Source organism: Chryseobacterium sp. 1B4 (assembly GCF_036631475.1).
Taxonomy (GTDB): Bacteria; Bacteroidota; Bacteroidia; order Flavobacteriales; family Weeksellaceae; genus Chryseobacterium.
This window is the reverse complement of the sequence record NZ_JAPNUF010000002.1, coordinates 1-114585: the sequence shown is the minus strand read 5'-3', so window position 1 is coordinate 114585 and position 114585 is coordinate 1. Positions and strand designations below refer to the sequence as shown.

Below are 114585 nucleotides of genomic sequence, written 5' to 3'. Positions count from 1 at the left end.
CATTCTGCTCCTTCCCGTTGCTAAACAGTGGTTTTTTGCAGAAACTTGTGTTGCGATTTACAGTTGCGGGGACAGTCCGGGAGTTACACCCGATTCCCTTTTCATTCCAAAATACTGGAAACCAAAATTTTTGCAAAGATAGTTTTTTATGTGTATTCAACAAAAAACCGTGCTTCGCCTTAAAAATGTTATCTTTTGGGTATGTAAACAAAAAAGAACAGCCGCTTTCAATATTGAAAACAGCCATTCATCCCACTACTTTACTATTTATATATGTTATTTTTTGATAAATTTATAAGTCTGTTGCTTTTCTCCCTTCACAGAATATTCCAGAATGTAAGCTCCTTTTGACAAGGATGAAACATCAATTTGTCCTTCTACAGTATTGAATGATTTCACTCTTTGTCCAACCAAATTATAAATCTCTGCCTTGTCTATTTTTCCTGTCCCTTTAAAATATAGAATATCAGTAACCGGGTTAGGATAAATACCCATGCTGTTTTTTTCTTTTACCACATCATTCACAGATAAATATTCAGATGCATCCAGATAAAAAGCAACCATTTGATTGGAAGCATTCACACCCATTCCGGCAATTTTCTTTCCATCCTGAGAAATAGCCAGAGGAAGTCCCATCGTTACTCCATTGGTGGCAATTCCTAAGGATACCGCATAATCATTCAGATTAACTCTTCCGGTGGCAGAGGTCCATATAAAACCCTCGCCAGACATTGGAGGCGCTCCGAATGCTCTGTAATATCCAATAACTTTAGTTCCATCCCCTGAAATTCCTGTTGCTCCTCCCTTGAAACTGAATGATGCATTAGGATGCGTAATATAAGTAAGTCCGCTTACTGCATTCCAAACATAGGGATTAGGATTGGCTGAACCGATGATTGTACTTCCGTCTGCGGAAATACCTCCCGCTTCTCCAACATTATTTCCATTGTTATCTGTAATAAAGCTTTCTACTCCATCCTGCCATTTCGCACCACTCCTGGTACCGTTTGATTCGTCCTGCCATCCGACAATTACCGTTCCTGAAGCATTGATTGCGTTTGCCCTGGAGCTTCGTCCCTGAACAATACTTCCCAGATCTACCATTCCGTTTACTTCATCCCATTTCACAGCATGTGCGTTAGCTGCCGTAAGGAATCCCAGCCCCACAATTGTATTACCATTAGCTGTCATCCCCCAGGTAGAACTTACACTGCCATCCCAGCCGGCAGGAACCAGCCCTCCCCTGTTTACCCATGTGCCCGTAGCTACATCATAAGTCGAGATTTCATTGAAACCTGTTGCAGCATTTGTAACGGAAGATGAGATCTTGGTCCCGTCATTCGAAACTATGGTTCTGCCCGCAGCAGGATATCCGTTTGATATTGAACCTATCTGTACAAGTCCTCCCGATGCATTCCATTTATATATAGCTCCTGCACTTGTATGCAAGCTTACTACTCCATTATCTGAAACAGCTCCTACATTATAATTCCCCAAGCCTATTACAGTAAGCTGAGCTTTCACAATACCCAATTTCAGAAAAAGGCAAGCTGTTAATATTTTCATTGACATTTTGTAAAAATTTTTCATATTTTATTATATTTAGATTTTTTAATTGGTGAAAACAATATTAATATAATATTTACCATACCCAAAGAAATTGACTTTCATAATTCGTGAATTTCAAAAGAATATAATTTTTAAAACATTAATAATCAAACATATAAGAAAACAATATTTTGAATATGGATTTTACCCGAATTATTCAAAAAAACACAAACAACCCAGTATTCATTCAAAAATTATTTGATCATAGCAAAGAAATTCTCCTTGTTATTTTCATTGGCTTTTCCATTATCACCAATGCACAATCCGGTCCTGACTTTACTATCCTGGCAGATAAGGCATTTCTGAAACTCTATCAGAATTCTGACGAATGTATCAGCTATACTCAGGGAATTCTTGTCAGTGATCAGAATACAGAACACAAAATGATCCTTCAGAATATTATTTCCCAGGCTTTTGCTATGAAAGGTGATTATGTACAATCTGTAAATATTTTTGCTCAAAAAGAAGATCCTGACCTGCACAATAATCTTTCTTATTTTATGCAGATCTTCGGTGATTATAACCTTGCTGATCAGTATCAGAATCTGGGTTTATACAATCAGTCTAAGAGAATTATCAGTTATCTCCTGTCTGATCAGAAACTTCTTAAAAGTAACGATGTGGCTCTAAGAGTTACTACCGCAAAACTATATCAGCTTCAGGCTTTGAACTCAGGGATCAACCGGGATTATTCCACAGCGCTGCAAAATCTGGACAAAAGCAATCAATACCTCAGCGGTCAGAATGAAGAAAATAAAATATTAAAACTGGAAAACAGGATTTTCCGTTCTTCCTATCTGCTGAAACAAAATAAACTTATCGAATATCAACCTCTTATAAAAAGTATTATTGATGATCTTGAGCATCAGAAAAACCAGCCATTTCTCTTAGGTCTTGCCTATGAAAACCTATCTCAATATTATTTTCTGAAGCAGGATTACAGAGCGTCTGTTGAAAAGCTGGAAGCCGGACTTTCACTGATTGAAAATCTGCCTTTCAATAATTTAAAAATTAAAATCTATGAGTCATTATCCCGCAGCTATTATGCACTTCATGATGATACAAAGTACCACCGGTACAATAAACTCTGCAATGATCTAAAGACAAAAACAGATGCCAGTTCCAGGGAAGGAATACGGTATCTTGTAAAACTTGTGGAAACCAGTCAGAATAAAAATATTGAATTTCAAAAGCTGATGTTTGTTAAATCCTTCTGGTCGTTAGCACTCATTTTGTCTTTGATAATCTTGGGACTATTCGCTTATTTTTTAAGTATTAAAAGTAAAGGTAAAGACTTAAAAAAACAATTTGATTTCTTTGAAAAACAGATCAGTCGCAAGTCCCAATCTGCCATTCCAGAGAAGGCTACTTCAACAGCAAAAGATTCCGGTTCTACCAAAATATCAAGGGAAAAAGAAGATGAGATTCTTCGCAAACTTGAAGAATTCGAAAAATCCGGTCATTATCTGAATAAAAACATGTCGTTATCCATGCTTTCCTCTCAAATGGAGGTTAACACGAAATACCTTTCAGAAGTTATTAATAACAAGGAGAAAAATTTTAACGGCTATATCAACAAACTAAGAATCAATCATATTGTACAATTATTAAAGAATGATTCTACTTTTCTCAATTATAAAGTGAGCTATCTTGCAGAGTATTCAGGGTTTTCATCACACAGTGCCTTTACTACGGTCTTTAAGTCTGTCACCGGAATGTCTCCCAATACATATATTCAGGAAATCAGTAAAAGTAAAACTGTATGAAACTCTTTTTTAAAATAATAACCTCAATCCTTCTGTCTTTTTGTATCGTTATAAAAGCTCAGAAAATACCGGACCGTGAATTAATAAGAAAAGCCCGGCTTGAAATTTATGACAACCCCGATTATACCATTAAAACCGGAGAACAATTATTAAGGAAAAATCCGGATATCAGTACATCCATTGATATTTACATGCTGCTTTCCACAGCGAATATTGCCAAAAGAAACTTCGAGGAATCTTTAAAGTATATTTTAAAAGCTAAGGAACTCTCGCAGAAAACCAATGATTTCAAAAGCCAGGCAAGCGTTCTTATTTCTGTTGCCATTCAATATCAGCAGATGGAACTATTCAATAAGAGTTTAGAAACTTTGAATGAAGCCGATCAGTATCTGGCCAGAATACCGGAAACTCCTTTCAAATATATTGAAAACGCAAGAAGTTATGCTATAAAGGGAATGATTTACAAGAGTCAGTCTAATTCAGAAATTGCCCTGGAAAAGTTTCTAATTTCGATACAGAATTTTGAAAAAGTATCTTCCGGGAAAACCACCTACGCTAATATGAGTGTGGTATACTATAACATTGGATACTGCTATCTTAATCTCAATCAAATTGATAAGGCACAAGAAGCTTTTGTTCAGTCTTTGGATTATGCCCGGAAAAATCATGCTAAAAGTCTGGAAGCATTTGCCTTGAAAGGAATTGCTGAAATCTACAGGCAAAAACATGAAAATCAATCAGCAATCAATCTTTTGCTAAAAGCAGAAAACCTGTGTAAAAATACAGGAGATATTATTTTGAACGAAGGCATCTACAAAGAATTAGCTGATAATTATCTTGCTCTGGGAGAACAGAATTTCTATCAGCAGTATAACAAAAAATACCTGGAAATGCGTTTCAGGAGAAAGCAGAACGAACTGAGATCCATTAATCAGATTATTGATAATCATAATAGGGAAACCTATTTAGAAAGCGAAAAGCTGAAATCTTATCATAATTCCATAATAACAGCTTCTGTTACTTTGGGAGGTATTATAATGGCTGTACTCCTGTATTTTATTGTAAAGGTCAGAAGACAAAATAAAGAATTTCAGAAAGAAATTCAGCAAATGATAAGAGCATCATAACCAAAATAAAAAACCGTTCCAACACTGGAACGGCTTTTATTTTATATAATTTTCAACTTTATTTACCCATAACTTCAGTAATCGGGTTCCCTACATTTCCGCTTGGGAACTGAATTTTCAGTAATGAAGATACCGTAGGGGCAATATCTGTCATGTGATATTCCTTATTGCTTTCTCCTTGCTTCACTCCCCACCCCATAAAGATCAATGGGATATGTGAGTCGTAAGAATTCCATACACTGTGTGTAGTTCCTGTTTTTGAATATGGAGGAAGCATAGAATCATGGGAGATCAGCTGGATGTCTCCGCTTCTCTGTCTGTTGATTCCGTTGATAATTCTCTGTTTGATCGGCTCCGGAATACTGGATTCCTGAACTTTATCTACGGAAACAGCATATAAAACTGTAGGATCCTTCTCAATTTCTTTCACTGCAAAGTTTCTTACATCATCCAGTTCAAGCTTGCTGTCAGCCAATACTTTTCTGTCAAAATAAATCTGGTAGTTATCAATAGCGCTGATCAGTTTATCAGCCCCGAATTTTTCTTTCAGCTTCTGGTTCAGGTTCTTTTCTGCATCTTCTCCGAAGAATCCTGTCGGGATTTTATGTTCTTTAAGGAATCCTACAGAATGCGCTCCTCCGTGGTCAGCAGAAAGGAAAACCGTATACTCTCCTTTTCCTACTTTGGAATCAAGATATTTGAAAAATTCTGCCAGATCCTGGTCTAATCTGATATAAACATCTTCCACCTCAATAGAATTCGGTCCGAATTTATGTCCTGCATAATCCGTAGACGCAAGGTTGATGGCTAAAAAATCTGTAATATTATCTCCACCTAGTTTTTCACCTTCTACTGACGCTTCAGCCAACTTTAATGTCAACGTATTTCCGAAAGGGGTATAACGGATATTATCTTTTTTAACCTGATAATCTTTTGCTAAATTGCTGTATGGGAAAGTAGGTGTTTTCGCACTTCCCAGCAGACCTTCCCAAGGTGAATTGTCAGGTGAGCTTTCCGTATATTCATTGATTGGAAGTAAAGTATTCCAGCCATTTGCCACTAATTTTTCAGGAAGATTCTGCGCGTTGAATGATTTTACCCATTGAGGAAGATCATTCATGTACCATGTACTCGTAATGAAATTTCCTGTGCTGTCATCAAACCAGAAGGCACCGTTTGGAGTATGACCTGCAGGAAGAATAGAAGCACGGTCTTTCAAAGAAACCCCCACTACTTTTCCCTGAAAGTTGGTAGCCAGTCTCAATTCGTCAGTTACCGTAGTAGACCAAAGGTTTTTCGGAGAGTGGCTTCCGGTTTTTGCATTGGTAGTTCCAACCGGCTGAACGCTCTCATCCGCAGTACAGTAAACTCCTTTTCCTGTTTCCTTATCCGTCCAGTCATTTCCGGCAATCCCATGAATAGCCGGTACAGAGCCTGTGTAGATACATGTATGTCCTAATGCCGTAATGGTAGGTACATAAGGAATATGTACATTATTCAAAGAGTATCCTGTATTCAAAAGTCTTTTGAAACCATCATTTCCGTATTTACCATAAAAACGGTACAGATAGTCCCAACGCATCTGATCTACCACCAGACCTACGACTAATTTGGGTCTTTCCAATTGAGTATTTCTGTTCTTCTGCGCATTGATTGTAACTACGGACAATAAAGTAGCTGCCGCAATTGAAATGTTCCTAAGCATCCAAGTAAAATTTTTATTGACCACAAATTTAAGGGTTTTGAAAGTTTTGGAGTGTGAAATTTTATTTAATTTTGAACTAATCATTGATTTAATGCTTTGGAAAGAACCACTCATGTAATAACTGCTAAATCAATACAAGAACTTCCTTGTATTGATTACCTCAGAAATATTCCACGACAAAAAATAATTAGAATAGTTTTTGATCATCCTATCAGCTATATCAGAGAAGATTATGGTGAACAATTAACAAAAGATCTCCCTCATTTTCAAATTGCTATTCATTCAATTGAGCCTAAAATTGAAATAAAGAGACTGATTACAAAAGAAGAGATAATCGCCAACCAATTGTTTTTTGTACAGTGTGCCAAAGATTACAGAAAACTTGGCGAAGAACTGGTCTGTTTATTTTTTGAAAAGAAGAAAATAAAGCTAAACAAAGATTTCCCTTTTCTTGCTTTTAATTATTTCAAAGGTCGAAGTAGAAGAACTCAGAGTGGAAAAGTAGAAAAATGGAGATATTTCCTTCATGGTTATCATTGTTATTTTCAAAATGTAATTACAAAGCAGGAAATTGAAGTTCCATTTATGTTTGGAATGGAGTTCGGAGACCTTGATCCCTATTTTTTCTCTTTATATTAAATCTACTCCTGACTACCAGCCTCTTCCCGTTGCTATTTACGAAGATTTTGCGGATGGAAAAAAATATTAGATGTAATGCTCCAATTGGGACTACTGGAACGAATTAATTCAAATCTTGAAACTCATTCCGGGCTTGCAATCAAAGACAGAAATAAGGTTGAAATTAAAATATATAATCCTGATAAAGATTATGAAAAAATTGAATTCAACTCCAGATTATCAAGATTTATACAGTTTTTAAATTTTTAAACTTTTAATAACCAATGATTTTAGGCGTATACTGGTATTTCGGATTTCCAGAAAATTTATATTACTTCCGGTTTTTCAAATTTCATCCCGGGTATGGCGGACACGCCGATAACCCAGCCGAACTGGCAGCAAAGGTCCGGGTTAAAAATACAGATGATCTTATCCTGAAACTCGAAGAACTGAAAGCTGGTTTCAAAGAAACTTATTTGCACCTGAATATCGATGGAAATCAACTGATCATCAATATTGGTGACCATATGCTTTTTGATTTTCATTTTCAGTTTGCATTAGAAATTGAAGAATTATTGATCCGGGAAAATGCTGTATTATTAGATTCCGGAGTTTCTTTTACCATTCAATCCAGTAAAAGCTACCCCCTGAAAGAGAAAAATTCAGAAATATAGAACACCGTTTTATCCAGATGGTTGGTTCGGATTTCAAAAAAGCAATGCAGAAAATTATGCTGCCAGAATTGACTGTAATCTGCCTTTGCAGTATAAGCAGGATCTTATTAATGATTTTGTGCAGATATGCAGGGAAGAAAACCTCCATGTATTTTACTATAATGATTATGATTTTAAAGATCATTGTAATCTGATGCTCTTTTTCACCAATGGCAGACAGAAAAAAGATACTTTTCAAAAGGTTGATATCAATTCTTTCGGAAGTAAAGTACGCCGCCTTACTCAAAAATACCCTCTTCACTTCGGCCATTTCGGAAGCTTCAAAGAATATCCTTTACAAGGGCCTCATGCAGAACTGATGGTGGATGAAGAATATATTATCAATAAAAAATAAACCCATTTTATTCACTTATATGATCAAATTCAAATATGTCATTCTTTATGTTGAAGATGTAGAGCAGTCCATGAATTTTTACAAAAATACTTTCGGTTCTGAAATAAAGTTCATCACCCCTGAAAAAGATTATGGAGAACTTCTGACCGGTGAAACTACTCTTTCCTTCGCGTCTGTCAGCCTTGCAGGTTCCAATATCAAAAAAGGATTTTTAACCGCAAAAACAGAAGACAAGCCCTTCGGAATGGAATTAGGATTTACTACTGACAATGTAGAAGCTTTGGTAGAAAAAGCAATAAAAAACGGGGCTGTTCTTTATGAAGATATTGCTGTAAAGCCATGGGGCCAAAAAACGGCTTACATCAAAGATCCCAACAATTATCTTGTGGAAATCTGTACTGAAATCCAATAAACTTAAAACATCTGATGTGGAAATAAGAAAATTACAAAAATTAGCTTCCAACCCTGTTTTGAATTGGGGGCATAACGGCTATATAACAGACACAATATACTCAGTCTCTTCTATTGAATATGGAGGTTCTTTTGAGTTTATTTTAAAAGAAAAGTCCTTGCCTTATACCAAAACCTGGGATACCGCCAATAAAGACCTTGCAGACCTGAACACCATCATTGAACAGGGAAATTCTTTCGGTGCTTTTATTAATGAAGAACTGACAGGCTGGATCATCTGTGAGCAAAGAACGTGGAACAACAGTTTTTATATTGAAAATATTCTGATCGATGAAAAACACAGGCGGGAAGGAATCGGAGTTATGCTGATTAAAAATGCCATTAAAGAGGCAAGAAAGCTAAACTGCAGAGTTATGGAGCTGGAAACACAGAATACCAACTACCCTGCCATTCAGTTTTACAGAAGAATGGGATTCAATATTACCGGGCTGAACACCAGACTCTATGAAAATACGGAGGAAATTGCTCTTTTTATGACTTTAGATCTGGAATAGAAAGATCGTTATCATACAATCTTTAGTCGCTTTCAATTAAAACACTTGCCGGTGTGTTAAAAAATTTATACATTAGTTATCAACAAATTAAAAATGATTACTATGAAAAATCTGAAAAAATTAAAGAGAAATCAGCTTGTCCTGATCAGCGGTGGAGACACTCCATATGCTATATGTGATATCGATGGCAACTGTCCTCCCACAATAGGCTCCTACTATTGCAGCGATGGTACCTGCTACAGAGTTTCCGGCGGTGGCGGCGGTAATCCGGGCTGTCATGAACCGATGCGTCTTTGCCAGGAATGGGAAACAGGATGCGGATGTGTTTATATGTAAAGTATACTTGTTAGATAAAATTTTGTTGAGGGCGGTTTTTACCGCTCTTTTTTGTTAAAAAAATGCATATTTGCAGTAAGACTAATATCAAAAAGCTCATGTTACGACAAACTTATTTTATAGCTGCACTCACTGCCTTTTCATTCATGTATGCGCAGAAAAAGACATTCAAATGTGTAGAAGTTCATGATGCTGTCAAACTTATTGATGAAGAAAAATATGATGATGGAATCGCTATCCTTAGAGAATGTGAAAAAAAGATCCACAAGATTATACCTATCCATATGAAATAGCACTTGCCTATATTCGAAAAGAAGACTATAAAAGTGCCATATTACTGTTAGAAAAAATCAAAGATTATCCAAATATAGATGACTACTATTATGCCCTTCTTGGCAATGCCTATGATTATGCTGATAACCCGGAACAAGCTATAAAAACTTATGATGAAGGATTAAAAAATTTCCGTCTTCCGGAAAACTCTATCTTGAGAAAGGAGTTGTCCTTGAACTTCAAAAAAATAACCCAGGCCATTGAAAACTACGAAAGAGGGATAAAGGCACAACCATCATATCCATCAAACTATTACAGAGTAGCCAAATTATTTTTAAATTCTAATAATATGCTATACGGTCTCGTTTATGGTGAAATATTCTTAAATCTGGAACGTACCACTTCCAGAAGCCAGGAAATGAGTCAACTTTTATATGACGGATATAAAAAAGCAGTAAAATTCAAAGATAAAAGTACAACAGTTGATTTTTGCCAGGCCTTTATTACTATTAAAAAAGACAGTAAACCTACTGATCCTCTTCCTTTCTGTCTTCTTTACAGCGGATATTTTGCACTCGCTACTGTCGATAAAAAAGAAATCAATTTAGAAACCCTGTCAGACATCAGAAAAAAGGCGTTGAAGGAATATTTGAAACACAAGAACAATCCGTCAAATGTTTTATTAAACTATCAAAAAATAATGGATGACAACAATCTATTTAATGCTTATAATTATTATCTGTTTCAGATAGGAGATCAAGAAGCTTTTAAAAGCTGGCTCATTAATAATAAAGCAGAATATGAGAAATTTGTAGATTGGTACACGAAAGATACCAATATTCTGAAAATCGATAAAAGAATCTTTATATCGCTGACCCTATACCAAAATAAAGGTATTTTTTAACAATCTTATATAACCCGTTTCTAAACTTAATCTTGTACAAACAGCCTTCTTCAATTTTATTATTTTTGCAAAAATATCGCTCTGATATCATGCAAAATCTTCTGAACTATATCAGTTCACTCACACCATTTTCCGATGAAAGCTGGAAAATGCTTCTGCCTGCTTTATCGGAAAGAACTTACAGAAAAAATGAACTGATGTTACAGGAAGGAGAGAGCTGTAACTCTCTGTTTTACATTGATAAAGGATATTGCAAAAGTTATTATGAAATACAAGGAGATGTTAGAAATACCGGATTTTTCTTTGAGAATGAAATCGCTACCAATATCAGCAGCTTTGGAAACGGGCAAAAATCGGAGTTTAACATTATTGCCTGTGAAGAACTTCATGCCATTATTTTTGATAAAAAAAGATTGTTTGAAGCTGCTGCTAAAATCCCCGAAATTGAGACATTAGGACGGCATTGTATTCGTCAGTTTGCTTCCAGGCAGGAAGAATTTTCCGATTTGTTCAAGCTTTATACAGCACAGGAAAGACTCGAATATCTGGAAACCCGCTATCCTCATATGATTCAGCGTATATCTCTCACTCAGCTGGCTTCATTTCTGGGAGTTGCAAGAGAAACATTAAGCAGAATCCGGAAACGAAGGGTATCCCGCTGACATTAAAAATCCATTCAAAAAGCCACAACATTAAAAACAATATGATATGAAGACATTAATCTGGCAAGGAATCTTTTATCAATCCCTTGAATATTTTAATCTACAATCAGACGATAAAGGGTATACTGCAGAATCGAAAATCATTGGCTGCCACGAGGATAAAATATATGCACTGAATTATAAAATTCTTATTGATAAAGACTGGACTGTCCAGGATTTTATAATTGAATCAGAAATCAATACAGCTAAAAGAATATTTTCAGGAAAAAGAAATCAGAATCAATGGGATATCAACAATGTCCAGCACCCCGAATTCAATCATTTTAAGTTTATAGACATTTCTCTGACACCATTTACCAATACGCTTCCGATTAATAATTTAAGACTTCCAGAGAATAGTTCTCTGAAAATTGACGTGATTTATATTGATGTTTTAAACCATCATATCAGACCTGTACAGCAGCAATACACCCGCACGGCAGCTAATAAATACCTGTATGAAAATATTGAAACCGATTTTAAAGCAGAAATTTCGGTAGATGAAACAGGATTAGTCACCAGCTACCCTGAATTGTTTGAGAAAATTTCGGAACTCTGACTTTGAAAGAAGCAATAACAATTTAGTCAAGGATACTTAATTAAAATAACGCGACAAGTTTTGTCGTTTCGTGTATATATTTTTGCTTCGGAATAAAACAAAGCCAATATAAACAATGAAATTAAATATTTAACAGCAGGTTTTACATTAAATCGCATTAATGTGATTTTTGCATCTTAAAAAGTGCTAAATTCGCAAAGTTTTAAAAAGCTAATTACTAACTCAAAAAACATTAAAATGAGAAAGTTTTATCTCAGTGCACTTACTTTGTGCATGGTTCTGGGCGTATCTGCCCAGGAAGTGGTATGGCAGAAAGATATCCAATCCTCTACCCAGGATTTTCTAAGTCAGGTTACCACTACCATTGATCAGCAGTATCTTATCACAGGAAGTTCCATACAGTCAGGAAGCGGAAAGCCGGAGGCTGGAAGTAAGCAGAACAACGGTTACGATTTTCACCTTATCAAACTGAACCAGCAGGGTGAAGAGGTCTGGGAAAAATATTTCTCAGGATCAAACCATGATTATCTGTCTTCAACGGTTACCACACAGGACGGAGGATTTCTTCTGGCTGGTACCAGCTATTCAGGAAAAGGGTTGGATAAAAAAGAGGATTCCAAAGGAGGATCAGATATCTGGCTGGTCAGAATCAATGAATTTGGAGATGAATTATGGCAGAAAACATTGGGAAGTTCTTCCGATGAAGAAGCCAGGGCAGTTATCCAGACTACAGATTTAGGATTCTTTGTTGCGGGAAATGTACAGGGCTCTTCAAAAGGTTATGGTTCCAAAGATATTCTGATCACAAAACTGGACAAAGACGGAAAAGAACTCTCACAGGTAATTTTAGGGGGAAAAGGTTTGGATGAAGTAGAGAAAATGATTCCAACCAAAGACGGAGGAGCATTACTCGGAATGTATTCAAGAAGTTCAGCTGTACAAAGTAAAATGTATAATGTACAAAGTCCTCAAAATACATCCGACACCCGACATCTGACAACGGTACAAAAACAAAGCGACAATTTCGGTGAAGGCGATTACTGGATCGTAAAGCTTGACAAAAACGGAAAAGTAGAATGGGAAAAGAATTTCGGAGGAAAAGGTGATGATCATATCAGAACCCTTGCTTTAACTTCAACCGGCTTTATCATTGGCGGGGAATCCAGATCGGAAAGATCGGGCAATAAAACCGTAGGGATTGAAGAAGGAACGGACCTCTGGCTGATTTCTTTAGATGAAAGAGGCGAAGAGCAGTGGCAGAAATCTTACAATTTGGGTAACCGGGATATCCTGATGGGAATGAGTGTAATAAACGGGAAGCAGGAAGACGGAAACGGGAGTTCTAAAGGCATTCTGCTGGGAGGTTATACCCAGGCGGAAGGAAGAATAGAAACGGATGATGAAACCTTCTGGATGCTGTATCTGGATCAGAATGGCAATGAGCAGTGGAGAAAACACGTCAAAGGAGAATCAAGGAAGAAAGCAGAGAGGCTATCTGATTTAAAACTCAACAGGGACGGTTCTATTGTTCTGGCCGGAACCAGTGCAGAAGAGCTGGGGAAAGAAAACTGGAAGATTGTAAAACTGGGAGACAAACAGGTTGATCAGTTAATTGAAAAATACGATATCAAAATCTATCCAAACCCTGTTTCAGACTATGCTTACATAGAAATCGGTTTTGATTTTAAGGATGCAGATATTCTGTTGTATGATATGAGTGGAAGACAGCTTCAGAGTATTAAAACGAAGAATAAAGTGACTAAAATTAATACCCAGGCTTTGGTTCAGGGAGCATATCTGGTGACCATAAAAACGGATAATAATAAAACAGCAAATGCCAAACTGATAAAAAAATAAAAACTAATTCCATGAAGAAAAATACAATTGCTGTAATTTTATTACTAGCTTCATTACACAATACACTTCTTGCGCAATCTGGGGTAGGTGGAAATGACCCCAAAAGTTATGTTGGCGATATCAACCAAATGTTTCCTTCCGCACCGACTTCCAACAATTTAATGAAATTTGAAGAAGTTCCTGTAAGTTATTACACAGGAATTCCTGATATTAATATTCCCTTGGTCAGTATCCCAACAAGCAATCCTAAAGTTGTGATGGCTGTACAATTAAAATACCACCCTTTAAATGCTAAACCAGAAGACAAAGCAAGTGAAACAGGATTAGGTTGGAGCCTTATTGCAGGAGGAACAATTTCCAGAACAGTTAGGGAGGGAATCCTGATGAAAAAAATAGAACTATTTTATTCTCTTCTCCTCCAAAAACAAAATATGGTATTTATAATGAAATTTATAATCCAACTTCAAAATTGATAAAAGATCAAACAATTGATCTTAATGATTACAGCTTTGAAGCAGCCATGGGAAAATATGATACAGAATACGATCTGTATCAATACAATTTTATGGGGCAATCAGGAAGATTTTATATTATAAAAGATGACAATGGGAATTATAAACCTGAAAAATTAGACAAAAATAATTTACAGATCATCATTAATAATATTGCTCCGGCTGAAATTACCAGTTTTACTATTGTTGATGATAAAGGAATCAGATACACTTTTGAAGGGATGGAAAAGTCTCAAAAATCTATTACAAGTGTAAAAATAGGTATTATAAGCGGAATAGGTAACCCTAACCCAAGTATGGACATTGCAGATTATTGGGCTGCATTTAACTTAACAAATATCAAAGATCAGAATAATAATCTTCTTGCCACTTTCAATTACGGCCTTAATTCTGTTGTTAAATTTGAAGAACCTTCGACGACAATTAAGCGACTTGCTGGCAATGTGCAATATTCCAATACCAGTGGAAGTACTGAAATCTCCGATGGGAGTATGCCTGGAGCTTTTGAAACGCAGTATGTTTATAATACAACCAATACCAAGTTGTTAACAAGCATTGATGTCTTAGGAAAAGGATCAATTTATTTAAATTATGAAAAAGGAAGGCAGGATTCGAATTATATGGAGCCTACTGAACTCTACAAACTAAAATCTGTTCAGTCAAATTATATTGGGCAAAATACACAACAATACATAGATAAATATGTGTTGGATTATGGGTATTCAAATACAAATTGGCAACCTGAAAATGGAGCAATGAAAACATTGCAGAAAATGATGCTGGCAAAAGTTACCAAGACAGCACCTAATGTACAAAATCAGGAATATAACTTAGATTATTATGTCAATTCAGGTATACTTCAAAAAGATAAATGGGGATATTATAAAGGAGATAATGATGCGTACAGAACAGACGTTTTAAAATCTTTAACATATCCTACAAAAGGAAAAGCAGTATTTGATTTTGGAGAAAATATTTACAGCTATATCAATGGAACAGAACCTGTAACAGGGGAATGGATTGACACCGATAATACTTTTGTATCCTATGATTTAAATACATTTAGTTCGTCAATAAAAGAAGAATTTTTCACCGTTCAGACTCCACAAAAAGTTAAGCTTCATCTTGATCTTGGAAATCTAATTTATTCCAATTGGCATTTTTATATTTATAAAAAAAACGCAGACAACACCTACTCTCCTTCCCTTGCTGATTTTGGCTTAAGCTGGCAGTCTTGTATAAGCAACAGTGGCGCTCAGTGCATGAATCAGAACTTAGGACCAAACGGAGAACCTCTTACAGAATATGACTATGAAACAGTTACGTTACAACCGGGAACCTACTATTTATCCTTAACAGGAAGTAAAGGTATTACTCAAGTACCTATCTCATATTATCTTACAGCGTATACGAAAGAGCACTATTTTAATAGCTTCCTGACTAAAAAAGGTGGAGGTATCAGAATTAATAATATTAAATATTTCGATACACTGACCTCTACAGAACCAGCTAAAGGACTTTTTTATGACTATAAAGACATTAATGATCCGCAAAAAAGCAGTGGTTCTCTTGTCTTCCCGGAACCAATTACAAGCTTTGACGATAGTTATTCCTATAGAAATAAGTTTTATAATCCTACAATTACCTATAACGCTAATTTTAAAGTAACCACGGATTATAATATCCTACCGGTTCAGAAAACACAGGGTTCTGATGTGGGGTATAAATATGTAACGGTTGAACAAAAAGATAAAGATGGCAATGGAAAAGGTAAAACAGTTCATACATTCAGATCTCCTATAGATTACCCAAATGATGGAATTCTATCTACGGTGCCACCTGTTGTCCCTATTCCTAATCTTGATTATTTAAGAGGACAGCCAGTTTCGGAAAAGGTTTACAATGCAGCAGGTCAGATTATTTCAGAAACTACAACGCAATATACCACAACTGAATTTGAAAAAAATGATGCGATTAAGCTTTATGACAATTATGAAAAGAATATGGTTTCTGAACTTTTTGGTTTCAGTAGTTATCAAGCACTTTATAATCAATTACACATTGGAGTAATGCTCACTAACCCTTATAAAGGTTTCGAAAAGTTTGGAATAACACTACCCGTTCAAAAAGAAGAAAAACAATATTTCTATACAAACGGAGTTCAGAATTCTGTGGTTAAAACAACGAACACTACTTATAATCAGGAAGATTATCCGATAAGTGTTACTCAAAATGAGCCGGGAGCAGAGACTTATATCTCAAAATATAAGTATGCTAAAGAAAAAGCAATCAATATTTGACAGTTAAAAATATGATTGGTATTCCACTGGAGACAGAAGCCCAAAAGAATGGTATAACGGTTTCTAAGATAGAGTCTTTATATCCTGTCAATCAGGCTGAAGCAGACACAAAAACTTCTGGATTGGCTGTGCCTTACCAGGTAAATTCTACCGATTTACAAAATGTTGTTTCTACTGAATTGACTTATGATAAATATGATGAAAAAGGAAATTTGCTTCAGTATACTACAAAAGAAGGAGTTCCTGTTTGTATTGTTTGGGGGTATAACCAAACCCAGCCAATAGCTAAGATAGAAGGAATTACTTACGCACGTTTATCAGGAATATCTCCCGGTATTTTAGAAATTGTTAATGCTTCCAATACAGATGCATCAGCAGGCGTGAACAATGATGAAACAGCCTTCTTATCAGCATTGAATACCTTCAGAAGTAATACCGCATTATCCGGTTATCAGATCACTACTTATACTTATGACCCTTTAGTAGGAGTAAGAAGCATCACACCACCATCAGGAATTACCGAAAGCTATAGTTATGATTCGGCTAACCGACTTGAAAAAGTAATTGATGTAAATGGCAAAGTGCTGAAAGAAATGAAATACAACTATAAAAACTAAACTGATGAAAAAACTCATAATACCTATAGGAGCATTGCTCTTATCCAATATAAGCTATGCCCAGCTTTCAATCATTTCAAGCAATGAAAATTATATTCAGACCAAAACGTATCTGGATTATAACGGAACTTCCCCTACAAAATCCTCGGAAACAGTCCAGTATTTAGATGGATTGGGAAGGCCTAAGCAGATTGTCAACTTACAGGCTTCACCTCTGGGAAGAGATGTTGTCACTCATATCGAGTATGACCAGTTCGGAAGACAGGTAAAAGATTACCTGCCTGTTCCCCAGCTTTCTACCAGCAATGGAAACTATTATTCCGGCCCATTGGGAGTGTACCCCACCACTTATGGTAATGAAAAAATCTATTCAGAGAAGGTTCTGGAGAATTCACCTTTAGACCGGGTCCTGGAACAGAGACCGGTGGGAAATGACTGGAACGGAAAATCGGTAAAGTTTGAATATTCTGCCAATATAGGAAATGATGTCTACAAATTTGTTCCTGCAACGGTATGGGAAAACGGAGCCACTAAAACGACTTTAACGGTATCTGCGTATAGTGAGGCCAATCAACTCTACAGGAATATGGTCACAGATGAAGACGGGAACAGGACCTATGAGTATAAAAACGGACAGGGCCAAACTATTTTGGTAAGGAAAATGATTTCTGATACAGAATATGCAGACACCTATTATGTATATAATGAATATGACCAGCTGGCTTTTGTTATTCCTCCCAAGGCTGTTAATCAGAGTCTGACAGACGACCTGCTTAATGCTCTTTGCTACCAGTACCGCTATGACGGAAGAGGCCGTTTAGTGGAGAAAAAGCTTCCTGGTAAGGGCTGGGAATATATGGTATATAATAAAGCTGACCGGCTTATCCTGACCCAGGATACCGAGCTTAAAGGAAAAGGACAATGGCTTTTCACTAAATATGACCAGTTTGGAAGAGTCATTTATACTGGAATAACAAGCAGTACCTCCAGCAGGGTGTCAATGCAAAACAGTGCCAATATCAATGTTAATTTGTATGAAACCAGAACTGCTACAGCTGGTTTGACTTTAAACGGTATGCCTGTATATTATACTAAGGTTTCTACTCCTACCAATGTTACCCAGGTTTTAAGCGTTAATTATTATGACACTTATCCTCCGGGTTCATCTGCAGTTACCAATGTATTTGCCCAGCCTCTTCTTACGGATAATCCGGCTAATGCACAAACTACCAAAGGACTGCTTACCGCTTCCTATATTAAAAATATAGAAGATGATCAGTGGACGAAGAATTTTATCTGGTATGATACCAAAGGAAGAAACATTGGTTCCAGAAGCAACAACCATTTGGGTGGCTATACTGTAGTAAACAATAAGCTTGATTTTGCCGGGGCAGTCCTTCAAACCAATACTTACCATAAGAGAGCTGCTGCAGATCCCGAAAAGCTTATCGTAGAAAAATTCACCTATGATTCCCAGAACAGGCTTCTGACCCACACCCACCAGGTTGGCAGCAACCCTGTGGAATACCTTGCCCAGAATAAATACAATGAAATTTCCCAGCTGGAATCCAAGAAAGTAGGAGGAACCGCTGCTGCATCTCCATTGCAGACCATTGTTTACCAATATAATATCAGGGGCTGGATGACCAAAATGAATGATCCTGCCAACCTGAACGGAAAGTTATTTGGATATGAGATAAAGTATACCAATCCTGTGTATACTAATACCTCACCAGGAAGATTTAATGGAAATATCGCTGAGATTGATTGGAATATTTCCAGTGCAGAGGGATTGAAAAGATACAATTACCAGTATGATCCTTTAAACAGGATGTTAAAAGGAGTATATTCCGAGCCCAATTCTTCTGTAGCCCAGAATAATTATTTTAATGAAGAGCTTACTTATGATCTCAATGGAAATATTAAAACCTTAAAAAGATTTTCAGTGCCTGTTTCCGGGGGAACTATCGCAGAGAAGATTGATGATCTGGTCTACAACTATCAGAATGGGGACAAAAGTAATACCCTGGACAAAATTACCCTTCCTCCCGGTGTCATTAACAACAGTTCAGGATATAATGCTTTGCAGGGAACCATGGCCTATAACCTTAATGGGAATATGACGGATCATCCTGATAAAAAAATGAAGATCAGTTACAATTACCTGAGTCTGCCCAATAGTATTGCAGTTAATGCAGGGATAATGGATAGCTCTACAACCAGCTACACCTACAGGGCAGACGGAACAAAAGTCTCTAAAACATACAGTAATAACGGGTCCATAGAAACCAATTATCTAGACGGTTTCCAGTATGATAACAGACATGCCTATGATACGTCAGCCTCTCTTTACACCGTTCCGGTATTGAAATTTGTACCTACCTCAGAAGGGTATTATGATTTTACGGAAAATAAGTATATTTACAATTACACGGATCATTTAGGCAATATAAGAGTGAGCTATAAGAATAATGGTACTGCACTGGAGGTTATTGATGCCAATAACTATTATCCTTTGGGTTAAAGCACCAGAACGGAACTATTGTACCGGTTCCTTTTGGAGGAGTTCCGTATAATTACAAGTACAATGGTAAAGAATTGCAGGAAACAGGGATGTATGATTATGGAGCAAGGTTTTATATGCCTGACTTAGGACGATGGGGTGTGGTGGATCCGCTGGCAGAGAAAGACAGAAGATGGACGCCATATAGATATGCCTATAACAATCCAATCAGATTTATAGATCCTGATGGAAGATTAGAAGATTGGGTAGGGACAACTGATGAAAATGGAAGTACAACATGGCACTGGGATGATAAGATAAAAAGTGCATCACAAGCAGCAGCAGCAGGCTATGATAGTTATTCTGATGGAAAAACGAATAATACATATACATCTATTTCAGGATCAGAAGTAACTTTAAAAGAAAATGGAAACTGGTCTGAGGATTTCACTAATGTTAATAGAGAAAGATTAGGAACAGCCATTAATAATTGTACAGCATGTAAGCAATTAGAAGGTGTTGAGAAGGCATTATTTATAGGTGTTCCATTAGCACTAGCAACAGGAGGAACTGGAGGTTTTGCTTTGTCAGGAGAAATCACTATAGGATCTTTTGCAGCTAAGTCACTTACTGATGCTTCAGTACAGGCAGCAGCAAATTTTACAACTAATGGTGGGAACTTCATGGAGGCTGTACAGAATATAAATTTAACACAATCTGCTTTATCGGGGATAGGAATGAGCCCGGTAGGTAATGCAGTTATTTCAACTGCTGTAAATATTAATATGTCAGATAGTAAAACAGTATTTACAGGTGGCGTATCTGCTAGAACTTACATGATTCAAGCATCAATGAGTGCTGCAGGAGGAACATTGGTAAATAAAATAACTGGCTCTTCAGCTTTTCAACAAGCTGTAACTCAAAAGACTTCAGGTTTAGGACAAACAATAGGGACAGCTGTTTCACATATATATACGAGTGGTCCTGATTATACAAGAGCAACTATTCAAAATAAGATACAATGATAAATAGGTTATTAGCTAAACTAAATTATTATATTTTTGAAAGAAAATCAAAATGGAACTATTTAATCATTATGATAATGGTTTCTCCTTTATTTATTTATATATATAATAAACAATCTCCTGTTAAAGCTGGTAATTACACAATTGGGTATGCTACAAAAATGTATTGGCCAATAATATCCTATAAAAGAATTAGATTTAATTATAGTGTAAATGGTAAAAAATATGAAACTACAAACATTTATGCACAAGATTCTGAAGTAAAAATACCAGCAAGATATTTGGTACAATTTTCTTTAGAAGATAATTCATTTTCTAACATTTATCCAAATATTCCTATTCCTGATAGTATCCAGAAATCTCCTCCAGGGGTTGGGAAACATTTCCTGAATGGGCAAAAAAATAATTAGAAATGAAAATTTTACTTACTAGGTTAGTGTATCTTTTGTAGTAGAGGATAAAAACAACCAAACATTTTTTTAAAGTTACAATAGAGCTTCAGTTAAATCAGAGTGGGAATTTTCCCATTCTGATTTGTTTTTAGGTTTTTAATTGCATTATTTCTCACGTGCAATTGGGTTGAAATATTATAATTCATATGAGGTCTTAAATTATTGTAAAATAAATTGGTTGATCAAATTGTCGTAAGAAGTTTTTAAAATATTCAAACATATCAATTAGTCCAAACTCATATTTCAGAATACCTCTACTACGCAAAGTCTCTTGATTGTGAGCACACATTTTAAATTTAATAAATTGTCATGAGAGCAATTATATATTTATTAAAATCTTGTGGAATTATCATAGTGATTGATATTTTATATAATATTATAGTTTTTCATCAATTAAAATCATCTAACAAGATGCAACCATCGGAACAGCCCACTCTACCTTGATGAATAAAGGAGAAAGTTTTACCAGTATAGAACTTAAGATTAATTTTTTCCGTCCAACATGGAGAGATAAGCTTACGGCTCATGCCAGGCCGATACTATCCGGTAAAACCATCACTGTCTATCATTGCAAAATAACCAATACCGAAGGAAAACTGGTAGCAGCAGTAACCAGCACTGTTATGGCCTTAAGAGGAGACAAGGCAAAAGGAAGATAATTGGCTATTTTAGTAATAAATAACCCCTTACAATTGTTATAATGGTATGAAAACAATTGTGCTTTTACTCCTTTTTATCACTTCTCTGAATGTCGTTTCCGCTCAGAATAGACCATCTGAAGGTTACTTTGAAACCTCAGATCATGTAAAGATCAAATATAAAGTCTCCGGAAAAGGAGAAACCTGCATTTATATTCCAGGCGGTCCGGGACAGGGATATCCATCTTTTGAACTGATGAGAGGAAACAACCTTGAAAAAAATATACGGATGATTTATATGGATCAGCGGGGTTCCGGAGCATCCGGTACATCGGATAACTATCATCTTGATAAAATGATTCAGGATATTGAAGAGTTGAGACAGCATCTGAAATTGGAAAAGGTATTCTTACTGGCTCATTCCTTTGGCGGAATCATAGCCGTTAATTATGCAAAAAAATATCCTCAGCATACCAAAGGAATCATTCTGGCCAACGTTACGCTTCATTTTCTGAATGACGAATCCGTCAAAGAACAGATTGAATATGGAAACAGTCTTCTACAGGCAAAAAACAGACCTGTTCCTAAAGACAGCCTTTCTGCAGAGCTTTCTAAAATCAGCAGTGCATTAAGAAAAAAAGAATCGGGTACAAATTCCTTACTGAAGATATAGAAACCATAAAACAGATGGATAAAACAGATTCTCTCCATCCCCGTATCATCGACTTCGGAATGGCGGTGATCTCAAAACCCAAAGATTTTCCTGAATATTATGCTGATTATGCACCCATAACAAAAGACATCAAAGTCCCTGTACTGACCATCACCGGAAAAAGATAAGGCAGTCGGAACCCAACATTATAAAACCTTTCAGTTTACCAATCAGAAAGTAGTTTCCATTGATGGCGGACATCTTTTGTATTACGAAAAAAATAAAGAATTTGTGAAGGCTGTAACTCACTTTGTGGATACAATGAAATAAATTATATACCTATAATTTTAAATGAAATTTTCGGCGCGGCCTCCGGCCGCGCCGAAAATTTCCCAACATTCAAATACTCATAAACAAATCCGGCTGTTTCAAAATTGAAACAGCCGGACTTTATCTATTTTAATTCCTGCTTAAAAGCTGGTAAATATTAGAATTTAAGATCTCCGTTCACTTCTCTTACCGCATTAGCAGCTTCAGCAAATTTCAATTGCTCCTCAGCAGTCAATGTTACGTTTACGATTGATTCTACTCCGTTAGCCCCGATGATAGCCGGAACTCCTAAGCAGATATCGTTTTGTCCGTATTCACCTTCAAGCATTAAAGAACAAGGGATCATTTTCTTCTGGTCACATGCAATTGCCTGAACCATTACAGAAACGGCTGCACCTGGAGCATACCATGCTGAAGTTCCTAATAATTTGGTAAGAGTAGCTCCTCCTACTTTAGTTTCTTCGATTACATATTTTTGTTGCTCATCGCTTAAGAACTCAGTTACAGGAACACCATTTCTTGTCGCTTTGCTCAATAATGGAAGCATACCTGTATCACTGTGGGCAGCGATTACCATACCGTCAACATCAGAAATCGGAGCTTCTAATGCTTCAGCCAATCTGTATTTGAATCTTGCAGAGTCTAATGCACCACCCATTCCGATGATTTTGTGCTTAGGAAGACCTGAAGTTTTGTGAACAAGGTAAGCCATAGTATCCATTGGGTTAGAAACCACGATGATGATTACTTCCGGAGAATGTTTTACTAAGTTTTCAGTAACTTCTTTCACGATACCGGCATTGATACCGATCAATTCTTCTCTTGTCATTCCAGGTTTTCTTGGAATCCCTGAAGTGATTACTGCCACATGAGAACCTGCAGTTTTGCTGTAATCTCCTGTTGTACCCGTAATTTTTGTATCAAATCCGTTAAGAGATGCTGTCTGCATCAAATCCATTGCCTTACCTTCAGCAAACCCTTCTTTAATGTCTACCAAAACTACTTCTGAACAGAAGTTCTTCATTGCGATGTATTCTGCACAGCTTGCTCCTACAGCGCCTGCACCTACCACAGTTACTTTCATATTGTTACTTTTTAAATTATTTTTTTGTTAGTTAAGTTTAAATTTGAAACTCCCCAAATTTAACAATTCCTGAAAAATTGCGCAATTTTTCAGAAATTTAATTAGAATTAAATGAATTAATTGACGTTCAGTAAAAACGTATAGAGTTTTTTTGCCCCGGAAAGCACTTCGTTATAGTTTTCTTCAGCCACCTCTGTATCCAGAACTTCTTTAAAGTTTTTCCACATAGGTCCTGTATTTTCCTGATAGCAACCGAAAAAATTGAAAGTTACCTCATCGAAACCTGCTGTTTTAGATAGCTGCTTTGCAATAACGTTTCCGCCAAGTGTGGAACCTTCAATCACATACATAGCTCCGAGCGCTTCATGCTCATTGTCAAATTCAAGATCGTGAGAAGCTTCCTGATTTTCCAGGGAGAGGCTTTTCAGGTCTTTTTCGATAAGGGAAAGCTTCTTTCGTGAATCGAGCTGAAGTTTTTCCGCATACTTATCAGAAAGACTGCTGAATATTTTATCTTCACTGTGAAGAAGCATCAGGTAATTGGTATGAATGATTTTTTTATAATCCTCTAAAGTGAAAGTTTTGTTGAAAATCTTTTCAGAATTAAAAGTTTTTCTGCTGCATCGTGATAGTCTGCCGTATTCTGCTTAAGATATTCTGTTACCATAATAACGTTTTAAAAGTTTCTCAAATGTAAGGCTTTTTAAACGTTAAAATAAAGGAAGTCCCTTCATTATTACTTTCATAATCAACATTTCCGCCTATTCTTTTCATAATACGGTGTACAATAGACAGCCCTACTCCATTTCCTTTAAACTTCTTGGCATTATCCATCCTGTTGAAGATCTTAAACATCTTATGTTTTTCTTCTTCAGGAATACCAATTCCATTGTCAGAAATTCTGTAAATAATGGTCTGTCCGTCTTCTGTTCCTTCAATTTCTACTTTAGGAACTTCTTTATGAGAAGAATATTTCACGGCATTATTAATGATGTTCAGAAATACCTGATGAAGCAGTGTTTTATCAGCCAGTACGTCCGGACATTCCTTGATGATGATCTCACTGTTCGGACTGCCGTAGGTCATCTTGGCGTTTTCAGAAATCTTCTCAATCGTATAAACTGTTTTAAGGCGCTCAAGCTGGATTTCACTATATTTTGCACGGCTGAGCTGCAGGACATCATGCATCATTTCCGCCATATTGTCGATTTCCTCAATAATTGTATTGATCTTGGTTTTGCTTTTCCCGGAATCATCCGTAAGATTTCCCAAAAGCATCTGAGCATTCAGTTTCATTACGGTGAGCGGGGTTCCAAGATCGTGCGAAATAGTATATGAAAAACTGTCAAGCTCCTCATTTACCTTTTTAAGCTCATCATTAAGCCTTTTGATCGCATTATAATTTTTATGGGAAGTTTCCAGGATAAGATCTCTTACAGCCTGTACAGCGCTTATATTCCGGGAATTCCATCTTTTCGACTGTCCTTTTATATTTTCTGTAAAAATCCGGAAGGAAGTTCTTGGCGAGATCATTTGTTTTTCTTCCCCGTTCTGAGAAAATACCATTACTTTCTTCTCCGGATTTCCTGCCCAGTTGATATGTTCATCAAATTCTTTCCTGAACCAGACCAGCATTTCAGTTTTCTCTCTTTCGATAAAATAAATAATGATTCCTGCAGCATTTTCAGACAGCCCAAGCTCCTCACCATGATCTTTAAGAAAGCTTCTGCTCACAAAGATGCGTTCAGATGTATTACCAAGAGCCCACTGCACTACTCTGTTAATACTTTCCAGATCCGGCGTGCGGCCATATGTTACGACATTTTCTTCCGAAACAATAGCAAGTCCGTCTGCTTCGGGTAAATTTCTGATCTCTTCCTTACATTCGATAAGAGAATCAAACAAAATATTATGTTTTAAAAACTCCGTTTTCAGCTGAGACATTCTCTCATTCAGCGCCAGACGGTAATTCAGTTCGCTTTTTGATTTAAAAGAAGAATAAGCGTTCGCAGCAAGGGCTGTAAAAATCCCCGCCTGTACCCTGTCTTCAAGATCAATATGCTTGGGTTCCACATTCTGGCATGTTACCAGCCCCCAAAGGTGATCATCAATAATAATAGAAACACTGAAACTTGATGCTACACCGGAATTTTTCAGATATTGTCCGTGAACAGGTGACATTGCTCTGGACGCTGAGAAAGTAAGATCAATATGGTCCGGGCTTTTGCTCAGAACCGGAACTGTATCCGCATATACATTGCTGAAGATTCTTTTTCTTTTTTCAGATAAAGATCCCTTGCCTGCTTCGGAATATCAGACTCCGGATAATGAAGACCCAGAAAGCTTTCCATATTCTCATTTTTCTTTTCAGCAATTACTTTTCCGGAACCGTCCATCATGAATTTATAGACCATCATCCGGTCATAATTTACCACCTTTGAAAGTGTTTCCAGCAAATGATTCCAGAGTTCCTTTTCATTATCTATGACGTAAAAATTATCATATTTATTGGAAATCCGTTTATTGGGATTAATCAGTACCTCTTCAAACTCCAGAAAGATATAAAGCTTACTCCTGAAAACAGAAAAGTGATATTCTTTACCGTTGATAAAAATTTTGTCGAAATAAGTCTCATTACTGCGTCTGGTAAACTTGTCCAGTGAAGTATAGATTTCTGAATCAATAATGCCCTGAAAACTTTCCGGGAAATCAGTAAGCTTTCTTCCGAACAGCTCCTCCGAGTTCCCGATTTTAAATAGATCCGAAATATTCCTGCTAAAAAAAGTAATGGTATGGAGCTCTGCATCAATGCCAATCAAATAGCCAAAACTTTGTATAGAACCCGGAATATGGATAGGCTCTTCATGGCATTCTATAAAATTCATATATCTTTTCAGTCTGTTAATCAAATATAACGATTTTTATTAACAGCTTTCTATTTTGTGGTACTTAATTTCAAACCTCTTTCAACCAGCGTCTTATGGTATATAACGATGATAAAACAGGAGTAAAAAACACATTCAAATATTCTTCTTTTTTTACCTTTTTTTATGTCAAATCTTTAAAATATACAAAAAAAATCTTACAATCCAATTATCATCCTTTAACTATGATTCATAACATAAATTACATATTATTAACTCTTATAATTATTTTATTTAAACAAATTTCGCTAAATTTATATCACCAAATAATGAATATGATCAAAATACATTGAATTATTAACAAAAAATTCAATATAAAATTTAAATTCAAATAATACTATTATGAAAAAGTTCCCATTAATTTTATTTTCTCTGATTCTCTCTATAGGATTATGGAATCCGTCAGAGGCATGTACAAGAGTTGTATATAAAGGTCCTCAGAATACCGTTATTACAGCACGTTCCATGGACTGGCGTGACGAAATCCCTGTCAACCTCTGGGTACTTCCGAAAGGAATAGACCGCAACGGGCTGGTAGGCCCGAAATCTGTAAAATGGACTGCCAAATACGGAAGCCTTGTAAGCTCTTCATGGGACATTGCTTCAGCAGACGGAATGAATGAAAAAGGATTGGTTGCCAACCTGCTCTGGCTAGGAGAATCACAGTATCCTAAATTCGATGGGAAAGGAAGTAAAAAGGGAATTGCCATTTCATTATGGGCTCAATATTATCTGGATAATTTTGCCACCGTAAAAGAAGCTGTGGAATTTTCACGTAAAGAACCTTTCGTTATTGTAAGTGATTACATTCCGGGAACAGAAAGGTTTACAACCGTCCACCTTTCTATTTCTGATGCTTCGGGAGACAATGCTGTATTTGAATATATTGACGGAAAACTGGTAATTCATCATGACCCGTCTTATACAGTAATGACCAACTCTCCTATTTTTGAAGAGCAGCTGGCTCTTAATAATTACTGGAAAGGAATTCCGGGAACCGTTATGCTTCCGGGAACCAACCGCGCTGCAGACCGCTTTGTAAGAGCTTCTTACTACATCAATGCGATTCCACAGACTGCAGATACCCGTACAGCGGTAGCCAGTGTCTTCAGCGTCATCAGAAACTGTTCAGTACCTTACGGAATTACTTCTGCCACAGAGCCTAATATTTCTTCAACAAGATGGCGTTCCGTTTCGGATCAGAAAAACCTGGTGTATTATTTTGAAACGGTTTTTACACCGAATACTTTCTGGGTAGACCTTAAAGATTTTGATCTGAGCCCTAAAGGAAAAGTGATGAAACTGGATCTTAGTAACTACCGTACCTACAATGGTAAAACCAATGCAGAATTTAAAGAATCCGCACCATTCACGTTCTTAGGTTTAAAATAGATATTTCACCACAAAACACTTATGCTTAAGCAAAATCTGATCTCTGCAGATAAAGACCTAAGTATGCAGCACTATGACTGAATGTATGATCATTCAATGCATGTAAGATATATGTGGTAAATGAAATTACAATAAAAAAACAAAAATAGATATGGCCTTTTTTCAATTAAAAAGAAAAGCCTCATTCTGTGTATGCTTGCCTGCGGGTTAGCTGCCCATGCACAGAATCAGGATTCTCTGAAGACCACCCACCCACAGGAGGAAGACAATATTAAATATCCTCAGCTGCAGATCAAAGGCCTTTTTCAGGCGCGTTATCTTGTAGGGATGAGTAAAGACGTAGATGTTAACGGACTCCATCATACCGATGGTTCCGGAACTGATAATAATTTTATGCTCAAATATATGAGGGTTCAGGTTCGGGCCCAGATCAGTAAACGTACAGAAGTTGTCGTACTGGCCAACCTTGCAGACTTTAAAAATGATCCTAAAAGCAGAGTTCTTGAAAATGCTTACCTGAAATATACTTTCAATCCAAAATTAGCGATTACTGTAGGACAGTTCAGACCTTGGTTCGGTATTGAAGAGACTTATCCTATTGATATCATTAAATCTTTAGACTGGTCTAACCAGTATACGGAATTCGGAAAGCTGGGCTGGACAAGTTTCCAGATCGGAATGTCTGCTACAGGACAGCTTCAGCTGGGAGAAATTCCTTTCCAATATGCGGTTTCAGTTGTTAACGGAAACGGAAAGAACCAGATTAATGATAATGACAACGGAAAACAGTATTCCACCCGTCTTGTATTCGGATTATCCAAAAAATATAATTTCAATGTAGGCCTGAATGGAGGTATCGGGGAAGTTTTCAGTAAAAAAGTATATGCTTTGGGAGTGGATCTGAGCTCACTGATTCAGTTTGATCCTAAATGGAGTCTTGACATGCAGCTGGAAGGCAAACAGGCCACCAACCATGTTCTGTATAATTCCATTGCCCCTGAACTGCGCCCTGAGAACCCTGATCAGTACCTGATCCGCGGCGTTTATTTCCTTCCGAATCTGAGATATGAAATCAACCATAAAAATCTCAGTGCCTTTGAACTTTCCTGCCGTTACGAATATCTTGATACCAATTTCAGAATGGCTTCCAACCCAAGACAGACAATCACCCCGATGTTCGGATTGGAATTCCTGAAAAATTACGGCGCAAGAATTCAGCTGGGAGTACAGTTTGACCGTTACAAACATCAGGTGGAAAACACCTCACAATACAACAATAATCTATTTATAGTACAAGTACAGAGTAGGTTTTAAACGATTAAACAGTTAGTATCATGAAAGAAATTAATATTAAAAACGTAGCGATCACATTTGTTGTTGCGTTGATCATATGGTTCATTCCTGCCCCGGAAGGCGTTGCCGAAAATGCCTGGCACCTGTTTGCCATCTTTGCAGCAACCATTTTAGGCATTATCCTTAAAGCAGCTCCAATGGGCACAATGTGTATGATGGCCATCGGTTTCACAGCCCTTACACAGGTGGTTGCTCCTGGAGATGCAGGAAAATCCATTACTAAAGCACTGTCCGGTTTTGGAGACAAAGTAATCTGGCTGATCGGGATTTCATTCTTTATTGCCAGAGGGTTTATCAAAACAGGGCTTGGAAACCGTATAGCTTTTTTATTCATCAGAGTTTTCGGGAAAAGTTCACTGGGGCTGGCCTACGGATTAGGGCTTGCCGATGTTTGTCTGGCACCTGCCATTCCGAGTAACACTGCAAGAGGTGGCGGGATTATCTACCCTATCATGAAATCTATGGCCATAAGCTTTGATTCTGTTCCTGAAAAACCGGAAACCCATAGAAAATTAGGTTCATTCCTGACTTTAAACAGTTACTACATGAACCTCATCGCTTCTTCTATGTTCCTTACCGGGACAGCCAGTAATCCGATGTGTCAGAAGTTTGCGGCTAACCTTGGTATTGATATTACATGGATGTCATGGGCTGCAGCGGGTTTCATTCCCGGGGCGGTAGCATTCTTTGTGGTTCCTTTGGTATTGTACAAATTGTATCCGCCTGAATTGAAAAAAACAGGGGATGCTCCGAAAATGGCAGCAGAGAAATTAAAAGAAATGGGACCTATCTCCAGAAACGAATGGCTGATGCTGTTAGCCTTCTTTATCCTGCTGGCCCTTTGGATATTCGGCGGAGCACTTTCTATTGATGCCACAACTACTGCATTCATCGGGTTGACATTGCTGTTATTAACTTCAGTATTGACCTGGGAGGATGTAAAAGGTGAAAAAGGAGCATGGGACACGATCGTTTGGTTCGCCGTATTGGTCATGATGGCAAGCTCCTTAAATGAACTGGGCTTCATTGGCTGGTTCAGTAACCTTATCAAGGTTCAGATCGGAGGATTGAGCTGGCAGGTAGCCTTCCCTGTTATTATTGTGGTTTACTTCTTCAGTCACTATATTTTTGCCAGTGCTACCGCTCACGTGGCGGCCATGTATGCGGCATTGCTGGGTGTAGGTGTTTCTCTGGGAATTCCTCCTATGCTATTGGCGATGATGCTGGGTTTCATGGGTTCAATTTATGGGGTACTGACTCACTATGGTCACGGTCCGGCTCCTGTATTTTTCGGAAGCGGGTATGTTGATCTGAAAGCATGGTGGCTCAGAGGTCTTGAAATAGGAATTGTTCTATTGATCATTTATATGGTTGTAGGAGGACTATGGATGAAAGTCTTAGGATATTATTAATCAATAAATCAAAAATATGTTATCAACACTGTCAAGAAAAATGCTGATGTGCCTTACAGGACTCTTTTTGGGATTCTTCCTGTTGATTCATTTCCTTGGAAATCTCCAGCTTTTTCTACCACAAGAACAGGCGCACCTTCAGTTTAATGCCTATTCGCATTTTTTATCAGGGAATATCATTATCAAAATAGTTTCTTACGTCTTGTATGCCAGTATTATTCTGCATGCTGTAGACGGGCTGATTATTACTTTAAAAAACAGAAAGTCCGGTGGCAGTTATCAGTCGGACAGACGTGAGAGAGCCAGTACATGGGCTTCCCGAAATATGGGAATTCTCGGAACATTAGTTCTGATCTTCCTGGTGATTCATTTCCAGAACTTCTGGTATATCTACAAATTCGGAACTCCTCCTTTGGATGAGAACGGAAATAAAGATCTCTACATTCTGGTAGTGAATGTCTTTAAAGAATGGTGGTACGTTATCATTTATGTTTTATCAATGATCGCTTTATGTTATCACCTGATTCATGGAATACACAGTGCAGTAAGAACGCTGGGATTATATCACCCCAAGTTCGTACAGTGGTTCAAAACAATCGGAATTACCTATTCAATCATTATCTGTGTAGGTTTTGCATTAATGCCGGTGTATGTATTCTTTACTTATCATTAAAAGGAACAATCATGATTTTAGATTCAAAAATACCACAGGGTCCATTGGAACATAAATGGGAAAATTATAAAAAGAAAGCAAAACTCGTTAACCCTGCCAACCGTAAAAAACTGGACATTATCGTAGTAGGAACCGGACTGGCGGGAAGTTCAATTGCAGCCTCTTTGGGAGAAATGGGATATAATGTGAAATCATTCTGTTTCCAGGACAGCCCGAGGAGAGCACACTCTGTGGCAGCGCAAGGAGGTGTGAATGCGGCAAAAAATTATAAAAACGATGGTGACAGTGTATACAGAATGTTTGTAGACACCTTAAAAGGAGGAGACTTCAGAGCCCGGGAAGCCAATGTATACCGCATGGCAGAATGTTCTCTGAACCTCATTGACCAGGCCGTGGCTCAGGGAGTCCCTTTCGGGCGTGAATATGGCGGATATCTGAACAACCGTTCATTCGGAGGGGTTCAGGTAAGCCGTACTTTCTATGCGAGAGGACAAACGGGACAGCAGCTTCTTCTGGGTGCTTATCAGGCATTGATGCGACAGGTCGGAAAAGGCTCTGTACAATTATTTTCAAGACATGAAATGCTGGATCTGGTCACTGTTGATGGAAAAGCCAGAGGAATTATCGTAAGGAATTTAGACACAGGAGACATCGAAAGACATGCAGCCCACGCTGTAATATTGGCAACCGGAGGTTACGGAAAAATCTATTATCTGTCTACCCTTGCCATGGGATGTAATGGTTCTGCCATCTGGAGAGCGCATAAAAAAGGAGCTTTAATGGCTTCACCAAGCTGGATTCAGGTGCATCCTACTTCCCTTCCGCAATCCGGAGATTACCAGTCTAAACTGACCTTAATGTCTGAATCATTACGTAATGACGGCCGGATCTGGGTTCCATTGAAACAAAGTGAAACCAGACCGCCGAATGATATTCCGGAAAATGAAAGGGATTATTACCTTGAAAGAAGATATCCGGCTTTTGGGAATCTTGCTCCGAGAGATATTTCTTCCCGTGCAGCTAAAGAAAGAATTGATGCCGGCTTCGGAATCGGGCCCTTGAAAAACGCCGTTTATCTTGATTTTTCAAAAGCGATACAGGAACAGGGAAAAGACAAGATCAGGGAAAAATATGGAAATTTATTTGACATGTATCTTAAAATTACAGGATATGATGCCTATAAAGAACCCATGATGATCTCCCCTTCTGCCCACTTCTCAATGGGCGGCCTTTGGGTAGATTATGAGCTGATGACTACCGTTCCTGGGCTGTTTGCTTTAGGCGAAGCTAACTTTGCCGATCACGGAGCGAACAGATTGGGTGCAAACTCACTTCTGCAGGCCTCAGTAGACGGATATTTCATTGCACCTTACACTATCGCCAATTATCTGGCGGATGAAATTCATACCGGAAAAATTTCACCGGATACTCCGGAATTTGAACAGGCTGAAAAAGCAGTTAAAGACCAGATTAATGGTTTTATCAATATCAAAGGAAGCAAAACCGTTGATTATTTCCATAAAACATTAGGAAAGCTCCTGTATGATTATTGCGGACTGGCAAGAAATGAAGAAGGTCTGAAATATGCCATTCAGGAAATCAGAAAACTGAAACAGGAATTCTATAAAGATGTAAGAGTTTCCGGACAGGGCAATAAAATGAATACCGAACTGGAAAAAGCAGGCCGTGTGGCCGATTATTTCGAAATCGGAGAACTGATGTGCTATGATGCATTAACCCGTAACGAATCCTGCGGAGCTCATTTCCGGGAAGAATTCCAGACTCCGGATGGCGAAGCGATGAGGAATGATGCGGAATACCAATTTATTTCTGCCTGGGCATGGAAAGGTGAAAATGGAGAACCTGAACTGATTAAGGAACCTTTAATCTTTGAAGAAATTCAGCCAACGGTAAGAAGTTACAAATAAAAACAGAAAATTATGGATTTACATCTTAAGATATGGAGACAGAAAGACAGAAAAAGTGAAGGAAAACTGGTCCCTTACGACCTTAAAGGGTTGAATCCACACATGTCTTTCTTAGAAATGCTGGACACTTTAAACGAAAAGCTGATTATTGAGGGGGATGAACCTGTAGAATTTGATCACGACTGCCGTGAAGGAATCTGCGGACAATGTGGAATGATGATTAATGGTATTGCCCATGGTCCTTTGAAAAATACAACCACCTGCCAGCTTCATTTACGATCGTTTAAAGATGGGGAAACCATTCTGATAGAACCCTTCCGTGCTGAAGCATTCCCGGTGAAGAAAGATTTAAAAGTTGATCGTTCTGCTTTTGACAGAATTATCTCTTCGGGAGGTTTTGTATCGGTGAATACAGGTCAGGCTCCTGACGCCACTGCCATTCCGGTAACTCACCAGACGGCCGAGGAAGCTTTTGATTCTGCTGCGTGTATCGGATGTGGAGCGTGTGTTGCCACTTGTAAAAACGGAAGTGCAGCCTTATTTACGTCTGCAAAGATTACCCACATGGCACTCCTTCCTCAGGGAAAAGAAGAACGAAGCAAGAGAGTGCTGGATATGGTAGCTCAAATGGATACAGAATTATTCGGACACTGCTCCAATACAGAAGCCTGTGAAGTGGAATGCCCACAGGGAATTTCCGTACTGAATATTGCCAGAATGAATTTTGAGTATAACAGAGCTCTATTTTTCAGGAAGAAAAGTTAATAAAACGGCAAACCGAAATCGTAAAAAAATAAAAGGGAGAATTTATATATTACAAATTCTCCCTTTCTGTTTTAAAAAATTGGAAAAATTAATTTCCTATACATCCATCATTGCTACTACTCTTGCCGGAGCAGCAGAACCGCCAACGATTTTAAGCGGAAATACACAAATTTTAAATCCGGATGGAGGCAATGCTCCCAGATTTGTCAGCTGTTCGATATGCAGATATTCTTTTTCGATTCCTACGCGATGCCCTTCCCAGAAAAATTCAGGATCATTTATCTCTTTGGCTTTCTGAGCCATATATTTCAGAGGAAGATCCCAGCCCCACTGGTCGATTCCCATTACTTTTACGCCCTGGTCAATCAGCCATTCTGTAGCTTCTTTACTCATTCCCGTTCCTTTTTCTACAAAATCCGGGGTTCCCATCATTTTATCACGATCTGTTCTGATCAGAACAATATTTCCTTCCCGGATGGTAATGCCGTTTTTATTGAGATCTTTTTCAGATCTTCTACGGTGATGGCAACAAAATCTTCTTTATGGGTACAGTCGATCACAATTCCGTCTCCATAGCACCATTCCAACGGAATCTGGTCTATCGTTTTGGCAGGCTTTCCCTCTACTACAGGGCCATAATGCCAGGGAGCATCAATATGTGTTGTAGCATGAAGCCCCATATTTTTGATGGTGTCATCTGCCCAGCCTGTCCAGTTTTTAGGAAAAAGTCTTGATGGAAGTCTTAATGCAAGACGAATCAGCCAATGTGATTTTCTGTGGGCTTTATGTTTAATTTTCACCCGCATAAACCACGGATCTCCTGCATTGTATTGGATAGGTTTTGTCAGATCGACAATTGTTGTTTTCATATGATTATGTTAAGTAGTTGTTTATCTGAGGAAAACATATTTTTTACTTAAAAATTTTCCGTATCAACTGAGTTGATTTTACCTTATTATTTAAACAAAAATGAATTTATTAAAAAAATGAATTCAGGTATTTTTTTATATGTTAAATAGTCAATTTCAAAAACAGAGTTTTACATCTAAAAAATATTTAATTGTTCTGATGTCTTGTTATCATATTTAGCGGTTTTGCCTTTTTGCTATTTCGCCTTTTTACTCCCTAAACCCCTCTGGGAATCATAATCTTCTTTGGATCATTCTCATCATACATAATCTCAATAGTTCCTTGTTTAGGAATGGAAGAGAGCTTTAGAAAGCTGACAATTTTCTTGTATACCGCAATATGTTCAGTTCCTCTGAAATCTTTAAAACTTACCTGAAACATGATTTGTGGCTGATTATTGACAAGAAGACCTGTCTCACTGACGCTGATGATATGGGCTTCAGCATTTCTCCCTGAAAAAGAATACGTTCTTCTTTTGTATTTTTTAAAAGCCTGCCGAAAATCAACTGAAAAACCAAAACATAGATGATTGTCATCACACCGCTGAAAATAATCGGATGCATGAATGTCAGAAACCTCCAGCCGAAATCAAAGGATTCCCGCATATAAAAATAATAGTATAGACCAATAACATAAGCAATCAGCAATACAAGAAATACACTTCTTAAAAGTATTCCAGATGTATTAAATCCTACTTTCTGATCACTTAAAATAAAATAAGGTTCCTGCGATACCTTAGGATTCAGCAGTACTTTTATTTTGTTTCCTACATCAAATCTCTTTTCGTGGGGCTTAGAATCATGAAACATCGTTTTATGTTCTATCACCGTATTGCTGAGATTGGGAAATGAAAGCGTAACCTGAATGAGGTTCATGTTTTTCTTAGCAATGTATTTGAGGAGTCTATAATCAATGATTTTGGCTTCTCTTGGAATTCCGTTCCGAAGAATAGACTTTATCGTATTTTTCTCTTTAAAAGTTGTAATGAAAAGCTTATTGATAAAGAAAATAATCACATATCCCCAAATTAACAAAGAAAAACCGAGATACCCATAGCTTACCGCTAATGAATTTCTCGGTTCTGTTGCCACCTCCTCATTCAACATATACAATAAAATAGGAAAAGGAGCGCAGAAAAAAAGAGAAAAATTCCCCAGAAAATGATCAGAAATTTCATAGCTGTTATTTTGTAATCAGCAATAAAGTTATGATATTATTATGGAACCGGAGACTTCTTTTTTATACTTCTTTTTCGAAATAAAGCCTGTAATATTTTCCTTTGTCATCCTCACCCATTTCGATTTTCTGACGGTCTCCGTGGATGTAGATATGGAAGTTTTTATCTAATTTAATAATACTTTTAAAGTGTCTCTGCGTCTTTTTTACAGCTGCTTCACTAATCGGGAATTCTTCAGCAATATTCACCTGCATGTCCTGCTCGTAATCCGTTTTAAAGTTTACAAAACTTTCAATAACATGCTCATCTCCCAATACTTCACTGGCAAATTCATCAAGCTTAAATTCTTCTTTCTCCTTAAAGAAATTAATAGATTTATTAAGAAAATCTGCCTGGTCTGCTTTGGAAACTTCAAACTCCTGAGGAAGCTGTTTGGTGATATAATCTTTATAAACCATTAAAGCTTCCTGGGTATGAAAATATTCATCGTCACGCTGCTTTACTTTCAGGAAATCTTCAAACCAGTAGTACATATCTCCGTTTTTGTTGTTGTCAACTACGGAAAGTACATATCCTGTTTCTTTATTATTGTTGTAGATCAAAGCCGCTTTATCAATTTTGGATAAACCGATCCCCTGATCTTTTTCAATATCAAATGTTTCTTCTGCAGGATTGATTTTCAGGAAGGATTCTCTCTTTTCTGTTTTAAAGATCCCGATTTTGTCTACTTTATCAGGTCTGTCACTTTCATCTTCAAAAAGTACGATGAAAAGTTCTCCGCTCTGAACCCTTGGGTTTTCTGCAGCTTCAAAAAGATGTTTGGCAATATTCTCAGATTCCCAGATAAACTTGGATTTATCATCAAAAATTTCAGATACCGCACTGTAAACCGGATTATTGACCAGGTAAGTATCACTGTAAAAATGAAAAGTTTCTTCCGATTTGAAAGATCCTAAAAAGTAATCTTCCAGCAATTCTGCCATTCCTTCTTCAAGCTTCAACTCTTCCTGGGAAAGTGTCAGTGAATCTCCGTTGATCTTATTTCCGACTCTGTGTACTATTATTTTTGAAAACATTTTCTGAATATTTGGACTGCAAAGATATTCATTCTTGTCCTTACTGCGAAACTTAAAAATAATATTGATTTGGGATAACGTAAACTTTATTTTTAACCACAAAAGGCACAAAAGTTCTTATTTTAAATCTTTTAGCACATTTTAGAAGCGTAATGATGCGAACTAAAAAGTTCACTAAAGGTGAAAATCTTAGATTTTCAAAACTTCTGAGTACTTCTTATCCGTGAAGCTGATGACCTTAAATAATTTAACAGTTCAACTCTTTTGTGACTTTGTGATGAGTTTTAAGGCAAGTCATTTGTTTTTTCTCCCATTTTGATAAAAACCTTATCATTTTGACACGCTTTTTTGTTTAAAAAGCCTGGTAACAAGACCACAATATATTAAATATCAACATCTTAATCATATTCTATTTTCAACGGAATACCATTGGCATCATGATTTGAAAACATAGAAAAATGGACTTAAAAACCTTAAACAGACTAGACAAGCTCAGAAGATTAAAAAGCAAAGGCCCGGAGACTCCCAAATGGCTGAAACCTTATCATCTGCTCTTTTTTGCCTTTTTAACCATTTTCATCTTTGGTGCCATCATCAAAATGCTTGAACACAATCCAAATTAAAATATCATATTATGAACTATTTACAAGCCGTAAAGGAAATCACTGACGTGGTTCCCGATTTTGAAAAAGAAGTAAAAGAAGTCAAAATTAAAAACTCATACAGCATTATCCGCACCTTCACAGAGCGTATTAAAAATATGATCCGCCAGAATGACAGAAACCTGCTTTTCAGAAGTTTACAGAAAATGGACAAAATATACACTGACGGAGATACGGTATTAAAAAATGCTATTGAAACCACTTTTATCTATTCTCTGGACAATTGCACTGCCTTCTGCAGTGAGGAATACAGAAAAGTGATTTTTAGTCATATTTCTGCCAACCTTCAGAAGGTGTATTCGAGACAAATTTACAGTCACGGTATATAAAGGTTTTGTTACATTTTTCATCCGTTTCATTACAAAGTGTTTAAATTAAACAAAAATAAAAATAACTCACAATCAATAGATTATGAAAAATAAAATCAGAAGGATTTCAGACTGGAAAACCTGGAAAACCACGACTAATAAGCACAATACAGAGATATTACTCACTCACATCGCAGTGATCGTTGGAGTATTTATTTTTGCAGCCTGTCTTTAAATTTTGGTATACATTTCGCTGCAATACAAAGTGTTTGAAAAATTCTTAATTATGATGAAAGTACAAATGCAAACTATTAATCAAAAAATAGCTGTTGAATACTTAAAATTTTTCTATCCGCCACTTCGCAATGAAATCACACAGTTGTCCGTACAGGACAATTTCGCCGGAATCATGCAGGCTACTGTAAATTATCTGAAAAAACTGCTGCAGGAATCGAAGATCAATATCATTGCCCATCACATCAAGCTGATGGACTGGCTTTACAGAAACGGAAATTCCTATGTAAGAACCATGATTGAAAATCTGTTCGTAAGATCTTTTGAAAGTTTCAAAAAACACGCAAAGATCCAGCATTGGAAACTTCTTTATCAATATATGCCTGTAAGTTTCCAGATCATTTATAATGAACAGCAGAAACAGGATCAGATGTATTTTGGAAAATAAATTTTAAACAAAAGCGAAAAGGTGAACTCAATTTACCCTTTCGCTTTTTTTATTTTTTCGCTCTGTTAAAGGGAATTTCCAGCTCACCTATTTCACCATCACGTGCAAAAACCCTATTTTTGTAAAAAAATAACCATGAAATATCTTTTTTATACCCCATTGATTTCGCTATCCCTGATCTCATGTGGAAACAATGACAATGTAATTGAAGATCCGAGACCGATTGAAAAAGAGGTGTACCAATTTGATTTCAAAAGTTATGCAGTAAAGGAAACTATTCTTTATACAGGGACATCCGGGAGTAAGACTCATCCTCAGGAATCTTTCTTGAGCAGTTACTGGAGTACCTATCAGCAACCGGCATGGAAGAGAATTGTTCTCGATCTTAAAAACAGCTCTATACAACTGATTGCCGGAAATTCTGCTGATGCGGTCTATAATATCAGAATCAGCAACGATTCCGTATTGATTAATGATAAAGCTTCGAAGAGTAGGTATATAGGTGATTTTAATAAAAGAGCTCCACTTTTACTTTAAAGAGAACATTGCAGTACATGAAACGTGAACCGAGAGATAACGGTAATGGCCTTACAATTGTTCAGAACGTATCTTTCGGTATGACACAATATGACAATATGTTTGGAATCCTGTTTACCACTCCTTCTGAAATGATAAAATCGGGAGATCAGGTTTTATGGAGTAATATTGAATATTATTATAAATAGCTGCAATCTGCAGGTTACCATATAAAACATCCCCCAAAATGAATCTATTTTGGGGGATTACTTTTCTTTGTTTTATTTCTTCACAAACACTTTCTCTATTGCCTGTGCTTCTTCTTTACTCAATTTTGAAGATTTTTCAATCTTGGCAATGAAAGCCGTTACTTCTTCCGGTGTTGCCGGTGAGCCCAGATTCTCTCCTTTGGCATCAAAAGAATCAGCCAGCACTTCTCCCTTCGGGTTCAGAATCAGCCAGAAAGGAAGCCCTGCATTTTCGCCATTATATTTATTCATCAGCTCTTGTCCGCCAGGATTTTCAAGGCTTTTTTATCTCCTCTTTCCTGCACATCTATATATGCCGTGACAAACCTTTTGTCAAAAATAGGTTTGGTTTCAGGAAGGTCCATATTTTTCTCCATCATTTTGCACCATTTGCACCATGAAGCATGGAACACCAGTAGAACATTTTTCTTACCAGCTTTAGCTTCCGTAAAAGCTTTATTTACTACAACATCTGCTTTTTCCTGAGCTGCACCCAACTGAAATAACAACAGGGTTACAACGATAATAATTTTTGAATATTTCATTCTGAATTTTGTTTAAGTCTACACGAATTTAGGTATTTAATCGTTCAATTATTTTATTTAACTTTAAATAGTTTATAAATAATGAGGAATAAATATTTTTATGGATTTTTAATCACCTTCAGTTGCATAGGGTATAACGCCCAGGTTTCTGATAAGGTAAAAAAATGGCACAGCCTTTAGACAATATCTCATATGCAGAGTCACCTAATATTGGAGTTGGAGGTGAAGAAAGCAAGATTTATAATCAATTTAAAAAAATTGCCAAAATAGCAAGTAATGATGAGCTCTATTATTATGCGATGAATGGCAGCAATGCTTTAAAGGTTTATTCCGGCAAAGAATTATTTAAAAGAAATGATAAAAGATTCTTAGATGTCTATACCTTCTATTCTAACCATCCTTTCATCATGAAATATACTCTAGGGTGTGCCGGAGAAAATAAAAACATTTCAGAGCTTTTGAAAGATGAAGTATATTCGGCCCAGAATTATATTTCATTACGGGATCAGTTATTAAAAAATAAAGATAAGCAAGATGAAATATCAAAATTACAACTAAGCCAAATCAAGGATCACGGCTATGGCAAACTTACGGAAGAAAATGTAAACTTAATAAAAAAGCAGTTAGAAAAAATTGATAACGAAAAATCAAAATAAAATTTATCCGTTCAAGTTAATATTCAACTTTTAACAGATCAAACAATGATTGAAATAAGAAAATACTCCAGGCAGGCAGGATATCCTGAACCGCGACGGGTCATCAGATACACCTTATTCTGGTGCAGTCAGGGAAGTGCTGAAATCCTGATCGACGAAAATACTTTCATTCTGAAAACCGGTCAGACCGTAACCATTACATCAGGACAGTTTCATCAGTTAAAATCTGTTGAAGGAGAACTTACAGCCCTGAATTTTACCCTGGATTTTTTCTGTAAAAGCGACAGTGATATTGAGCTTATTTTCCACAACGGGCTTTTTTGCCATTTCGGAATGAATGAAATGATCACCGTACGGCATCCTGCATTTTTCACTGAAACCCTGAATAAGATTGAAAAAGAGATTCAGGAACAGCCTTACCAATATCTGATCTCAATCCATTCGCTGGTTGAATTGCTGCTGGTAGAAATCAACCGCAGTAAAATTGCCAATGGTGATGAAATCTGGAAACCGGATGCTTTATTCTTAAAATTCCTTGAAAGTGTAAGGGATCATTTTAAAAACAATTATCAGGTCTCTGATTTCGCTGATCTCCTCGGGACTACCGAAGCCAAACTGAATGAGGTTTCAAAGCTTCATACCAACAAAACTGCACAGAATGTGATCTACAGCCTTACCATTTCTGAAGCCAAAAGACTTTTGATGTATGAAAAACTGACCGTAAAAGAAATTGCTTACAAACTTGGGTTCAATGATCCTTTTTATTTCTCGAACTTTTTAAAAAACATACTTCACATTCTCCCAAAGAGTATCAGAAAACCGTAAAGGAAATCTAAAACAGTCAGAAAGGGTTTTACTCTAAAAAATAAATAACTTTACAATAACTTTCAGGTTCCCTTCTTCCCTCTCAAATATTACATGCTTTTCCCGGAATTGTCTATTCTTTAGGCAACGGCTTTTGCTGAACTTTGTACTGTAATTAAAACCAAAAAAATTATATGTATGAAAACGCAACAGGATATCGCCGTTTTTCTATTAAGAATAGCTCTGGCTGTCGGATTTTTATCTGCAGTGGCAAGCAGGCTTAGTCTTTGGGGAGCTCAATCTTCCGGCTGGAAAAGATTTGTAAACTATGCTGCTGAAACGAATTCGTTTTTACCCCAATCCTGGGCGCCTGCTATTGCTGTATTATCTACTACAGCTGAACTTTCAATAGGTATCTTTCTGCTTCTGGGATATCAGTTAAAAAAGACAGCTTTGTGGGCCTCCATTCTTACTTTATTATTTGCTGTTGCGATGAGTATTTCTTACGGCATTAAAGAACCTCTGGATTATTCGGTTTTTGCATTCAGTGCCGGAGCATTTCTATTAAGTACTTTTGCCCGCTACGGATGGAGTTTAGACCAGCTTTACATCAATAACAATTAAAATTTATATATCATGAACACCAACATCCACGATTACATCGTAAAAACAGAGCAAAAAGATTGGCATCCTTTAATTGAAAAAGGGATTCATTATGAAGGTATTTTTGTAAAATCTTTAAAATTTGATCCTGAAAAAACCGCTCTACCAGCATACTTTTAAAATTTGAGCCCGGAGCCAGCTATCCTTATCACAATCATCCTGCCGGAGAGGAACTATTTATTATGGAAGGTGATGCTGCTATTGCCGGAGCCCGGCTTGAAAAAGGAGATTACCTGTATACTCCGCCAAATTTTAAGCATTCTGTAAAATCTGAGCACGGCTGTATCATTCTTTTTGTAGTACCGGAAGAAGTGGAAATTCTTTAAGACGATTATAAAACCACAGTAAAAGTTACTGTGGTTTTTATGACTTAGGTAACACCGGAGGGGGCATTTTGTATTTGTAACTGTTCAGGGTTTTCAAAAATGCTACGATATCAAAAACTTCGTCATCTGTCAGGCTCAGCTTTTGTATCATTCCGGATTTGAAAGGAAATTTAGGATCATTGATCTGATTTCCTTTCGGAATTTCTTTACCATTCCGGCATTGTACGTCATAACAACGTTCGCCAGCTCAGGAAAAAGTCCGTTATGCATATAAGGTTTGTTCTCTGCAACTTCTTAATGCAGGTGTTTTGAATTTTCCTATATCTTCATTTCTTTCAGTAACGAGATATCTTCCCAGATCTTCATATTGCGTTCCGTAGTAAGTTAATCCCAGATTATGAAATTTCTGATCAGAGAAGTAGGGTGTATTATGACAATTGATGCAATTTGCCTTGGTTCGAAATAAATGAAGACCGTTGATTTCAGAATCTGTTAAAGCATCTTTCTTTCCACTAACAAATTGATCAAACCTTGAAGGCGGACTTACCAGAGAACGTTCGAATGTAGCAATAGCTTTTGAAATCTTCTCTTCTGTCACTTCTCCATTTCCGAACGCTTTTACAAAATAGGGTTTATATTCTTCAATCTTACTGATGTTCTTTGCAGCCATTGACATATGAAGATTCATCTCTACCGGGCTTTCAATAGGTGCTTTCACCTGCTCCTCCAAAGTTGCGGCACGGCCGTCCCAAAAGAATGATTTAGCATATCCTATATTGATCAAAGAAGGGGCATTTCTGGTTCCGGTCTGCTTATTGTGTCCAACAGAAACCCTGCTTCCGTCTGACCATGCTGTTTCCGGATTATGGCAGCTTGCACAGGAAATTTGTCCGCTTCCTGACAATCTCGGATCAAAGAATAACATTCTTCCCAGTTCCATTTTATCTTCAGAATATAGATTATCTTCAGGAAATTTCATCTCAGGCAAAGGCCCGATATCCTGAAAACCTCCTTTCGCTTCTTCAAATAAGTGAGGGCCGGCCATTTACTCTGATCTCCGCTGCTGTATAACGTACGCAGTTCTTCCACTGTATATCCTGCAGGATCATTAGAAGTATAACTTAGTAAGCATATGATTCCGGCAACCGCCAGAAAAGCGATATATCTGTCTTTCATTTATTTCAATACAATACTGAACTGCACAAAGATAACTTTATTAACATACTTATTGCAAAGGTTTTCAGCACTGCCCTATTAAAAATATCAGATATAAAGGTCTTACATTACAGCTATAGTGCCTGAAAAACATTCTGAAAATTAAATGCATAGGAAGAGGGACCATGGTCCTGTAAATATTCTAAGCGCTTCAATGCTTCATCAATACCCGGATATTCATCATTTTTAATCCACCACAGTGCATAATAAGCTTTTCCATATTTTTGAAACCATTCTTTTCTTCTTCTCAGAAACTCAACGTGGAATGTCTTATAAGTAAAATATTCCAGCGATTCTATATTTCTCCATACAGATAAATTGATGATAACCTGCTCGTCATTTAATGGATTAAAGCCTGTAGCATTATTTTCATCATCTTTCAGCCTCCAGATAAAGCCATCACTTTCCTCTGCCAATTGGTTTACCGAATCAAGATGGTTCACAAACTCTTTCATTACAGGGTCTTCAATGTTGGTTCCAATCATTCTGGCAACATTAATTTGTGCTAAGTGGTACATTTTTTCTATTTTTATTATTCTGATTAATATTGTGTAAAAATAAATCCTGCACTGTTAGCATGAAATAACTATCCATATAGATACTATTAAAAAATGAAAAAAGAATGTGAGCTTTCCTATATCAATGTTGATCAGAAATCTTATCCCTGCGCAGTAAGTTTCGTCATGGATCTCATTGGAGGAAGATGGAAAGGAGTTATCCTCTGCCATTTAAAGAATGGGGATAAAAGGTTTGGCGAGCTCAAGAAAGAACTTTCTTTTATTACAGAAACCACCTTAAGTATTCAGCTGAGACAACTGGAAAGAGATCAGTTAATAACACGAACAGTCTTCGGAACGAAACCTCCCGTGAAAGTTGTATACAGTCTGTCAGATCTGGGTCTTTCATTTATCCCTTTACTGGATCATATCAATGACTGGGGTAAAATGATTCTGGAAAATAGAAAAAGTCATAAAAATTGACACAATGCATGGGATATATCTAGATAAGTAGATTTCCTTTATTGATTTTCCTGTGGAAAATTTCTTACAATATCTCATTGTAATCAGTACCAAGTTATGAATCCAAGTTTGAGAAAATTTTACGCCGATGTCCCGTTGGCTGCACGGTCTTTATTTTGAGTTACCATTTAAAAGCTTTGAATTTGTTGACTTATTTATAAATATCAAATAATCAAAAGATTTAGCAACATTGGTTTTAAAAAATTCATTTTTATCTGTACCTGATCCTGTTTTACGAAATAGAATATCTTCCAAAATCCAGTTACCAAGTTTGTTGTTATCCTTTCTGATTGCCTTTAGATCCAGAATAAAAATTGGAATATTGAGTGAGTTAAGCCTATATTCTAATGTTCCGGGACCTGCTTTTTCTGAATTATAGGTACCGATCTTCCCATCAATACTTGCAGAATAAGTACCTTCATAAAAGCAAATCCAAAATTTACAAAATCGTCAGCATATGCTTCATTGATACAATAACCCATTCTGTCCGAATTTAATTTTGCAATGTGATAATTATGAGCCGAGACAATTACCTTAGAATTCAAATAGTTTTCTTTTAACCATTTAATATTCTCCGCCATGAATTTGTCTCTCCTAATAAAATTGAGCTGGATGTATTGTCTAACAATATCTACATTTTGCAGGAAGCGCGATTTTTCTTCCGGTTTTTTTATTGATGTACTTTTTTCTTTTATTAAAAACAGATATTCCGATAAAATTTTTTGGCTTTTTTAGAATAAGTCCTGAAACCTCTGTTGTTTTCCTTTAAAGTTGTTTCCAGATCATTAATCTCTTGCTCAGGCAACTGATTTTCCTGGTATGTTTTTCTTATTTGATCTATCGCTCCTTTAGCATATTGCATATCAAAGCCATCAAAAAAACTTTTGAATCATGATTTTCATTGTATTTTTTAACCATTCAACGAAATTTAAGGTTTCTTCGGTTTGCCACAGCCAAAAATACATTCCCTTTAGAATATCTTTGGGATTTTCTTTTTCTTCCTGAATATACTGATTCATTAAAAAGCTTTCAGGCATGTTGGCTTCGAGTGAAAAGACATTGAAATTTTTATTGGTTATCAAATATTCACTTATTCTATATTTCATTTGATATATTTCACTCGAACCATGAGTAGATTCTCCTAATCCAACTATTTTAGAATTTCCAATGAGTTTGTTTAAGATGAGCAAATCACTATTATCTTTTTCGTCAGGATTAAAAGTTTTTATAGGATATATAAACTTTGAAATGTATTCTTTCTCTTCAGGATTTAAATTATTTTTTGATTGTGCACTGATGGTTACAAAAAACAGAACCAAAATAAAGGATAATTTCAAATTCATTTACTACTTATAATTAGATTACAATTTTACAAAAAATATTACTTAAAAAATCCAGTATAAGTTTAAATAATGCTCGATACCAGCACTTATTTTTTAAGTCGTAAATCATTTGTTATAACTGATAGCCTAACAGTTTTCTGATCTGGTAAAAAAAGCGTTCAATCAACCTAAGATCTTCTGTGACGATTTCTGCATTGCCTCTGAGTTCTTTGTCAAAAGGAAGTTTTTTGTTATAAGATGTTTTCAACCCTTTTGGAAGGATAATATCAACGTAATAATTTCCGCTTTCGTCTGGAGAAATAGAGATATTCTGTACTTTCCCTTCTACAATACCATATTCCTGAAAACGGTAGTTATCCAGTTTTATCAGCACTTTTTCCCTGAAGCAACTTTACCTGAATTGACAGAAGGAATCTGCATTCTTCCAACCAACACATCTTTGTTTTTAGGTAAAACGGTTACCATAACATCTCCGGATTTCACGAACTGATTTTCACCAAAGAACTGCTGAAAACTTACGATTCCATCAGTTGAAGAGGTAACGAGGTAGTTTTGCTCCCATTGCTCCAGGGATTTTCTGAGCTGTTCAAAGCTGTACCACTTGGGAAGAATAATTGATCTTGTCTTTTTCAGAACTGATATTTGCAGCACTTTTGGTTTTGTTAAGATTAGAAATTCCCTCCTGTAACTGTGATAAAGAAATAGTGATATTTTTTAAATTCTGTTCTTCCTGTAAAAATTTAACTTTTTCATTTTCCAGTTCCATTGTGGCAATCACGCCCTGATCGTGTAAACTTTGTGAACGCTGGTAGTTTTTCTTTGTCAGTTCATATTTTACCATTTCAAGGTTTCTCTGTTGCTGTAAAGTGGCAATTCTGTTTTTATATTCAGATAAATTCTGGCTGGCCGCAAGGTTTTCCGGAGCATAAGGCTGTAATTTTGTAAACATTTTTTCATCCTGCAAAGCTTTTAAAAATTGATTAAAATCGCCCTGGAGCTCACCTAATCTAAAACCGGAGGTTTCACCTACCGGAAAAGAAAATACCTGATCCGGAGCAGTGGAACCTATCAATTCTCTAAGTTTCAGAATATCCTGATAATTAGCTGTGGATTGCAAAACCATTAAAACGTCATTTTTCCTGACTTCCTGATGGTCTTTAATTAAAATTTTTTCGATCTTAGAATTAATTCTTGCCTGAAGCTTTTCTGGTGGTTCTTTTGATGTAACAGTAATCGGGGCCGGAACAAATTCCGGATATTTGATAAACCAGCTCATGATCAAAACCATTACAAGAATAATGAAAATAACAGAGTTTCCCCAACGGATCATCCAGTGCGGCGGTTGTGTCAGAATATCCTGAACGCTTTCTGACCGCAGTTCAATACTATCTAATATGTCTTTTTTAGTTTCCAAGTTCCAGTTGATTTTTAACGAGTCTGTAATATTCACCTTTCAGTGCAACTAATTCTGTGTGATTCCCTTGTTCCACAACTTTCCCTTTATCCAGAACAATAATTTTATCGGCGTGCTTTACAGTGGAAAGACGGTGCGCAATAACAATTGCTGTTTTCCCTTTGAAAAATTGTTCCAGATTTTCCATAATAACTCTTTCATTATTGGCATCCAAAGCAGAAGTTGCTTCATCAAAAAAGATATATTCCGGAGATTTGTAAACCGCCCTTGCTATAAAAAGCCTTTGCTTTTGTCCCCCTGAGACCCCAACCCCTTCATTACCGATTTTGGTATTATAGCTTAGAGGAGGTCTTCCACAAAATCTTTAATATTGGCAATCTCAACAGATTTTCTTAATTTTGATTTGTCAATATAATCTTCACCAATAGCGATATTATTAGCAATCGTATCATTGAAAACATAACCTTCCTGCATGACAACTCCACAATGATCTCTCCAAAACCTTGGTGATATATTTCTTAAATCAGTATTTCCTATTTTGATATCTCCTGAATTGGGTTCATAAAATTTCATTAATAACTTTAGTAAAGTGGTTTTCCCGCTTCCACTAGCTCCCACAATAGCAGTAGTTTTTTGATAAGGAATTGTTAAATTCAGATTCTCAAAAACAAAAGAATTAGCACCAATATACCGAAAAGAAACATCCTGTATTTCCCAATCTTTTTGGGGAATTTCTGTTATGTATTGTTCATCAGTACTTTCTTCATCTTCTTTATCATGAATTTCACCTAATCTTTCAAGTGAAATTTTAGCGTCCTGAGCCTGGCGGATAAAATCTACTAATTGAAATAACGGACTGTTTAGCTGTCCAATAATATATTGAACCGAAAGCATCATTCCAAGGGTCAGATTTCCGCTCAACACCAGTTTAGCAGAAAGAAAGCTTACCAAAATATCTTTCATCTGATTAATGAAGTTTCCGCCGACTGATTGCCATTGCTCCAGGGATAGCGATTTGATCTGGATTTTAAATAATTTGATCTGCAGAAATTCCCAGTCCCAGCGTTTCTGCTTTTCAGCATTATGCATTTTGATTTCCTGCATTCCATTAATGAGTTCGATCACTTTGCTTTGTTCCTGCGAAACCTGAGAAAATCTTTTGTAGTCCAGCTCTTTCCTTTTTTGAGAAAAAAGTAATCCAGCCAATATATAAAACAGCACCCGCCAAATATACCAAGAACAATTTATAATCATAAAACAGTAAAACGATACTGTAAATAATGAGATTAACCAAAGAAAATAATGTATTGAGCGAAGAATTGGTCAGCAATTGCTCAATCCTGTGGTGATCGTTGATTCTCTGCATAATATCTCCTGTCATTCTTGTATCAAAAAAACTGATAGGAAGTTTCATCAATTTGATAAAAAAATCGGAGATGATGGAAATATTGATCCTTGTAGAAAGATGTAGTAAAATCCAGCTTCGGATAACTTCGATACCTGTCCTGCCTAAAAATACCATAATCTGAGCCAGCAGAACCAAATAAATGAAATTAAGATCCTGATTCTGTATGCCTACGTCTACAATGCTTTGGGTAAGAAATGGGAGAATTAGTGATAATAAACTCCCTGCCAACAAACCAACGGACAGCTGAAATACCAGCGATTTATACTTCAATAAATACCTGGATAAAAAGCTAAAACTGGTTTTGTTATTAGTTTCATCAAATTCATTCTGATAAAAGGCGGGTGTTGTTTCCAATAGTAATGCAATCCCTTCTTCTGTGGTTTCATTAGCATTTTCACCTATCCAGAATTTAATGAATTCTTCTTTTTCATAGGTTATTAACCCATAGCTTGGATCAGAAACATATACCTTTTGTAATTTGTCAATTTTGTACACAACTACAAAATGAACTTTATTCCAGTGGACAATGCATGGAAGAGGAATTTCTTCCACAAATGTCTGGAAATCAGTTTTTATCCCTAGGCTTTTAAATCCTAAATTCTCAGCAGCATTGCTTAGTCCTAGTAAACTACTGCCCTCTCTTGTTGTTTCTGATAAATTTCTTATTTGCTGGAGCTGAATGGCCTTACCATAATACTTACTGATAATTCGCAAACAGGTAGGACCACAGTCTTTGAAGTCTGGTTGTTTATATGAAGGAAACATTTGAGTTTTTTATGGAAGAGTTTTCACACTGTTTTCTATGGCATGCTTCGATTTGTAATATCTAAATAGAAAATCATAACAAACCATCTCATGTGCTCTATTTTTAGATTTAAACAAACGATTCATCATCATATGAATGTGGCTTGCCATAAGATTATTGATATTAACATCTAAGGATTTTGAATTATGCAATGTTAAAATTTCATCCTTTAAATTTATAATTCTCTGATTTCTTTCATTAATTATTTCATAAATATTATTTGTATTTTTACCCTCAATTGTATTTGTAATATCCTGCCTGTTGGCTCTGAATTTATCGCTCAAATTAGAATTCAAAATTTTTGTTTTTCCAAATTCTGTTTTAAAAGCAATACTTAACTGCTCCATAAAATTCTTTTTATCAGACAATTGATACTGAAATAGATTTAAAAAATCATCAATTGCCTTTAAACCGAATAGCCATCTTAGATTTTCGTCCTTAAAGTTTTCCAAATAATTTACAGTCATCACACTGTCCAAAAAATAATTGCTCTGAAACCTCCATTGTTTTAAGACCATATCTTTCTATTTCCTTATTATAAGTATCCAGCTGAACTTTCCAAATAATAAATTCTTCAATTAAAGGCAATAAAATAGGGTGCATTCTTGAAGTAATTTCATAAAAGAGTGGGATCAGTACATTTGAATCTTATGCGTAAGTGATATTTTGGATCATTATATCGAATAAAAAACCATTGATCTATAACATTTTCTTCAATGAGTTGATCTGCAAGAGGCTTGATTTTATCTTCAAGTATTTCATCAGCAGATTTTGTCCCCATATACAGCTTATAATAAATCCAGTTCCCTCCAGGTATGTTATATGCTCTCATATTGTTGTGCATACTATTAATTTTTGTAAAATGACATTATAATTTCATTGGAAAAGTTATGTCCGGAAGAATCTTTAACGACTTGTTTGTCTTGATTAAAAATAAATTCAGTCAACTTAAAATTTGGTCTGGTTCTGACCGTTTCAATAAACATCTCCACAGAGGTCAGGTTGTTTAAATTGATAAGCAACTCATTATCACCTTCACTTAAAAGGATTAAATCAGGAAGAGAAAATTGCTGCTTGAAATCTTCTACCTTTTTTTGCAGATTGTTTTGCTTTTTCCCTTCAATTAAAGATTTTATATCATCAATACTAAAATTCCAAGAAGCATAGGAAAGAATGATATTTTTATATTCTATTCTGGGAATAAATTTATATAAGTGATCAAAATTGCTTACATCGATATATAATGCAGAATAATTATTCAATTGCATATCACTTAAAAAATGATAGATGGGAAGAGTATTACTGTTGGAATAATTATGGGCATTCGTTAATCTCGGCAATATCTCTTTATTATGAGCTTTGGATCGCAAAACAATTTTATTATTTCTCACGGATACCATGATATCTTCTAGACTTATCTGTTTGTCTAAAGGTTTGTTAGAACGAGCCAAATACGGAATTTCAAAATTTCTAAAATCTGGTCTGGATAAGATGTTCCCAACTCTTGCTTCCGGAAGGTGAACTATCTCTGCAATAATTTTATCTGAGTTATAATCTGTTTCGAAATGAATGATCTCGTTGACCAATTTATTTATATTCTCATCACTGTGGCAAAATCTTGCTAATAAATTGGCTCCGCTCCCTCCTCCGCCACCTGAGAATTTTATCTTGGAAAGATTGTTTTCTTCAACAATTTCAATCATTAGAGATATTGTTTCAGGTAAATCTTCATACGTAACTTCAGGCAGAAAGGAAAAATCCTTATCTTCTAATGTTATTATTAAATGGTTTTGTTGAATAGCACTTATTATCTTTTTCTGAATGATATCATCAATTACTGTCCATTTTATTTCTTTTGGCTCCTTTATGTCCTTGTCCGGGGGCAGGATTAATAAATCATCAATTAAAGGATTGTCATCATTGGATTGTGTATTAAAACCATATCCAATACCTATCTCCGGATCTAAAACTTTAGATATAGGCATTTCATGATCTTCATATCTTTCATAAAAGCCTTCTTTAAATTGATCCAAATAATTTTTAGCTTTATTTTTTCTTAGTCGATTAACAAATCTGATAGCCTGTTCAATATCTTTTATAATTTTTTTATCAATGGAATTATGTTGAGTTGAAATCACTAAATCGCATTGAAAAAGGTATTTAAGATCAAAAGGAATTTCTTTTTTCCAATCTTATTACTTATATCAATGTATTTTTCTAATGAGTTGCCAATTACCTGGTCTATACTCTCCAACTCTTTTTCAATTGAATCTATAAATGTGAGATACTCATTCTGAGATTCAAATTTGTCTTTTAACACATTAATGAGCTGATTAATATATTCAAGTCCGGATACAGACGGTTCAATTTCACTTACAAGAATTTGGTTTTCAATCAACTCTTCTACAAAATCCTTGGCTTCTTCATAGTCAATATCTTCCTCAACCAGATTGTCAATAATCTCATTAATATATAATCCCCTTTTAGAAATAGTTATAATTTCTTCTAAATATTCCGAAAAGTCAACAGCAACAATGTCATAATGTCTGATATTGTCTTTATAAAAGTATTCTATATATCTTAACTTGTCCCCAATTCTGTAAATACTGGAATTAGGATAGAATTTCAAGCACTCTCTTATCTGTTTAATCTCTAACAATTTATCAGATAAAGCCACTGCATAATTCATATCCAGCCTGGTATGGCGTTGATGGTTTGTTGGGTTATCCAGTATTATTTGGGTTTGGTCAGAAAAACTTCCAACAGAACAACCTGCAAATAATCCATATGGAGTACATCTGGAGGACATTCTTGAAAGATATTTTAAAATGCTGTGTTTTAATTTTATTTTTTCTCAGCATCAGTAATTTCACCATTTATCCATCTATCAATTTGAGAAGAAAGAGAAGGGGATGCTAAAAATATGGCTTCACGAATGGTTTCATTTTGGCAAGTATCAATCAATTGCTGATCGGATATGATTTCTGCAGATGTTAAATCTTTAAAAAAATCTAATGATAAAAGAGGTGTTCTTAATACGAACTTTTCAAAAGGAAGATATTGTGATCTTTTCATAATCAATGTTAAATTTATTCTAACAGGAAAATAGAATCCCACTGTATTGAAGAACTGTTTAATAAGTTATCAACAAAAAAACTCCTATTCCTGCTATTCCGTCTAAAAGTCCTAAAGCAGCTTGTTTACCTCCTGTGCCTGTATTCTTTAGGTAACCGGCCAGACCTTTCTTTTCAGTAGAAAGAGATAAAGTGAGTTGAGTAAATTTTTTGTATAACTCCAAAAATCTAGTATCTCCAGTTATTAAATACCATTTTTTATGATAATAAGCCACGGAAATGGTTCCGTGACAAAATCCCGGATCACAACTTTCTTCATGTAATAATGCTGTTCCAAGGAGTCTCTCTTCAATGTGGATAAAGCTATTTCCTTAGAAATATTAATTAAATTTTCATCATTTAATGTCTTCCCAGCCTTATAAAGTCCATAAGAGACTGATTGATCTCCATAGCACCAGCCTAAGTGAATATTGTAAAGCGCTGTTTTTTTATTCACTGCTATGCTTGGAAATAAGCAAAATCCGTCTTCCTGTTCATTTTTAAATAGTAAAACTGTCTTTACGCTGCTTTCTAACGCTTCCTTCACTTTCTTGTTATGAGGGAAAACTTCTAAAAACTTTGAAAATAATAAAATAAATGAAATATGCCCGTGTGCCAGGCCAAGATTTGTTTTGTGCAAATCCGTTGAAGTTTGTTCGATATCTTTAACTTCTAATGCTCTTCTATAATCGCATTCTACTATTTCTGATAGTTTTTCAAATAAGATTATGATTTTTTCGGAATAGATTTCTTTTCTCTCTCTGGAAAGAAAATAATGGGCAAGGCCGGAAACTCCATGAAGAAAATCTACCTGCTCCATGATATATTTGCTTTCGATATTATCTATGTAGGAAAGAAAGTGGTCTACAGTATCTAATAAGATTTCATCGAATGTTTCAAGAGCTTCGGAGAGATCAATATTGATGTCTCCTGACTTTTCTAAAAATTCAGCATATAGGCTATTCCTGCAAGTCCCAGGCAATAAGTTTTAGGAATGGTTTCCTCTCCTTCATTTAATCTTTCAAAAATAACATTGAGTACCTCTTCTATTTTATTCAGATATTTTGGTTCGTTATAGTGTTTATATAACATATAATAGAAGATAGGAATACCACTAATTCCCGTAAGTAAAGAAAGATCTGAAATATAAGGTTCTTTATGCCAGCTTTGGTTTATTACACTTTCTATCTCTAATAATTTATTCTTTATACTCATTACGCGTTTATAATACAAGCTCTATAAAATTATAGAGCTTGTTGGTTAATAGTTTTTATCCAATGTTTAGTTTGCAGGCTCTATACAGTTGTTAGTTTTAGAAGGTCCATCACCTCCATTAGTACACCAACAACAAGTAAAATCATTCCAAGAACTGCTTGCAGAAGCTTTACCTCCGTTAATAGAAGCAGATTGTTCTTTTGTTAATTTTACAACTCTCTCTTTGTTTAATGATAATTTTTTCTGTTTCATGATAAAAAATTTAATAGTTCTAGTTTTTAAATTCTATAATTAGCTACATGCAAAGCATTCAGAAACAGCACAAGTATTCCAAGAATCTTTTGTACCATCACCTCCAGTACAAAGTCCACAAGTAAAATTATGTCTTGTACTTACTGCTAGTTCCTTTCCACCTTTTATAGTGGAAGATTGAAGATCTGTCAGTTTGCTGACTTTCTCTTTGTTTAATTTTAATTTTTGTTTCATAGTTTGAAAATTTAATTGTTGATTTTTAATAATAAAAGTCGACTTTATATAGTTATTTGATCCGGATAAAATTTAATTAGGATATACAATCGCTCGATTGAGTTCAATAGGGTTATTGTATTTTTATATTCATTCGTAAAGATTCATTGATCTCCCTCATATTTACAGCGTTTACTTTTGTACCATCATTCAAAAAGAATTCTTCATTTTTAGAATCACCAACACTATTTTGAATAAAATTCACCGGGGATTCATAAAATTTTATCTTGGTACTTTTGTATTTCTCCCATTCAACAGCAATGGCCTGCTGTTTGGATATTTCTATAAATTGATTTTCTTTTTTTCCATTGTATTTTTCAGACTTTACCAGTTCAAATCTATAATTACTCTTATCATCATAGAGTTCTACAATTAAACCAGGTAATCCGTGAAATTTATAGGGTCCATCCTGAAAAGGGATTTCTGTAGTAAACCAGGCTGTCCAGTTTCGTCCGCCCCAATTGGCCACTGCTTTTTGCAACGACAGTTCTTTGATTTTCTTTTTTCACCAGTCAATTTCCAGTTTTGGAAATCTTTTGTTTGTAATTTTAGAATCGTATTTTCCAGTAAGTCATATTCATTATAATTATTGTCTCCAATTCTATGGGTGATAATGGTTGAAGTATTTAACTTCATATTTTTTGGAAAAGGGATATTATGGCTGATTAAAGAGTCTGCAATAAAAAGTCTCTTGTATAATACAGCACTTCACTTTTATTAATGTCTAAAAGATAATTCTCTTTTGCGGTAAGATTTGAAGTTGAATCCTTTTTGTATTCAACATCATAAACAAATCTGTGTGTTTGAGAATTGGCGAAAAAATGATAATAACATTAATAAAAAACTATTCCTGATATGATTTTTCATCTATAAATTTTTGTTCTTCTTCTGATAATAATATGCTGTTATTTTGCTTTTCCAGTTTAGGAATATTCTCCCATATTCTTTTGGTCAGGTCAATCTTTTTCTGAAGACCGGTTGTTTCTGTCTCAGTAAACTTTTGAAAGATGATTTCTCTGCTAAAGCTGTTTTTTTGCTTCTTTCCATCATAGGTACAATAACTAAAACCTTTGGTTCCTGAAATAGAAGGAACATACTTTCCGTTTATTTTGTAAAAATCATAGTAGGTAACACCGTTTCCGACTTTGAATTCGTACTCTAATCCATTTTTAGTTTTTACTTTATAAGACGGATACTTGCTTTGATCATATTGCAGTTCGTAATGAATAATGGTTTTATCCATTTTTTGATACACAATTGTTCCTGTAACCTCTATTTCCGGGTTACTGATTTTATAAACAATAGTCTGTTCATCATTAGAATCATCAACAATTCTGCCTGAGAACTTTGCATCTTTTGTCTTGAAATAATAATTAACCCGGGCTAGTTCGTAGTTGAAAAAAATGTTTCCAACAAAGTCTTTGGACTGGTTCAAAGATTGTCCTTTGCAAAAATCATTTTCGGAAATAGTAGATTTGAAATATTTTACAGAATCTATTTCCATTTGGATGAAATTATCAAATCTTTTATTAAAAGCTTCCTTATAATTGTAAGTATTGGATTCCATCCAAAGTTTACCATTGGTTATCAGAAGGAAGCTTAAATTATCATCATCGCTATTTTTTTGTCTGTAAAGTATATCATATAGAGAGTGTTGATCATAATATCGTTTCTCATAATTTTTTAAAACATCTGAAAAGATCTTCTTGATATCAATATTTATTATTTTAACTTCATCAATATCTTTATATAATGGTTTTAATTTTATAATTGAACTATAATTAACAAATTTTTCCATTTCATAACCAGACGCTGAAACTTCCAAATTGTTTGCATTTTCAGGCAATAAAATAAAACCATCATCATTGCTGTATAACACTGTATTTGATAAAATAATTCTTGCGTGTGGAATTGGATTACCGCTTTCTGAATCTACAATTTTTAACTTCAAAGATTGTGCATGAAAAAATCCTAAAATTAAAAAGAGAAGAAGAATACTGTAGAATTTTGCTTGTGTCATGTTTACTCGTTTCGATTGCAAACATACACCGTTATAATCAGTCACAAAAAAACTTAAATATAGATTTATAAATTTATAGATTTGATATATAAATCTATACCTTATAATGGCTGTAATTCATTAAAACCAGCCTGTAAAACATTAATTATTCCATTGATTATCAGACAATAGAATCACAACACATTCCCTCAATAAAAGAATGTCATTTTACACGAAAATTTTTACATATAAAAATGATGAATTATTCCTGAGACTGGTTAATTTCTTTAATATAAGTCCTCAAAATGGTTCCGGTCTTTTTTCGAAAAGCTGAGGCAAAAGCCTGTTCATTATTATAACCTAATTCTTCAGCAACAACAGTTAATTTATAAGAACGGAATTTTTTATCCTGTACTAATCTGTTCAGGGCATAATCTATTCGAAGATCATTGAGATAAGAAGCAAAGTTCTTTTCTTTATAAGTATTAACCACATCAGACAAATAAGCAGAATTGGTTTTAAAATCTTTTGCAAGACTGTTTAAAGTAATACCTTTTCGTAAAAATAATTCGTTATTCTCAAATCGTTCTAATTCCTTCAGAATCTTTTGTACAGTATCCTCTGAAATATTTCTAATTACAGATTTTTCAATCTTTGAAGCGGCCTCAATTTTAGAAGGAATAAAATCTCTTTTTTTCTTCCTTTTCCTCTACTTCTGATTTCTTCTCATTAATAGATTTTATTAAATCTTGAGCAATTTTTCGATATTTTTTTCTGACTTTTTAGATCTATAAAAGAAAAATCCTACAGCAATTAGTGCCAAGAACAAAACTCCCAGACCAGAAAACAAAAATATTTCTTTTTTCTAAATCGTTGATAATATTTTCTTTTTCTTTTAAGAGTTTAGGGGCATCATATTTTCTTGGTAGTTCTCTAGATATGTATTTAAATTGGGAATCAAGAGTTTTATCAACATTTAAGAACCTTTCAATATAATAAAGTTGTTTTTCTTTGTCTCTTTTCTCTTTATAATAATCTACAAGATAAGTGTAAACATCACGGAGCTCGGGAAAAGTATTATTAGTTTTTTGAATAATAGAATCAATTTTAACAAAATTCTCTGCAGCTTTATCTTTTTCATTAGAACTTAAGTATGATTCTCCTAAGTATAACATGGTATAATTAGCATCAAAATCAAGATTATTCTTTAAAAAATATTTTTTACAGATTTCTAAGTTGGATATAGCATTGGAGTAATTTTGGTTTCCAAATTATATCTGCCCAACAAAATTAAATACTTGTTATATCTTTTTATTTCATTATTTTTTGATGCATCATTAAGTCCTTTTTCTATTAATTTCAATGCCTTGGCATACTCATAAATATCAATATATGCATCTGCCAGACTTATTTGAATGTGTTCAATATCTTGGGGAGTTAAAAATTCAGGATGTCCGTAATAGTATTCCAGAACCTTCACGGTCTCTTTATGTTTTCCAATATATCCATTTAGATAAGCAATTTGAAGATCAGCGATAGCAATCTGTCGTTTATTGTTATTTTCCTTGGCATGGCTTAACGCAATTACAAAATTATCCAAGGCTAATTTTTCGTTGTCATAATCAAAATACAATTTGCCTCTTAGCAGATAGATACGAGCAGGATATCTATTATCATGCAGTCTATTACTAATGGATTCTAAACTATCTATGTATTTTAAGGAGGTCGCTAAATTTTGATTATACTGCATGAATACATACCCTTCAGCAATATTATTAATGATCATTTCTTTCTTTGCCTTTTTCAGGTAATATTCAGCAATGATTTTAGATTCTTTAATTTTATTATTGTTCTTGTAATTGTAGAATTTTTCTTCTAATTCCAAATAGTCATACTTAGACAAAGTATCAATTAAAACTTTATTTTGAGAATAATATTGGTTGTATGCTAATAAAAGAAAGAAAAAATATTTTAGGCTTTTCATAAACTAAAGTATGCGGTACAAAAATATCCATTTTATTGATCACAAGTAATATAATAAAAGCTATTTTTAGTATTATAAATGAAATTTATTTTTTAATACTACAATTGAAAATTATCATTCTAAAAAATTCAATTTACAATACTCAAATCTTTATAAATAAAAAACTATAGATTTATAAATTTATAGCTCTAATTCCAACAGGATTCGAAAAATATCATTTTATTTGCATAATTAAATAAGTTAAAAATTTCAAAATGAAGAAGAACATTAATGAGAAAAGCTTTCGCTTAACAAAGTAAAAATCTCAAAAATTAACAATTTAAACTCTATTAAGGGGGAATAATAGGTTTAGAAGAAAAGATTAGGACTTGTGCTTTTCCAGATAATGCTAGTAAGGATCCACAGGAACCGATCAAAATTTAATCAAAAAATTTTTGAATTTTACCTCGGGGAAGAAGAGTCAAGGTTTGAAAAGACACAGAGCTTTTCATCGAAATAAAAAATTATTTTCAGTAATTCCCCAGTAGCCTTACCCCGGGGTTGTTTATTCTAATATCAAATGAAAATATATATATTTATTTTTTTTCACTATCCTTGGGTGCGCAAAAAACAAATTTAGCACCTTCTGTACCTGCTACTGATCATTATTTTGGCACTAAAATCATTGATGATTACAGAAATCTAGAAAATTTAAAGGACTCTGCAACCGCTCAATGGATGAAATCTCAGACAGATTACACTAATTTTTTGATTAATAAAATCCCTAATAGAGATTATTACCTTAAAAAACGTTTAGAATTTGATAAAAGGCAAGGCTATTCAGTATCTGATTTCGTAATAACGAATAATGACAGATATTTTTATCTGAAAAAGGTTCTGAAGAGAAAACTTCAAAAGTTTACTATAGAAATGGGATTAACGGAACGGAACAATTACTATACGACCCGGATAGATTCATATCCCCTTTTAAAGATTCCTCGGATAAATCTAAACATCAATTTTTAGTCAATCTATTAAGTCCCAGCTGGGACGGAAGCAGGTTGGCTGTTTCATTGACGGAAAATGGTAAAGAAATTTCTCAAATTATTGTAATAGATGTAGAAAATAAATATGTTCATCCGGAAGTTGTGACTAACACTAATCCTTCCAGCATTGGAGGTATTAAATGGTTACAGGATAATTCAGGATTTTTTTATGTTTATTATCCTGTCATTGACAGTAATTCTAAAGATTATGGAAAAAATGTTCAAGCAATCTTATATAGAATAGGTGAAAATCCCAAAAAATTGAATAATGTATTTTCCAGATCTAATAATCCGAATTTAAATATAGAGGAAAACACATACCCGGCTATTATGGCATTTAATGCTGATGATAAGTATTACATAGGAAATTTAGTAGATTCAGAAGACTTTAGGAGAACATTTATTATCAGTAAAGAAGATTTATTAAATGGTAAAAAACCTGAAACCTTTATATACGAAAGAAGATAAAATACCATATATGCGGTTAGCCGGAGATGATATCTATTTTTTATCCGGCTATAATAATACTTTGAATTACAAACTCTGTAAGACCAGCGCTAAGAATCCAAACTTCAAAAATCCGCAAATATTGGTCCCTGAGATGGCAGATGAAGTGATAACAGGATATGCTGTAACGAAAGATGGAATATATTATACCAGAACAAAAAACGGTGTAGAAGCAAAATTATATTTGTACAAAGATGGAAAAGAAAGAAATATAAAAACTCCATTTGTATCAGGAAATATATATTTGGAAGCGAAAGGAAAAGATTTTTCGGATATATGGATTAGTTGTTCAGGCTGGGCAAATGATGAGCAAAGATTTAAATATGACTTGCAAAAAAATGAGTTTACTCCAGAAAATATTGCTCCGCTCATTGAATATCCTGAATTTAAGGACATTGTAGTTGAGGAAATTACGGTAAAGTCTCACGATGGTGTAGAAGTTCCATTATCTTTAATTTACAATAAAAACATTAAAAAGAATGGAGAGATTCCAGTTCTTATGAATGGTTATGGTGCTTACGCTGAGTCATATTCTCCATACTTTTCTGTTAGTTATTTATTGTGGGCAAATCAAGGAGGAATTGTTGCTGTTCCGCATGTAAGAGGAGGTGGAGAAAAGGAGAACAATGGCATATTGATGGACAGAAATCTAAAAAACCAAATTCATGGAAAGATTTGATTGCCTGTACCGAGTATTTAATTAATAAAAATTATACATCACCTAAGAAAATAGCCATCCTGGGGGAAGTGCAGGTGGGATATTAATGGGAAGAGCAATGACCGAAAGACCGGAGCTTTTTGGTGCGGTAATTATAGAATCAGGAGTGCTAAATACTTTGAGAAACGAGTTTGGAGGCGTAGGAAAATCTGCTGCTCAAGAATATGGCAATCTAAATAGTCCGGCTGATTTTAAGGGACTATTGGAAATGGATGCTTACCATCACATTAAAAAAGGAGTTAAATATCCTGCAACTCTAATCACATCGGGGATTAACGATCCAAGAGTTGCTCCCTGGATCCCTGCTAAATTTGCCGCTAAATTGTTAGCAGATAATTCTTCCGACAAACCTATTTTGTTGAAAATAGATTATGCCGGAGGTCACGGAGGTGCTATACCTGTAGCACAGCGTTATGCTAATATTGGAGATATTTTTGCGTTTGCTTTATGGCAATTAGGAGTGCCAGCTTATCAGCCAATCGGAGATATTACCAAATAAAAACGTTTATAACTTAACTCCTTAATTTTTTCCTTGTTATCCTTCTTTCCTGAAAAAGAAAAGCTTAGGTACAAGTATAATTATTTACTGAAAATCATATCCATAAGTGCATTTTAGCTGCACTTATTTTTTTCTGTTTTTTTAAATATCCAGCTACTTCCATAAATAAAATTGTTTTTCGGAGTCTAGATCAAAGCACACATTTCCTTCCTACTAAAAAAAGAAATCAGAATATAAAAAACAAAATCCCTATAAGCATTTGCTTATAGGGATTTCTTATTTTATTAATTGTTATTTAAACAATCATTATTTTACTTCTTCGAAGTCTGCATCCTGTACATCTTCAGCTCCGGTATTTCCACCAGGATTCTGAGCACCTGCACCTGCATCTGCACCCGGCTGTTGACCAGCTGCATATAATTCTTCAGAAGCTGCCATCCATGCTGCATCTAACGCCTCAGTTTTAGCTTTTACGTCATCAGCATTTTTAGCTTCGAAAGCCGCTTTTAATTCTGTGTGAGCTGTTTCGATTGCCGCTTTTTTGTCAGCAGAAAGTTTCTCACCGAATTCTTTCAATTGTTTTTCAGTCTGGAAGATCAATCCGTCAGCTTTGTTGAAGATTTCAACTTCTTCTTTTTCTTGGCATCAGCAGAAGCATTTTCCTGAGCTTCTTTTTTCATTCTTTCGATTTCTTCGTCAGAAAGGCCTGAAGAAGCCTGGATTTTGATAGACTGTTCTTTACCTGTACCTTTATCTTTAGCAGATACGCTTAAGATACCGTTAGCATCAATATCGAAAGTTACTTCAATCTGAGGAACTCCTCTTGGTGCCGGCGGGATATCTGTAAGATCGAATCTACCGATTTCCTTGTTATCATTGAACATTGGTCTTTCCCCCTGTCCTACTCTGATGCTTACAGCTGGCTGATTGTCAGAAGCTGTAGAGAATACTTCAGATTTTTTAGTTGGGATTGTAGTGTTCGCTTCAATTAATTTAGTGAATACAGATCCCATTGTTTCGATTCCTAAAGAAAGCGGAGTAACGTCAAGTAGTAATACATCTTTTACATCACCTGTCAATACACCTCCCTGGATAGCTGCACCAATTGCTACAACCTCATCCGGGTTCACTCCTTTAGATGGTTTTTTACCGAAGAATTTTTCTACTTCTTCCTGGATGATCGGGATTCTTGTAGAACCACCTACAAGGATTACTTCGTCAATATCAGATGTTGATAAACCTGCATCTTTTAATGCTTTGGCAACAGGCTCCATAGATCTTCTTACAAGGTCTGCAGATAATTGCTCGAATTTAGCTTTCGTTAAAGTCTTCACCAAGTGCTTAGGACCTGTAGCAGTAGCCGTGATATAAGGCAGGTTGATCTCAGTCTGAGGAGAAGAAGATAATTCAATTTTAGCTTTTTCAGCAGCTTCTTTCAATCTTTGAAGAGCAATGGCATCTGCTTTTAAATCCACACCTTCTTCAGCTTTGAATTCATCAGCCATCCAGTTGATGATCACATCATCGAAGTCATCACCTCCTAAGTGTGTATCACCGTTTGTAGATAATACTTCGAATACACCATCTCCCAAATCAAGGATAGAGATATCGAAAGTACCTCCACCAAGGTCATATACTGCGATTTTCTGATCTTTATGGTTTTTATCAAGACCGTAAGCTAACGCTGCAGCTGTAGGTTCGTTGATAATTCTTTCTACTTTAAGGCCGGCAATTTCACCAGCTTCTTTAGTAGCTTGTCTCTGTGCATCATTGAAGTATGCAGGAACAGTAATTACCGCTCTTGTTACTTCCTGTCCAAGATAATCTTCAGCTGTTTTCTTCATTTTCTGAAGAGTCATTGCTGAAATTTCCTGTGGTGTATACTCTCTATCGTCGATTTTTACTTTTACAGTATCATTTGGTCCTGCTACCACTTCATAAGGTACTCTTGAAATTTCCTGAGCATCTTCTTTAAAATGAGTTCCAATAAATCTTTTTATAGAGTATACTGTCTTCTTTGGATTCGTTACCGCCTGTCTTTTTGCAGGGTCACCAACTTTTCTTTCTCCATCTTCTGTAAAAGCTACGATAGAAGGAGTCGTTCTTTTACCTTCTGCGTTAGGAATAACAACAGGGTCTTTACCTTCCATTACAGCAACACAAGAGTTGGTTGTTCCTAAGTCAATTCCAATTATTTTACTCATAATATTTTATATTTTTTCTATTTTAAAATTTAATTTACACTCTCAATTTCTCAATATCTGTACCATTTGAAGAATTATGACAAAATGACACAATAAAAATAAAAACCCCTTTATAATGGGGTTTTTGAAATTGTATTCAGGAAAAAAATCATTTTTTTCAACATAGATATGTCAACTTTAGTCCATCCAATCTGAGATTTCATTTACTTTCTTTTAAAACCTGAATTAAAAAATATCCCAGATCCGGATCTACAGGATATATTCTTCCTGTATTAATGGCAACTCCCGCTCCGTTAGATCCAAAACCTGCTCCATCTAAACCCATGCCTGAAAAGCTGTAGAATTTATTAAACTGTTCCGGTTTCCATTTTACCCAGACTGCCATTCCTGTAATCCCTCCTTTTACTATTTTCACTTCTTCGTTGTCCTTTAGAGCTATAGCGGCAAACGTATTGTCTTTTACTTCTTTTTTCTCTCCGTTTACTTTAAATTTTGAAGTATCTCCACCGTTTACAACAGGTTCTCCGATGATATATACTTTATTCTTTTCAATCAGTGTACTTTGATACTTGATATCAGAATCCTGAATGTGGTAAGTATCCAATACCAGTTCAGATTCATTTTGGGAATCTCCTTCCTTGAAACTCACAATGTGATAAGCATTTGCCCCTGAATTTTTGCTTCATCAGCAATGGCTGTAAATAAATGCCCCATATAGGTATTGGGATAATGTGCTTTGTACTGCCCTACAAATGCAGATTTATAGTTTTCCTGATTCTGTAAAGGAATCATGAATTTCTGGGATGATAAATTCTCCAGTTGTCCTTTTTTCAGAATCTCTACATACTGACTGTATATCAAACCAGATAACTGCAGCAGAAGTATGGTTATCAATTTTTCATGGTTAAAAAGTTTTTATGATTCCTTGAAATATTTCTCAAAAAAATAAACATCCTGGGGTAACCTCAGGTTATTCACAACATAAATATACTGAAAACCAATTACTTTACAATAAAACACGATAATTAAAAATAATAATTCACTAAATCTTCAAAAATTAATCAAAGTTTAACCTAAGAAATAGAGAAAGAATCTTCATGAATTATTATTTTTGATAAAATATACACATTCAGAATGTCATTACACTTTAATCCTAGAGATATTACATGGCTCGCCTTTAATGAAAGAGTTTTGCAGGAAGCCATGGACGAAAAAGTTCCCTTACATTTAAGAATACGTTTCCTTGGCATCTTCTCCAATAATTTGGATGAATTTTTCAGAGTGCGTGTTGCCGGATTAAAACGTGCTATGGATTTTAAGGAAAAGGTGATTGCCGAATCTTTCTATCAGCCGCCATCTAAAATCCTTCAGCGAATTAATGAAGTAGTGATGAAACAACAGCTGAATTTCGATAAAACCTGGAAAAAAATCCAGGCCGAAATGGCTGATCATAAAGTTTTATTAAAAATGCCAAAAACCTGACCGCCAAGCAGAAAGAATTTGTCAGACAATATTTTGATGAAGTGGTAGAGTCCAATGTGATCCCGATTCTTCTTCATGAAAATACTCCTATGCCTTATTTACGGGACAAAAGTCTCTATCTGGGTGTAGCGATGAGAAAAAGACTGGCAGTACTCCAGCAATTATGCAATCATTGAAATTCCTTCCCGCTTTGTGGGGCGTTTCGTATTGTTGCCAACAGAAGATCCGGAAGAAAAAATGTAATGCTGCTGGAAGATGTGATTACTTTTAATCTTCCCCATATATTTTCTTATTTCGGGTATGATGAATTTGCCGCCAATGCTTTTAAAGTAACAAAAGATGCTGAGCTGGATCTGGATAATGACATCAGGACCAACTTTGCAGAAAAAATAGAAAAAGGACTCAAAAACCGAAGAAAAGGAAAGCCTACGCGTTTCGTGTTTGATAAGGATATGGATAAGGCTTTGCTGGAACTCCTGATCAGAAAACTGAATTTAACCAAGAAAGACAGTATCATCCCAGGAGGAAAAATCCACAACTTCAAGCACTTCATGGACTTCCCTGATGTTTTTGAGGCGTATGAAAGACCTGTGGAAAGAACTTCTTTTACCCACCAGGCGTTTGAACATGGAGAAAGAGTAACAGATGTTATCTTAAAAGAAGATGTTCTGCTTACATTCCCCTATCATAAATACAATCCGGTGATTGACCTTCTCCGTGAAGCGGCGATGGATCCGGACGTAAAATCAATACAGATTACAGCGTACCGACTGGCAAGCAGCTCAAAAATCATTAATGCATTGATCTATGCTGCGAGAAATGGTAAGGAGGTAACCGTAATGCTGGAACTTCAGGCAAGATTTGACGAAGAGTCCAATCTTGAATGGAAAGATATGCTGGAACCGGAAGGAATTACTGTTCTGATAGGACTCCCAAACAAAAAAGTGCATGCCAAGCTTTGTGTTATCAAGAAAAGAGCCCATAACAAAACCATTCAGTATGGCTTTGTAAGCACAGGGAATTTCAACGAAAAAACGGCAAGAATATATGGAGACCATCTGCTGATGACAGCCGACCGTGGCATCATGGCAGATATCAATAAAGTTTTCAATGTACTGAAAAAACCAAAAGATGATTACCTTCCGGTTTTGAAAACGTGTAAAAATTTATTAGTTTGCCCCCAGTTTATGCGTGAAAAGATTGTTCACCATATCGATAAAGAAATTGAGGAAGCCAAAGCAGGACGAAAAGCAGAAATCATCGTAAAAGTAAACTCAATGAGTGACCGCTCCCTGATTGAGAAAATATATGAAGCTGCAAAAGCCGGAGTGGTGACCAGAATGATCGTAAGAGGGATCTACTGTGCCGTCAATCAAAAGGAATTCAAAGAGAAGATAAAAGCCATCAGTATTGTAGATGAATATCTGGAGCACGCCAGAGTTATGTATTTTTATAATAAAGGAGCCGAGGATATGTACATTTCTTCCGCAGACTGGATGACAAGGAACCTTGATTACAGAATTGAAGCTGCTGCTAAAATAACAGACAAAAATCTTAAGAAAGAATTAAAAGATATTCTTGATATTCAGCTTAGGGACAATGTAAAAGCCAGAATTTTAGACAAAAAGCTGAGTAATGAGTATGTAAGAAATGATAAAAAAGAGTGCCGTTCACAGATAGAAACCTATAAATATTTAAAAGCTAAAACAAGCAAAAAATGAAGATAGCAGCGATAGACATAGGGAGTAATGCAGCCCGCCTTCTTATCAATGAAGTAAAGATCAATAACAGGAAACCTGAATTCATTAAACTGAACCTTCTCAGAATTCCCCTGAGACTGGGAATGGATGTTTTTACCATTGGCAAGATTGGTCCGGAAAGAGAAAAAATGGTCATTGATTCTATGAAAATCTTCAGTGACCTGATGAAAATCTACAAAGTAGATCATTACAGAGCCTGTGCTACCAGTGCAATGCGTGATGCTTCCAACGGCAATGAAATCATCAGCCAGGTAAAAGAAACATCCGGAATCAACATCGAAATCATTTCCGGTGACGAAGAAGCAACCCTTATATACGAAAATCATGTTGCGGAAGGTCTTGATAAAGAATTTGCCTATTTATACATCGATGTTGGCGGAGGTTCTACCGAACTTACATTTTACGAAAACGGTAAAATGGTTTATGAAAAATCTTTTAATATCGGGACCATCCGTCTCCTTAACAACCTTGTGACAATGGATAACTGGAAAGAGATGAAGGACGAGATCAAGAAAAATATCGTCAGCAAAAAACCTATTGTTGCTATCGGGTCAGGGGAAACATCAATAAAGTATTCTCCATGAGCAAAACGAAAGACGGAAAGCCAATGTCTCTGTCTCACCTGAAAAAACGTATAAAGAGTTTAATGAACTCTCTGTAGAAGAAAGAATGACAAAATATAACCTGAGAGAAGACCGTGCCGATGTTTTGGTACATGCTCTGGGTATTTTCAACAATGTCATGTCCTGGTCCGACATCAGCAGAATTTTTGTTCCAAAGATCTCGGTAGCAGACGGATTGATTCATAATATTTACAGTCAGCTGCAGCATAAAAAATAACAATTTACGACATATTGAAAGCCAGCCATTTTTGAGCTGGCTTTTATTTTCGGATACATTTTGTTTCTGATTCTCTTGTCATTGCGAACAGGCTGAAGGCCTGCGAACATAGTTCATAAGCGACGAAACAGTCCCTTTCCCCATATTAAGTTTTGGCTAAAGCCAATGAGAAGATTTCCCATTTTTAAAGGCGGGTTAAACCCCACCCTGTTGAATTTAGCAGCAACCTCTTTTATCTTTTATCTAAATTTTTAAAGTAAAACCTCATCCCCATCCGTCATACCAATATCAATAGCAAAACAATGAACCCGATCAAAATAATTCTCACAGGTGCTACAGGAATGGTAGGTGAAGGTGTTTTAATGGAATGCCTTGACAACCCTGGTGTTTCTGAAGTACTAAGCATAAGCCGGAAGCCATCAGGAAAAAGCATCCCAAACTGAAAGAATACCTTATTTCTGACTTCCTGACAATAGATCTTCATGATGAAAAATTAAAAGGGTATGACGCCTGTTTTTTCTGTGCGGGTATCAGCAGTATAGGGATGAATGAAGAAGACTACACCAAAATCACTTACGATACCACCCTGCATTTTGCAAAAGCGGTGCTGAACCAAAATCCTGAAATGGTTTTCAGCTATGTTTCAGGAGCAGGTACAGACAGCACAGAGAGCGGAAAGCTGATGTGGGCGCGTGTAAAAGGCAGAACAGAGAATGCTTTGAAAAAAATGAACTTTAAAGGCGCTTATAATTTCCGTCCAGGATTTATGAAACCCGTTGAAGGTCAATCCAATGTAAAATGGTTTTTTAAACCTTTTATTTGGATTTTTCCTGTATTTTTTCAATCAAAATCCTTAACTTTACAGGAAGTAGGTAGAGCAATGATCAATGTAACACAAAAAGGTTACCCTACATCTACTTTAGAAATTAGAGATATTAAAAATTTAGCGATATGAGAGACATGTTAAAAGAATTGTTCTGGTTATTTTTGTACTCTTGCTTGTAACTGCCGTTTCAGGATATTTTTATATGCAGAAACATCCTCTGGAAGGAAATAAATCAGGAAAGATTTTAAATTTCTCAGGCAAGTCAGGAAACTAGCTGAATTATAAAAATAATCTTTGAATATAATTTATCTTTTATCGGAACAGACCTATTTTTTAAACATTTCTTAAAATTCCATTAAAATAGTTGCGAAACATAAAGTTCATTTTTGCATTTATCTAACAAAAGCAAAAATGATCAACAACTACTTACTCAAAGGGTCTGTGATTGCCGCATTCTTTTTTCAGAGCGGCCTTTTCGGACAGACATTGATTCACTACTGGAATTTTAATAATAATACTTCTGCCGCAGCTATTACCACACCATCTTCCACGTTGGTGAACGGTTCCCTTGCTGCCATAGCGGGAGGTGCAAGTGTCATTGATTTTACTGGTGGTACCGGCCAGAATTTTAGTTTGCAGAATTTAAATGCAAGAAACGGGGATGCATCCGGAACCCATTTAAGATTCAATAATCCGATTGGTGGAGCTTTACAGTTTAATTTACCTACAACAGGATACAATAATATTATTGTTAAATTTACCACCAGAAGATCTGCACAGGGAGCAGGAACACAGACATGGTCTTATTCAACGGACGGAACTACGTTTGTACCATTCCAGACTGTAAATCCTCAGGATAATGATCCACAACTGATCACCCTGGATTTTTCTGCCATTCAGGGAGCTAACAACAATCCTGATTTTAAATTAAAGGTTGAATTCTCCGCAACAGGAGGCGGAACCGGAGGAAATAACCGTTTTGATAACTTTACGGTAGATGCTACTCCTGCCGGAGGTGTTGATACCATTCCGCCAACGGTTACTTATCTTCCGGCCAACAATACTAATAATGCGTCAACTACTGTAAATCCAACATTATCCTTTAACGAAAATATAAGGTTAACAGATAATTCCGCGATCAACGATTCCAATGCACAAAACCTCATAGATTTCCGTCTTGGAAATGCTTCGGGTGCCCAGATCCCTTTTACTACAACTTTCAGCAACAATACAATTACAGTAATTCCTGCTTCCGGAATGGTGCCGGGCCAGACGTATTACCTGGCGCTGAAACCGAATACAGTGGAAGACTTCAGTGATAATGGAATTACAACCGTTACTTCCAGCACATTTACTACTGCAGGAACAACAATTTCTCTGGAAAAGAATTTTATTAAAGTCAATGAAAATGCAGGAAGTCTTGCATTTAAAATCAATATTAACAATCCTTCGGCATCCACTGTAAATCTGGTTGTAAAACCGGCACCTTTCAGTACAGCTGACGCTAATGATTTCAGCCTGGTAAATCAAACTATTAACATTACTCCAGCTACAACGAGCTACACTGTTAATATCCCGATTATTAATGATACAATGCAGGAACAGGAAGCCGAGTATTTTGTGGTAAGCCTTGAAAATCCTGCTGGAGCAACAATTTCAGGAGACAACTCTGCAACCGTTTATATTATCGATAATGATAAACCGGCACCGGCTCCTTCGCATCAGATCCAACTCAATTATCTTGGAAGTTTTGATCCTTCGGGAAACAATAACAGCTCTACGGAAATTGTGGTGCATGATGTCTCCACACAACGTTTATTTACAATCAGTTCCATTACGGATGTTTTTGACATTATCGATTTCAGTAATCCGGAAATGCTGTCTGTTGTAAAAACAGTCAACATGGCCCCGTATGGCGGAATTACAAGTATTGCCGTAAAAAACGGAATTATCGCAGCCGCTTTCTCCGAATACAGACCCTCAGCAAAACGGTTCTGTAGTATTCTTTGATATTAACGGAAACTTCCTGAAACAGGTAACCGTGGGAGCTTTACCAGACATGATCACATTCTCCCCCGACGGAACAAAAGTCGTTACTGCCAACGAAGGTGAGCCTAATGACGCATACACGGTAGATCCTGAAGGAACAATCAGTATTATTGATATTTCAGGAGGTATTGCAAATCTTACTCAAACCAATGTGACAACGCTTAATTTCAACAGTTTTGAGTCTCAACTGGCAGCATTAACCGCAACCGGTTTAAGAAAAGTAAGAACCAACAATACGCTTTCCCAGGATCTGGAGCCGGAATATGTTACCATCAGTGCAGACAGCCAGAAAGCGTGGGTAACACTGCAGGAAAATAATGCTGTTGCAGAAATAAATCTGGCAACTAAAACCATCACAGGAATCTGGGGATTGGGTAAAAAGATATGAGCCTGCCAGGGAATGGTTTTGATGCTTCTGACAATAACGGTGAAGTAGTTATTGCCAACTGGCCGGTAAAAGCCTATTATGTTCCTGATGCCGTACAGAATTATAAGGTAGGAAATACCAATTATATTGTAACAGCCAATGAAGGAGATGAAAAAGATCTTTCCGGCTTCAGTGAAAGAACTACTGTGGGTGCAAACAGTTATGTTTTAGATCCTGTATTGTTTCCGAATTCAGCAATTTTAAAAGCTTCACATAACCTGGGAAGATTCAGGGTTTCATCTGCTACGGGAAATACGGATGGAGATACAGAGTTTGAAGAAATAGCAGCTTTAGGAGCACGCTCATTCTCTATTTTCAATGCAGACACCAAACAGATGGTATATGACAGCGGAGATCAGTTTGAAAGATATATTGCCGCCAATCATCCTTTAATTTTCAATGCGGATAATGAGTCGAATACAGTTAAAAACAGAAGCCGTGCAAAAGGTCCTGAACCGGAGGGTGTCGCACTGGGAAGGATTAACGGGCAGACTTACGCTTTCATCACGCTGGAAAGAACCGGCGGTGTTATGGTATATAATATCACAGATCCTAACAACCCTACTTTCACCGATTATAAACACTCCCGCTCTACATCCGCTTACGGAGGTGATAATGGCCCTGAGGGAATCATTTACATTGCCCCTGAAAATACAACAACCAATAAAGGCTATGTGATTGTTGCCAACGAAATCAGCGGAACGCTGTCCACGTTTGAAGTAGCTGCGCCGGCAACACTTGGCACCGGTGAAATAAAAGCTGAGCTGCCGACATTCAATGTATTCCCAAACCCTGTCACTAAAGGAAACACTCTTTATTTCAACAGAAAACAGGATTACGAATTGTATGATATGTCCGGAAAACTTATTGGAAAGGAAAAAATGCTTTAACAATAAGTACTTCCAATCTGTCCACAGGTGTTTATCTTGTAAAAACTTCTGAAGGACAAACCAAAAGAGTCATTGTAAAGTAATATCAATCATAATATATCATTCTATCTAAGGCTCCGGATTTCCGGAGCTTTTTTGTTATTGTAATCTGCAATATACTGTATGAAGACTCTTATTGAAGATGATTTAACTTTCGAAATGCCTGAAGGAAGCTTTTTATATCTATATTTAACCCAACAAAACCAAATTCACAATGAAAAATATTAAAACTGCAGGGATTCTTGCTTTCCTGTTATTAGGAACAGGTACAGCTTTCTCACAATCCAGAAAAACAGAATCTGCAAAAGGAGTAGAAAAAACAGACCATGATAAGATTGTACAGGTAGAAGGTGTAGGCCACAAGCTGAGCTATACACTTAACGGAGGAAATGCCGAAGTACAGGGAGGCGGCAATACCGTAACAATTAAAGGAAGTGCAAAAAAGATTGCTGTTTCAGGGACAGGTAACCAAGTATATATTGATAAGGTGGATAAAGTAACCCTAGAAGGTGCCGATAACACAGTATACTACAAAACATCAGGGACAAAATCAGGAAGACCGGATATTTCCAGTACAGGAGTAGGAAATAAGGTTGTCAAACAATAAGAGTATTCAAGTGAAAGATAATATCAAAGTTTTCCTGAACTGATTTTATCATCAGAAACCTGGCAGGTCTGGCTAAGCTTAGCGGGTCAAACTTATTGTATTAATCCAAATAAAAAGACAGGCCTTAAAAAGCCTGTCTTTTTAAAATATCTCAGATATAATTTTACTCTACGTTGATTACCTTTTCTATTTCCGGGGCATGTTGTTTAATTGTATTCTCCACACCCAGCTTTAAGGTTGAAAAATTCAATGAACACCCGGAACAGTTACCTAAAAGCTTCACAAACACCTGATTATCTTTCACATCAATAAGCTCAATATCACCTCCGTCTTTATTCAAAAACGGCCTGATGCTTTCCAGAGCTTCCATTACTCTTGTTACTGTATCTTCGTGCGTTATGTTTGTTTCCATATTTTTCAGTTCAATTCGGTTTTTTTCAAATTTTATTGAAATTATTATTATTTTGCTTTTGGCGAGCAGCCCGCCATTGTGGAAATCTTCACCGCTTCAGTAGGCGGAAGGTTTTTATTTCTTTCCACTAAGCTTTCAACCATCTTTCTGGCAGTTTCTGTATAGATCTCTTCAATTTTAGATCCCTCCTGAAGTGCTGCCGGTCTTCCAACATCTCCTGCTTCTCTGATGCTCTGGATCAACGGAATTTCTCCCAAAACAGGAATTCCAAGATCTTCGGCCAAATATTGTGCTCCCTGGTTTCCAAAGATATAATATTTATTGTCAGGAAGTTCTTCCGGTGTAAAATACGCCATATTTTCTATCAAACCAAGCACCGGAATGTTAATACTTTCCATCTGGAACATAGCAATACCTTTTCTTACATCTGCCAGTGCAACATGCTGGGGCGTACTTACAATCACCGCTCCTGTTACCGGTACTTCCTGAATAATGGATAAGTGAATATCCCCTGTTCCCGGAGGAAGATCAATTAATAGGAAATCCAGTTCTCCCCATGCGGCATCTCTGATCATCTGGTTTAATGCTTTTGAAGCCATTGGCCCTCTCCACACTACTGCCTGATTAGCTCCTGAAAAATATCCTATTGAAAGCATTTTTACCCCATAATTCTCGATAGGTTTCATCAGGTTCTTACCATTAACTTCTACAGAAATGGGTTTCTCGCCTTCTGTATCAAACATGGTAGGCACCGAAGGACCATAGATATCGGCATCCAGTAATCCTACTTTAAAGCCCATTTTAGCTAACGTTACTGCCATATTTGCAGAAACTGTAGATTTTCCTACCCCTCCTTTACCGGAAGCAATAGCGATAATATTTTGAATCCCGAATTTGTTTTCCTTTGATCTGACTTTGCTGAATTTCACTAGGCTCCGGAGAAACGATTTTAAGTTTTAAATGAACGTTTTCTCCAAACTCACTGGCAAAGGCCTGTTTCATGGCAGCTTCCAGCTTTTTCTTTCGTGCATTGCAGGTGAATGAGCAGTCATGTCAATATAAACATCATCACCCATAATCTGAAGATTATTCACCAAATCGTCTACTTCTATTTCTTTAAGGAATTCCTGAACCTTTTCTTTCGTCAACATATAAATATAAATTGTTTACAAATTTACGCATTTTTTCGGTAATTTAGAATCAATAAAATCTATAATATCAGGTGATAAATCAGATCGTTAAAAATTTTTTATTTGTGTTTTATGTCCTGATGCCACCCCACCCCTCAGTAAATAATTGATATGAAAATACCGTCTTATCCTTCCAAATATGCACAGCCAAAAGGGATTTTCACCGTTGGAAAAACAAAATTCAAATGGTATGACCTGGCTAATGATCCTGCAGAAGTTTCCCAACAGGACATTGATAATGCCCAAAAATGTATTGACGATGCTGAAGAAAATTTTAAAAACATTGATGATCTGGGATTTGTTATTTTACACCGTTGCGGAGAAAATTATCTCCTGCTTGTTTGTACCTGGCGAAGCGAAAACGAACTTTGGGAAAGCGTATATTATGACGGTTCCGGAAAATTTGAAGTATGGAACAGAAACAAAACCCATCTGCCAACATACTGTGTATGGGAAATGGGAATTGTTTATCATGAATCCCAGTCCTGGAAAAAATATCTGGGTTCCGGACGGGAAGAAAAGGATAAAGATGCATATCTGAATGATTTCTTTGAAGGAGAAGTGTAATATTTTGCTTTGTCATTTGATGAAGCAGGAATTTTCTTCTTATGATGAGATTCTTCATCCCAGTCCATTTCATTCAGAATGACATGAGTCTTAAGAAACAACTTAAGCATTAGAATGCTTTATGACCTAAATTCAAATGATTTATTGGCTCTGTATTTACTGTTTTCAATATCTTCGCTTTTATAAAATCAAAACATGAAAAAAACGCTTATTGCATTTTCTATAGGTATTACCCAGATTATTTCTGCACAGAATTATTCTCAACATGTCAATCCGTTTATTGGAACCGGAGGCCATGGCCATACTTTTCCCGGGGCTATTGTTCCGTTCGGAATGGTACAGTTGTCTCCTGATACAAGGATTGACGGCAGCTGGGACGGATGCAGCGGATATCATTATTCGGATTCTGTAATCTACGGTTTTTCTCATACCCACCTGAACGGCACGGGAGTTTCGGATTACGGAGACATTATGCTGATGCCTACGATGGGAAATCCCAGTCTTAACAACAAGGATTATTCGTCAAGGTTTTCGCATAAAAATGAAAAAGCAAAGGCAGGATTCTACGCTGTCAAATTAGATAAGAATAATATTGATGTCCGTCTTACCGCTACCAAAAGAGTCGGCTATCATGAATACACCTTCAACAACGCAGGAAACGCCAATATTATCCTGGACCTCAACCACAGGGATAAACTGTTGGAAGGTGAGGTAAAAATCATTGATGATAAAACCATCGAAGTTTTCAGAAGAAGTGAGGCATGGGCAACCAACCAATATATCTATGCCAGAATTGAGTTTTCAAAACCGATGAAAATTTCAAAAAGGAAGTCAGCGGAAAACAGGAAAACAATCTTTTTACCGGAACAAAGCTAGCCCTGGCATTTTCAGCCAATGTTAAAAAAGGAGAAAAAATCAACGTAAAGGTCTCTGTTTCTCCCACCGGTTACGAAGGAGCAGAAAAGAATATGCTGGCAGAAGGACAGACGAAAGATTTTGACGCGGTAAGAAAACAGGCTCAATCTGACTGGGACAAAGAGCTTTCAAAGATTGAAGTGAAGTCTGATGATAAAAACAAATTAGCCGTTTTTTACACTGCTCTTTATCATGTTTTCACACAGCCCAATATCAATATGGATGTTGATGGAAAGTACAGAGGCAGGGATAACAAACTTTATACGGCAAACGGTTTTGATTATTATACGGTATTTTCCCTTTGGGATACCTTCAGAGGCGCTCATCCGCTAATGACTTTAATCGACAGAAAAAGAACTGCTGATTTTATCAATACTTTCATTAAACAATACGAACAGGGAGGAAAACTTCCGGTATGGGAACTGGCTTCCAATGAAACGGAATGTATGATTGGCTACCACTCTGTTTCTGTCATTGCAGATGCTATGGCTAAAGGAATTCAGGGGTTTGATTACGAGAAGGCATTTCAGGCAGCAAAAGCTTCTGCTATGCAGGATATTTTTGGATTGAATGCTTATAAACAAAATAATTATATCAGCATAGATGATGAACATGAAAGCGTTTCCAAAACCGTAGAATATGCTTATGATGACTGGTGTATTGCCCAGATGGCAAAAATTTTAGGCAAAAAAGAAGAGTATCAGTATTTCATGAAGCGTTCTCAGAACTGGAAAAATCTTTACAATCCCAGGACGGGTTTTATGCAGCCAAGAAAAAACGGAAACTGGTATGAGCCATTTGATCCGAGAGAAGTCAACAATAATTATACGGAAGGAAACTCATGGCACTATTCCTATTCTGTACAGCAGGACATTCCGGGGCTTATTGCAGCTCACGGCGGGAAAGAAAAGTTTGAGCAGTTCATAGATGCCATCTTTACCGCTCCTGATAAAACCACAGGCAGAGAGCAGGTTGACATTACAGGGTTAATGGGACAATATGCCCAGGGAAATGAACCGAGCCACCACATTGCTTATCTGTACAATTTCGTAGACAAGCCAGAAAAAACAGATGCCAAAATAAAATACATCCTTGATAACTTTTACAAAAACACACCCGACGGACTTATCGGGAATGAAGACTGCGGCCAGATGAGTGCCTGGTATATTTTAAGTTCTATGGGAATTTATTCAGTAACTCCAGGGTTACCGGAATGGGAAACTACAACGCCTTATTTTGACGAAATTAAAATTCATCTTGAAGACGGCACTACAAGAACAATTACAAAAACGACAGGCCGGGCTGAACTTAAAAAACTAGGGTTTGAAAATGTAAAACCTGTTAAAGATTTTAAATATACTGAACAGACAGCTTCACCGGTAATTGCGGCTGACAGAATCTTCGACTTTTCTACCAAAGTTGAGATCACTCCATTGGACCCAGGCGACAAGGTATATTATATGACAATGGATGAAAATGACAGTACTAAAAGAAAGGCTTTCAGTACTTACAAAGGTCCGTTTACCATCACCAAAACAACTCAGGTAATGGCATATGCTGAAAGAAACGGTGAAAAAAGCTCTGTGACAACCGCTCATTTCAACAGAAGACCCAATTATTGGGATATTAATATTCTGTCAAAAGTAACTCCTCAATACAGTGCAACCGGAAATCTTGCTCTTATTGACGGAATCAGAGGGGATATCAACTGGAGAAAAGGTGAATGGCACGGATATCAGGGACAGAATTTTGAGGCTATCATTGACTTTAAATCACCCCAGCAGATCACCACCCTGTCCTCTACCTATCTTCAGGATAGCAGAGCATGGATTCTGATGCCTAAAAAAGTAGAATATTATGCTTCTATGAACGGAAAAGATTTTGTTCTTCTGAAAACCATTGATAATGATATTGATCCTAAAGATGAGAAAGTTCAGATCAAAGATTTCTCAACTAAAATTCTCCCTACTGAAGCCCGGTATATCAAAGTAAAAGCCCATTACTTCGGAAAACTTCCGGAATGGCATCAGGGAGCGGGAGGTGATGCTTATATCTTTATTGATGAGATTTCTATAAAGTAAGGAAGATGGGAGAAGGGAGATGGAAGTTTCTATTTGACGAATTACTTCCTGAAGTCCGTTTGTTAGAGAATTTGATTTTCAAAAATTTAATCAATCAACTGATCTTAGTACTTAGGCTTTCAGAAACTTCCTTCTTCCAGCATCCATCTTCCAGCCAAAAAAACGCCCTCCGAAAATTCGAAGGGCGTTTTTTATCCATTCATTCTTTCAGACCATTGCAGGACTTCCGGAAGTTCGATATCAGAAAATTCTATGTGGATTACTCTTCTTTTCCTTCCGTTAGTTGTCCGGTTGGAACCGTGAAGCGTTAAAGGTTTCATGATCATAACTCCACCTTTTTCTACGTTGCATAGCTCTTCTGTTTCTATAGTCCAGTCGATGGTTTCCGGCCTGTAAATGCCTTTTGCATGAGATTTTGGAATTACTTTCAGGGCTCCGTTATTTTCATCAGTATCATCCAGGTGGATTCTGATGGTATAGATATTTTCCAGAATATCCACAGGAGGCTGTACAGCAAACTGATTCTGTTTGGTTGTCCATGGACCAAAACCAGGGAGCTCAAGCTTTTTATCTACAGAAATCGTCAGATCCTGATGATAGGCTACATACCAGTTGGAAGTTTCAGGTTTATCAAAATAAATACTTTTGACCACAAAATACTTTTCCCCGAATATTTCCTTAATCAAGTTCCTGATATTTTCATTAAAAATAAGGTTCTTGATTTCCGGAACTTCTTTTAAAAACTGTCTTATGGCGAACAGGTCTTCCGATTTTCTGAAATTTTCTTTTGAGGTATCTATGTTTTGTAGAACATAATCAATTTCTTCAAGTTCCTGCTGTGAAAACACATTATTGATAACAGCAAAGCCATATTCAAGAATATGGCTTTTATGATTGTCTAAGTGATGTAAACTCATGAATTGTTTTAAATTTTGTCTAACGGCTCGGTTAACTGTCCTTCCCATTTTGAAACCGCTGAAGTTGCCAGTGTATTTCCTAACACGTTGGTCATACTTCTACCCATATCACAAAAGTGGTCAATTGGTAAGATTAAAGCAATACCTTCCGGCGGTATACCGAACATGGAACAGGTTGCCACAATGATTACCAGAGAAGCTCTCGGAACCCCTGCAATTCCTTTTGAGGTAAGCATCAATACCAGAAGCATCGTGATCTGCTGCCCAAGCGTCATTTCGATTCCATAGATCTGAGCAATAAAGATGGAAGCAAATGTCATATACATCATACTTCCGTCCAGGTTGAATGAGTATCCTAAAGGTAAAATAAATGATACTACCCTGCTGTTACAACCGAATTTTTCAAGTTCTTCCACCAGTTTCGGGAATACGGCTTCTGAACTTGTAGTAGAGAAAGCGATTAGCAAAGGCTCTTTAATTCTTTTAAAAGGTCAAAAAGACGGTTTCCTAAGATAAGATATCCTACCAGTAAAAGGACCAGCCAAAGAACAGCTATCGCAAAGAAGAAATCTCTTAAATAAATAGCATATACCTTAAAGATTTCAAAACCGTTGGTTGCCACTACGGCTGCAATGGCCCCCAATACTCCAAGCGGCGCAAACCACATGATATATCCTACCATTTTAAGGATAGCATGAGCAATGATATCAAAAGTTTTACAACAGGTTTTGAATATTCTTCTCCTAAATTAGCCAGCGCAACTCCGAACATTACCGCAAATACAACAATCTGCAATACTTCATTGGTTGCAAAGGCTTCAAATAAACTTTTAGGAATCATATGTTTTACAAAATCTTCCATGGAAAAACTTTTACTGCTTTTAAGAAGTTCATCAGCAGAAGCTACATCCTGAATAGGTAGTTTTGTCACATGCCCCGGCTCCAGCCAGTTAACAAGCATCAACCCGATAAAAAGGGAAATCAGAGAAGCGGAAATAAACCAAAGCATCGCTTTTGTTCCTACTCTTCCGATCATTTTGATATCGCTCATTTTAGCAATCCCTACTACCAATGTCGTAAAAACCAATGGCGCAATAATCATCTGTACCAATCTGATAAAAACCGTCCCCAGCAGTTTTATATTTTTGGAAAAAGGTTCGGCACTATCCGGGTAATTTACATGTACAATACCTCCGATTCCTACTCCCAGAAGAAGGGCAATGATAATTGCTATAAAAAGTTTATTCTGTCCTTTCATATATATAGTTCAATTTGCGCAAATATAATGGTTTTTCAATTGGCAGAAGATTTTCTTAATATGGATAATTTTCACATTTCCTTCACTGGGTTTTAAATCCATGAAAATTAAAACCCTGGTTTAGAAAATCTTGTAAAAAAATTAAGAAACATTTATTGAATTTTTATTCTTTTGGTACAAATTTTATTATTACATTTGAGTGTATAACAACATTAAATAAATATACAATATGAAAAAAACTATTGCAATGGCTGCATTAGCTGTAGCTGTATCTTTCGGTGCTATTTCTTGTAAAAAGAAAGTTTCTGATGCCGACCTTCAGACTCAGGCTACAACTATAGTAACTTCTAATCCCAATGCTTCTGTTGAAGTAAAAGAAGGTGTGGCACACTTAAGCGGTACTTTCGCAGATCAACAGTCTAAAGACGCGATGATTGCAAAATTAAAAGCAATCAACGGAGTAAAAGACGTAATGGATATGTCTACAGTAGCAGCTCCTGCACCTGCAGCACCGGTTGAAACGGCATCTGCTGTAGATCCTGCTGTTCAGAAAAAAGTTCAGGATGCGGTAAAAGATTTCCCTTCTGTAAAAGTAGAAGTTGTAAACGGGCAGCTTACGCTTACAGGAAATGTTTCCAGCTTACAGGCAAGAAAAATCAAAGAATCTGTAGATGCTTTGAAAATCGGAAAGTATAACAACAACCTAATCGTAAAATAATTAAAGATGAGCGAATTACAAGATAAATATTCAAGCGTAGTTTCAGCAGCACAGTCTGCAGGGATTTCCAATCTTCAGGTTCAGGAGCAGGACGGGATTCTTTATGTTTCCGGAAATGCTTCCAATACTGCAGCTAAAGATGCCGTATGGAATGCTTTAGGAGCTATTGATTCTACTTATTCTGCTTCAGATATCAATATTGATGTGCAGGTTGCAGGTCTTGCTGGAGCTTCTTTAACCGTGGCTACTGAAGAATCTAACCTTAATATCAGACAGGAGCCTTCTACTGAAGCTGCCGTTGTAGGTAAAGCTGCAAAAGGTTCTTCTGTAACGCTTATTGAGCAGACTTCTGATGACTGGTGGAAAGTGAAAAATGCAGATGGCCAGGAAGGATATGCTTATTCAAGATATTTAAGAGCATAATTTTTATTAAAAAATAATAAATTTTCACAAAAAAGCCTAGAAACATCCCAGCTTTGGGATGTTTTTATATTTTTACGGCTCTGAAAAAAAAACTAATGAAGAAAACTCTGCTGCTATTGACTTTGATGTTCACAGTCATTATTCTGCACGCCCAAAAACTACACATTGACGGAAAAATATCAGATTCTGAAAAGAAAGCGATAGAAAACGCTACCGTTTATCTTTTAAAACAAAAGGATTCATCTATCGTCAATTATACAGCAACCAATAAAGAGGGAAAATTTTCTCTGAAAATTGATGAGGTGAAAGAACCCTCCGTTCTTAAAATTGACGCCGACAAATTATCTTCCTATTCAAAAAAATTTGATAGAATAGATCAGTCGTTATCCCTGGGAGATATTCAGCTTGAGAAACAAGGTCTGGTGAATGCTATCGATGAGGTAAAAATTACGGTTTCCCCGGTAAAAATTAAAAAAGACACGATTGAATTTAATGCAGCAGCGATCAAAGTACGCCCGGACAGTAAAATAGAGGAGCTTCTGAAGCAGATTCCTGGTGTGGAAATCAGCAATGAGGGAAAAATTACGGTAAACGGAAAAGATGTGGACCAGATCATGATTAATGGTAAACCTTTCTTTGATAAAGACGGTAAAATTGCCCTTCAGAACTTACCTGCGGATATCATCAAAAATATTCAGTTTACCACCACCAAAACGAAGGAGGAAGAATTAAGCGGAAAAACAGCCAAATCTCAGAATACCACCATCAACTTTAATATTGATGAAAAGAAAAATAAAGGTTTACTGACAAGGCTTACCGTCGGTTATGGATCAGATAAGCGGTATGAAGCAAGCGGACTGGCCAGTTACTTTAAAGGTGACACTAAAATAAGTTTACTGGCTTCTTCCAATAATATCAATTCCCAGGGGTTTTCCAGGGATGAGGTTTTTGACAGTATGGGAAATGGCCGGAATGCCTGGATGATGCAGGGAGGATCTTTTTCAACGGTAGGAAATATGACTTATTTCACCCAGGGAGGCGGTACAAAAGGAATTCAAAGGTCTACAACCATTGGGTTAAACTACAGTGACAAACTGGGAAAAGATGCCGATCTGGATTCTTTCAGTCTGATGCATTCCGATTCCAATATGGAAACAAGATCCAAAGTTTCAAGGTCTACCCTTTTACCTACTTATACGCTTCAGACCAATTCTGAAAGTAACGGAGAAAATGAATCCAAGCAATACAGTTTTGATACTTCAGCTAAAATCAAACTGGATTCTATGACCAGTATCTACCTTTCTCCAAGATTTACAAAAAACAGCAGCTTTAATTTTAATAATTCACGCTCCTCTACTTTGAATAACGGCAAGCTTCTGAATGAAAGCAATGCGTATTCAAGTAATGATTCGGAAAGTAATTCATTTAATCCTTATCTGTATTTTTCAAGAAAATTCAGAAAAAAAGGCCGCTCGATTTCAGCGAATATAAACAGTTCCATCTCTGAATCAAAAGAGATAACCTGAACCAGTCCCAAAACACGTTCTATCAGTCCGGCGGAACAACTGCAGACAACAGGGACCAGTTAGCCAGGAATAAAAATCAGAACAGCAGTTTTAATTTCACTGCCGGATATACAGAGCCTGTTTCCGATTCTTCAAGTGTAAGTTTTGAAATAAAATATGAAACCAGATCTGCCAGAGATTTGAGGAATGTAAATGATTTTGATAATGCAACCGGGGATTACACTAAATTCAATCAGCTTTTATCCAACAATATGAAGCAAAGAATCAATCAGATTTCTCCTGAGTTCACGTACCAGCTTAATAAAAAGAAACTGAATTTCTGGGCTTCCATGAATCTTGACATCTCAGACATGAAAGTAAACTCTGTCTATAACGGACAGCAATATGATTTACAGAAAAATTTTGTACTGCCCCAATATAATGTCAATCTTTACTATCAGCTGGGAGAAGGAAAAGTTCTGAGTGTTTACAACTACTCCAACTTCAATATTCCTACTGCAGAACAGCTTACTCCCTATAAAGATGAATCAAATCCATTGATTACCTATCAGGGAAACCCTGATCTGAAAAATACGTGGATCAACAATCTTTATCTGTATTTCAATAATTATAATAAAGTAAAAGACCTCAGTTACTATTTCAATATCGGTTTTACGTACAGAAATAACGACATCATCAATTTTTCCACCTATGATAACGCAGGAAAGCAGGTGATTACCTACAGCAACGTAAGCGGAAATAAAAATATCAACGCAGGCGGAGGATTCAGTAAAACCCTGAAGTGGAAAAACAACAAACTTACCATCAACCCGAGATTCAGCATGGTGTATGCTTACAATAATGGTTTTATTGACGGACAGGCCTTTACCAGCAACTCATACAGTCTTAATCCGGGGCTTAATCTTACTTATGAAATCAAGGATAAAATGACCATCAAACCTTCTTACAGACTTGGATACAGTTTTTCAAATTATACCAATTACAATGTAACGAATGTAAATACAGCCAATCAAGCCTTAAAACTGGAGCTGACCAATTATATGCTGCAAGGGAGACTGGTATTTGGAAACGATTTTGAATACAATACCAATTCCAATATTGCTCCGGGCTTTAAAAGGATTTTTACTTCTGGAATACCAGCCTTGGATATTCATTCTATAAAAAACAGTTTACGGCAAAAGTGAAGATTTATGATGTCTTGAACCAAAATCAAAGTGTGAGAAGAACCATCACCGATTCTTATTTCGAAGACCGTGAAGATCTTATCCTGAAACGGTACATCATGTTCTCCGTCAGCATGAAACTGAATAAGTTTGCAGGAAAAAAGACGCAATAAGCAACACCACCCTTTTATATAATTTTTGATAATGGCCGGATCTTTCCCGGCTATTTTTATGAATGTTGAATTCCAATACTGAATGCCGTGATAACCGGAGACGCAAAATTCCCCTCCTTTGGAGGAGTGGCGAAAATTCAAAGAATTATTGAGGGGGTGTTTTTTTACAACAACCTTTTAAACAAGATTTACAAATAAACCTGTTTTTATTTTTAAATTAGCAGCAAATTTTTTTATGAAAATCCATATTTCAGTATTATGTATTCTTTTTTGATTCTTGGAAAAGCTCAGAAAACGGAACAGAAAGATACTTTCGTTAAAGACAATTTCACCAAGAAAGAATTTTATATTCCAATGCGTGATGGAGTGAAACTTTTCACTGCGGTGTATATCCCGAAAGATATATCGAACAAGAACAAATATCCGTTCCTGATGCAGAGAACCTGCTACAGCATTGCCCCTTACGGAGAAACTGAATATAAAACAAAGGTAGGCCCCAACACGTATCTTATGAAAGACAAGTATATTTTTGTGTACCAGGATGTACGCGGAAGATATATGAGTGAAGGCACTTTTACCAATATGACACCACAGGTAGAGCGTAAAACGAAAAAAGATGTTGATGAAAGTACGGATACTTATGACACCATCGAATGGCTTTTGAAAAATGTGAAGGATAACAATGGTAAAGTAGGCCAGTTTGGAACATCATATCCCGGATTTTATACTGCTGTAGGAACGTTGTCACAGCACCCGGCTTTGGTAGCCTCTTCTCCGCAGGCACCAATTTCTGATTTCTGGAATGATGATTTCCTTCACAACGGAAGATTTATGCTGGGCTATTTCAGAACATTTCCCGTTTTTGGTGTTCAAAAAACACAACCGGAAAAGCAGGCCTGGTATATGGATTCTTTCATCAAGCAGACTTCTGAGGATGGTTTGAAATTTTACAGAGATATGGGTACCCTGAAAGACGGGTATGAAAAGTATTATAAGAATAACTTCTTCATGACAGAAATTATGAATCATCCCAACTATGATGAATTCTGGCAGAAAAGAGGGCTTCTTCCCCACTTAAAAAACATCAATCATGCTGTAATGACTGTTGGAGGATGGTTTGACGCAGAAGATCTTTCCGGGCCGCTGAACATTTATAAAACCATCGAAAAAACAAGCCCTAAAGCTAAAAACACCATCGTAATGGGACCATTCTCTCATGGCGGCTGGTCTCAGGAACAGGGAAAACATTTCCATAGTGAAACCTATTTTGGCGACAGCATTGCAACATATTATCAGAAAAATATTGAAACTAAATTCTTCAACCACTACCTGAAAGGCAATACCAAAGAGGATGCAGGACTTCCTGAAGCGCTGATGTATGACACCGGAGCTAAAGAATGGAAAGAATTTGCTTCTTACCCTCCTAAAAATGCTCAGAAAGTGAATTTCTATCTGGCGGATAAAACCTTAAAAAAATCATCAGGGCAAGGATATTCCGAATATTACAGTGACCCGAACAATCCTGTTTTAAGCTCTGATCACTTAAAAGATTTCAATGGTTTCACTCCAAGGAATTATATGTCAGAAGACCAGAGGTTTGCTGTCGGAAGACCTGATGTATTAACGTTCACAACAGATGTACTTACTGAGGATATCACTTTTGCCGGAGAGATCATGGCTAAACTGAATATTGCTTCCACATCTACAGATGCTGATTTTGCAGTAAAACTGATTGATGTTTATCCTGAAGATTTCAAGCCTGCAGAAAAGAAAGAAGGCGTTATCTATGGAAACTATCACCAGATGGTAAGAAGTGAAATTATGCCTGCAAGATTCAGAAATACGAAAGAAAAGGGAGAGGCGCTGGTTCCCGGCCAGAAAACGGCTGTTAACTTCAGGCTTCAGGACGTGGTTCATACCTTCAAAAAAGGACATAAAATCCAGATTCAGATCAGCAGTACTTGGTTTCCGCTTTTCGCCATTAACCCGCAAAAGTTTATGGATAATCCGAATTTTGCCAACAAAGAAGATTACACCAAAGCATTCATCAAAGTATATGATGACAGCTCCATTGAAGCTGATGTTTTAAAATAAATTGAAAAGCTGTTCAGACGAACAGCTTTTTGTTTTGAGGGCCTGAAGTTTATTTTTAGGCTTTGGCTAAAGCCGGATGAATTATTATTTTTATTCAGGCGGGCTAAAGCCCGCTTCTACTGATGGAATGATAAGCGTGATCCTCTAAAATCTGCATAATCGGTTTGCCATTAGATGAGCGCCATTTGAGACTCTACGGAGTTACAGATGTTATGGATAAAATTTCTCTTAACAACTACTCTTCAATGGTTCTGAAGGTCAGGTTTACTCTGGGGGTTTTCACTTTTGTAGTGGGTGGAAGCCTGTGAAGCCAATGATCCTGGGTTGTTCCTTTCATAATCAGCAGACTGCCGTTTTCCAGAAATATTTCAACTTTTTCTTTGGTTGTTTTATGTTTAAATAAAAATTTCCTTTCTGCTCCAAAGGTCAGAGAAGCAATTGCCCCATGTTTCTTCAGATCTGTTTCACCATCGCTGTGGTAGGCCATTCCTTCACTTCCGTCATGGTATAAATTAAGCAAACAAGAATTGTAAGTTTCACCTGAAACTTCCTCACATTTTTCTTCAGTTCCAGTAATTCGGGAGTCCAGAATCTGGCATATTTTGTTCTTTTCGAATAGGTATATTCAAAAGCTTTTTCTCCAAACCAGGCTACTTTTCTTTTGGTTAAAATCAGTTTCCCAAAGATTACGGCTTCATCATTCTCCCATGGAATCTGATTGAGCAGATAATCATAATAAAAATCGGATTTTTCTTTTGAGAAAACCTTCCCATAATAATGAACGGTTCCATCATGCGGAAGTATGTTGAGGGGATAATCTGATATTTCTTCAAAGAGACTCATCATCGTTTTTTTAATTTAAATGCTTTATTTTGTAAAGGTACAATGTAAAATGTATTTATGATCTTAATAATTAAACACAAATACCACCAATATTTTCACAAATCACACCGTAATTTTTGTATCAATAGAAACGGACTAAAGTCCGTTTAATAAAAAAGAGTTAATCCATTGGCTTTAGCCAAAACTTAAGGCTCAATATTATTCAACCGAAAAAATCACAAAAGTTATAATACATTGCTATTTAACTAACAAGATTCATACTTAAAAGTATACTAAAGCCTTCGAATATCTTTGATTTTCTTGTTGTGAACTTTATGACAGATAATTTTTAATCTTATTATCCATCTCTCAAAAATCCTTTTGTGTCTTTTGTGGTAAAAATATATTACGAGTACATCTGTGAACCTTCCCAGCCTACAATAAGTTGTTTTCTTTCACTTCCCCATCGGTAACCGCCGAGGTGTCCGGTAGACTGAATTACACGGTGACAAGGTATCAGGAATGCAACCGGGTTACTTCCAATGGCTGTTCCCACAGCTCTGGATGCCTTAGGATTTCCTATTTTTTCAGCCAGGCTGCCATACGTAGAAAGTTTACCCATAGGAATCGTCAATAAGCTTTCCCAGACTTTCAGCTGAAAATCGGTTCCTTTTAAGTGTAATTTTATGGTATTGAGTTGGGTCCAGTCTTTATCAAATATAGACATGGCATTCTTCTGAAGGGCATCCTGCTGCTCAATAAAAGAAGCATTAGGGAACTTTTGCTTCAGTTCCCCGAATGCTTTTTCTTTATCGTCTTCAAAAGCCATATAGCAGATTCCTTTTTCTGTAGAAGCTACTAAGATATTTCCAAAAGGACTTTCGGAAAAACTGTAATGAATATTGAGGCTTTTTCCTCCGTTTTTATATTCTGCCGGAGACATTCCTTCTATCTTCACAAACAGGTCATGAAGCCTGCTGGTGCTTGAAAGTCCTGTCTCATAGGCGGTATCAAACAAACTTGCTTTTTCTTCCTTCAATAAATTTTTAGCATGTTCCAGGCTGATGAACTGTAAAAATTTTTTCGGACTTGTTCCTGCCCAATCTGTAAAGATCTTCTGAAAATGGGCCGGACTTAAGTGAATATTCTCTGCCACTTCCTCCAAACTTGGCTGAAGCCTGAAATTGCTCCGGATATACTCTATCGCTTTGGCAATTCTGTTATAATCTATCTGACTTTGTGTGGACATTGTATTATGATTTTACCTCACAAATTTCCAAAGAATATACGGCAGAAAAAATCCGATTCTTGCGGAATATTAGTTGTTGTTATAAATATCGTAGTAAGCAAGCATTTTGTAATATAACTTCGCAGATAAGAAAGCAGTTGGCTTAGCCATTGGAGAATCCATTAACTCTACAATATCAAATGCTACAACGTTACATTTTTCAAATACTTTTCTCAATAGTTCAAGCGTTGGATACCATTGTAACCCACCTGGCTCAGGAGTCCCAGTAGATGGAGCAATAGAAGGATCGAAAGCATCCAAATCAATCGTGATATAAACATTTCCTGATACTTTCTCCAATACATCATTGATCCAGTTCTCATTGTTCGCGATTTCGTGAGCAAAGAATACTCTTCCTTCCGGCAAGTATTGTGCTTCCTCAGCATCCATAGAACGGATTCCCACCTGTACTAGATTATGTTTCTGGTTAGCTTCAAAAACCGCACAAGCATGGTTTGAAGTAGAACCGTGAAACTCAGGACGTAAATCTGTGTGGGCATCTAATTGCAGAACCGTTAAATTTTCAAATTTTTCTCCTACCGCACGAATAGAACCGATAGAAACAGAGTGTTCCCCACCAAAAAGAGTAAATAATTTACCTTCATTATTCAAAAGCTCTTTGGTTTTCTGATAAACTGCTTCCGTCATTGCTTCCGGAGAAGAATTTTCAGACACTTCTCCTGCTAAGTAAACTCCCTGAAGGTAAGGTTCTGTCTGTGTTTCGATATCATAAAGCTCCATATTTTCAGAAGCGTTTAAGAATAATTCCGGACCTTTATCAGCTCCTTTACCCCATGTTGAAGTTCCATCGTAAGGAACAGTTACCAACATTACTTTCGAATTCTCTAACGTTGCGTTTTCCTCGGGAATTCCTGCGTATGTTTTCATATATAATTATTAATTAAAAAATTAAATGATTGAAAGATTAAACGATTCCGCAAAGATACAAAATAGTACCTGAGTTATAAGTAATGAACGGTTTGTTATGAATTTTTAACCTTATCCTGATTTTTAAATTTTAAATCCTTTAATGTTTAAATTTTAAAAGTTATTTTTGTATAAAACTCCTGATATGCCTTTAAAAGCTGTTCTCTTCGATATGGATGGTGTCATAGTAGACACTGAACCATTGCATAGAAAAGCCTATTTCAAAACATTTGAAGAACTGGAAATTGCAGTTTCTGAAGAACTGTATGCCTCTTTTACCGGAGCTTCTACCAAAAGAGTTTCTGAAACATTGATCAGTGTATTTAATTTAGATCAGACTTACGAAACAATCGCAGGAATCAAAAGATCTTATTTCAAGGATTATTTTTACAATGACGACGAGTTTGACTTAATTCCGGGAGTAAGAAAACTGATCGAGCATTATCATGAGAATGGGATAAAACTTATTCTGGCGTCTTCTGCTACAATGGTAACGATCAATATGGTTTTTGAGAAATTCGGACTGGAGCCTTATTTCAGCGGGAAGATCAGCGGGGCAGATTTAAAGGAATCAAAACCTCATCCTGAAGTTTTTCTTCTGGCTGCAGAAATGGTTGGAGAACCTGTTGAAAACTGTATGGTGATTGAAGATTCCACGAATGGAATTCTTGCTGCACACCGCGCTAAAATTTTTTGTGCGGCCTACAGAAGCCCGCATTCAAAGAACCAGGATTACACTTTGGCAGACACGGTAGTTTCTGATTATGAGGAATTAGAACTGGATAAAGTTTCAAAATATTTTTAAATAAAAAGCCCTCAGAAAAACTGAGAGCTTTTGTTTTGTATAAGTTTTGGCTAAAGCCAATGGACTTTTCTATTGATGTAATGGGCTAAAACCCATTTCTATTGATCATAAAATTATTTATACCCAAGAAGCTTCAATACATCTTCCGGTTCCTGTTTTTCACGGAAAATTTCGTACTGTAATTCACCGTTTTCATCTTTCTGAATCAGGACGTGTCTCGGCTGAGGCATCAGGCAGTGGTGCACTCCACCGTATCCACCGATAGTTTCCTGATACGCTCCGGTATGGAAGAACCCGATATACAAAGGTTTTGTATCACTGAAAACCGGCAGATAAATCGCATTCGTATGCTGTTCAGAATTGTAATAATCATCGGAATCACAAGTCAGTCCTCCTAAGAATACTCTTTCATAAGTATCTTCCCAACGATTAAGCGGAAGCATGATAAAATGTCTTGAGATGGCCCATGTATCCGGAAGAGTGGTCATGAAAGAAGAATCAATCATATTCCATTTTTCTCTGTCGTTCTGACGTTTCTGAGAAATGATTTTATAAAGGTTTGCTCCACTTTCCCCTACGGTAAAGCTTCCGAACTCAGTATAGATATTAGGTTCCTCTACTCCTTCTTCTTCACAGAATTTCTTAATCTGGGAAACGATCTCTTCTACCATGTACTGATAATCGTAATCGAAGTTCAAAGATGTTTTGATTGGGAAACCACCTCCGATGTTCAGAGAATCCACTTCAGGAGCAATTTTCTTCAGACGTGCATATACACGAAGACATTTATACAATTCGTTCCAGTAATAGGCTGTATCCTTAATCCCTGTGTTGATAAAGAAATGAAGCATTTTCAGTCTTGCATTCGGATGTTCTGCAATTTTCTGGCTGTAATACGGAATAATATCTTTATATCCGATCCCTAATCTTGAAGTATAGAATTCGAACTTTGGTTCTTCCTCCGATGCAATTCTGATTCCGATATCAAAAGTAGAATCAATACTTTCTGTAAGCTTATCCAGCTCTCTGTAATTATCAAGAATCGGGGTAATATTTTCAAATCCGTTATTAATCATATCTGATATTTTAGCCAGATAATCATCGGTTTTAAAACCATTACAGATCACTTCAATATTCTTATCTACCTTACCTTTTTCATAAAGAGATTTTACAATATCCATATCATAAGCAGATGATGTTTCTATGGAAATATCATTCTTCAGAGCTTCTTCCAATACGAAATTGAAATGACTGGATTTGGTACAGTAACAGTAGGTATAATTCTTTTTATATTCGGTTTTCTCAAAAGCTTCTTTAAACCAGCCTTTCGCTTTCTGAATATTTTGAGAAATTCTCGGCAGGTAGCTAATCTTTAGCGGGGTGCCAAATTGTTCAACAACATCCATCAAAGGAATATCGTGAAACAACAAATTGTTCTCAGAAACATTAAATTCCTCCGTAGGAAAATATAATGTCTGATCAATAAGTTCCGAGTACTTTATTTTCATTTCTAAACAAGTGAATTAAGAAATGCAAAATTGCTAAAAAAGTTTCATTTTTAGGTGTTAAAATTATTATAATTTTAAATTAGCACCCAATATTGGATCTTAGAAAAATTTACTTCTGATAATCAATAGGTAAACTTCTGAATATATTCATTTCTTTTGGTATCTGAAATTCCCAATATCTGCTGAATATAAGCATCTGTAGAGCCATACTTTTTATTGATCCCTTCAAAAGCAGCATCAAGGTATCTTTTTTCAACCCAGCTCAGTTTCTCCAGCACCTGTAAATCCATCTTCGGATAGAGGAAATGTAACCTGTTCGCAAGGCGGAGTCTTTTCTGAACAAGGTCTTTCCTGTAATTGTTGGATAAAAGATAATCGTTGTAAATAGTTTCTTTATCAAATTTCAGAATCGTGAGGATCAGCGCTGTAATAATCCCGGTTCTGTCCTTACCGGCAGTACAGTGGTAAAGAACGGGGTCTTTGGATTCCAGCACCTCGGTGATAATTGTTTTTATAATTTCCGGGCTTTCTGTAACGTACTCACGGTAAAAACCAATCATTCTTTTATCAGCATCAGAAGCGTTCACTTTACCTTTAAGGACCAGTTTTTTCGCCTGGGCAAGCTGATCGCCTTCATCTTCAAACGCTGAATATTTCTTATATGTGTTTTCTGCAGGAATCTGATCAGGTTTCTGAGCGATTTCCTTTGAATTCCTGAGATCAATAACTTCTCTGATGCCCAATTCATCAAAACGGTCAAAAGATTTCTTTTTAAGCTTATGAAGATGGGCACTCCTGTACAGCTTTCCTTCTTTTAATGTTCTTCCTTCCGTATTTTTGATATTTCCTACAGTCCGGAAATTGGTTACTTTCTTAAGGCGGATCACTTTTTCAGTTTCATTTTTTCCATATTCCGAGTTTCAAAATGCTGTGTTTTACAGGATAAAATGCAGCATAATGAAATGGTGAAAACTGATATTCTGACTAATGTATTCAAATGTTAGATTTTGCTAAAGCCGTTGATAAATTTTTCTGATTCCTCCGGTCGCTGTTACTCTTCCTTATAACAGAACAACAAATCCGGTCATTATAAATAATCTGTTCCTATAAAGATCAACAGATCTCCTTTTTCATATCCGATAACAACTTCGTTTTCGACAGCAAAATTCCGGGTTCCAATCCTTGAAATAATAGATAAATTTTCATTTTCCAACGGCCAGTTCAAGCCTTTTGTCGTAATATTTTCCGCTATAGGAAAAGGATATAAGGAAATCATTTTATTTCGTACTCCTTCCACTTTAAAGCTTTTAGGAATAAAAAATATTCTGAATATTCATCATAAAACTTCAGCTCCATACGCTCTTTGAAAGCATAGGCAACCGTAAGATTTCCCAGAAAATGATCCTGCTCCCCCCGCTTCCGCCCAAAATATCGGCTTTTTTACGCCTCTTTCTAGGATGATATCCAAAGCTTTGTAAAAATCGGTTTGATTCTGATCCGGAGTATGGATAAATTTTTCGTCATAAATATTTTCATCAGAACCGGAATGTGAGTCGAAATCCCCGGATATAAAATCCAGCCTGTCCATGGGAAATCCCATTCTTTTCAAATAATGAAAAGCGCCGTCTGTACAGGCTATCAATCCATAATTATTCAGATCGGGTAATGATTTGGGGGCATCTCCGTTGATGAAAAGTAATGCTTTATCTTTCATTCGGGTTCCAGTATTCTTCCGGTTCGTTGTTCAGTTTTGAAATATATCTTGCCAGCACGAAAAGATAATCTGAAAGCCTGTTTAAATATTTAATCAGTTCAGGACGTACTTCTTCTGATTCATTCAGGAAAACCAATGAACGTTCCGCTCTTCTGCAGATTGTTCTTGCCGCATGTAAAAAAGTGGCGGATTTTCCTCCTCCGGGAAGAATAAAATATTGAAGCGGTTCCAGCTTTTCATCGAAAGCATCCATCCATTGTTCAAGTTCTTCAATTTCTGTCTCTGAAATGATGATCGGAAGACGTGATTTCCCGTTGGCCAGCATCAGTTTATCTACCGGTGTTGCGGCTTCTGAACCTACTGTAAATAAATCAAACTGGATCTTTTTCAGTTGCCTCAATACTTCTTCATCTTCAATATGGCTTTTTGCAATTCCGATAAATGAATTCAGTTCATCTATATTTCCATAACTGTCTACTCTGGCACTGGCTTTGGAAACCCTCGTTCCGCCGTACAATGCAGTCTGACCCTTATCTCCTGTCTTTGTGTAAATTTTCATAGTACTAAAATACCTTTTTTTATACAATGTAAAAAGTAAAATGCAGTATAGCTTTCTATCCTGTCTGAAAAAATAAACTGACATTAGAAATTAATGTCAGTTTATATTTGCATAGGCAGGTTTTATGTCTTTTGAGATACTTTCTCTTTAGATTAAAAAGTATAATTGACATTGAGCTGAAAAGTTGTCCCATTAAATCCGAACTGGTTGACCTCCCAGGGATATCTGAACCTCCCTCCAAGATCTGTTACCACATCTCCTTTGCTGTCTATTACATCCGGATAAATATTAAATAAATTATTTACGACCCCGGAAACTTTAAGATCATTCGTGATTTTATAGGTTAAAACTACATCTGTAACTACCTTACCGGAAAACGTCTGATCTTTGGCAGGATCTGTAGCGTGCTGCCAGGTAACAGAACCAAAATAAGTATTATTTAAGTTAAAATTAAACTTTGTAATGTCATACGAAAGGCTCAGAATAGTTTTTGTCTTTGGCCTTGCAGAGATAATTCTGGATTGCTCTTTTCTGTCAAAAAAGTTTTCTGAGTAACCATTTTGAGCCAAAATAGGTGGAACGGCGATATTATCCACTATTTTAGTTTCATTGTAATTGAAAGCAGCAATAACTCCCAATCTTCCTTTTCCAATAGCAGAAGTATAATAATTGGCAACGAAATCTATCCCCTGAGTAACTGTATTTACAGCATTCGTGAAAAACTTCAGGGATGTTATTTTATTATTGTTTAATATGACTTCCACAGGATTTGTTAAATCCGGACTCCCCGGAGCACCGGTTTTGTAACCAATATCTCCTGAGAAAAGTACCCGGTCTTTAATTTTTATTCTATAATAATCCGCTGTAATAGTAAGGTTTTTAAAAGGTTTTACTGCAAATCCTCCGGTAATGTTAAAGGCTTTTTCGGCATTTAATTTTGGTACGCCAAGATCAGATCTTACAATTTGAGAGTCATTATTAAAAGTACCCTGATTAGCTACAGTATTCCTTGTAATTTTGGTCTGAACATTGGAATAATAAATCTGATGTAATGAAGGTGCCCGAAATCCCGTAGAAACAGATCCACGGAAAACTAATTTATCATCCAGGAACTTATATCTCGCATTTCCTTTCCAGGAAACATTATTTCCAAAATCACTGAAGTTTTCATATCTCACAGTTCCTCCAAGCAACAGGTTTTTCGTAACATCCCATTCAGCATTCACATAAGCTCCAATGTTCTGACGATTTTTATTAACTTCATTTTGAGGCTGCAGCCCTGGAAATGATTCTGCACCACTTCCTGTATAAGATGCCTCTTCTCCTGCTTTCGCCTGATAGTTTTCATTACGCACTTCTGCTCCGGCTCCTAAAACAAGCGCACCAAAATCCCGGCTGATATCTATGTTCCCTATAATATTACTGAACTGATGGCCACCAGCTTTAAAACGGGTTGGTGAATTTGCACCCAAAGAAACATTAATAGTGTTGCCTACAACATAATCTACTGCATTAGAGCCAAAAGTTGCACTCCCGTCAAAATTCCATTTTCCAAACATACCTTTCCAACCGGAGGTTAAATTATAATCATAAACATCTGTTTTAAATTCCGGCTGAAATCCATTGTAAGGCTGTCCTTTTGGAGTTAATAATCCAAAATCTGAAGATACCCAATAAGGTGTTCTATACAAAGCGAAACTGGTCCCATTTCTGTAAGTTGTACCACCAAACGCATAAAATTTACCCGTTTCACTAGTCGGCAATTCAAAATTTACAAACATATTGGCAACTTTTGTTTCCGGCTGCCCGATAATCATTCCTAAACCAGGATTAGCCTGCGTCCAGGCATTATCCACACCAAAAAGCTCATCTTTTGTAACAGCACCTGCGCGGTTGGTTTTATTTTGAGATGAAAATCCTAGTGTAAGATTTAAACTTCCATTTTTTGCAACCCTGATTCCTGTGTTGAAATCTGCTCCGATACTAAAGCCGTCTCCTTTTGAAGTAATCCCTGAAAAAAGATTGACGGTGCTTTTTCCAACGCTGTTTTTAAGAATAATATTGATTACACCTGCAATAGCATCAGAGCCATATTGTGCAGATGCCCCATCTCTTAATACTTCTACATTCTGCAAAGCTGCTGATGGGATACTTTTCAGATCTGTACCTACTTCACCTTTTCCAGGTGTATCATTTACATAAATAAGAGCACTTTGATTTTTTCTTTTATTATTGACTAACACTAATGTTCTGGATGGTCCTAATCCTCTTAAATCAGCCGGATCGAAATGAGCCGTTGCATCAGAAACAGTCTGTTGTGATGAATTGAAAGAGGGAACAGCATAGGTTAAAGCTTTGTCAAAAGTAACCTGCCCTGTAGATTTTAATTGTACAGCAGAAATATTATCAATAGGAATTGCTGAGGTAATGATGGTTCTTGGCTTAGTTCTACCCGTTGTAACCACAACTTCATCTATTTTATTTTGTTTTATGCTGTCCTGAGCATATCCCATAGCACCAGCTCCGCTTAATACTAATGCATAGATTTTACCATTAAATAAATTATTTTTCATATCAATTATTAAATATTCAATAAATCTAATAAAAAAATCAATATTAATCACGAAAATAAAATATATAATAACAATTCTATTTCATAATTGCGAAAACTATACCATTTCACAAAAACAACAATTGATCTAGAAAACATAAGGTTATTTATTAATAATATGAAAAAATAAATCAATAACACCATATTTATATAAAAAAATTAATTAGTTAACATCAGAAATAAATAGGAGTTCATTCATTCTGATAAGTAGTTTTCAACGGGTTGAGATCGCATCGTTTATGGCTTGCAATGAATGGGAATAAAAAATGGCCGGGAGAAACCGGCCATATCCAAATTATTTATTTACCTCTACGTATTGTATGATGGTCTGATTTTTGGGTTGTAGATAATGGTACTGCTGTTGGGAAATCTTTTCAGCTTATAATACTGAATATTCTTATCGGATTTAATATCTTCAAGAATTTTGGCATCAAATGTATTGTCAGGAAGGAATTTCGACAGAAAGCTTATTTTATCTACAATACTTTGTCCGTCAATCTTACGCGCAGTTTTATCAGATTTGCTTTCATCGGAGGTGGGCTGCGCTTCTAAAAACGGCAGTAAAACAGCAATATCCGCTTTATATTTAAAGATATAGCCTTCCGGCCTTCCCGGAATTTTGATCTTTTTCCTTTCTCTTCGGAAACAATGGAAGGTCCTTTACCTGAAAACAGTATTAAACTTAACGTCTTCGGAATTAATTAAAGAATTCACAGATTCATTGACCGTTTTTTTCACCGTTTCTTCTACAGCCTGCTGCGCTTTCTGTTGTACGGTTTCGGTTGTTTTCTGAACAGTCTGGTCTATTTTTTCCTCAATCTTATTGCATGATACTAATAAAAAAGTGGTGATAGCAGGCAAAATATACTTCTTCATAATTCTAATAATAGCGATTTTTATTAATATCCTTTCTTCTAACGGAAAAGTAAGTCAGGATATTTTAGCAAAGGAAAAATATTTTTTAATCCCGGAAATCCTACTGACAAACTGTTGTCATTACCTCATCTTACCTTTGTATCAACAACAAACAAAAACAATAATATTATGACAACTACAGCCACAGCCACTAAGCAATTTATGACCACAGATCAGTTACTAAAAGACTGGCAGGGACACAGAAATCTTACAAGAAGAGTAATTGAAGCTTTTCCTGAAAAAGAATTATTTGAATTTTCTGTCGGAGGTATGAGGCCTTTTGCCAAACTTGCCACAGAGATGATCAACATTGCAGGCCCTGCTTTGAAAGGGATTATTGAAGGAAATATGGAAGGTTATAGTGAAGACGGCTTCAATCCTGCTTCTAAGGAAGAGCTGTTAAAAAAATGGGATGAAGAAACAGAAGTAATCAACCACTATTTCAATCAGATTTCAGAAGAACGTTTCCAGGAGGTATTTAACCTTTTCGGACAATATGAATTCCCGGTGTATGAAAATATCCTTTATTTCATTGACAATGAAATCCACCACCGCGGCCAGGGATATGTTTACCTAAGAGCTTTAGGTATTGAACCGCCTTTCTTCTGGGAAAGATTCTAATAAAAGCCATTTCATTTATTTGCCTCAATTAAGTCTTTAAACCTCAACAGATATCTGTTGGGGTTTTATTGATGTCTTTCTGTCATTTTTCTCAGCAGTTCATTCAATCGTATGCGAAGACTATCCGGTTCAAGCACAGTAGCATAATCTGCAAAAGTAATGAGCCAGCGGGGAAAACCATCGCTCATCCATTCTGTTTCAAAAGTGAGTTCTACTCCTTGTTCGGTTTCCACTTCTTCTATAAGTCCGTAATATTTTTTAGAATTCACCAGGTGAGACATGACCTTTTTATCCACCAGAAGTTTAGCTCTTTCTTTATTTCCATTGGATTTTTTACGGTAATCATTTACCTGGCCGTATTCCTGCAAAAAAGGATTCTGTGTTTTTGAAATTTCCAGGATACGGTCTATACGAAACTGCCTGAAATCTTTCCTTAAAGTACAAAACGCCATGATGTACCAGAAATTAAATTCAAAAAACATCCCGACGGTTTCAATGGTTCTGTGGTTCACTCTTCCGTCTACCGTCTGATACTTTATAATCAGCTGTGTTTTCTCTGCGATACTTTCAAGAATAATAGGAATTACATTTTTCAGTGAGTCTCCGGAATCCGTATGAAAGCTGAAAACGTCAATCTGCTTTTCTATATTTTTGATCAGGTTTTTATCAGAATATTTCAATACTGACCGTACTTTCTCCATGGCTGCCTGATAATGATTTCCCAAACTTTGATGGGAAAATTTCTGCATCAGCTTTTCAGCAGTAATGAAGCTTAAGACCTCTTCTTGGTAAACATAATCGGAGGAAGCTTGTAACCATCCATTAGAGAATACCCGTTACCGGCCTCTCCGACAATAGGAATCCCTGCATTTTCCAGGGTTTTCACATCACGATAAATGGTTCGGATACTTACATCGAACTTTTCAGCCAAATCCTGTGCCCGCACAACAGGTTTAGACTGTAACTGGGTAAGGATAGACGTTACCCGATCAAGTTTTTTAAGGTAGTGGTCGTTCATTAGGTAACAAAGCTAAAATTCTTTTTTGGTAACTTATACATATGACAGGTTTTTTATTAAATTTATTTTTGCAAAACAGACTCTTTCTTTATGCTTCATACTCATTTTGTTCAGTCTATTGAAAAAATTTTGAAACCGGAACAGGCAGTCATGGACGAACTTGTTTCTCATCTTGAAACTAAAACTTACAGGAAAGGGGATTTTCTGCTCAAAGCCGATGAAACCTGCAGGTATTTCTATTTTATTGAAAAAGGATTGGTAAAGCTGTTTTTTGATAATGGTGATAAAGATTTCATCATGACATTTTTTGCAGAAAATGCATTCTTCGCTGAACTGAGTGGTTTTCTTACAGGGCAGCCGTCGAAATATATGATCGTAGCTCTGGAACCTACTGATGTTCTGCGTGTGCATAGAGACGTTGTTGAAGGATTGTGTAAAGTATCACACAGCGGAAACACTTTTCAGCAAACTGTATTCAAAGGCTCCGGTCAATATGATGGGAAGGATCAGTGAAATGCTGGAAGATGACGGAAAAAAACGCTATCATAATTTTCTGAAACAAAGACCTGATCTTATCCGGCGCATCAGCCTTGGAGATCTTGCAGATTATATCGGAATCACTCAGGTTTCTTTGAGCAGGATCAGGGCACAGAAGTTTTAGAAAGGAAGCTGGAGGCAGGAAGAGGAAAGTTATTGAACCGAATATATATCATCTACCTAATAGTAACTTCTAACATCCAGTTTTTAAAATCTTTCTTTTTAAAATTTATCATTTGTAAAAAAATTCAGGAAAATACAGTTCTACATTTGTCACATAATTAATCAAAAAAACAAATATTATGTCACAAAGAATCAACGCATTTGCGGTAGGAAACAAAGCTGTAAATGCCCTTCACAACATGGGATTTCAGGTACAGAACTCTTCGCTGGATAATTCATTTCTTGAACTGGTGTATTTCAGGGTTTCCCAAATGAACGGATGTGCTTTTTGCCTGGATATGCATTCCAAAGAATTAAGAGCGAAAGGAGAAACGGAACAGAGAATATTTCTGGTAAGTGCATGGAGAGAGTGCTCATTTTATACTGATAAAGAAAAAGCCGGATTATTATGGGCAGAAACTTTAACGGCTTTAAATGGTAAAGAAGTGAGTGATGAAATCTATACAAAAGTAAGTCATTACTTTTCCGAAACCGAAATGGTAGATTTAACCATGGCTGTCATTGCGATTAACAGCTACAACAGAATCAATATTGCCTTTGGAGCGGATGTAGGAGCCTATCAGGTTTCTGAAAAAGCCCAGTAAACAATTCTAAAAATCTAAAAAATGTAAAAACTCAGCCTGACCGCTGAGTTTTTTTAATTTTCTTTAAAAGTATTGACCAGTTTATCCAGATTCAGGCTGCGGGCGGAAGCATCAAAAATTTCACGGTAAGTACCTTCTTTATTGTAGAGTTCATCATGAGTTCCGTTCTCTACTACTCTTCCTTTTTCATTACATAAATGATATCAGAATCCAGGATCTGTGACAGGGAATGAGAAATAATGATAACTGTTCTTCCTTCTTTTATCGCATCCAGAGAATTTTTAATCTGTTCCGTAGCAATGGCGTCCAGGCTGGCGGTCGGTTCATCCAGAAAGATGATAGGAGGATTTTTAAGGAACAGCCTTGCAATGGCAATTCTCTGCTGCTGTCCTCCGGAAAGTTGCGTTGCATCATGCTGATACTTCTCGGGAAGATCCATAATCTGCTCGTGCAGATAAGCTTTTTTGCGGCTTCCTGAATTTCTTCAAAACTTGCATTCATATCTCCATACCGGATATTATCTTCAATACTTCCCTGGAAAATATGATTTTTCTGAAGAACAAGTCCCAGGTCACTTCTCAGGAAAGTATTGTCATATTCATTAAGGTTTACTCCATCCAATACAATCTCTCCCGAATCGGGAAGGTAAAATTTACACAAAAGATTGATGACTGTTGATTTTCCTGCGCCACTCAGCCCTACCAAAGCTGTTGTTTTCCCGTTTTCAATTTTCATGGAAACATTATGTAAAGCCTTTGTACCGTTGGGATAGGTAAAATCAACATTTTTCAATTCAAAAGTTCCTTTGATTTCTCTTTCTGCAAAATTTCCATTCGGTTCAGCTTCGTCATCAGCATTTAAAATATCGAAATAACCTTCGGCATAAATCATGGCATCATTCATATCATCATAAATCCTGTGCAGCTGGCGGATGGGTGCCGAAACATTGTTAAAAAGCATGATATGAAGCATAATAGCACCAATAGTCATTTGCTGATCAAGAACCAGATAAACGGTTAAAAGAATGATCAAAACCACCCCGAACTGCTCAATAAAGGTTTTCAACCCATCATAAATAAAGTTGGTTCTTCTTGTCACCATCTGGCTTTCCATGAGCTCCATCTGAAGATCATATTGTTTCTTTCCTTCAAATTTTTCACGGACAAAACTTTTAATCACCATAATCGAATTGATCAGGTTCAGAAGTCCTGACGTTTTTCTTTCCCTTTGATTTCTAAGCTGACGGCGGACCCCGCTCAGTTTTTTAGCCTGCAGAGAGCTGATGTAGAAATAGATAGGAACAATAATAGTGGAAACAAGCCCCACATACACATTCTGCATGTACATAATAACCAGCGCTATGATGGCATTGGAAAATAATGGTAAAATATCAATAAAAAAATTCTGCACCAGTCTCGTAAGGCTTTCTATTCCACGGTCTATCCTGATCTGTAATTTTCGGATTCATGGTTTTCGTCATTAAAATAGGCAACTCTGTAAGTCAAAATTTTATCAATCGCCGATTGTGCCAGCACAGAACTGACATTGATCCTGATCTTTTCCCCATAAAATTTCTGTCCGAAATTGATAAAAATATTCAAAAGTTCCTTTCCCAATAAAATAACGGAAATAATGATAAGAATATGAATTCCTTCCGACATCGGATGTGGGAGATGCGTAAGCTTGGTAACCTCATCTACCGTGTATTTTAAAACAATCGGGTTGACCTGTGCGGCCAGAGCGCCGAGAAAAGTAAGAAACAGGGTTCCGTAGATCATTAATCGGTAAGGTCTGATGAACGGGACAAGCTGCTTATAAATTCCGAATAAGGTAACGGTTCTGTTAAAAGGTTTAGCCATAGAAATCATTTTAAATGAAAAACGTACCGCTTTCAAAAGAAAAAGGTACGTTTTATTATCATGTTCAGCAAATAAATGCTTTATATTTTATCCTTCATACATATAAGTCGTAAGGTAATGCAGTTCTTTTCTGCTGGCTTCTTTAGATTCTGCTTCCGCCTGTTCAAGAGAATATTGGCTGTTGATTTCTTTTTTCTGGAAAACAAAGGAGTTGTTGGCATTCTTATCTACAACATCATTAAAGATATGTTCAATTTCAGAGTTGGCTAATGAAGCAAAACTGATATCCTCGAAGCCATACATGAGCCTCAGATCATCAAACTGTTTGAAATTTTCATCCACAAATCCCTGCAGCTGTGCTTTTGAATCAAAGTTTCCTGCCCAGATGTTATAGGCATATTTTTTCTTTTAGGCTTATCTAAAATACTCTGATATACGAAGTTTTCACCCAGATAAGTCTCTCTTACCTGCGGGTCGTTCGCTAGGTCTTCAGGAAGTCCTTCTTTAAGGATCTTTCCTTCAAACATAATGTACGTTTTATTGGTAATTGCCAGGGTCTGCTGTACGTTGTGATCGGTAATCAGGATTCCGATGTTTTTATCAACAAGACTTCTTACAATTTTCTGGATATCTTCCACAGCAATAGGGTCTACTCCGGCGAAAGGCTCATCCAGAAGGATAAAGTTCGGACTTGTGGCAAGACAGCGTGCAATTTCTGTTCTACGCCTTTCTCCTCCGGAAAGAAGATCTCCCCTGTTTTTACGAACATGCTGCAAAGAGAATTCTTCTATCAGTTCATCACATTTGATCTGCTGCTCACGTTTTGAAAGCTTGGTCAGCTGCAATACTCCCATAATATTTTCCTCCACAGAAAGCTTTCTGAACACTGAAGCTTCCTGAGCAAGGTACCCGATTCCCTTTTGAGCTCTTCGGTACATAGCATCCGTAGTGATCTCCTGTTTATCCAGGAAAATCTTTCCTGAAGTTGGCTTAACCAACCCTACGATCATATAAAACGATGTGGTTTTTCCTGCTCCGTTAGGACCCAGCAAACCAACAATTTCTCCCTGTTGAACCTGTACAGAAACGCCTTTTACAACTTTTTTAGGACCGTATTCCTTGATTAAGTTTTCTCCTCGTAAAATCATAAGGCAAATATATCAAAAATATAAACTCGCAGATAGGCGAAAAAACAAAAAGGCTAAAAGGCAAATAGCAGAGGGGGAATTAAGTGAATTGGCAATTTCGGCTTTCCATTCTTTTGCTTCCTGTAACTTTTTATCATTTTAAACTACTTATTATAAAACATATCAATCAATTACAAAATACTAAGCAATGGAAAATTACGGTTACACAAAAACAGAAGATGTACAAAACCAGCAAAGCGGTGTCCCTTACCGTTCGGAAAAGAAAATCCCTGCTGCTCTGTTGGGAATTCTCGTAGGCTGGCTGGCTTTAAATAAATTTTACCTGGGCTATAAGAAAGAAGCTGTTATTCAGCTGGTCCTTAACATTGTCACTTTTGGAGCAGCCTCTGTTATCCCTTTTATTGAAGGTATTTTATACCTCTTTATGAGTGACAAGCAATTCGATGACACGTATGTGTATGGCAAAAAAGGATGGTTATAAGAAATAATGAACTTAATAATAAAAAGCCGGCTGTTCTGATCAGAACAGCCGGCTTTTGAATGAATATCATCTTATTTGTTTAATAAGACCGCCGCTTCTTTTGCAAAATAGGTAAAGATCATATCTGCCCCTGCTCTTTTGAAGCACGTTAAGCTTTCAATGATTGTTTTGTCGTTATCCAGCCAGCCGTTTTGAGCAGCTGCCTTTACCATGGCATATTCACCACTTACATTGTATACTGCGATCGGAAGATCAATGGCTTCACGCACTTTGGAAACAATATCCAGATAGGGCAATCCCGGCTTGATCATGATAACATCTGCACCTTCGTCGATATCTTTAAATACCTCATTCAATGCTTCACGGGTATTGTGAAAATCCATCTGATAGGTTTTTTATCTTTCGGAATTTCCATGTTGTCTTTCGGGGCACTGTCTAAAGCACTTCTGAAAGGCCCATAGAAAGAGCTAGCATATTTGGCAGCATAGCTTACAATTCCTACGTCTGTAAATCCGTTTTCTTCCAATGCTTCACGGATAACCTGTACCCTTCCATCCATCATATCACTTGGTGCCACAAGATCAGCTCCTGCTTCTGCGTGAGATACTGACATTCTTGCCAGTGCATCATTGGTGGCATCATTCAGGACTTTTCCGTTCTCAATGATTCCGTCATGTCCATAGATCGAGTAAGGATCCAGCGCTACGTCAGGCATAACTATCATCCCCGGAACGGCATCTTTAATGGCCTTGATCGTGTTCTGCATCAATCCGTCTTTGTTCCATGCTTCTTTTCCTGTATTGTCTTTCAGATGTTCTGACACTTTCATGTACAAATTGACAGCTTTTACTCCCAAAGAAAATAATTCCTTACATTCCTTCACTGTTAAATCTACACTGCGCCTGAAAATTCCCGGCATAGACGGGATTGCCTCCTGCTTGTTTTCGCCCTCCATTACGAAGATCGGCATTACAAAATCATCAGTTGTAAGCACACTTTCTCTTACCAGACTTCTGATAGATTCATTAACTCTAAGTCTTCTATTTCTTGAATGTATCATTTTGGAATACTTTTTGAATAAGTTTCTACAAATTTAATATAAGTTCTGCAAAAAACTATTGTATGAAATTGCAGAATGTATTACATTTGTTATATATATTCGAGAAATTATAAATTTGATGAAAAAACTTTTACTTTTATTTCTATTTGTAGGCACTTTTGTTGGATTTTCCAACAATTTTAAAGCTCAGCTTAGGGAGCCGGGTTCCATCACTCAAAAGGCGGATGATGGTGTATTGCTTGCTTATCCAAATCCTGCAAAGGATTTCCTTATTATTAAGGCAAAAGATTCTTCTTTAAGGATCAAAAGTGTGACTTTCTATTCAATTTTGGGTATGCAGGTTGCCAATTATACTGTGAACATGAATTCCGGAGAGATCAATATTGAAAAATTGAAACCCGGAAAGTATATGATCCGTTATATATTAAGTGACAACACGCAGAAAGTTACTCAAATCGTGAAACAATAAATTAAAATCCTGATAATCATCAGGATTTTTCTTTACATTAATTCTGTTTTAATATTTCCGTAACTTTCGGAACTTTTTTATACTAATTGTAAAAAGAACAATTTAATGCTAAAAGCTGAACATATTAAAAGACCTATAATGCCGGAAAAAGGTCGCTCTGGATGATTTCAGCATCCATGTACCAAAAGCCAGTATTTACGGCCTTTTAGGTCCTAACGGAGCCGGAAAAACTTCTTTTATCCGTATCATCAACCAAATTACTCAGGCAGACTCAGGCGATATTTTTATTAACGGGCAGAAACTGAACCCAAGCCATATTAAAGATATTGGCTACATGCCTGAAGAAGAGAGCTGTATAAAAACATGACGGTTGGAGATCAGATCCTTTATTTCGGTGAACTGAAAGGCATGACCAAAAGTGATGCTTTGAATGAAGCCAAAAAATGGTTTGAAAAACTGAATATTGACCAATGGTGGAAGAAAAAGCTTTCAGAACTTTCTAAAGGGATGGCGCAAAAATTCAGTTTGTAGTTACGGTTCTTCACAGACCGCACCTTTTGATTCTTGATGAGCCTTTTTCAGGTTTTGATCCGGTAAATGCCAATTTAATCAAAGATCAGATCATTGATCTTAAAAATAACGGTACAACCATCATTCTTTCTACCCACAGGATGGAAAGTGTGGAGGAAATGTGTGATTATGTGGCTTTGATCAACAATTCGAAAAAAATCATTGACGGAAGGGTTTTTGATGTAAGAGAAAAATTCAAGAAAAATATCTTCGGTATTACTCTTTCTGAAGTCAGTAATGATCAGTTTGAAAATTTCAGAAACAAATATGAGATTTTCAATGTATCAAATGAAAACAATCTTGTTTCCTTTGACCTGAAAAACGAAGAAAGCCAGAATAAATTCTCCTTGACCTTGTACAGGTAGGTAAAGTAAGATCATTCGACGAAAGAATTCCAAGTATGAATGAAGTGTTTATTAATGCTGTAAGTAACCATTCTTAATTTTATGAATAATATTTTTTAATTACCAAAAGAGAATTTCTGACACAGGTTAAGAAAAAATCTTTCATTATATTGACCCTGCTTGCTCCTATCATGATCATTGCTTTCGGGGCTGTGATCGGATTAATGTTTAAGGCAAACGAGTCACATAGTATTATAGAGGTGGTTGACAAGAGCGGACTGTTTACCAACCAGCTGAAATCCAATGATAAATTAAATTACGTTTTGTTTCTGCAGCCGACGAAAAATCCAAAATTAACAATTTAAAAGGCAATGAATCTCTGGATGGCATCCTGATTCTCCCGGAACTGAAAAACCAGAATTTTGACGAGCTTGAAAATGATACCAGACTGATCATCAATAGCAAAATAGGATTTGATACGAAACAGAGAATTGTATCTGACATCAGCAATGTTGTCAGAAAAGAAAAAATCAAGCAGCTGGGTATCCAGGAAGTTCAATTGAATAATCTGGATAAAAGCTTTACCTTAAAAACCATCAATGTTACAGATAACAATAAGGAGGACTCTGATCTTGTCTTTGGAGTTAAATCCGGGCTGAGCATGGTGCTGATGTATGTCACTTTCATGTTCATCATTATTTATGGGGTAAGGGTAATGAGAAGTGTGCTTGAGGAAAAGAATAACCGTGTTGTGGAAATCATTATTTCTTCTGTAAAGCCTTTTGAACTGATGATGGGCAAAATTCTAGGGGTAACGATGGTTGCACTGACACAATTTATAATCTGGATTACAATGTCAGTAATTGGTGCACTGGTATTAAATACAGGTTTTCTCCTATTCAGAAAAATATTCCGGGAGGAAATGAAGAACTTGCAAGCAAACTGGATGTAGGACAGCTTGCTACCCAGATTTCTCATAGCTTACTGGAGCTGAACTTCCCGCTAATCATCTTTGTATTTATCGTTTTCTTCCTTTTAGGGTATATCTTCTACAGTTCTATTTATGCTGCAATCGGTTCTGCTGTGGATAACGAAACAGAGACGCAGCAATTTACCTTATTTGCGATTTTACCTTTGACATTAGGGATGTATGGAAGTTTTTCTTTGATGAATAATCCTGATGGTCCGTTAGGTTTCTGGCTGTCAATTATTCCGTTTACTTCACCGGTGGCTATGATTGCCAGAATCCCGTTTGGAGTCCCTGTCTGGCAAATAGTATTATCTATTGTACTATTGCTGGCAACCACTATTTTTATGATCTTTCTGGCAGGAAAAATTTATCGTGTGGGTATTTTGATGTACGGAAATAAGGCTACTTTAAAAGAGCTTTGGAAGTGGATTAAAGGGTAATTATGCTAAATGGTGAAATCGTAACAGCGAAAAGGCTGAGAAAATTATTCGATTGTCCAAAAGATATATAAAATAAAAATCCCGGAAACTTCGTTTCCGGGATTTTTATTCTGAAATATTTCTATTTGAATATATAGCTTAAAGTAAGGGCAATTACCTGCTCTGATTTTTTCTTATCAGTACCTTTGGTTTCTTTAGCAAGACCAGGATAAGTGTCTCCCAGACCTAAGTCATATTTTAAAGCGACCTCCAGTTGTCTTTTGTAGCTATATCCTACTCCCAGTCCTAGTCCCCAGTTAAAGCTGTTTGCCTTTCCGTTTACGCCTGCCGGCTGATTAGGATCGGTAACATCCGGGTCATAATAAGGTCTGCTTACAGGAACATCTTTAACGTTCTGACTTAGCAAAAAGTTAAATCTTGGTCCTATCAATCCAAAGAATTCTGATTCTGCTTCAGAAAAATATCCTTTGAAATAAAGAGGCACGCTCAGGTAGTTATTTGCATATACTGCATCATAACCGCTTACTCCTTTAGCATCTTTATCTTTTCCTGTTTCTCCTGCACCATAGTACTGAACTTCAGGTTGAATAAAGAACTGGTTAGCCTTTCCTACGGGAATCATTGCCAAAGCTCCAGCCTGGAAAGTATATCTCGGCCCTGAAGGGTTATGGGCATTGGATACTCTGGAGTAGTTTAAACCTCCTGTAACACCGAATCTTGTGTTATTCCATTGCACTTGTGCAAAAGATAAAGCAGAAAGGGTCAAAGCTGAGGCTAATAAAAGTTTTTTCATATGCTGTGATTTTAATTTTTATGTTATCCTAGAACTTTTGCTACAGTAGCACCGATATCAGCTGGAGAATCTACTACGTTGATACCGTTTTCTCTCATGATTTCCATTTTTGCCTGAGCTGTATCTTCAGCACCACCTACGATAGCACCAGCGTGTCCCATTGTTCTTCCTTTCGGAGCCGTTTGTCCGGCAATGAAACCTACAACCGGCTTAGTAGATCCGCTTGCTTTGTACCATCTAGCAGCTTCAGCTTCAAGACCTCCACCGATTTCACCGATCATTACAACAGCTTCAGTTTCAGGATCGTTGATAAACAGTTCTAATGCTTCTCTGGTAGTAGTTCCGATGATTGGGTCACCACCGATACCGATTGCAGTAGAAATACCGTAACCTGCTCTTACAACCTGATCAGCAGCTTCGTAAGTAAGAGTACCTGATTTTGAAACGATACCTACTTTTCCTTTTTTGAAAACGAAACCTGGCATAATACCAATTTTAGCTTCTTCAGAAGTAATGATTCCAGGGCAGTTTGGTCCGATTAATCTGCAGTCTCTGTCAGCGATATAAGATTTTACTTTTACCATATCAGCTACAGGAATACCTTCAGTAATACATACAATTACTTTGATTCCTGCTTCAGCAGCTTCCATAATAGCGTCTGCTGCAAATGCCGGTGGTACGAAAATGATACTTACGTTTGCTCCTGCTTTTTCAACAGCGTCAGCTACTGTATTGAATACCGGTTTTCCCAAGTGCTCGCTACCTCCTTTTCCCGGAGTAACACCACCTACTACGTTTGTTCCGTATTCAATCATCTGACCAGCATGGAAAGTTCCTTCGTTCCCTGTAAATCCTTGTACAATTACTTTAGAATCTTTGTTTACTAAAATTGACATTTTATTGTTGTTTTAATTTATTTATTATTTTATTAATGCTCACAAATTTACTTAAATTTCTTTGATTTCGGATAAAACCTTTGGAATTGTTTATTTGAGATTTCTCAGCTTTACTTCTTTTTCAGATAAGTCTTGAAATCTTCTGCAAACATCCCGATATAGGTTCCTTTTTCCAGATCTCTGTTGACTCCTGTTTTTCCCAAAAGCACGGATCCAGACTCAATTTTATTGCCGGAAGCAATTCCTACCTGCCCCCATAATGTCACTTCATCACCGATGATGCAGCAACCTGCAATTCCCACCTGAGAAGCAATCAGACATTTTTTCCGATAACGGTATCATGTCCTATCTGAATCTGGTTATCCAAAACGGAGCCTTCTCCAATGATGGTTGAGTCTGTAACTCCTCTGTCAATGGTACAGCCGTTTCCGATTTCCACGTTGTTTTCAATAACAACATTTCCAACAGAAATCAGTCGATCAAAATTTCCGTTTAATTTTCTGTAATAAAATGCATCACCTCCTAAAACGGTATTGGACTGGATGATCACATTATCACCGATTTCCGTACGGTCTCCAATAACAACATTTGGAAAAATAAGGGTATTTTTTCCAATTTTCACATTGTTTCCAATTACTGCAGAAGGATGAATTTTTGTTCCTTCTCCTATTTCAACATCGTGAAGTTCTTCTGTAAAGTTATATATTCTGGTGAAATGAGTATTGATTTTATTAAAGTCCCTGAAAGGATCCTCAGAAACCAAAAGCGCTTTGCCTTCCGGGCATTCTACTTCTTTATCAATTAAAATAATAGTCGCTGCCGAGTTTAATGCTTTGTCATAATATTTAGGGTGATTCACAAAAACGATATCACCTGGTTTTACCATGTGAATTTCATTGGTTCCCAATACTTCAAAATCTTCAGGCCCTACAAATGCTGAGCCTATTAAATCTGCAATGGTTTTAAGCTTTTGCGGAGAATGGAATCTCATAACAATAGATTTTCTTATAAAACAAAATTCGGAGTGCTGATGCAAACCGAATTTATGTAAATTTTATTTATTCTTTTACTCTTTCTAAGTAGCTTCCGTCTTCAGTGCTTACTTTAATTCTGTCTCCCGGTTCAATGAACAAAGGAACCATTACTCTTGCTCCGGTTTCAACGATTGCGTTTTTAAGAGCGTTTGTTGCAGTGTTTCCTTTTACTCCCGGATCAGCTTCAATAACATCAAGGTATACAGACTGTGGAAGTTCAGCAGAAAGCGGAGTCTCATCAGCTTCTTTCAGAATAATGGTTACTTCTTCACCAGCTTTCATAAACTGAGAGTTCTCAATCATTTCTTTGTTGATGTATAGCTGAGAGAAATCATCATTGTTCATAAAGTGGAATCCGTTCTCATCATCATACAGATACTGGAATTTTCTGGTGATTACTTTTACTTCATCAATTTTGTGTCCAGCTGAGAAAGTATTATCAATTACTTTACCATTAGTTACTGACTTTAATTTTGTTCTTACGAAAGCAGGTCCTTTTCCCGGTTTTACGTGAAGAAACTCGATTACTTTATAAATATCATTGCTATACTCTATGCACAGCCCTTTTCTGATATCGTTACTTGTTGCCATTAATTATGTAAATATTTATTTTCTTTTATTAAACTGTATTCCCTGCCCCTGAGGCATCATTCTGTTAAATATATTATTATTGAACGTATTCACATTGTTATTCAATCTGTTTACATTCATCTGAATATCAGATTTATACTGATCGGCTGTTCCGAAAATGGAATTTCCTGTATTTTTCTGTTTCAGAATACCCTTTAAATTATTCTTTGCAATACTATCATTAGACTCTCCGGAAAGCTTTCTTTCTATGGTAAAAGGCTTTTCTTTTTTTACTGTTTCAGTTTTTTCTGTCTGTTGTCCGAACAAAAAAGATGTCGCAGAAAGTGCAGTAAGTAGAATTAAGCTTTTCATTGTCTGATAGTATTGGGTTACATTATTCCCTGTCCTTTCCGGTACCGTACCCTTTTACAATACCTCTTGGTGAATTTTGAATAAACTGTAAGATTTCATCCCTTTCAGCCGTTGGAAGCATTTCTTTTTCAATATGTGAAATAGCCTGAGAAACGTTCATCTTCATCTGGAAAATAGCTCTGTAGATTTTCTGGATTTCGAAGATTTTCTCATTGGTAAATCCTCTTCTTCTTAAACCAACAGAATTGATCCCTGCATAAGACATAGGTTCTCTTGCTACTTTTACATAAGGCGGGATATCTTTTCTCACCAAAGTACCTCCGGAAATCATTACGTGCTTTCCGATTTTACCAAACTGGTGAACGGCTGATAATCCTCCCATTACCGTATAATCTCCGATCTCCACATGTCCTGCAATACCGCAACCGTTTACAATGATAACGTGATCTCCGATAACACAATCATGGGCTATATGCGAAGTAGCCATAATAAGGCAGTTAGCACCTATCTTAGTATATCCCAGAGCCTTTGTCCCTCTGTTTACGGTAACGCACTCTCTGATGGTTGTATCATCACCGATAATCACCTGGGTATCTTCACCGTCAAACTTCAGATCCTGAGGAATTGCAGAGATTACTGTCCCGGGAAAAATCCTGCAGTTTTCCCTATTCTTGCTCCATCCATGATGGTAACATTCGGACCAATCCATGTTCCTTCTCCAATTTCTACGTCCCCTGCAATGGTAGTGAAAGGTTCTACGATTACATTTTTGCTGATTTTCGCACGTTTATCAACGGCTGCTAATTGATGAATCATTTAATCAACTTTATTTTTTGCAACTTGAGCCATAAGCTCTGCTTCTACTGCTACAGTGTCTCCTACATATCCATACCCCTGCATATGAACAATTCCTCTTCTGATAGGCTCTATTAATTCAATTTTGAATATCAGCGTATCTCCCGGAATTACTTTTCTTTTGAATTTCACCTTATCAATTTTGATGAAATAGGTAGAGTAGTTTTCAGGATCCGGAACGCTGGCCAGTACAAGAATTCCTCCTGTCTGTGCTAATGCTTCTACCTGAAGAACTCCAGGCATTACAGGTTCTTTAGGGAAATGTCCAACGAAGAACGGCTCATTCATTGTCACATTTTTCAGGCCTACTACATGTGAGTCTGAAAGTTCAAGAACTTTATCAATCAATAAGAACGGAGGTCTGTGAGGCATAAGCTTCATGATTCCGTTGATATCGAATACCGGCTCCTTGGTAAGGTCAAAATCCGGAACGTTTTTCTTTTTCTGCAATTTCCACTGGCGGTTTAGTTTTTTCGCAAACTGAGTATTCACATAGTGCCCAGGCTTGTTTGCGATAACTTTACCTTTATTTTTACACCTGCCAAAGCAAGGTCACCGATTACGTCCAGTAATTTGTGTCTAGCAGCTTCGTTAGGATAGTTTAAATTAAGATTGTCAAGAATACCGTTTGGTCTGATGGATACATTATCTTTTCCAAAGGCTTTCTTTAATTTTTCTGTAGTTTCAGGAGTAAGATCTTTATCTACATATACGATGGCATTGGAAATATCTCCACCTTTGATCAAACCGTGATCTAAAAGCATTTCCAACTCGTGCAGGAAGCTGAATGTTCTTGCTGATGAGATTTCGTCTTTAAATTCTGAAATATTTTTAAGAGTGGCATTTTGAGTCCCTAATACTTTAGTCCCAAAATCTACCATTGTAGTTACTTCATAAGTATCTGAAGGAATGATTGTGATTTCCGAACCTGTAGCCGGATCACTGTAAGTAAGAACTTCTTTTACAACAAGATACTCTCTTGCTACACTCTGTTCTGCAACTCCAACACTTTCGATAGCTTCCACAAAGTATTTTGAAGATCCATCCAAAATAGGAGGTTCAGAGGCATCCATTTCTAAGATTGCGTTATCAATATCACAACCAACAAGGGCTGCTAAAGGTGTTCGCAAGTGGTAATTTTTACCCCTAATTTTTCTAATGTAGTTCCTCTTTCTGTTGCTACAACATAATTTACATCTGCTTCTACCTGAGGATGTCCCTCCAAGTCTGTTCTTACAAAAACAAAACCTGTATTCTCTTTGGCAGGTTTAATGGTAAGTTTTACTTCTTTACCCGTGTGAAGACCAATTCCAGAAAGAGTTACCTCTTGCTGAAGTGTTTTTTGCATATCACTCATTAGTATTATCTTTTGAGTTATTCTCAAGATTATTTATTCTACTTACTATTCCAGGCAGGTTTCTGAAATGAACATAGCTTCTCAAATAGTCATTATAACTGATTGCCGGCGAACCATACAATGTTTCCCTGTCGTTAACACTGGAATTTACACCGCTCTGAGCCTGGATTTTTACCTGATTTCCTATTTTAATATGTCCTACAACGCCTACCTGGCCGCCAATCTGGTTCCAGTCACCAATTGTGGTAGAACCTGCAATTCCTGCCTGGGCTGCAATTACGTTGTTCTGACCAATTTTCACATTGTGGGCAATCTGAATAAGGTTATCAATTTTGGTTCCTTTACCGATAATGGTAGAACCTATTGTAGCCCTGTCAATACTACAGTTTGAACCGATTTCAACATCGTCTTCAATAATAACATTCCCAAGCTGCGGTATTTTGAAGCCTTCGGCTGTTGGCTGGAAACCAAATCCGTCTCCGCCAATTACCGTATTCGAATGAATTACACAGTTATCCCCGATAATACAATAGTCATAAATCCTGGCACCACTGTCTATCTTACAGTTTTTACCGATTTTTACTCCTTTTCCTATATATACATGCGGATAGATCTGTGACCCTTCCCCTATTTTAGCTTTCTCGGAAACATAAGTAAATGCTCCGATATAGGCCTTATCTCCTATGACAGCTGTATCGTGAATGGAAGAACCATTTTCAATACCTTCTTTTCCCCTGCATTTCCTGATATAAATTCATCAGAATCTGAAAAGAAAGATAGGCATCTTTTACAACGATTAGGGTAGGATTATAATGATTTTTCTCCAGAAGTTTTTCCGAAACGATGATAACAGAACATTTTGAGCTATCCAAAAAATGAGAAAACCGATCTTGTGCTATAAAAGAAAGATGTCCTGATTCCCATTTTCAATTGGTGAAACTCCTGTAATAAGCGCATTCTCGTCACCTATTATTTTTCCGTCAATAAAACTTGCAATTTGCGAAGCTGTGAATTCCATATTCTGCAAAGATAAGAAATTCTATAATTTGCAAACACGTTTTAGTTTCAGATCGTAAATTTTAATATTCTTTAAGAATCCATTCCGGAGATATCTCTTGAAACATAAGGATATAGCGGGTTGTCTTATTCACCATCAACCCTGATAAAAGCTGATCCTCTGACTCATGCAGCCTTGTTCTTTTACCATTTTTTTGCAGCAGATAGATCGGCTGTTTCTCGGCATGATAAGGGAGCAGTTTTCTTTTAATTTCATGAACCAATTCATTACCATTATTGATTCCGAAAAA

Annotated in this window: 123 protein-coding genes, 22 pseudogenes and 1 riboswitch (1 of these 146 only partly in view); of the genes and pseudogenes, 72 read left to right on the top strand and 73 right to left on the bottom strand. The window is 36.4% G+C overall.

The window, feature by feature from the left end:
• A riboswitch (cobalamin riboswitch) is annotated at window positions 1-141 on the bottom strand; it reaches 37 nt to the left of the window's first position.
• A 135-nt stretch (window positions 142-276) separates the two neighbouring features.
• The gene (locus OWR28_RS01540) at window positions 277-1590 is read right to left on the bottom strand and encodes a T9SS type A sorting domain-containing protein (protein ID WP_332385191.1); all 1314 of its coding nucleotides are present in this window, start codon (window positions 1588-1590) and stop codon (window positions 277-279) included.
• A gap of 155 nt (window positions 1591-1745) precedes the next feature.
• On the opposite strand from OWR28_RS01540, the gene OWR28_RS01535 reads away from it, so the two are divergent.
• Together OWR28_RS01535 and OWR28_RS01530 are read left to right on the top strand one after the other, a co-directional pair.
• Complete coding sequence (locus tag OWR28_RS01535) at window positions 1746-3374, top strand: AraC family transcriptional regulator (protein WP_332385190.1); 1629 nt, start codon at window positions 1746-1748, stop codon at window positions 3372-3374.
• Window positions 3371-4501 (top strand): tetratricopeptide repeat protein, encoded by a 1131-nt coding sequence (locus OWR28_RS01530; RefSeq protein WP_332385189.1) that lies wholly within the window; start codon window positions 3371-3373, stop codon window positions 4499-4501. The genes OWR28_RS01535 and OWR28_RS01530 overlap by 4 nt, the downstream gene beginning before the upstream one ends.
• 58 nt (window positions 4502-4559) lie before the next feature.
• Here the strand turns inward: OWR28_RS01530 and pafA are convergent, their stop codons facing one another.
• Window positions 4560-6206, bottom strand: a complete 1647-nt coding sequence (pafA, locus tag OWR28_RS01525) for an alkaline phosphatase PafA (protein WP_332385188.1) — start codon at window positions 6204-6206, stop codon at window positions 4560-4562.
• A gap of 96 nt (window positions 6207-6302) precedes the next feature.
• Between pafA and OWR28_RS01520 the strand changes: the two genes are divergently transcribed.
• The 17 genes from OWR28_RS01520 (at window position 6303) to OWR28_RS01440 (ending at window position 20854) form a co-directional block, all read left to right on the top strand.
• Window positions 6303-6845 carry a DUF6896 domain-containing protein gene (locus OWR28_RS01520; RefSeq protein WP_332385187.1) on the top strand — a complete coding sequence of 181 codons (543 nt, stop codon included), beginning with the start codon at window positions 6303-6305 and terminating at the stop codon, window positions 6843-6845.
• A 263-nt stretch (window positions 6846-7108) separates the two neighbouring features.
• Window positions 7109-7498, top strand: coding sequence for a hypothetical protein (locus OWR28_RS01515; RefSeq protein ID WP_332385186.1), 390 nt, complete (start codon window positions 7109-7111; stop codon window positions 7496-7498).
• Between the two features lie 85 nt (window positions 7499-7583).
• Entirely contained in the window at window positions 7584-7892 is a 309-nt protein-coding gene (locus tag OWR28_RS01510) for a hypothetical protein (RefSeq protein ID WP_332385185.1), read from the top strand.
• Window positions 7864-8304, top strand: a complete 441-nt coding sequence (locus OWR28_RS01505; protein ID WP_332385184.1) for a VOC family protein — start codon at window positions 7864-7866, stop codon at window positions 8302-8304. Before OWR28_RS01510 ends, OWR28_RS01505 begins: the two co-directional genes overlap by 29 nt.
• 16 nt (window positions 8305-8320) lie before the next feature.
• Window positions 8321-8857 carry a GNAT family N-acetyltransferase gene (locus OWR28_RS01500; protein WP_332385183.1) on the top strand — a complete coding sequence of 179 codons (537 nt, stop codon included), beginning with the start codon at window positions 8321-8323 and terminating at the stop codon, window positions 8855-8857.
• Between the two features lie 102 nt (window positions 8858-8959).
• Window positions 8960-9193 (top strand): hypothetical protein, encoded by a 234-nt coding sequence (locus OWR28_RS01495; RefSeq protein ID WP_332385182.1) that lies wholly within the window; start codon window positions 8960-8962, stop codon window positions 9191-9193.
• 98 nt (window positions 9194-9291) lie between these two features.
• Complete coding sequence (locus tag OWR28_RS01490) at window positions 9292-9486, top strand: hypothetical protein (protein ID WP_332385181.1); 195 nt, start codon at window positions 9292-9294, stop codon at window positions 9484-9486.
• Window positions 9487-9698: 212 nt separating this feature from the next.
• Window positions 9699-10370 carry a hypothetical protein gene (locus OWR28_RS01485; RefSeq protein WP_332385180.1) on the top strand — a complete coding sequence of 224 codons (672 nt, stop codon included), beginning with the start codon at window positions 9699-9701 and terminating at the stop codon, window positions 10368-10370.
• Window positions 10371-10459: 89 nt separating this feature from the next.
• Window positions 10460-11032, top strand: a complete 573-nt coding sequence (locus OWR28_RS01480; protein WP_332385179.1) for a Crp/Fnr family transcriptional regulator — start codon at window positions 10460-10462, stop codon at window positions 11030-11032.
• Between the two features lie 46 nt (window positions 11033-11078).
• The gene (locus OWR28_RS01475) at window positions 11079-11630 is read left to right on the top strand and encodes a putative glycolipid-binding domain-containing protein (protein WP_332385178.1); all 552 of its coding nucleotides are present in this window, start codon (window positions 11079-11081) and stop codon (window positions 11628-11630) included.
• A 237-nt stretch (window positions 11631-11867) separates the two neighbouring features.
• On the top strand, window positions 11868-13487 hold the full coding sequence (locus OWR28_RS01470) for a T9SS type A sorting domain-containing protein (RefSeq protein ID WP_332385177.1): 1620 nt from the start codon (window positions 11868-11870) through the stop codon (window positions 13485-13487).
• An 11-nt stretch (window positions 13488-13498) separates the two neighbouring features.
• On the top strand, window positions 13499-13960 hold the full coding sequence (locus OWR28_RS01465) for a hypothetical protein (RefSeq protein ID WP_332385176.1): 462 nt from the start codon (window positions 13499-13501) through the stop codon (window positions 13958-13960).
• Window positions 13957-16299: a hypothetical protein gene (locus OWR28_RS01460; RefSeq protein WP_332385175.1), complete on the top strand. Its 2343-nt coding sequence runs from the start codon at window positions 13957-13959 to the stop codon at window positions 16297-16299. Before OWR28_RS01465 ends, OWR28_RS01460 begins: the two co-directional genes overlap by 4 nt.
• A gap of 11 nt (window positions 16300-16310) precedes the next feature.
• Window positions 16311-16916 carry an RHS repeat domain-containing protein gene (locus OWR28_RS01455; RefSeq protein WP_332385174.1) on the top strand — a complete coding sequence of 202 codons (606 nt, stop codon included), beginning with the start codon at window positions 16311-16313 and terminating at the stop codon, window positions 16914-16916.
• 4 nt (window positions 16917-16920) lie between these two features.
• Window positions 16921-19440, top strand: coding sequence for a DUF6443 domain-containing protein (locus tag OWR28_RS01450; protein WP_332385173.1), 2520 nt, complete (start codon window positions 16921-16923; stop codon window positions 19438-19440).
• Between the two features lie 74 nt (window positions 19441-19514).
• Window positions 19515-20444 (top strand): RHS repeat-associated core domain-containing protein, encoded by a 930-nt coding sequence (locus tag OWR28_RS01445; protein WP_332385172.1) that lies wholly within the window; start codon window positions 19515-19517, stop codon window positions 20442-20444.
• On the top strand, window positions 20441-20854 hold the full coding sequence (locus OWR28_RS01440) for a hypothetical protein (RefSeq protein ID WP_332385171.1): 414 nt from the start codon (window positions 20441-20443) through the stop codon (window positions 20852-20854). The genes OWR28_RS01445 and OWR28_RS01440 overlap by 4 nt, the downstream gene beginning before the upstream one ends.
• A gap of 92 nt (window positions 20855-20946) precedes the next feature.
• Here OWR28_RS01440 and OWR28_RS01435 read toward each other — a convergent pair.
• Window positions 20947-21158 (bottom strand): annotated as a pseudogene (locus OWR28_RS01435) (IS3-like element ISElsp1 family transposase); the annotation flags it as partial.
• Between the two features lie 157 nt (window positions 21159-21315).
• Here OWR28_RS01435 and OWR28_RS01430 point away from each other — a divergent pair.
• Genes OWR28_RS01430 through OWR28_RS01420 form a run of 3 tightly spaced genes read left to right on the top strand, consistent with a single transcriptional unit; the run spans window position 21316 to window position 22374 of the window.
• Window positions 21316-21555, top strand: a complete 240-nt coding sequence (locus OWR28_RS01430) for a PaaI family thioesterase (RefSeq protein ID WP_332385233.1) — start codon at window positions 21316-21318, stop codon at window positions 21553-21555.
• A 46-nt stretch (window positions 21556-21601) separates the two neighbouring features.
• Entirely contained in the window at window positions 21602-22207 is a 606-nt protein-coding gene (locus tag OWR28_RS01425; RefSeq protein ID WP_332385170.1) for an alpha/beta hydrolase, read from the top strand.
• Between the two features lie 14 nt (window positions 22208-22221).
• Window positions 22222-22374, top strand: coding sequence for a hypothetical protein (locus OWR28_RS01420; protein WP_332385169.1), 153 nt, complete (start codon window positions 22222-22224; stop codon window positions 22372-22374).
• Window positions 22375-22673: 299 nt separating this feature from the next.
• Here the strand turns inward: OWR28_RS01420 and OWR28_RS01415 are convergent, their stop codons facing one another.
• The 4 genes from OWR28_RS01415 to OWR28_RS01400 all read right to left on the bottom strand — a co-directional run bounded on the left by OWR28_RS01415 (window position 22674) and on the right by OWR28_RS01400 (window position 26485).
• On the bottom strand, window positions 22674-23600 hold the full coding sequence (locus OWR28_RS01415) for a malate dehydrogenase (protein WP_034699354.1): 927 nt from the start codon (window positions 23598-23600) through the stop codon (window positions 22674-22676).
• Between the two features lie 116 nt (window positions 23601-23716).
• Complete coding sequence (locus tag OWR28_RS01410) at window positions 23717-24133, bottom strand: biliverdin-producing heme oxygenase (protein ID WP_332385168.1); 417 nt, start codon at window positions 24131-24133, stop codon at window positions 23717-23719.
• A 154-nt stretch (window positions 24134-24287) separates the two neighbouring features.
• Window positions 24288-25781: an ATP-binding protein gene (locus OWR28_RS01405; protein WP_332385167.1), complete on the bottom strand. Its 1494-nt coding sequence runs from the start codon at window positions 25779-25781 to the stop codon at window positions 24288-24290.
• 47 nt (window positions 25782-25828) lie between these two features.
• A complete protein-coding gene (locus OWR28_RS01400; protein ID WP_332385166.1) occupies window positions 25829-26485 on the bottom strand; it encodes a hypothetical protein in 657 nt (218 codons plus the stop codon).
• A 381-nt stretch (window positions 26486-26866) separates the two neighbouring features.
• On the opposite strand from OWR28_RS01400, the gene OWR28_RS01395 reads away from it, so the two are divergent.
• The 6 genes from OWR28_RS01395 to OWR28_RS01370 all read left to right on the top strand — a co-directional run bounded on the left by OWR28_RS01395 (window position 26867) and on the right by OWR28_RS01370 (window position 34047).
• Window positions 26867-27916, top strand: a complete 1050-nt coding sequence (locus tag OWR28_RS01395; protein WP_332385165.1) for a linear amide C-N hydrolase — start codon at window positions 26867-26869, stop codon at window positions 27914-27916.
• Between the two features lie 192 nt (window positions 27917-28108).
• The gene (locus OWR28_RS01390; protein ID WP_332385164.1) at window positions 28109-29230 is read left to right on the top strand and encodes a porin; all 1122 of its coding nucleotides are present in this window, start codon (window positions 28109-28111) and stop codon (window positions 29228-29230) included.
• Window positions 29231-29250: 20 nt separating this feature from the next.
• Window positions 29251-30681 carry an anion permease gene (locus OWR28_RS01385; RefSeq protein WP_089690053.1) on the top strand — a complete coding sequence of 477 codons (1431 nt, stop codon included), beginning with the start codon at window positions 29251-29253 and terminating at the stop codon, window positions 30679-30681.
• Window positions 30682-30697: 16 nt separating this feature from the next.
• The gene (locus tag OWR28_RS01380) at window positions 30698-31354 is read left to right on the top strand and encodes a succinate dehydrogenase cytochrome b subunit (protein ID WP_332385162.1); all 657 of its coding nucleotides are present in this window, start codon (window positions 30698-30700) and stop codon (window positions 31352-31354) included.
• A gap of 11 nt (window positions 31355-31365) precedes the next feature.
• Entirely contained in the window at window positions 31366-33282 is a 1917-nt protein-coding gene (locus tag OWR28_RS01375) for a fumarate reductase/succinate dehydrogenase flavoprotein subunit (protein WP_332385161.1), read from the top strand.
• A 12-nt stretch (window positions 33283-33294) separates the two neighbouring features.
• Window positions 33295-34047, top strand: a complete 753-nt coding sequence (locus tag OWR28_RS01370; protein WP_332385160.1) for a succinate dehydrogenase/fumarate reductase iron-sulfur subunit — start codon at window positions 33295-33297, stop codon at window positions 34045-34047.
• Between the two features lie 96 nt (window positions 34048-34143).
• Here the strand turns inward: OWR28_RS01370 and OWR28_RS01365 are convergent, their stop codons facing one another.
• The 5 genes from OWR28_RS01365 to OWR28_RS01345 form a co-directional block, all read right to left on the bottom strand.
• Window positions 34144-34500: a cyclase family protein gene (locus tag OWR28_RS01365; protein ID WP_332385232.1), complete on the bottom strand. Its 357-nt coding sequence runs from the start codon at window positions 34498-34500 to the stop codon at window positions 34144-34146.
• Window positions 34500-34916, bottom strand: coding sequence for a cyclase family protein (locus tag OWR28_RS01360; RefSeq protein WP_332385159.1), 417 nt, complete (start codon window positions 34914-34916; stop codon window positions 34500-34502). Before OWR28_RS01360 ends, OWR28_RS01365 begins: the two co-directional genes overlap by 1 nt.
• Window positions 34917-35172: 256 nt before the next feature.
• Window positions 35173-35337: a hypothetical protein gene (locus OWR28_RS01355; protein ID WP_332385158.1), complete on the bottom strand. Its 165-nt coding sequence runs from the start codon at window positions 35335-35337 to the stop codon at window positions 35173-35175.
• Window positions 35325-36062: a hypothetical protein gene (locus OWR28_RS01350; RefSeq protein ID WP_332385157.1), complete on the bottom strand. Its 738-nt coding sequence runs from the start codon at window positions 36060-36062 to the stop codon at window positions 35325-35327. The genes OWR28_RS01355 and OWR28_RS01350 overlap by 13 nt, the downstream gene beginning before the upstream one ends.
• Window positions 36063-36195: 133 nt before the next feature.
• Window positions 36196-37209, bottom strand: coding sequence for a nucleoid-associated protein (locus tag OWR28_RS01345; protein WP_332385156.1), 1014 nt, complete (start codon window positions 37207-37209; stop codon window positions 36196-36198).
• Window positions 37210-37667: 458 nt separating this feature from the next.
• On the opposite strand from OWR28_RS01345, the gene OWR28_RS01340 reads away from it, so the two are divergent.
• From OWR28_RS01340 to OWR28_RS01315, 6 genes are all read left to right on the top strand, one after another.
• Window positions 37668-37832 carry a hypothetical protein gene (locus tag OWR28_RS01340; protein ID WP_241676876.1) on the top strand — a complete coding sequence of 55 codons (165 nt, stop codon included), beginning with the start codon at window positions 37668-37670 and terminating at the stop codon, window positions 37830-37832.
• An 11-nt stretch (window positions 37833-37843) separates the two neighbouring features.
• Complete coding sequence (locus OWR28_RS01335; RefSeq protein ID WP_332385155.1) at window positions 37844-38200, top strand: DUF7674 family protein; 357 nt, start codon at window positions 37844-37846, stop codon at window positions 38198-38200.
• Between the two features lie 82 nt (window positions 38201-38282).
• A complete protein-coding gene (locus tag OWR28_RS01330; protein ID WP_332385154.1) occupies window positions 38283-38414 on the top strand; it encodes a hypothetical protein in 132 nt (43 codons plus the stop codon).
• A 51-nt stretch (window positions 38415-38465) separates the two neighbouring features.
• Entirely contained in the window at window positions 38466-38861 is a 396-nt protein-coding gene (locus OWR28_RS01325; RefSeq protein WP_332385153.1) for a DUF7674 family protein, read from the top strand.
• A gap of 135 nt (window positions 38862-38996) precedes the next feature.
• A complete protein-coding gene (locus OWR28_RS01320) occupies window positions 38997-39398 on the top strand; it encodes a hypothetical protein (protein ID WP_332385152.1) in 402 nt (133 codons plus the stop codon).
• A gap of 17 nt (window positions 39399-39415) precedes the next feature.
• Complete coding sequence (locus OWR28_RS01315; protein ID WP_332385151.1) at window positions 39416-39586, top strand: hypothetical protein; 171 nt, start codon at window positions 39416-39418, stop codon at window positions 39584-39586.
• 72 nt (window positions 39587-39658) lie between these two features.
• On the opposite strand, the gene OWR28_RS01310 is transcribed toward OWR28_RS01315, so the two are convergent.
• Together OWR28_RS01310 and OWR28_RS01305 are read right to left on the bottom strand one after the other, a co-directional pair.
• Window positions 39659-39877, bottom strand: a complete 219-nt coding sequence (locus OWR28_RS01310) for a hypothetical protein (RefSeq protein WP_332385150.1) — start codon at window positions 39875-39877, stop codon at window positions 39659-39661.
• On the bottom strand, window positions 39877-40170 hold the full coding sequence (locus OWR28_RS01305) for a thioredoxin family protein (protein WP_332385149.1): 294 nt from the start codon (window positions 40168-40170) through the stop codon (window positions 39877-39879). The genes OWR28_RS01310 and OWR28_RS01305 overlap by 1 nt, the downstream gene beginning before the upstream one ends.
• A gap of 164 nt (window positions 40171-40334) precedes the next feature.
• On the opposite strand from OWR28_RS01305, the gene OWR28_RS01300 reads away from it, so the two are divergent.
• From OWR28_RS01300 to OWR28_RS01280, 5 genes are all read left to right on the top strand, one after another.
• A complete protein-coding gene (locus tag OWR28_RS01300) occupies window positions 40335-40826 on the top strand; it encodes a hypothetical protein (protein WP_332385148.1) in 492 nt (163 codons plus the stop codon).
• 45 nt (window positions 40827-40871) lie between these two features.
• Window positions 40872-41651 (top strand): helix-turn-helix domain-containing protein, encoded by a 780-nt coding sequence (locus OWR28_RS01295; RefSeq protein ID WP_332385147.1) that lies wholly within the window; start codon window positions 40872-40874, stop codon window positions 41649-41651.
• A 177-nt stretch (window positions 41652-41828) separates the two neighbouring features.
• Window positions 41829-42254, top strand: coding sequence for a DoxX family membrane protein (locus OWR28_RS01290; RefSeq protein ID WP_332385146.1), 426 nt, complete (start codon window positions 41829-41831; stop codon window positions 42252-42254).
• A gap of 12 nt (window positions 42255-42266) precedes the next feature.
• A complete protein-coding gene (locus OWR28_RS01285; protein ID WP_332385145.1) occupies window positions 42267-42413 on the top strand; it encodes a hypothetical protein in 147 nt (48 codons plus the stop codon).
• Window positions 42404-42619, top strand: coding sequence for a cupin domain-containing protein (locus OWR28_RS01280; RefSeq protein ID WP_332385231.1), 216 nt, complete (start codon window positions 42404-42406; stop codon window positions 42617-42619). Before OWR28_RS01285 ends, OWR28_RS01280 begins: the two co-directional genes overlap by 10 nt.
• 147 nt (window positions 42620-42766) lie before the next feature.
• Here OWR28_RS01280 and OWR28_RS01275 read toward each other — a convergent pair whose 3' ends face one another.
• The 3 genes from OWR28_RS01275 to OWR28_RS01265 form a co-directional block, all read right to left on the bottom strand.
• Window positions 42767-42889, bottom strand: a complete 123-nt coding sequence (locus OWR28_RS01275; RefSeq protein ID WP_332385144.1) for a hypothetical protein — start codon at window positions 42887-42889, stop codon at window positions 42767-42769.
• On the bottom strand, window positions 42882-43664 hold the full coding sequence (locus OWR28_RS01270) for a cytochrome-c peroxidase (protein WP_332385143.1): 783 nt from the start codon (window positions 43662-43664) through the stop codon (window positions 42882-42884). The genes OWR28_RS01275 and OWR28_RS01270 overlap by 8 nt, the downstream gene beginning before the upstream one ends.
• Window positions 43665-43908: 244 nt before the next feature.
• On the bottom strand, window positions 43909-44352 hold the full coding sequence (locus OWR28_RS01265; protein ID WP_332385142.1) for a DUF3291 domain-containing protein: 444 nt from the start codon (window positions 44350-44352) through the stop codon (window positions 43909-43911).
• A 93-nt stretch (window positions 44353-44445) separates the two neighbouring features.
• Here OWR28_RS01265 and OWR28_RS01260 point away from each other — a divergent pair, with 93 nt between their 5' ends.
• Window positions 44446-44814: a winged helix-turn-helix transcriptional regulator gene (locus OWR28_RS01260; RefSeq protein WP_332385141.1), complete on the top strand. Its 369-nt coding sequence runs from the start codon at window positions 44446-44448 to the stop codon at window positions 44812-44814.
• A gap of 150 nt (window positions 44815-44964) precedes the next feature.
• Here the strand turns inward: OWR28_RS01260 and OWR28_RS26720 are convergent.
• The 24 genes and pseudogenes from OWR28_RS26720 to OWR28_RS01140 all read right to left on the bottom strand — a co-directional run bounded on the left by OWR28_RS26720 (window position 44965) and on the right by OWR28_RS01140 (window position 58659).
• Window positions 44965-45467 (bottom strand): annotated as a pseudogene (locus tag OWR28_RS26720) (erythromycin esterase family protein).
• 258 nt (window positions 45468-45725) lie between these two features.
• Window positions 45726-46196 carry an erythromycin esterase family protein gene (locus OWR28_RS01250; RefSeq protein WP_332385139.1) on the bottom strand — a complete coding sequence of 157 codons (471 nt, stop codon included), beginning with the start codon at window positions 46194-46196 and terminating at the stop codon, window positions 45726-45728.
• A 112-nt stretch (window positions 46197-46308) separates the two neighbouring features.
• The gene (locus OWR28_RS01245; protein WP_332385138.1) at window positions 46309-46569 is read right to left on the bottom strand and encodes an HlyD family secretion protein; all 261 of its coding nucleotides are present in this window, start codon (window positions 46567-46569) and stop codon (window positions 46309-46311) included.
• On the bottom strand, window positions 46563-46847 hold the full coding sequence (locus OWR28_RS01240; RefSeq protein ID WP_332385137.1) for an HlyD family efflux transporter periplasmic adaptor subunit: 285 nt from the start codon (window positions 46845-46847) through the stop codon (window positions 46563-46565). Before OWR28_RS01240 ends, OWR28_RS01245 begins: the two co-directional genes overlap by 7 nt.
• Window positions 46783-47610 (bottom strand): hypothetical protein, encoded by an 828-nt coding sequence (locus tag OWR28_RS01235; RefSeq protein ID WP_332385136.1) that lies wholly within the window; start codon window positions 47608-47610, stop codon window positions 46783-46785. The genes OWR28_RS01240 and OWR28_RS01235 overlap by 65 nt, the downstream gene beginning before the upstream one ends.
• Window positions 47600-47824: a hypothetical protein gene (locus OWR28_RS01230; protein ID WP_332385135.1), complete on the bottom strand. Its 225-nt coding sequence runs from the start codon at window positions 47822-47824 to the stop codon at window positions 47600-47602. The genes OWR28_RS01235 and OWR28_RS01230 overlap by 11 nt, the downstream gene beginning before the upstream one ends.
• Window positions 47825-47839: 15 nt before the next feature.
• A pseudogene (locus OWR28_RS01225) lies at window positions 47840-47935 on the bottom strand (hypothetical protein); the annotation flags it as partial.
• A 14-nt stretch (window positions 47936-47949) separates the two neighbouring features.
• Window positions 47950-48864, bottom strand: coding sequence for an ATP-binding cassette domain-containing protein (locus OWR28_RS01220; RefSeq protein ID WP_332385134.1), 915 nt, complete (start codon window positions 48862-48864; stop codon window positions 47950-47952).
• Window positions 48865-48934: 70 nt separating this feature from the next.
• Window positions 48935-49783, bottom strand: a pseudogene (locus OWR28_RS01215) (cysteine peptidase family C39 domain-containing protein); the annotation flags it as partial.
• A gap of 9 nt (window positions 49784-49792) precedes the next feature.
• Window positions 49793-50426 (bottom strand): annotated as a pseudogene (locus tag OWR28_RS01210) (thiopeptide-type bacteriocin biosynthesis protein).
• A gap of 13 nt (window positions 50427-50439) precedes the next feature.
• The gene (locus tag OWR28_RS01205) at window positions 50440-50655 is read right to left on the bottom strand and encodes a thiopeptide-type bacteriocin biosynthesis protein (protein ID WP_332385132.1); all 216 of its coding nucleotides are present in this window, start codon (window positions 50653-50655) and stop codon (window positions 50440-50442) included.
• Window positions 50656-50671: 16 nt separating this feature from the next.
• A complete protein-coding gene (locus tag OWR28_RS01200; protein WP_332385131.1) occupies window positions 50672-51961 on the bottom strand; it encodes a lantibiotic dehydratase in 1290 nt (429 codons plus the stop codon).
• The gene (locus OWR28_RS01195) at window positions 51961-52653 is read right to left on the bottom strand and encodes a lantibiotic dehydratase (protein WP_494168416.1); all 693 of its coding nucleotides are present in this window, start codon (window positions 52651-52653) and stop codon (window positions 51961-51963) included. The genes OWR28_RS01200 and OWR28_RS01195 overlap by 1 nt, the downstream gene beginning before the upstream one ends.
• 14 nt (window positions 52654-52667) lie before the next feature.
• Window positions 52668-52898, bottom strand: coding sequence for a hypothetical protein (locus OWR28_RS01190; RefSeq protein ID WP_332385130.1), 231 nt, complete (start codon window positions 52896-52898; stop codon window positions 52668-52670).
• 58 nt (window positions 52899-52956) lie between these two features.
• Window positions 52957-53250, bottom strand: coding sequence for a lanthionine synthetase LanC family protein (locus tag OWR28_RS01185; RefSeq protein WP_332385229.1), 294 nt, complete (start codon window positions 53248-53250; stop codon window positions 52957-52959).
• Window positions 53142-53918 (bottom strand): lanthionine synthetase LanC family protein, encoded by a 777-nt coding sequence (locus OWR28_RS01180; RefSeq protein WP_332385129.1) that lies wholly within the window; start codon window positions 53916-53918, stop codon window positions 53142-53144. Before OWR28_RS01180 ends, OWR28_RS01185 begins: the two co-directional genes overlap by 109 nt.
• A complete protein-coding gene (locus tag OWR28_RS01175) occupies window positions 53876-54151 on the bottom strand; it encodes a lanthionine synthetase LanC family protein (protein ID WP_332385128.1) in 276 nt (91 codons plus the stop codon). Before OWR28_RS01175 ends, OWR28_RS01180 begins: the two co-directional genes overlap by 43 nt.
• Window positions 54152-54217: 66 nt before the next feature.
• On the bottom strand, window positions 54218-54403 hold the full coding sequence (locus OWR28_RS01170) for a class I lanthipeptide (RefSeq protein ID WP_255816415.1): 186 nt from the start codon (window positions 54401-54403) through the stop codon (window positions 54218-54220).
• A 39-nt stretch (window positions 54404-54442) separates the two neighbouring features.
• On the bottom strand, window positions 54443-54637 hold the full coding sequence (locus tag OWR28_RS01165; protein ID WP_332385127.1) for a class I lanthipeptide: 195 nt from the start codon (window positions 54635-54637) through the stop codon (window positions 54443-54445).
• A gap of 112 nt (window positions 54638-54749) precedes the next feature.
• Window positions 54750-55145: a GLPGLI family protein gene (locus OWR28_RS01160; protein WP_494168414.1), complete on the bottom strand. Its 396-nt coding sequence runs from the start codon at window positions 55143-55145 to the stop codon at window positions 54750-54752.
• 375 nt (window positions 55146-55520) lie between these two features.
• Window positions 55521-56696 carry a hypothetical protein gene (locus OWR28_RS01155; RefSeq protein ID WP_332385126.1) on the bottom strand — a complete coding sequence of 392 codons (1176 nt, stop codon included), beginning with the start codon at window positions 56694-56696 and terminating at the stop codon, window positions 55521-55523.
• A gap of 241 nt (window positions 56697-56937) precedes the next feature.
• Window positions 56938-57225, bottom strand: a complete 288-nt coding sequence (locus OWR28_RS01150) for a helix-turn-helix domain-containing protein (RefSeq protein WP_332385227.1) — start codon at window positions 57223-57225, stop codon at window positions 56938-56940.
• Between the two features lie 238 nt (window positions 57226-57463).
• Entirely contained in the window at window positions 57464-57850 is a 387-nt protein-coding gene (locus OWR28_RS01145) for a hypothetical protein (RefSeq protein WP_332385125.1), read from the bottom strand.
• A 56-nt stretch (window positions 57851-57906) separates the two neighbouring features.
• Window positions 57907-58659: a hypothetical protein gene (locus OWR28_RS01140; RefSeq protein ID WP_332385124.1), complete on the bottom strand. Its 753-nt coding sequence runs from the start codon at window positions 58657-58659 to the stop codon at window positions 57907-57909.
• A gap of 540 nt (window positions 58660-59199) precedes the next feature.
• On the opposite strand from OWR28_RS01140, the gene OWR28_RS01135 reads away from it, so the two are divergent.
• The 4 genes and pseudogenes from OWR28_RS01135 (at window position 59200) to OWR28_RS01115 (ending at window position 61408) form a co-directional block, all read left to right on the top strand.
• Entirely contained in the window at window positions 59200-59664 is a 465-nt protein-coding gene (locus tag OWR28_RS01135; protein WP_332385123.1) for a hypothetical protein, read from the top strand.
• Complete coding sequence (locus tag OWR28_RS01130; RefSeq protein ID WP_332385226.1) at window positions 59574-60152, top strand: hypothetical protein; 579 nt, start codon at window positions 59574-59576, stop codon at window positions 60150-60152. Before OWR28_RS01135 ends, OWR28_RS01130 begins: the two co-directional genes overlap by 91 nt.
• Window positions 60112-60870, top strand: coding sequence for a hypothetical protein (locus OWR28_RS01125; RefSeq protein ID WP_332385121.1), 759 nt, complete (start codon window positions 60112-60114; stop codon window positions 60868-60870). The genes OWR28_RS01130 and OWR28_RS01125 overlap by 41 nt, the downstream gene beginning before the upstream one ends.
• A pseudogene (locus tag OWR28_RS01115) lies at window positions 60753-61408 on the top strand (prolyl oligopeptidase family serine peptidase). Before OWR28_RS01125 ends, OWR28_RS01115 begins: the two are co-directional and overlap by 118 nt.
• Before the next feature lie 306 nt (window positions 61409-61714).
• Here the strand turns inward: OWR28_RS01115 and dnaK are convergent.
• The 3 genes and pseudogenes from dnaK to OWR28_RS01100 all read right to left on the bottom strand — a co-directional run bounded on the left by dnaK (window position 61715) and on the right by OWR28_RS01100 (window position 64506).
• Window positions 61715-63612 (bottom strand): annotated as a pseudogene (gene dnaK, locus OWR28_RS01110) (molecular chaperone DnaK).
• Between the two features lie 199 nt (window positions 63613-63811).
• Window positions 63812-64261 (bottom strand): hypothetical protein, encoded by a 450-nt coding sequence (locus tag OWR28_RS01105; protein WP_332385118.1) that lies wholly within the window; start codon window positions 64259-64261, stop codon window positions 63812-63814.
• The gene (locus OWR28_RS01100) at window positions 64258-64506 is read right to left on the bottom strand and encodes a hypothetical protein (RefSeq protein ID WP_332385117.1); all 249 of its coding nucleotides are present in this window, start codon (window positions 64504-64506) and stop codon (window positions 64258-64260) included. The genes OWR28_RS01105 and OWR28_RS01100 overlap by 4 nt, the downstream gene beginning before the upstream one ends.
• Window positions 64507-64746: 240 nt before the next feature.
• On the opposite strand from OWR28_RS01100, the gene OWR28_RS01095 reads away from it, so the two are divergent.
• The 10 genes and pseudogenes from OWR28_RS01095 to OWR28_RS01050 all read left to right on the top strand — a co-directional run bounded on the left by OWR28_RS01095 (window position 64747) and on the right by OWR28_RS01050 (window position 72532).
• Window positions 64747-65094 (top strand): hypothetical protein, encoded by a 348-nt coding sequence (locus OWR28_RS01095; protein WP_332385116.1) that lies wholly within the window; start codon window positions 64747-64749, stop codon window positions 65092-65094.
• Window positions 65095-65135: 41 nt separating this feature from the next.
• Window positions 65136-66815, top strand: a pseudogene (gene ppk1, locus OWR28_RS01090) (polyphosphate kinase 1).
• Window positions 66812-67694, top strand: a pseudogene (locus OWR28_RS01085) (Ppx/GppA phosphatase family protein). The pseudogenes ppk1 and OWR28_RS01085 overlap by 4 nt, the downstream one beginning before the upstream one ends.
• Window positions 67695-67996: 302 nt before the next feature.
• Window positions 67997-68137 carry a hypothetical protein gene (locus tag OWR28_RS01080; protein WP_332385115.1) on the top strand — a complete coding sequence of 47 codons (141 nt, stop codon included), beginning with the start codon at window positions 67997-67999 and terminating at the stop codon, window positions 68135-68137.
• A gap of 101 nt (window positions 68138-68238) precedes the next feature.
• On the top strand, window positions 68239-68649 hold the full coding sequence (locus OWR28_RS01075) for a hypothetical protein (protein ID WP_332385114.1): 411 nt from the start codon (window positions 68239-68241) through the stop codon (window positions 68647-68649).
• A gap of 282 nt (window positions 68650-68931) precedes the next feature.
• A complete protein-coding gene (locus OWR28_RS01070; protein WP_332385113.1) occupies window positions 68932-70530 on the top strand; it encodes an Ig-like domain-containing protein in 1599 nt (532 codons plus the stop codon).
• 1 nt (window position 70531) lies between these two features.
• Window positions 70532-70957 carry a choice-of-anchor I domain-containing protein gene (locus OWR28_RS01065; protein ID WP_494168415.1) on the top strand — a complete coding sequence of 142 codons (426 nt, stop codon included), beginning with the start codon at window positions 70532-70534 and terminating at the stop codon, window positions 70955-70957.
• Entirely contained in the window at window positions 70954-71886 is a 933-nt protein-coding gene (locus OWR28_RS01060) for a choice-of-anchor I domain-containing protein (RefSeq protein WP_332385111.1), read from the top strand. Before OWR28_RS01065 ends, OWR28_RS01060 begins: the two co-directional genes overlap by 4 nt.
• A gap of 2 nt (window positions 71887-71888) precedes the next feature.
• Window positions 71889-71969 carry a hypothetical protein gene (locus OWR28_RS01055; protein WP_332385225.1) on the top strand — a complete coding sequence of 27 codons (81 nt, stop codon included), beginning with the start codon at window positions 71889-71891 and terminating at the stop codon, window positions 71967-71969.
• A 170-nt stretch (window positions 71970-72139) separates the two neighbouring features.
• The gene (locus OWR28_RS01050; protein WP_332385110.1) at window positions 72140-72532 is read left to right on the top strand and encodes a DUF3060 domain-containing protein; all 393 of its coding nucleotides are present in this window, start codon (window positions 72140-72142) and stop codon (window positions 72530-72532) included.
• 163 nt (window positions 72533-72695) lie between these two features.
• Here the strand turns inward: OWR28_RS01050 and OWR28_RS01045 are convergent, their stop codons facing one another.
• Window positions 72696-72944 (bottom strand): NifU family protein, encoded by a 249-nt coding sequence (locus tag OWR28_RS01045; RefSeq protein WP_002977212.1) that lies wholly within the window; start codon window positions 72942-72944, stop codon window positions 72696-72698.
• 47 nt (window positions 72945-72991) lie between these two features.
• Window positions 72992-74095: pseudogene (locus tag OWR28_RS01040) on the bottom strand (Mrp/NBP35 family ATP-binding protein).
• A gap of 150 nt (window positions 74096-74245) precedes the next feature.
• On the opposite strand from OWR28_RS01040, the gene OWR28_RS01035 reads away from it, so the two are divergent.
• From OWR28_RS01035 to OWR28_RS01025, 3 genes are all read left to right on the top strand, one after another.
• Entirely contained in the window at window positions 74246-74701 is a 456-nt protein-coding gene (locus OWR28_RS01035) for a hypothetical protein (protein WP_332385109.1), read from the top strand.
• A gap of 195 nt (window positions 74702-74896) precedes the next feature.
• Window positions 74897-75577, top strand: a complete 681-nt coding sequence (locus OWR28_RS01030; protein ID WP_332385108.1) for a hypothetical protein — start codon at window positions 74897-74899, stop codon at window positions 75575-75577.
• 2 nt (window positions 75578-75579) lie between these two features.
• Entirely contained in the window at window positions 75580-77697 is a 2118-nt protein-coding gene (locus tag OWR28_RS01025; protein ID WP_332385224.1) for a GH92 family glycosyl hydrolase, read from the top strand.
• A 191-nt stretch (window positions 77698-77888) separates the two neighbouring features.
• Here OWR28_RS01025 and OWR28_RS01020 read toward each other — a convergent pair whose 3' ends face one another.
• A complete protein-coding gene (locus OWR28_RS01020) occupies window positions 77889-78614 on the bottom strand; it encodes a phytanoyl-CoA dioxygenase family protein (RefSeq protein WP_332385107.1) in 726 nt (241 codons plus the stop codon).
• Window positions 78615-78622: 8 nt separating this feature from the next.
• Window positions 78623-79871: pseudogene (locus OWR28_RS01015) on the bottom strand (dicarboxylate/amino acid:cation symporter).
• Window positions 79872-80100: 229 nt separating this feature from the next.
• On the opposite strand from OWR28_RS01015, the gene OWR28_RS01010 reads away from it, so the two are divergent.
• The 6 genes from OWR28_RS01010 to OWR28_RS00985 all read left to right on the top strand — a co-directional run bounded on the left by OWR28_RS01010 (window position 80101) and on the right by OWR28_RS00985 (window position 85968).
• Entirely contained in the window at window positions 80101-80589 is a 489-nt protein-coding gene (locus OWR28_RS01010) for a BON domain-containing protein (RefSeq protein WP_332385106.1), read from the top strand.
• A 6-nt stretch (window positions 80590-80595) separates the two neighbouring features.
• On the top strand, window positions 80596-81012 hold the full coding sequence (locus OWR28_RS01005; RefSeq protein ID WP_332385105.1) for an SH3 domain-containing protein: 417 nt from the start codon (window positions 80596-80598) through the stop codon (window positions 81010-81012).
• A gap of 95 nt (window positions 81013-81107) precedes the next feature.
• A complete protein-coding gene (locus tag OWR28_RS01000) occupies window positions 81108-82538 on the top strand; it encodes a hypothetical protein (RefSeq protein ID WP_332385104.1) in 1431 nt (476 codons plus the stop codon).
• A complete protein-coding gene (locus OWR28_RS00995) occupies window positions 82520-83722 on the top strand; it encodes an outer membrane beta-barrel protein (RefSeq protein WP_332385223.1) in 1203 nt (400 codons plus the stop codon). Before OWR28_RS01000 ends, OWR28_RS00995 begins: the two co-directional genes overlap by 19 nt.
• Window positions 83719-83874, top strand: coding sequence for a hypothetical protein (locus OWR28_RS00990; protein ID WP_332385103.1), 156 nt, complete (start codon window positions 83719-83721; stop codon window positions 83872-83874). The genes OWR28_RS00995 and OWR28_RS00990 overlap by 4 nt, the downstream gene beginning before the upstream one ends.
• Before the next feature lie 258 nt (window positions 83875-84132).
• Window positions 84133-85968: a CocE/NonD family hydrolase gene (locus OWR28_RS00985; RefSeq protein WP_332385102.1), complete on the top strand. Its 1836-nt coding sequence runs from the start codon at window positions 84133-84135 to the stop codon at window positions 85966-85968.
• A gap of 235 nt (window positions 85969-86203) precedes the next feature.
• Here the strand turns inward: OWR28_RS00985 and OWR28_RS00980 are convergent.
• From OWR28_RS00980 to speB, 3 genes and pseudogenes are all read right to left on the bottom strand, one after another.
• Window positions 86204-86811, bottom strand: a pseudogene (locus OWR28_RS00980) (alpha-ketoglutarate-dependent dioxygenase AlkB family protein).
• A 385-nt stretch (window positions 86812-87196) separates the two neighbouring features.
• A complete protein-coding gene (locus tag OWR28_RS00975; protein WP_332385101.1) occupies window positions 87197-88039 on the bottom strand; it encodes a bifunctional helix-turn-helix domain-containing protein/methylated-DNA--[protein]-cysteine S-methyltransferase in 843 nt (280 codons plus the stop codon).
• Between the two features lie 69 nt (window positions 88040-88108).
• Window positions 88109-88966, bottom strand: coding sequence for an agmatinase (speB, locus tag OWR28_RS00970; protein ID WP_002977181.1), 858 nt, complete (start codon window positions 88964-88966; stop codon window positions 88109-88111).
• A 184-nt stretch (window positions 88967-89150) separates the two neighbouring features.
• Between speB and OWR28_RS00965 the strand changes: the two genes are divergently transcribed.
• Complete coding sequence (locus OWR28_RS00965; protein ID WP_332385222.1) at window positions 89151-89810, top strand: HAD family phosphatase; 660 nt, start codon at window positions 89151-89153, stop codon at window positions 89808-89810.
• Window positions 89811-89923: 113 nt separating this feature from the next.
• Here the strand turns inward: OWR28_RS00965 and OWR28_RS00960 are convergent, their stop codons facing one another.
• From OWR28_RS00960 to OWR28_RS00930, 7 genes are all read right to left on the bottom strand, one after another.
• On the bottom strand, window positions 89924-91318 hold the full coding sequence (locus OWR28_RS00960) for a type III PLP-dependent enzyme domain-containing protein (protein WP_142724824.1): 1395 nt from the start codon (window positions 91316-91318) through the stop codon (window positions 89924-89926).
• A 122-nt stretch (window positions 91319-91440) separates the two neighbouring features.
• A complete protein-coding gene (locus OWR28_RS00955; protein ID WP_332385100.1) occupies window positions 91441-92205 on the bottom strand; it encodes a tyrosine-protein phosphatase in 765 nt (254 codons plus the stop codon).
• A gap of 200 nt (window positions 92206-92405) precedes the next feature.
• Window positions 92406-92615, bottom strand: coding sequence for a hypothetical protein (locus OWR28_RS00950; protein WP_332385099.1), 210 nt, complete (start codon window positions 92613-92615; stop codon window positions 92406-92408).
• 39 nt (window positions 92616-92654) lie between these two features.
• A complete protein-coding gene (locus OWR28_RS00945; RefSeq protein WP_332385098.1) occupies window positions 92655-93032 on the bottom strand; it encodes a hypothetical protein in 378 nt (125 codons plus the stop codon).
• On the bottom strand, window positions 93022-93591 hold the full coding sequence (locus OWR28_RS00940; protein WP_034699206.1) for a cob(I)yrinic acid a,c-diamide adenosyltransferase: 570 nt from the start codon (window positions 93589-93591) through the stop codon (window positions 93022-93024). The genes OWR28_RS00945 and OWR28_RS00940 overlap by 11 nt, the downstream gene beginning before the upstream one ends.
• A gap of 152 nt (window positions 93592-93743) precedes the next feature.
• On the bottom strand, window positions 93744-96164 hold the full coding sequence (locus OWR28_RS00935) for a TonB-dependent receptor domain-containing protein (protein WP_332385097.1): 2421 nt from the start codon (window positions 96162-96164) through the stop codon (window positions 93744-93746).
• Between the two features lie 698 nt (window positions 96165-96862).
• A complete protein-coding gene (locus OWR28_RS00930) occupies window positions 96863-97078 on the bottom strand; it encodes a hypothetical protein (protein ID WP_332385096.1) in 216 nt (71 codons plus the stop codon).
• Window positions 97079-97246: 168 nt separating this feature from the next.
• Between OWR28_RS00930 and OWR28_RS00925 the strand changes: the two genes are divergently transcribed.
• Window positions 97247-97738 (top strand): DinB family protein, encoded by a 492-nt coding sequence (locus tag OWR28_RS00925; protein WP_332385095.1) that lies wholly within the window; start codon window positions 97247-97249, stop codon window positions 97736-97738.
• Window positions 97739-97803: 65 nt separating this feature from the next.
• Here OWR28_RS00925 and OWR28_RS00920 read toward each other — a convergent pair whose 3' ends face one another.
• Complete coding sequence (locus OWR28_RS00920; RefSeq protein WP_332385094.1) at window positions 97804-98487, bottom strand: WYL domain-containing protein; 684 nt, start codon at window positions 98485-98487, stop codon at window positions 97804-97806.
• Between the two features lie 23 nt (window positions 98488-98510).
• The gene (locus OWR28_RS00915) at window positions 98511-98756 is read right to left on the bottom strand and encodes an HTH domain-containing protein (protein ID WP_332385093.1); all 246 of its coding nucleotides are present in this window, start codon (window positions 98754-98756) and stop codon (window positions 98511-98513) included.
• Window positions 98757-98846: 90 nt separating this feature from the next.
• Between OWR28_RS00915 and OWR28_RS00910 the strand changes: the two genes are divergently transcribed.
• From OWR28_RS00910 to OWR28_RS00900, 3 genes are all read left to right on the top strand, one after another.
• A complete protein-coding gene (locus OWR28_RS00910; protein WP_332385092.1) occupies window positions 98847-99269 on the top strand; it encodes a cyclic nucleotide-binding domain-containing protein in 423 nt (140 codons plus the stop codon).
• Window positions 99250-99417 (top strand): hypothetical protein, encoded by a 168-nt coding sequence (locus OWR28_RS00905; RefSeq protein ID WP_332385091.1) that lies wholly within the window; start codon window positions 99250-99252, stop codon window positions 99415-99417. Before OWR28_RS00910 ends, OWR28_RS00905 begins: the two co-directional genes overlap by 20 nt.
• 178 nt (window positions 99418-99595) lie before the next feature.
• Complete coding sequence (locus OWR28_RS00900; RefSeq protein WP_332385090.1) at window positions 99596-100060, top strand: carboxymuconolactone decarboxylase family protein; 465 nt, start codon at window positions 99596-99598, stop codon at window positions 100058-100060.
• 53 nt (window positions 100061-100113) lie between these two features.
• Here OWR28_RS00900 and OWR28_RS00895 read toward each other — a convergent pair.
• From OWR28_RS00895 to lptB, 3 genes and pseudogenes are all read right to left on the bottom strand, one after another.
• Window positions 100114-101838: pseudogene (locus tag OWR28_RS00895) on the bottom strand (ABC transporter ATP-binding protein).
• A gap of 168 nt (window positions 101839-102006) precedes the next feature.
• Entirely contained in the window at window positions 102007-102261 is a 255-nt protein-coding gene (locus OWR28_RS00890; RefSeq protein ID WP_332385089.1) for a hypothetical protein, read from the bottom strand.
• 80 nt (window positions 102262-102341) lie between these two features.
• A pseudogene (lptB, locus tag OWR28_RS00885) lies at window positions 102342-103067 on the bottom strand (LPS export ABC transporter ATP-binding protein); the annotation flags it as partial.
• Between the two features lie 187 nt (window positions 103068-103254).
• Here lptB and OWR28_RS00880 point away from each other — a divergent pair.
• Window positions 103255-103548: a TM2 domain-containing protein gene (locus tag OWR28_RS00880; RefSeq protein ID WP_332385088.1), complete on the top strand. Its 294-nt coding sequence runs from the start codon at window positions 103255-103257 to the stop codon at window positions 103546-103548.
• A 71-nt stretch (window positions 103549-103619) separates the two neighbouring features.
• Here OWR28_RS00880 and hemB read toward each other — a convergent pair.
• Window positions 103620-104608: pseudogene (hemB, locus tag OWR28_RS00875) on the bottom strand (porphobilinogen synthase).
• 118 nt (window positions 104609-104726) lie between these two features.
• Between hemB and OWR28_RS00870 the strand changes: the two are divergent.
• The 3 genes and pseudogenes from OWR28_RS00870 to OWR28_RS00860 all read left to right on the top strand — a co-directional run bounded on the left by OWR28_RS00870 (window position 104727) and on the right by OWR28_RS00860 (window position 107401).
• Entirely contained in the window at window positions 104727-105077 is a 351-nt protein-coding gene (locus OWR28_RS00870) for a T9SS type A sorting domain-containing protein (RefSeq protein ID WP_002977152.1), read from the top strand.
• Between the two features lie 105 nt (window positions 105078-105182).
• Window positions 105183-106089: pseudogene (locus OWR28_RS00865) on the top strand (ABC transporter ATP-binding protein).
• 96 nt (window positions 106090-106185) lie between these two features.
• Window positions 106186-107401 (top strand): annotated as a pseudogene (locus OWR28_RS00860) (ABC transporter permease).
• A gap of 121 nt (window positions 107402-107522) precedes the next feature.
• Here OWR28_RS00860 and OWR28_RS00855 read toward each other — a convergent pair.
• The 9 genes and pseudogenes from OWR28_RS00855 to OWR28_RS00815 all read right to left on the bottom strand — a co-directional run.
• Window positions 107523-108194, bottom strand: a complete 672-nt coding sequence (locus OWR28_RS00855; protein WP_332385087.1) for a porin family protein — start codon at window positions 108192-108194, stop codon at window positions 107523-107525.
• A gap of 23 nt (window positions 108195-108217) precedes the next feature.
• Window positions 108218-109090, bottom strand: coding sequence for a succinate--CoA ligase subunit alpha (sucD, locus tag OWR28_RS00850; RefSeq protein ID WP_034735515.1), 873 nt, complete (start codon window positions 109088-109090; stop codon window positions 108218-108220).
• Between the two features lie 90 nt (window positions 109091-109180).
• Window positions 109181-110081 (bottom strand): annotated as a pseudogene (locus OWR28_RS00845) (UDP-3-O-(3-hydroxymyristoyl)glucosamine N-acyltransferase).
• A 67-nt stretch (window positions 110082-110148) separates the two neighbouring features.
• Window positions 110149-110715 carry an elongation factor P gene (gene efp / locus OWR28_RS00840; protein ID WP_002977139.1) on the bottom strand — a complete coding sequence of 189 codons (567 nt, stop codon included), beginning with the start codon at window positions 110713-110715 and terminating at the stop codon, window positions 110149-110151.
• A gap of 15 nt (window positions 110716-110730) precedes the next feature.
• The gene (locus OWR28_RS00835; RefSeq protein ID WP_332385085.1) at window positions 110731-111066 is read right to left on the bottom strand and encodes a hypothetical protein; all 336 of its coding nucleotides are present in this window, start codon (window positions 111064-111066) and stop codon (window positions 110731-110733) included.
• A 22-nt stretch (window positions 111067-111088) separates the two neighbouring features.
• Window positions 111089-111882, bottom strand: a pseudogene (gene lpxA / locus OWR28_RS00830) (acyl-ACP--UDP-N-acetylglucosamine O-acyltransferase).
• Window positions 111883-113278: pseudogene (locus OWR28_RS00825) on the bottom strand (bifunctional UDP-3-O-[3-hydroxymyristoyl] N-acetylglucosamine deacetylase/3-hydroxyacyl-ACP dehydratase).
• Window positions 113271-114296 (bottom strand): annotated as a pseudogene (lpxD, locus tag OWR28_RS00820) (UDP-3-O-(3-hydroxymyristoyl)glucosamine N-acyltransferase). The pseudogenes OWR28_RS00825 and lpxD overlap by 8 nt, the downstream one beginning before the upstream one ends.
• Before the next feature lie 61 nt (window positions 114297-114357).
• A pseudogene (locus tag OWR28_RS00815) lies at window positions 114358-114585 on the bottom strand (HD domain-containing protein); the annotation flags it as partial.

What these genes read in the sequence shown, in the direction of transcription:
- OWR28_RS01540 (WP_332385191.1), bottom strand. Translation starts at nt 1,590, where the DNA reads ATGAAAAATTTTTACAAAATGTCAATGAAAATATTAACAGCTTGCCTT.
- OWR28_RS01535 (WP_332385190.1), top strand. Translation starts at nt 1,746, where the DNA reads ATGGATTTTACCCGAATTATTCAAAAAAACACAAACAACCCAGTATTC.
- OWR28_RS01530 (WP_332385189.1), top strand. Translation starts at nt 3,371, where the DNA reads ATGAAACTCTTTTTTAAAATAATAACCTCAATCCTTCTGTCTTTTTGT.
- pafA (WP_332385188.1), bottom strand. Translation starts at nt 6,206, where the DNA reads ATGCTTAGGAACATTTCAATTGCGGCAGCTACTTTATTGTCCGTAGTT.
- OWR28_RS01515 (WP_332385186.1), top strand. Translation starts at nt 7,109, where the DNA reads ATGATTTTAGGCGTATACTGGTATTTCGGATTTCCAGAAAATTTATAT.
- OWR28_RS01505 (WP_332385184.1), top strand. Translation starts at nt 7,864, where the DNA reads ATGAAGAATATATTATCAATAAAAAATAAACCCATTTTATTCACTTAT.
- OWR28_RS01495 (WP_332385182.1), top strand. Translation starts at nt 8,960, where the DNA reads ATGAAAAATCTGAAAAAATTAAAGAGAAATCAGCTTGTCCTGATCAGC.
- OWR28_RS01490 (WP_332385181.1), top strand. Translation starts at nt 9,292, where the DNA reads ATGTTACGACAAACTTATTTTATAGCTGCACTCACTGCCTTTTCATTC.
- OWR28_RS01480 (WP_332385179.1), top strand. Translation starts at nt 10,460, where the DNA reads ATGCAAAATCTTCTGAACTATATCAGTTCACTCACACCATTTTCCGAT.
- OWR28_RS01475 (WP_332385178.1), top strand. Translation starts at nt 11,079, where the DNA reads ATGAAGACATTAATCTGGCAAGGAATCTTTTATCAATCCCTTGAATAT.
- OWR28_RS01470 (WP_332385177.1), top strand. Translation starts at nt 11,868, where the DNA reads ATGAGAAAGTTTTATCTCAGTGCACTTACTTTGTGCATGGTTCTGGGC.
- OWR28_RS01465 (WP_332385176.1), top strand. Translation starts at nt 13,499, where the DNA reads ATGAAGAAAAATACAATTGCTGTAATTTTATTACTAGCTTCATTACAC.
- OWR28_RS01455 (WP_332385174.1), top strand. Translation starts at nt 16,311, where the DNA reads ATGATTGGTATTCCACTGGAGACAGAAGCCCAAAAGAATGGTATAACG.
- OWR28_RS01450 (WP_332385173.1), top strand. Translation starts at nt 16,921, where the DNA reads ATGAAAAAACTCATAATACCTATAGGAGCATTGCTCTTATCCAATATA.
- OWR28_RS01440 (WP_332385171.1), top strand. Translation starts at nt 20,441, where the DNA reads ATGATAAATAGGTTATTAGCTAAACTAAATTATTATATTTTTGAAAGA.
- OWR28_RS01425 (WP_332385170.1), top strand. Translation starts at nt 21,602, where the DNA reads ATGAAAACAATTGTGCTTTTACTCCTTTTTATCACTTCTCTGAATGTC.
- OWR28_RS01420 (WP_332385169.1), top strand. Translation starts at nt 22,222, where the DNA reads ATGGATAAAACAGATTCTCTCCATCCCCGTATCATCGACTTCGGAATG.
- OWR28_RS01415 (WP_034699354.1), bottom strand. Translation starts at nt 23,600, where the DNA reads ATGAAAGTAACTGTGGTAGGTGCAGGCGCTGTAGGAGCAAGCTGTGCA.
- OWR28_RS01410 (WP_332385168.1), bottom strand. Translation starts at nt 24,133, where the DNA reads ATGCTTCTTCACAGTGAAGATAAAATATTCAGCAGTCTTTCTGATAAG.
- OWR28_RS01405 (WP_332385167.1), bottom strand. Translation starts at nt 25,781, where the DNA reads ATGTCACCTGTTCACGGACAATATCTGAAAAATTCCGGTGTAGCATCA.
- OWR28_RS01400 (WP_332385166.1), bottom strand. Translation starts at nt 26,485, where the DNA reads ATGAATTTTATAGAATGCCATGAAGAGCCTATCCATATTCCGGGTTCT.
- OWR28_RS01395 (WP_332385165.1), top strand. Translation starts at nt 26,867, where the DNA reads ATGAAAAAGTTCCCATTAATTTTATTTTCTCTGATTCTCTCTATAGGA.
- OWR28_RS01390 (WP_332385164.1), top strand. Translation starts at nt 28,109, where the DNA reads ATGCTTGCCTGCGGGTTAGCTGCCCATGCACAGAATCAGGATTCTCTG.
- OWR28_RS01385 (WP_089690053.1), top strand. Translation starts at nt 29,251, where the DNA reads ATGAAAGAAATTAATATTAAAAACGTAGCGATCACATTTGTTGTTGCG.
- OWR28_RS01380 (WP_332385162.1), top strand. Translation starts at nt 30,698, where the DNA reads ATGTTATCAACACTGTCAAGAAAAATGCTGATGTGCCTTACAGGACTC.
- OWR28_RS01375 (WP_332385161.1), top strand. Translation starts at nt 31,366, where the DNA reads ATGATTTTAGATTCAAAAATACCACAGGGTCCATTGGAACATAAATGG.
- OWR28_RS01370 (WP_332385160.1), top strand. Translation starts at nt 33,295, where the DNA reads ATGGATTTACATCTTAAGATATGGAGACAGAAAGACAGAAAAAGTGAA.
- OWR28_RS01360 (WP_332385159.1), bottom strand. Translation starts at nt 34,916, where the DNA reads ATGAAAACAACAATTGTCGATCTGACAAAACCTATCCAATACAATGCA.
- OWR28_RS01355 (WP_332385158.1), bottom strand. Translation starts at nt 35,337, where the DNA reads ATGTTTCAGGTAAGTTTTAAAGATTTCAGAGGAACTGAACATATTGCG.
- OWR28_RS01350 (WP_332385157.1), bottom strand. Translation starts at nt 36,062, where the DNA reads ATGTTGAATGAGGAGGTGGCAACAGAACCGAGAAATTCATTAGCGGTA.
- OWR28_RS01345 (WP_332385156.1), bottom strand. Translation starts at nt 37,209, where the DNA reads ATGTTTTCAAAAATAATAGTACACAGAGTCGGAAATAAGATCAACGGA.
- OWR28_RS01340 (WP_241676876.1), top strand. Translation starts at nt 37,668, where the DNA reads ATGGACTTAAAAACCTTAAACAGACTAGACAAGCTCAGAAGATTAAAA.
- OWR28_RS01335 (WP_332385155.1), top strand. Translation starts at nt 37,844, where the DNA reads ATGAACTATTTACAAGCCGTAAAGGAAATCACTGACGTGGTTCCCGAT.
- OWR28_RS01330 (WP_332385154.1), top strand. Translation starts at nt 38,283, where the DNA reads ATGAAAAATAAAATCAGAAGGATTTCAGACTGGAAAACCTGGAAAACC.
- OWR28_RS01325 (WP_332385153.1), top strand. Translation starts at nt 38,466, where the DNA reads ATGATGAAAGTACAAATGCAAACTATTAATCAAAAAATAGCTGTTGAA.
- OWR28_RS01320 (WP_332385152.1), top strand. Translation starts at nt 38,997, where the DNA reads ATGAAATATCTTTTTTATACCCCATTGATTTCGCTATCCCTGATCTCA.
- OWR28_RS01315 (WP_332385151.1), top strand. Translation starts at nt 39,416, where the DNA reads ATGAAACGTGAACCGAGAGATAACGGTAATGGCCTTACAATTGTTCAG.
- OWR28_RS01310 (WP_332385150.1), bottom strand. Translation starts at nt 39,877, where the DNA reads ATGAATAAATATAATGGCGAAAATGCAGGGCTTCCTTTCTGGCTGATT.
- OWR28_RS01305 (WP_332385149.1), bottom strand. Translation starts at nt 40,170, where the DNA reads ATGAAATATTCAAAAATTATTATCGTTGTAACCCTGTTGTTATTTCAG.
- OWR28_RS01300 (WP_332385148.1), top strand. Translation starts at nt 40,335, where the DNA reads ATGGCACAGCCTTTAGACAATATCTCATATGCAGAGTCACCTAATATT.
- OWR28_RS01295 (WP_332385147.1), top strand. Translation starts at nt 40,872, where the DNA reads ATGATTGAAATAAGAAAATACTCCAGGCAGGCAGGATATCCTGAACCG.
- OWR28_RS01290 (WP_332385146.1), top strand. Translation starts at nt 41,829, where the DNA reads ATGAAAACGCAACAGGATATCGCCGTTTTTCTATTAAGAATAGCTCTG.
- OWR28_RS01285 (WP_332385145.1), top strand. Translation starts at nt 42,267, where the DNA reads ATGAACACCAACATCCACGATTACATCGTAAAAACAGAGCAAAAAGAT.
- OWR28_RS01275 (WP_332385144.1), bottom strand. Translation starts at nt 42,889, where the DNA reads ATGCATAACGGACTTTTTCCTGAGCTGGCGAACGTTGTTATGACGTAC.
- OWR28_RS01270 (WP_332385143.1), bottom strand. Translation starts at nt 43,664, where the DNA reads ATGGCCGGCCCTCACTTATTTGAAGAAGCGAAAGGAGGTTTTCAGGAT.
- OWR28_RS01265 (WP_332385142.1), bottom strand. Translation starts at nt 44,352, where the DNA reads ATGTACCACTTAGCACAAATTAATGTTGCCAGAATGATTGGAACCAAC.
- OWR28_RS01260 (WP_332385141.1), top strand. Translation starts at nt 44,446, where the DNA reads ATGAAAAAAGAATGTGAGCTTTCCTATATCAATGTTGATCAGAAATCT.
- OWR28_RS01250 (WP_332385139.1), bottom strand. Translation starts at nt 46,196, where the DNA reads ATGAATTTGAAATTATCCTTTATTTTGGTTCTGTTTTTTGTAACCATC.
- OWR28_RS01220 (WP_332385134.1), bottom strand. Translation starts at nt 48,864, where the DNA reads ATGATTATAAATTGTTCTTGGTATATTTGGCGGGTGCTGTTTTATATA.
- OWR28_RS01205 (WP_332385132.1), bottom strand. Translation starts at nt 50,655, where the DNA reads ATGAGAGCATATAACATACCTGGAGGGAACTGGATTTATTATAAGCTG.
- OWR28_RS01190 (WP_332385130.1), bottom strand. Translation starts at nt 52,898, where the DNA reads ATGAAAAGATCACAATATCTTCCTTTTGAAAAGTTCGTATTAAGAACA.
- OWR28_RS01175 (WP_332385128.1), bottom strand. Translation starts at nt 54,151, where the DNA reads ATGAGTATAAAGAATAAATTATTAGAGATAGAAAGTGTAATAAACCAA.
- OWR28_RS01170 (WP_255816415.1), bottom strand. Translation starts at nt 54,403, where the DNA reads ATGAAACAGAAAAAATTATCATTAAACAAAGAGAGAGTTGTAAAATTA.
- OWR28_RS01165 (WP_332385127.1), bottom strand. Translation starts at nt 54,637, where the DNA reads ATGAAACAAAAATTAAAATTAAACAAAGAGAAAGTCAGCAAACTGACA.
- OWR28_RS01155 (WP_332385126.1), bottom strand. Translation starts at nt 56,696, where the DNA reads ATGACACAAGCAAAATTCTACAGTATTCTTCTTCTCTTTTTAATTTTA.
- OWR28_RS01145 (WP_332385125.1), bottom strand. Translation starts at nt 57,850, where the DNA reads ATGTTATACTTAGGAGAATCATACTTAAGTTCTAATGAAAAAGATAAA.
- OWR28_RS01140 (WP_332385124.1), bottom strand. Translation starts at nt 58,659, where the DNA reads ATGAAAAGCCTAAAATATTTTTTCTTTCTTTTATTAGCATACAACCAA.
- OWR28_RS01125 (WP_332385121.1), top strand. Translation starts at nt 60,112, where the DNA reads ATGGTAAAAAACCTGAAACCTTTATATACGAAAGAAGATAAAATACCA.
- OWR28_RS01095 (WP_332385116.1), top strand. Translation starts at nt 64,747, where the DNA reads ATGTCATTACACTTTAATCCTAGAGATATTACATGGCTCGCCTTTAAT.
- OWR28_RS01080 (WP_332385115.1), top strand. Translation starts at nt 67,997, where the DNA reads ATGAACCCGATCAAAATAATTCTCACAGGTGCTACAGGAATGGTAGGT.
- OWR28_RS01075 (WP_332385114.1), top strand. Translation starts at nt 68,239, where the DNA reads ATGAATGAAGAAGACTACACCAAAATCACTTACGATACCACCCTGCAT.
- OWR28_RS01070 (WP_332385113.1), top strand. Translation starts at nt 68,932, where the DNA reads ATGATCAACAACTACTTACTCAAAGGGTCTGTGATTGCCGCATTCTTT.
- OWR28_RS01060 (WP_332385111.1), top strand. Translation starts at nt 70,954, where the DNA reads ATGAGCCTGCCAGGGAATGGTTTTGATGCTTCTGACAATAACGGTGAA.
- OWR28_RS01050 (WP_332385110.1), top strand. Translation starts at nt 72,140, where the DNA reads ATGAAAAATATTAAAACTGCAGGGATTCTTGCTTTCCTGTTATTAGGA.
- OWR28_RS01045 (WP_002977212.1), bottom strand. Translation starts at nt 72,944, where the DNA reads ATGGAAACAAACATAACGCACGAAGATACAGTAACAAGAGTAATGGAA.
- OWR28_RS01035 (WP_332385109.1), top strand. Translation starts at nt 74,246, where the DNA reads ATGAAAATACCGTCTTATCCTTCCAAATATGCACAGCCAAAAGGGATT.
- OWR28_RS01030 (WP_332385108.1), top strand. Translation starts at nt 74,897, where the DNA reads ATGAAAAAAACGCTTATTGCATTTTCTATAGGTATTACCCAGATTATT.
- OWR28_RS01020 (WP_332385107.1), bottom strand. Translation starts at nt 78,614, where the DNA reads ATGAGTTTACATCACTTAGACAATCATAAAAGCCATATTCTTGAATAT.
- OWR28_RS01010 (WP_332385106.1), top strand. Translation starts at nt 80,101, where the DNA reads ATGAAAAAAACTATTGCAATGGCTGCATTAGCTGTAGCTGTATCTTTC.
- OWR28_RS01005 (WP_332385105.1), top strand. Translation starts at nt 80,596, where the DNA reads ATGAGCGAATTACAAGATAAATATTCAAGCGTAGTTTCAGCAGCACAG.
- OWR28_RS01000 (WP_332385104.1), top strand. Translation starts at nt 81,108, where the DNA reads ATGAAGAAAACTCTGCTGCTATTGACTTTGATGTTCACAGTCATTATT.
- OWR28_RS00985 (WP_332385102.1), top strand. Translation starts at nt 84,133, where the DNA reads ATGTATTCTTTTTTGATTCTTGGAAAAGCTCAGAAAACGGAACAGAAA.
- OWR28_RS00975 (WP_332385101.1), bottom strand. Translation starts at nt 88,039, where the DNA reads ATGTCCACACAAAGTCAGATAGATTATAACAGAATTGCCAAAGCGATA.
- speB (WP_002977181.1), bottom strand. Translation starts at nt 88,966, where the DNA reads ATGAAAACATACGCAGGAATTCCCGAGGAAAACGCAACGTTAGAGAAT.
- OWR28_RS00965 (WP_332385222.1), top strand. Translation starts at nt 89,151, where the DNA reads ATGCCTTTAAAAGCTGTTCTCTTCGATATGGATGGTGTCATAGTAGAC.
- OWR28_RS00960 (WP_142724824.1), bottom strand. Translation starts at nt 91,318, where the DNA reads ATGAAAATAAAGTACTCGGAACTTATTGATCAGACATTATATTTTCCT.
- OWR28_RS00945 (WP_332385098.1), bottom strand. Translation starts at nt 93,032, where the DNA reads ATGAAAGATAAAGCATTACTTTTCATCAACGGAGATGCCCCCAAATCA.
- OWR28_RS00940 (WP_034699206.1), bottom strand. Translation starts at nt 93,591, where the DNA reads ATGAAAATTTACACAAAGACAGGAGATAAGGGTCAGACTGCATTGTAC.
- OWR28_RS00935 (WP_332385097.1), bottom strand. Translation starts at nt 96,164, where the DNA reads ATGAAAAATAATTTATTTAATGGTAAAATCTATGCATTAGTATTAAGC.
- OWR28_RS00930 (WP_332385096.1), bottom strand. Translation starts at nt 97,078, where the DNA reads ATGAAGAAGTATATTTTGCCTGCTATCACCACTTTTTTATTAGTATCA.
- OWR28_RS00925 (WP_332385095.1), top strand. Translation starts at nt 97,247, where the DNA reads ATGACAACTACAGCCACAGCCACTAAGCAATTTATGACCACAGATCAG.
- OWR28_RS00920 (WP_332385094.1), bottom strand. Translation starts at nt 98,487, where the DNA reads ATGCAGAAATTTTCCCATCAAAGTTTGGGAAATCATTATCAGGCAGCC.
- OWR28_RS00915 (WP_332385093.1), bottom strand. Translation starts at nt 98,756, where the DNA reads ATGAACGACCACTACCTTAAAAAACTTGATCGGGTAACGTCTATCCTT.
- OWR28_RS00910 (WP_332385092.1), top strand. Translation starts at nt 98,847, where the DNA reads ATGCTTCATACTCATTTTGTTCAGTCTATTGAAAAAATTTTGAAACCG.
- OWR28_RS00905 (WP_332385091.1), top strand. Translation starts at nt 99,250, where the DNA reads ATGATGGGAAGGATCAGTGAAATGCTGGAAGATGACGGAAAAAAACGC.
- OWR28_RS00900 (WP_332385090.1), top strand. Translation starts at nt 99,596, where the DNA reads ATGTCACAAAGAATCAACGCATTTGCGGTAGGAAACAAAGCTGTAAAT.
- OWR28_RS00880 (WP_332385088.1), top strand. Translation starts at nt 103,255, where the DNA reads ATGGAAAATTACGGTTACACAAAAACAGAAGATGTACAAAACCAGCAA.
- OWR28_RS00870 (WP_002977152.1), top strand. Translation starts at nt 104,727, where the DNA reads ATGAAAAAACTTTTACTTTTATTTCTATTTGTAGGCACTTTTGTTGGA.
- OWR28_RS00855 (WP_332385087.1), bottom strand. Translation starts at nt 108,194, where the DNA reads ATGAAAAAACTTTTATTAGCCTCAGCTTTGACCCTTTCTGCTTTATCT.
- sucD (WP_034735515.1), bottom strand. Translation starts at nt 109,090, where the DNA reads ATGTCAATTTTAGTAAACAAAGATTCTAAAGTAATTGTACAAGGATTT.
- efp (WP_002977139.1), bottom strand. Translation starts at nt 110,715, where the DNA reads ATGGCAACAAGTAACGATATCAGAAAAGGGCTGTGCATAGAGTATAGC.
- OWR28_RS00835 (WP_332385085.1), bottom strand. Translation starts at nt 111,066, where the DNA reads ATGAAAAGCTTAATTCTACTTACTGCACTTTCTGCGACATCTTTTTTG.